Source organism: Hyphomicrobium zavarzinii ATCC 27496 (assembly GCF_000383415.1).
Classification (GTDB): Bacteria; Pseudomonadota; Alphaproteobacteria; order Rhizobiales; family Hyphomicrobiaceae; genus Hyphomicrobium_C; species Hyphomicrobium_C zavarzinii.
This window is the reverse complement of sequence record NZ_KB911260.1, coordinates 1-115,343: the sequence shown is the minus strand read 5'-3', so window position 1 is coordinate 115,343 and position 115,343 is coordinate 1. Positions and strand designations below refer to the sequence as shown.

At 64.5% G+C, this 115,343-nt stretch carries 92 protein-coding genes, 2 tRNA genes and 1 pseudogene (1 of these 95 running past the window's edge); 49 read left to right on the top strand and 46 right to left on the bottom strand.

Features of this window, described 5'->3' with window-relative positions:
* The 4 genes from F812_RS24390 to F812_RS0116970 all read left to right on the top strand — a co-directional run.
* On the top strand, positions 1-240 hold the 3' portion of the coding sequence (locus tag F812_RS24390) for a hypothetical protein (RefSeq protein ID WP_020087191.1). Its footprint begins 549 nt before the window's first position; only the last 240 of its 789 coding nucleotides appear in the window; its start codon lies off the left edge, out of view; the stop codon is at positions 238-240.
* A 110-nt stretch (positions 241-350) separates the two neighbouring features.
* Positions 351-1,700, top strand: coding sequence for a hypothetical protein (locus F812_RS0116980; RefSeq protein WP_245257702.1), 1,350 nt, complete (start codon positions 351-353; stop codon positions 1,698-1,700).
* A 205-nt stretch (positions 1,701-1,905) separates the two neighbouring features.
* Positions 1,906-2,727: an HAD-IIB family hydrolase gene (locus F812_RS0116975; protein WP_020087189.1), complete on the top strand. Its 822-nt coding sequence runs from the start codon at positions 1,906-1,908 to the stop codon at positions 2,725-2,727.
* Positions 2,728-2,746: 19 nt separating this feature from the next.
* Positions 2,747-3,424, top strand: a complete 678-nt coding sequence (locus F812_RS0116970; RefSeq protein WP_020087188.1) for an MgtC/SapB family protein — start codon at positions 2,747-2,749, stop codon at positions 3,422-3,424.
* 34 nt (positions 3,425-3,458) lie between these two features.
* Here F812_RS0116970 and F812_RS0116965 read toward each other — a convergent pair whose 3' ends face one another.
* Together F812_RS0116965 and mgtE are read right to left on the bottom strand one after the other, a co-directional pair.
* Positions 3,459-5,147 (bottom strand): hypothetical protein, encoded by a 1,689-nt coding sequence (locus F812_RS0116965; protein WP_020665388.1) that lies wholly within the window; start codon positions 5,145-5,147, stop codon positions 3,459-3,461.
* A 70-nt stretch (positions 5,148-5,217) separates the two neighbouring features.
* A complete protein-coding gene (gene mgtE, locus F812_RS0116960; protein WP_020087186.1) occupies positions 5,218-6,594 on the bottom strand; it encodes a magnesium transporter in 1,377 nt (458 codons plus the stop codon).
* 275 nt (positions 6,595-6,869) lie between these two features.
* Between mgtE and F812_RS24385 the strand changes: the two genes are divergently transcribed.
* The 4 genes from F812_RS24385 (at position 6,870) to F812_RS0116940 (ending at position 13,709) form a co-directional block, all read left to right on the top strand.
* A complete protein-coding gene (locus F812_RS24385; RefSeq protein ID WP_083929234.1) occupies positions 6,870-8,039 on the top strand; it encodes a polysaccharide deacetylase family protein in 1,170 nt (389 codons plus the stop codon).
* A 127-nt stretch (positions 8,040-8,166) separates the two neighbouring features.
* Complete coding sequence (locus F812_RS24380; RefSeq protein ID WP_020087184.1) at positions 8,167-9,210, top strand: polysaccharide deacetylase family protein; 1,044 nt, start codon at positions 8,167-8,169, stop codon at positions 9,208-9,210.
* 267 nt (positions 9,211-9,477) lie between these two features.
* A complete protein-coding gene (locus F812_RS0116945) occupies positions 9,478-10,641 on the top strand; it encodes an efflux RND transporter periplasmic adaptor subunit (protein WP_020087183.1) in 1,164 nt (387 codons plus the stop codon).
* Positions 10,641-13,709 carry an efflux RND transporter permease subunit gene (locus tag F812_RS0116940; RefSeq protein WP_020087182.1) on the top strand — a complete coding sequence of 1,023 codons (3,069 nt, stop codon included), beginning with the start codon at positions 10,641-10,643 and terminating at the stop codon, positions 13,707-13,709. Before F812_RS0116945 ends, F812_RS0116940 begins: the two co-directional genes overlap by 1 nt.
* Positions 13,710-13,737: 28 nt before the next feature.
* Here the strand turns inward: F812_RS0116940 and F812_RS0116935 are convergent, their stop codons facing one another.
* Complete coding sequence (locus tag F812_RS0116935) at positions 13,738-14,487, bottom strand: SDR family oxidoreductase (RefSeq protein WP_020087181.1); 750 nt, start codon at positions 14,485-14,487, stop codon at positions 13,738-13,740.
* A gap of 347 nt (positions 14,488-14,834) precedes the next feature.
* Between F812_RS0116935 and F812_RS0116930 the strand changes: the two genes are divergently transcribed.
* Both F812_RS0116930 and F812_RS0116925 read left to right on the top strand, forming a co-directional pair.
* The gene (locus F812_RS0116930; RefSeq protein ID WP_156827494.1) at positions 14,835-16,628 is read left to right on the top strand and encodes an EAL domain-containing protein; all 1,794 of its coding nucleotides are present in this window, start codon (positions 14,835-14,837) and stop codon (positions 16,626-16,628) included.
* 93 nt (positions 16,629-16,721) lie between these two features.
* Positions 16,722-17,594, top strand: coding sequence for a TIGR01459 family HAD-type hydrolase (locus tag F812_RS0116925; RefSeq protein WP_020087179.1), 873 nt, complete (start codon positions 16,722-16,724; stop codon positions 17,592-17,594).
* 19 nt (positions 17,595-17,613) lie between these two features.
* Here the strand turns inward: F812_RS0116925 and F812_RS0116920 are convergent, their stop codons facing one another.
* Complete coding sequence (locus F812_RS0116920) at positions 17,614-18,621, bottom strand: NAD(P)H-quinone oxidoreductase (protein ID WP_026868216.1); 1,008 nt, start codon at positions 18,619-18,621, stop codon at positions 17,614-17,616.
* A gap of 148 nt (positions 18,622-18,769) precedes the next feature.
* Between F812_RS0116920 and F812_RS0116915 the strand changes: the two genes are divergently transcribed.
* From F812_RS0116915 to rcdA, 3 genes are all read left to right on the top strand, one after another.
* Positions 18,770-18,967, top strand: coding sequence for a DUF1192 domain-containing protein (locus tag F812_RS0116915; RefSeq protein WP_020087176.1), 198 nt, complete (start codon positions 18,770-18,772; stop codon positions 18,965-18,967).
* A gap of 130 nt (positions 18,968-19,097) precedes the next feature.
* Positions 19,098-20,381, top strand: coding sequence for a hemolysin family protein (locus F812_RS0116910; protein WP_026868215.1), 1,284 nt, complete (start codon positions 19,098-19,100; stop codon positions 20,379-20,381).
* 440 nt (positions 20,382-20,821) lie between these two features.
* Positions 20,822-21,388: a protease adaptor protein RcdA gene (gene rcdA, locus F812_RS0116905; protein ID WP_020665387.1), complete on the top strand. Its 567-nt coding sequence runs from the start codon at positions 20,822-20,824 to the stop codon at positions 21,386-21,388.
* A 141-nt stretch (positions 21,389-21,529) separates the two neighbouring features.
* Here rcdA and rpmE read toward each other — a convergent pair whose 3' ends face one another.
* Positions 21,530-21,754 (bottom strand): 50S ribosomal protein L31, encoded by a 225-nt coding sequence (rpmE, locus tag F812_RS0116900; RefSeq protein ID WP_020087173.1) that lies wholly within the window; start codon positions 21,752-21,754, stop codon positions 21,530-21,532.
* Positions 21,755-22,123: 369 nt separating this feature from the next.
* Here rpmE and F812_RS0116895 point away from each other — a divergent pair, with 369 nt between their 5' ends.
* On the top strand, positions 22,124-23,956 hold the full coding sequence (locus F812_RS0116895; RefSeq protein ID WP_020087172.1) for an ABC transporter transmembrane domain-containing protein: 1,833 nt from the start codon (positions 22,124-22,126) through the stop codon (positions 23,954-23,956).
* A 26-nt stretch (positions 23,957-23,982) separates the two neighbouring features.
* On the opposite strand, the gene F812_RS0116890 is transcribed toward F812_RS0116895, so the two are convergent.
* The 6 genes from F812_RS0116890 to yajC form a co-directional block, all read right to left on the bottom strand.
* Positions 23,983-26,187: an SGNH/GDSL hydrolase family protein gene (locus F812_RS0116890; RefSeq protein WP_020087171.1), complete on the bottom strand. Its 2,205-nt coding sequence runs from the start codon at positions 26,185-26,187 to the stop codon at positions 23,983-23,985.
* Positions 26,188-26,234: 47 nt separating this feature from the next.
* Positions 26,235-27,098: a squalene/phytoene synthase family protein gene (locus F812_RS0116885; protein WP_020087170.1), complete on the bottom strand. Its 864-nt coding sequence runs from the start codon at positions 27,096-27,098 to the stop codon at positions 26,235-26,237.
* Positions 27,099-27,111: 13 nt separating this feature from the next.
* The gene (locus tag F812_RS0116880; RefSeq protein ID WP_020087169.1) at positions 27,112-27,486 is read right to left on the bottom strand and encodes an Mth938-like domain-containing protein; all 375 of its coding nucleotides are present in this window, start codon (positions 27,484-27,486) and stop codon (positions 27,112-27,114) included.
* Positions 27,487-27,515: 29 nt separating this feature from the next.
* Entirely contained in the window at positions 27,516-28,478 is a 963-nt protein-coding gene (secF, locus tag F812_RS0116875) for a protein translocase subunit SecF (protein WP_020087168.1), read from the bottom strand.
* A 15-nt stretch (positions 28,479-28,493) separates the two neighbouring features.
* On the bottom strand, positions 28,494-30,122 hold the full coding sequence (secD, locus tag F812_RS0116870; RefSeq protein ID WP_020087167.1) for a protein translocase subunit SecD: 1,629 nt from the start codon (positions 30,120-30,122) through the stop codon (positions 28,494-28,496).
* An 80-nt stretch (positions 30,123-30,202) separates the two neighbouring features.
* Positions 30,203-30,547, bottom strand: coding sequence for a preprotein translocase subunit YajC (gene yajC, locus F812_RS0116865; protein ID WP_020087166.1), 345 nt, complete (start codon positions 30,545-30,547; stop codon positions 30,203-30,205).
* A 288-nt stretch (positions 30,548-30,835) separates the two neighbouring features.
* Between yajC and F812_RS0116860 the strand changes: the two genes are divergently transcribed.
* Positions 30,836-31,714, top strand: a complete 879-nt coding sequence (locus tag F812_RS0116860) for an ATP-binding protein (RefSeq protein ID WP_020087165.1) — start codon at positions 30,836-30,838, stop codon at positions 31,712-31,714.
* Between the two features lie 73 nt (positions 31,715-31,787).
* Here F812_RS0116860 and F812_RS24375 read toward each other — a convergent pair whose 3' ends face one another.
* The 13 genes from F812_RS24375 to F812_RS0116795 form a co-directional block, all read right to left on the bottom strand.
* Positions 31,788-33,317: a peptidoglycan DD-metalloendopeptidase family protein gene (locus F812_RS24375; RefSeq protein WP_245257701.1), complete on the bottom strand. Its 1,530-nt coding sequence runs from the start codon at positions 33,315-33,317 to the stop codon at positions 31,788-31,790.
* Between the two features lie 447 nt (positions 33,318-33,764).
* The gene (surE, locus tag F812_RS24370; protein ID WP_020087163.1) at positions 33,765-34,562 is read right to left on the bottom strand and encodes a 5'/3'-nucleotidase SurE; all 798 of its coding nucleotides are present in this window, start codon (positions 34,560-34,562) and stop codon (positions 33,765-33,767) included.
* Positions 34,563-34,614: 52 nt separating this feature from the next.
* Positions 34,615-35,898 (bottom strand): serine--tRNA ligase, encoded by a 1,284-nt coding sequence (serS, locus tag F812_RS0116845; protein WP_020087162.1) that lies wholly within the window; start codon positions 35,896-35,898, stop codon positions 34,615-34,617.
* A gap of 141 nt (positions 35,899-36,039) precedes the next feature.
* Positions 36,040-36,852, bottom strand: a complete 813-nt coding sequence (gene tatC / locus F812_RS0116840; RefSeq protein WP_020087161.1) for a twin-arginine translocase subunit TatC — start codon at positions 36,850-36,852, stop codon at positions 36,040-36,042.
* Entirely contained in the window at positions 36,852-37,304 is a 453-nt protein-coding gene (gene tatB, locus F812_RS0116835; RefSeq protein ID WP_020087160.1) for a Sec-independent protein translocase protein TatB, read from the bottom strand. Before tatB ends, tatC begins: the two co-directional genes overlap by 1 nt.
* A 131-nt stretch (positions 37,305-37,435) precedes the next feature.
* Complete coding sequence (tatA, locus tag F812_RS0116830) at positions 37,436-37,651, bottom strand: twin-arginine translocase TatA/TatE family subunit (protein ID WP_026868213.1); 216 nt, start codon at positions 37,649-37,651, stop codon at positions 37,436-37,438.
* Positions 37,652-37,884: 233 nt separating this feature from the next.
* A complete protein-coding gene (locus tag F812_RS0116825) occupies positions 37,885-39,132 on the bottom strand; it encodes an ABC transporter ATP-binding protein (RefSeq protein WP_020087157.1) in 1,248 nt (415 codons plus the stop codon).
* A gap of 131 nt (positions 39,133-39,263) precedes the next feature.
* Positions 39,264-40,145 (bottom strand): SMC-Scp complex subunit ScpB, encoded by an 882-nt coding sequence (gene scpB / locus F812_RS24365; protein ID WP_040498715.1) that lies wholly within the window; start codon positions 40,143-40,145, stop codon positions 39,264-39,266.
* A 108-nt stretch (positions 40,146-40,253) separates the two neighbouring features.
* The gene (locus F812_RS0116815; RefSeq protein WP_020087155.1) at positions 40,254-41,123 is read right to left on the bottom strand and encodes a segregation and condensation protein A; all 870 of its coding nucleotides are present in this window, start codon (positions 41,121-41,123) and stop codon (positions 40,254-40,256) included.
* Between the two features lie 80 nt (positions 41,124-41,203).
* Positions 41,204-42,235 (bottom strand): beta-N-acetylhexosaminidase, encoded by a 1,032-nt coding sequence (nagZ, locus tag F812_RS0116810; protein ID WP_020087154.1) that lies wholly within the window; start codon positions 42,233-42,235, stop codon positions 41,204-41,206.
* 177 nt (positions 42,236-42,412) lie between these two features.
* The gene (locus tag F812_RS25650; protein ID WP_156827492.1) at positions 42,413-44,305 is read right to left on the bottom strand and encodes an SPOR domain-containing protein; all 1,893 of its coding nucleotides are present in this window, start codon (positions 44,303-44,305) and stop codon (positions 42,413-42,415) included.
* A gap of 235 nt (positions 44,306-44,540) precedes the next feature.
* Entirely contained in the window at positions 44,541-46,355 is a 1,815-nt protein-coding gene (gene argS, locus F812_RS0116800) for an arginine--tRNA ligase (RefSeq protein WP_020087152.1), read from the bottom strand.
* A 91-nt stretch (positions 46,356-46,446) separates the two neighbouring features.
* On the bottom strand, positions 46,447-47,682 hold the full coding sequence (locus F812_RS0116795; protein ID WP_020087151.1) for a deoxyguanosinetriphosphate triphosphohydrolase: 1,236 nt from the start codon (positions 47,680-47,682) through the stop codon (positions 46,447-46,449).
* 152 nt (positions 47,683-47,834) lie between these two features.
* On the opposite strand from F812_RS0116795, the gene erpA reads away from it, so the two are divergent.
* Both erpA and xth read left to right on the top strand, forming a co-directional pair.
* Complete coding sequence (gene erpA, locus F812_RS0116790) at positions 47,835-48,164, top strand: iron-sulfur cluster insertion protein ErpA (RefSeq protein WP_020087150.1); 330 nt, start codon at positions 47,835-47,837, stop codon at positions 48,162-48,164.
* Between the two features lie 42 nt (positions 48,165-48,206).
* Positions 48,207-48,986, top strand: a complete 780-nt coding sequence (gene xth, locus F812_RS0116785; protein WP_020087149.1) for an exodeoxyribonuclease III — start codon at positions 48,207-48,209, stop codon at positions 48,984-48,986.
* Positions 48,987-49,062: 76 nt separating this feature from the next.
* Here xth and F812_RS24350 read toward each other — a convergent pair whose 3' ends face one another.
* Complete coding sequence (locus F812_RS24350; RefSeq protein WP_051113862.1) at positions 49,063-50,091, bottom strand: tetratricopeptide repeat protein; 1,029 nt, start codon at positions 50,089-50,091, stop codon at positions 49,063-49,065.
* Positions 50,078-50,434, bottom strand: a complete 357-nt coding sequence (locus F812_RS0116775) for a hypothetical protein (RefSeq protein WP_020087147.1) — start codon at positions 50,432-50,434, stop codon at positions 50,078-50,080. The genes F812_RS24350 and F812_RS0116775 overlap by 14 nt, the downstream gene beginning before the upstream one ends.
* 641 nt (positions 50,435-51,075) lie before the next feature.
* On the opposite strand from F812_RS0116775, the gene F812_RS0116770 reads away from it, so the two are divergent.
* Together F812_RS0116770 and F812_RS0116765 are read left to right on the top strand one after the other, a co-directional pair.
* Positions 51,076-51,681, top strand: a complete 606-nt coding sequence (locus F812_RS0116770; RefSeq protein WP_020087146.1) for a DUF2939 domain-containing protein — start codon at positions 51,076-51,078, stop codon at positions 51,679-51,681.
* A 126-nt stretch (positions 51,682-51,807) separates the two neighbouring features.
* Entirely contained in the window at positions 51,808-52,932 is a 1,125-nt protein-coding gene (locus F812_RS0116765) for an MBL fold metallo-hydrolase (protein ID WP_020087145.1), read from the top strand.
* 66 nt (positions 52,933-52,998) lie between these two features.
* Here the strand turns inward: F812_RS0116765 and F812_RS0116760 are convergent, their stop codons facing one another.
* The 6 genes from F812_RS0116760 to F812_RS0116735 form a co-directional block, all read right to left on the bottom strand.
* On the bottom strand, positions 52,999-55,761 hold the full coding sequence (locus tag F812_RS0116760; RefSeq protein WP_020087144.1) for a valine--tRNA ligase: 2,763 nt from the start codon (positions 55,759-55,761) through the stop codon (positions 52,999-53,001).
* A 205-nt stretch (positions 55,762-55,966) separates the two neighbouring features.
* Positions 55,967-57,466, bottom strand: a complete 1,500-nt coding sequence (locus F812_RS27155; protein ID WP_156827491.1) for a DUF2497 domain-containing protein — start codon at positions 57,464-57,466, stop codon at positions 55,967-55,969.
* 271 nt (positions 57,467-57,737) lie between these two features.
* Positions 57,738-58,763 carry a DUF2497 domain-containing protein gene (locus F812_RS0116750; protein WP_020087142.1) on the bottom strand — a complete coding sequence of 342 codons (1,026 nt, stop codon included), beginning with the start codon at positions 58,761-58,763 and terminating at the stop codon, positions 57,738-57,740.
* A 327-nt stretch (positions 58,764-59,090) separates the two neighbouring features.
* A complete protein-coding gene (locus tag F812_RS0116745) occupies positions 59,091-60,419 on the bottom strand; it encodes a TolC family outer membrane protein (RefSeq protein ID WP_020087141.1) in 1,329 nt (442 codons plus the stop codon).
* Between the two features lie 460 nt (positions 60,420-60,879).
* Positions 60,880-61,545 (bottom strand): protein-L-isoaspartate O-methyltransferase family protein, encoded by a 666-nt coding sequence (locus tag F812_RS0116740; protein ID WP_020087140.1) that lies wholly within the window; start codon positions 61,543-61,545, stop codon positions 60,880-60,882.
* A 256-nt stretch (positions 61,546-61,801) separates the two neighbouring features.
* A complete protein-coding gene (locus F812_RS0116735) occupies positions 61,802-62,251 on the bottom strand; it encodes a YkvA family protein (RefSeq protein WP_020087139.1) in 450 nt (149 codons plus the stop codon).
* A 128-nt stretch (positions 62,252-62,379) separates the two neighbouring features.
* Here F812_RS0116735 and F812_RS0116730 point away from each other — a divergent pair.
* From F812_RS0116730 to F812_RS24345, 6 genes and pseudogenes are all read left to right on the top strand, one after another.
* Positions 62,380-62,453 (top strand) — tRNA-Cys (locus tag F812_RS0116730).
* Between the two features lie 183 nt (positions 62,454-62,636).
* Complete coding sequence (gene fabI, locus F812_RS0116725; RefSeq protein WP_020087138.1) at positions 62,637-63,410, top strand: enoyl-ACP reductase FabI; 774 nt, start codon at positions 62,637-62,639, stop codon at positions 63,408-63,410.
* Positions 63,411-63,594: 184 nt separating this feature from the next.
* Positions 63,595-63,909, top strand: a complete 315-nt coding sequence (locus F812_RS0116720) for a DUF485 domain-containing protein (protein ID WP_020087137.1) — start codon at positions 63,595-63,597, stop codon at positions 63,907-63,909.
* 8 nt (positions 63,910-63,917) lie between these two features.
* Positions 63,918-65,492 (top strand): annotated as a pseudogene (locus F812_RS0116715) (cation acetate symporter); the annotation flags it as partial.
* A gap of 217 nt (positions 65,493-65,709) precedes the next feature.
* Positions 65,710-65,784: transfer RNA gene (locus F812_RS0116710), tRNA-Asn, on the top strand.
* A gap of 104 nt (positions 65,785-65,888) precedes the next feature.
* Positions 65,889-66,791: a diacylglycerol/lipid kinase family protein gene (locus tag F812_RS24345; protein WP_020087135.1), complete on the top strand. Its 903-nt coding sequence runs from the start codon at positions 65,889-65,891 to the stop codon at positions 66,789-66,791.
* Here F812_RS24345 and F812_RS0116700 read toward each other — a convergent pair.
* From F812_RS0116700 to F812_RS0116690, 3 genes are all read right to left on the bottom strand, one after another.
* Positions 66,775-68,511 (bottom strand): sulfatase-like hydrolase/transferase, encoded by a 1,737-nt coding sequence (locus F812_RS0116700; RefSeq protein ID WP_020087134.1) that lies wholly within the window; start codon positions 68,509-68,511, stop codon positions 66,775-66,777. The genes F812_RS24345 and F812_RS0116700 overlap by 17 nt on opposite strands.
* Positions 68,512-68,831: 320 nt before the next feature.
* Positions 68,832-70,643, bottom strand: a complete 1,812-nt coding sequence (locus tag F812_RS0116695; protein WP_020087133.1) for a pyrroloquinoline quinone-dependent dehydrogenase — start codon at positions 70,641-70,643, stop codon at positions 68,832-68,834.
* A gap of 147 nt (positions 70,644-70,790) precedes the next feature.
* Positions 70,791-71,258, bottom strand: coding sequence for a cupin domain-containing protein (locus F812_RS0116690; RefSeq protein ID WP_020087132.1), 468 nt, complete (start codon positions 71,256-71,258; stop codon positions 70,791-70,793).
* A 489-nt stretch (positions 71,259-71,747) separates the two neighbouring features.
* Between F812_RS0116690 and F812_RS0116680 the strand changes: the two genes are divergently transcribed.
* The 11 genes from F812_RS0116680 to F812_RS0116630 all read left to right on the top strand — a co-directional run bounded on the left by F812_RS0116680 (position 71,748) and on the right by F812_RS0116630 (position 81,954).
* Positions 71,748-73,118: a sensor histidine kinase gene (locus F812_RS0116680; protein WP_020087130.1), complete on the top strand. Its 1,371-nt coding sequence runs from the start codon at positions 71,748-71,750 to the stop codon at positions 73,116-73,118.
* A 4-nt stretch (positions 73,119-73,122) separates the two neighbouring features.
* On the top strand, positions 73,123-73,767 hold the full coding sequence (locus F812_RS0116675; protein WP_020087129.1) for a response regulator: 645 nt from the start codon (positions 73,123-73,125) through the stop codon (positions 73,765-73,767).
* A 225-nt stretch (positions 73,768-73,992) separates the two neighbouring features.
* On the top strand, positions 73,993-74,436 hold the full coding sequence (locus F812_RS25645) for a host attachment protein (RefSeq protein ID WP_020087128.1): 444 nt from the start codon (positions 73,993-73,995) through the stop codon (positions 74,434-74,436).
* Between the two features lie 29 nt (positions 74,437-74,465).
* Positions 74,466-74,759 carry a hypothetical protein gene (locus F812_RS0116665; protein WP_040498729.1) on the top strand — a complete coding sequence of 98 codons (294 nt, stop codon included), beginning with the start codon at positions 74,466-74,468 and terminating at the stop codon, positions 74,757-74,759.
* 3 nt (positions 74,760-74,762) lie between these two features.
* Positions 74,763-77,294: a magnesium-translocating P-type ATPase gene (gene mgtA / locus F812_RS0116660; RefSeq protein WP_026868210.1), complete on the top strand. Its 2,532-nt coding sequence runs from the start codon at positions 74,763-74,765 to the stop codon at positions 77,292-77,294.
* Between the two features lie 209 nt (positions 77,295-77,503).
* Positions 77,504-77,863: a hypothetical protein gene (locus F812_RS0116655; RefSeq protein ID WP_020087125.1), complete on the top strand. Its 360-nt coding sequence runs from the start codon at positions 77,504-77,506 to the stop codon at positions 77,861-77,863.
* A gap of 15 nt (positions 77,864-77,878) precedes the next feature.
* The gene (locus tag F812_RS0116650) at positions 77,879-78,316 is read left to right on the top strand and encodes a universal stress protein (RefSeq protein ID WP_020087124.1); all 438 of its coding nucleotides are present in this window, start codon (positions 77,879-77,881) and stop codon (positions 78,314-78,316) included.
* Positions 78,317-78,406: 90 nt separating this feature from the next.
* Positions 78,407-78,826 carry a CBS domain-containing protein gene (locus F812_RS0116645; protein ID WP_020087123.1) on the top strand — a complete coding sequence of 140 codons (420 nt, stop codon included), beginning with the start codon at positions 78,407-78,409 and terminating at the stop codon, positions 78,824-78,826.
* A 65-nt stretch (positions 78,827-78,891) separates the two neighbouring features.
* Complete coding sequence (locus F812_RS0116640; protein WP_020087122.1) at positions 78,892-79,407, top strand: Hsp20/alpha crystallin family protein; 516 nt, start codon at positions 78,892-78,894, stop codon at positions 79,405-79,407.
* 59 nt (positions 79,408-79,466) lie between these two features.
* Positions 79,467-79,913, top strand: a complete 447-nt coding sequence (locus F812_RS0116635; RefSeq protein ID WP_020087121.1) for a DUF2267 domain-containing protein — start codon at positions 79,467-79,469, stop codon at positions 79,911-79,913.
* Between the two features lie 16 nt (positions 79,914-79,929).
* Complete coding sequence (locus F812_RS0116630) at positions 79,930-81,954, top strand: protein-L-isoaspartate(D-aspartate) O-methyltransferase (protein WP_245257699.1); 2,025 nt, start codon at positions 79,930-79,932, stop codon at positions 81,952-81,954.
* Between the two features lie 27 nt (positions 81,955-81,981).
* Here the strand turns inward: F812_RS0116630 and F812_RS0116625 are convergent, their stop codons facing one another.
* On the bottom strand, positions 81,982-82,971 hold the full coding sequence (locus F812_RS0116625; RefSeq protein ID WP_020087119.1) for an endonuclease/exonuclease/phosphatase family protein: 990 nt from the start codon (positions 82,969-82,971) through the stop codon (positions 81,982-81,984).
* A 435-nt stretch (positions 82,972-83,406) separates the two neighbouring features.
* Here F812_RS0116625 and F812_RS0116620 point away from each other — a divergent pair, with 435 nt between their 5' ends.
* Genes F812_RS0116620 through F812_RS0116610 form a run of 3 tightly spaced genes read left to right on the top strand, consistent with a single transcriptional unit; the run spans position 83,407 to position 88,046 of the window.
* On the top strand, positions 83,407-85,914 hold the full coding sequence (locus F812_RS0116620; RefSeq protein WP_020087118.1) for a TonB-dependent siderophore receptor: 2,508 nt from the start codon (positions 83,407-83,409) through the stop codon (positions 85,912-85,914).
* A gap of 27 nt (positions 85,915-85,941) precedes the next feature.
* Positions 85,942-86,526 carry a hypothetical protein gene (locus F812_RS0116615; protein WP_020087117.1) on the top strand — a complete coding sequence of 195 codons (585 nt, stop codon included), beginning with the start codon at positions 85,942-85,944 and terminating at the stop codon, positions 86,524-86,526.
* Positions 86,523-88,046: a PepSY-associated TM helix domain-containing protein gene (locus F812_RS0116610; protein WP_020087116.1), complete on the top strand. Its 1,524-nt coding sequence runs from the start codon at positions 86,523-86,525 to the stop codon at positions 88,044-88,046. Before F812_RS0116615 ends, F812_RS0116610 begins: the two co-directional genes overlap by 4 nt.
* A gap of 12 nt (positions 88,047-88,058) precedes the next feature.
* On the opposite strand, the gene F812_RS0116605 is transcribed toward F812_RS0116610, so the two are convergent.
* A complete protein-coding gene (locus F812_RS0116605) occupies positions 88,059-89,468 on the bottom strand; it encodes a PAS domain-containing protein (protein WP_020087115.1) in 1,410 nt (469 codons plus the stop codon).
* Between F812_RS0116605 and F812_RS0116600 the strand changes: the two genes are divergently transcribed.
* Positions 89,467-91,356: a histidine kinase gene (locus F812_RS0116600; RefSeq protein ID WP_020087114.1), complete on the top strand. Its 1,890-nt coding sequence runs from the start codon at positions 89,467-89,469 to the stop codon at positions 91,354-91,356. The two genes, F812_RS0116605 and F812_RS0116600, sit on opposite strands and share 2 nt — an antisense overlap.
* 28 nt (positions 91,357-91,384) lie before the next feature.
* Positions 91,385-92,173: a two-component system response regulator NarL gene (gene narL, locus F812_RS24335; protein WP_020087113.1), complete on the top strand. Its 789-nt coding sequence runs from the start codon at positions 91,385-91,387 to the stop codon at positions 92,171-92,173.
* Between the two features lie 128 nt (positions 92,174-92,301).
* On the opposite strand, the gene F812_RS0116590 is transcribed toward narL, so the two are convergent.
* A complete protein-coding gene (locus F812_RS0116590; protein ID WP_020087112.1) occupies positions 92,302-92,664 on the bottom strand; it encodes a cupin domain-containing protein in 363 nt (120 codons plus the stop codon).
* A 157-nt stretch (positions 92,665-92,821) separates the two neighbouring features.
* Positions 92,822-95,032 (bottom strand): oxidoreductase, encoded by a 2,211-nt coding sequence (locus F812_RS0116585; protein ID WP_020087111.1) that lies wholly within the window; start codon positions 95,030-95,032, stop codon positions 92,822-92,824.
* 626 nt (positions 95,033-95,658) lie between these two features.
* On the opposite strand from F812_RS0116585, the gene F812_RS0116580 reads away from it, so the two are divergent.
* On the top strand, positions 95,659-97,365 hold the full coding sequence (locus F812_RS0116580; RefSeq protein ID WP_020087110.1) for an APC family permease: 1,707 nt from the start codon (positions 95,659-95,661) through the stop codon (positions 97,363-97,365).
* Positions 97,366-97,474: 109 nt separating this feature from the next.
* On the opposite strand, the gene F812_RS0116575 is transcribed toward F812_RS0116580, so the two are convergent.
* From F812_RS0116575 to F812_RS0116555, 5 genes are all read right to left on the bottom strand, one after another.
* Positions 97,475-98,437 (bottom strand): electron transfer flavoprotein subunit alpha/FixB family protein, encoded by a 963-nt coding sequence (locus F812_RS0116575; protein WP_020087109.1) that lies wholly within the window; start codon positions 98,435-98,437, stop codon positions 97,475-97,477.
* A 2-nt stretch (positions 98,438-98,439) separates the two neighbouring features.
* Positions 98,440-99,234, bottom strand: coding sequence for an electron transfer flavoprotein subunit beta/FixA family protein (locus F812_RS0116570; RefSeq protein ID WP_026868208.1), 795 nt, complete (start codon positions 99,232-99,234; stop codon positions 98,440-98,442).
* Positions 99,231-100,703, bottom strand: coding sequence for a hypothetical protein (locus tag F812_RS24330; protein WP_156827489.1), 1,473 nt, complete (start codon positions 100,701-100,703; stop codon positions 99,231-99,233). Before F812_RS24330 ends, F812_RS0116570 begins: the two co-directional genes overlap by 4 nt.
* Complete coding sequence (locus F812_RS0116560; RefSeq protein ID WP_020087106.1) at positions 100,654-102,777, bottom strand: heterodisulfide reductase-related iron-sulfur binding cluster; 2,124 nt, start codon at positions 102,775-102,777, stop codon at positions 100,654-100,656. Before F812_RS0116560 ends, F812_RS24330 begins: the two co-directional genes overlap by 50 nt.
* Positions 102,778-102,886: 109 nt before the next feature.
* Entirely contained in the window at positions 102,887-105,079 is a 2,193-nt protein-coding gene (locus F812_RS0116555) for an oxidoreductase (protein WP_020087105.1), read from the bottom strand.
* 259 nt (positions 105,080-105,338) lie between these two features.
* Between F812_RS0116555 and F812_RS0116550 the strand changes: the two genes are divergently transcribed.
* The gene (locus F812_RS0116550; protein WP_020087104.1) at positions 105,339-105,812 is read left to right on the top strand and encodes a nucleoside deaminase; all 474 of its coding nucleotides are present in this window, start codon (positions 105,339-105,341) and stop codon (positions 105,810-105,812) included.
* Positions 105,813-105,907: 95 nt separating this feature from the next.
* Here F812_RS0116550 and F812_RS25640 read toward each other — a convergent pair whose 3' ends face one another.
* Together F812_RS25640 and F812_RS0116540 are read right to left on the bottom strand one after the other, a co-directional pair.
* Positions 105,908-109,951: an autotransporter domain-containing protein gene (locus F812_RS25640; protein WP_051113861.1), complete on the bottom strand. Its 4,044-nt coding sequence runs from the start codon at positions 109,949-109,951 to the stop codon at positions 105,908-105,910.
* A gap of 42 nt (positions 109,952-109,993) precedes the next feature.
* Positions 109,994-110,338, bottom strand: a complete 345-nt coding sequence (locus F812_RS0116540; protein ID WP_156827488.1) for a hypothetical protein — start codon at positions 110,336-110,338, stop codon at positions 109,994-109,996.
* Positions 110,339-110,442: 104 nt separating this feature from the next.
* Between F812_RS0116540 and F812_RS24315 the strand changes: the two genes are divergently transcribed.
* The 6 genes from F812_RS24315 to F812_RS26145 form a co-directional block, all read left to right on the top strand.
* Positions 110,443-111,984 (top strand): ArnT family glycosyltransferase, encoded by a 1,542-nt coding sequence (locus F812_RS24315; RefSeq protein WP_020087102.1) that lies wholly within the window; start codon positions 110,443-110,445, stop codon positions 111,982-111,984.
* 3 nt (positions 111,985-111,987) lie between these two features.
* Positions 111,988-112,788 (top strand): phosphatase PAP2 family protein, encoded by an 801-nt coding sequence (locus F812_RS25635; RefSeq protein WP_020087101.1) that lies wholly within the window; start codon positions 111,988-111,990, stop codon positions 112,786-112,788.
* Positions 112,785-113,618, top strand: a complete 834-nt coding sequence (locus tag F812_RS0116525) for a glycosyltransferase family 2 protein (protein WP_020087100.1) — start codon at positions 112,785-112,787, stop codon at positions 113,616-113,618. Before F812_RS25635 ends, F812_RS0116525 begins: the two co-directional genes overlap by 4 nt.
* Positions 113,603-113,935 carry a lipid-A-disaccharide synthase N-terminal domain-containing protein gene (locus F812_RS0116520; RefSeq protein ID WP_020087099.1) on the top strand — a complete coding sequence of 111 codons (333 nt, stop codon included), beginning with the start codon at positions 113,603-113,605 and terminating at the stop codon, positions 113,933-113,935. The genes F812_RS0116525 and F812_RS0116520 overlap by 16 nt, the downstream gene beginning before the upstream one ends.
* A 113-nt stretch (positions 113,936-114,048) precedes the next feature.
* Positions 114,049-114,969: a polyphosphate kinase 2 gene (ppk2, locus tag F812_RS0116515; RefSeq protein WP_020087098.1), complete on the top strand. Its 921-nt coding sequence runs from the start codon at positions 114,049-114,051 to the stop codon at positions 114,967-114,969.
* Between the two features lie 189 nt (positions 114,970-115,158).
* A partial coding sequence (locus tag F812_RS26145; protein ID WP_245257698.1) for a sugar phosphate nucleotidyltransferase occupies positions 115,159-115,343 on the top strand: 185 nt, incomplete at its 3' end.

The following is a 115,343-nucleotide window of genomic DNA, read 5'->3' as shown; positions in this document are numbered from 1 at the left end:
TTCGACAGTCACCTGACCTTCCACCTCGGCGGCACCACTTTCGGCGTCCTGACGATCACCGCGAAGGAGCTGCGCCTCGGCCTTGCGCTGAAGGAGCGGCCGCAGGATGCGCCCCTCGAAGCGTCGAAGCTCGCCCTGCGCGGTGCTCCTGCCATGAGCCACATGGCCGTGCTCACCGATGCGCGCCAGATCACCCCTGCCCTGCTGGCAGCCGTCACGCACGCAGCCAAAGGCGGCTAGCTCTGCCGGACTAAGACGGGCGGCAGGCGCAGGCTGTCCACGGGACGCCTGTCGCAAATCATCGATTTGCCTGAATTCCGGTGCTGCATGGCGGCCCTGAGGAGGCAGATTTGGCACCCCACTCGAACTCGTCGCTACGCATTGTTGGCCGGATGACCGCAGTCGCCGGAGCAGCCCTCGCGGCCGTGATCGCAAACGGCCTTGCGCCTCCTGCCCTGGCTCAGTCCGCGCGCGCCAAGGACAGCATCGCCGAGATCCTCAACTCCACGCAGGCGGCTGGAAACCCGAAAGCGGCGCCCGCGCCCACCGGCACTGCCGCAGACACACCCGCCGCTCCCCGCGATCCGCGCGAAGGCGATCCCGCCTACGAGCAGGCGCGCCTTCTGATGAACGCCATCGACGGACTCCTGAAGGACGTGGCCGAGCAGCGCTCGGAAGCCAAGAAGCTCCCCGGCAAGGACGAGTTTCTGGTTACCCCGCTCTGGACCGAGACCAGAGAGGATCGCGAAGCCCGCATCCGCCAGCTTCTCGACGCCGCGCTCGGCATCGTGACCGATGCTCCCGTTGTGGAGGTGCAGAAGAAGATCGAGGGCTACCGCCGCAACATCCGCGATCTCGAAACCAACATCGTCACCCTGAAGGAAAAGCAACTCACCGCGCCGAAGGACGCCATGCTGCCCGGCGTGTTGAACGACACCGTCGACAGCCTCGGCACCAAGATCGCGGAGCACAAGACGCGCATCAAGGAGAACGAAGCTTCCATCGCCGCGGCCAAGGGGGAGATCAAGGACGCACTCACCAAATCGGGCGTGGATCTTGCGCCCGACCAGCTCGATCTGCTGCTCGACGGCGTGCTCTCGGGCGATCTCGTCCGCCTCGTCGCGACCTTCCACGCCGCCAAGATCATCGACGGCCAGCTCGCCAAGTTGATGACGGCAACCGCCGAGAACCCCGGCGCGGCACGCAAGTACTTCGCCATGCATGCGGCCCTCTTCGCGCTGCTCGTTCACGCGCAGGATGCGACCATCGCCAAGATCGACACGCAGTACATGCCCAAGCTCGATGCCATCCTGAAGGATCTGGCGGAGGCGAAGCGCAAGACACAGGAGCTGATGCGCGCCGAGAACCGCCCCGATCAGAAGCGCGCTCTCGACGCCAACCGCGAAAGCCAGAAGATCGCGGAGGAAGCCGCCAAAGGCTATCGCCGTTACCTCGCCCAGCAGCGGGAGCAGATCGCGGCCGCCCGCACCCGCGCCACGCACGATCTGCGCATCGCCGACAACACCTTCGATACCGTCGAGGCCAGCCTCGAGCTGCGCAACCTGATGCGCGACAGCTCCACCTCGTTCGAAGCCATCCAGAAGCTCGAGGCACCGACTTTCGAGCAGATCTTCAAGAATGAGGAGCTGCGGCGCGAGTTCGAGAACCTCACCCGCAAGCTGGATGCACCCACGAGCTGACGCGGTGGAAACCGGGGCAATGCCCGCTTCTCATATTCCTATTGCAGTTCTGATGCGGAGCTTATCGGCTTTTCGTCGTTCGACTTGTCACCCCGTCACATTACGTTCGCAAACCTACTGACCTGGAGCCACCCCTTTGGCTATCGCCACCGCACGTGTCCCCCGCGACATCTCAAGAGAGACGCAGGCCCGTGGATCTCGCGCCATGAGGCCGATCTCGGCCGCCGCATCCGTCGATCTGCGCGGCGTCCAAGTTGTCCTGACCGACATGGACGACACGCTGACCTTCGATGGAAAGCTGTCCGCCGAGACCTATGACGCGCTGGAGCGCCTGGAAGCTGCCGGCGTGCGCGTCATCCCCGTCACGGCGGCCCCCGCGGGGTGGTGCGACCAGATGGTGCGCATGTGGCCCGTCACGGCCGTCATCGGCGAGAACGGCGGCTTCTGCTTCAGCCGCGAGGGCACGAGCGTGACGCGCCGCTTCTGGAGCACGCCCGACATGCTCGAAGCGGCCCAGTCCCGCCTCGCGGACATGGCGCGCACGATCATGAAAAAGCACCCCGAATTGACCCTGTCGGATGATCAGCCTTTCCGCCGCACGAGCCTCGCCCTGGCAAGGCCGGACGATCGCGCGACGGCGCGCGCCGTGCTCCGCGAGTTCGAGGCGAGAGGCGCGAGCGCTACCGCGAACTCCTTGTGGGTGATCGCCTGGTTCGGCGGCTACAACAAGGTAACCGCGGTCCGCAAATTCCTGCCCGCCATCACCGGCCTCGACATCGATCTCGATCGCGACCGTCTGTTGTTCGTCGGCGATTCCGCCAATGATGCGCCGATGTTCGCCCATATGCCGAAGTCCGTCGGCGTCAGCACCGTCACCCGCCATCTGGCGGACATTCCTCACCCGCCGACCTGGATCACCAAGGGCGCCGGCGGGGCGGGCTTCGTGGAGGTCGCGGACGCCATTCTCGCCAATCGCCCCGATGCACCGGCCAAAGCGCTCCCGGCCCGCAGCGCGGAAAGCCACTGAGCCACAGACCTGGAGAGCGATGCATCCGCACTATGTCGAGATCGCCACTCATCTGGCCGCCGCCTGGGCCGCAGGCAGCCTGATCGGTCTCGAGCGGAGCTTTCACGGCCGTCCTGCCGGATTTCGCACGCACGCTCTCGTCTGTCTCGCTGCCGCTCTCCTCATGGTCGTCACCGCCTACCAGTGGGATTGGCTGGGCGCCGTTCCCATGGAAACAGTGCGCACCGACCCCACGCGCATCGCGCAAGGCATCATGACCGGCATCGGCTTTCTCGGCGCCGGCGTGATTTTCAAGGACGGGCTTACCGTTCGCGGCCTCACGACCGCGGCATCGATCTGGATCACGTCGGCGATCGGTATCCTCTACGGCGTGGGATTCTTCTTCCCGGCCACGCTCGCGACGCTCGCCACCCTGGGGACGCTCGCCATCTTCCGCCGCATCGAGGCCTGGATCCCGAGCCACACCTTCGGCCAGCTCGTGCTGCGCTTCTCCGAGGACAAAGTGCTGCCGGAGCCCGATGTCCGCACGCTCATCGCAGCGCAAGGCTTCTCGATCGCCAACATGAGCTATCGCCTGGACCGGGCGGGCGGCTTCTACGAGTACCGGATGATGGTGCGCACAGGGAGCAAGCACGCGATCGAAACGCTCGCGAGCGAATTGCGCACGCGCACGGACCTGCTGGAGTTCCGCATCTAGCCGAGCGGCGACTAGCACGGCACGAAGCCAGGCTCTACGACTTCCCGAACCAGACCCTGAGCAGCGCACGCCAGCGCCGGCCCCACGTCACCTTCTCGTCGGACAGCGCGTCGAGGAAATCCGAAAGGCGGCGGGATTTCACCACCGTGTAGAGTGTAAGAGCGGCAGTGGGAACGAACACCGCGAGGAACGCCGCCACCCGCCACCACGCCGGCTCCTGCGTCCAATCGAACAGGTTCATGCCGATGAAGCCCGTCGTCACCGTTCCGACGAGACCGAAGGTCGTGACCACCGTCAGGCGCACCACGGTCTCGTTCTGCTTCCGCATCGCCTCGACGTCGAGGAAGCTGCCCATGTCCTGCAACTCCTCACGCACCTCGCAATAGAGGCTGTCGAGCTTGAGATGGCGGCGCGTCATGTCGAACAGCTCGTGCACCTGCGCCTGATGCGAGATGCTGCTGAACCAGTAGCGATGCGCGAACCGCAGGAAGTTCTCGTGCGTGTTGCGCACGTCCCCTCGAAAAATGCGGTTGGCTTTCGCGTTCGCGATCTCGAGCCTGCTCACCGCCGCAACCATGCGGTCGGAAAACATGTGCAACGACGCTTTCTGAAAATGCGCGATCAGGAACATCAGAAAATGCTGATGACGGAAGCGGCAAAGAATGCCGCCCTCCTGGCTGGTGTAGAACACATCGTCCGCGTCCCCCGTCACGACGAGCGTATCTCCCGAGGCATGGAACCTAACGCTGGCGGCCTTCTGTCCTCCCCCTGACGTGAAGTTGCGGTCGTAGCAGAAGCGCGTCTCGAAATCCGCGAGGTAGCTCTCCGAGTAGGGAAGCGACCCGCCGTCGCCCGCTTCATTGCCAAGCGCGAGCCGGATCGAATCCGACCGCGAGATCGTCTCGGCGCGATCGAGCGCAAGGTAGGCCATGTAGGGCATGCGGTAGTATTCGAGCTGCCGGTAGCGCACGGGCCCCTTCTTGTCGCCATGGTGAAGCACCATCGGAGACATGAGAAACTCCCAATGGGCAGCCGTCGTCGGCGCCCTGTGCTTGCAGACGAAAGACAGGAACTTCTCGCGGTTCTCGTAGTCCGACGTGGCCAGAACCTCGTCCCCGGCGCCCAGCCACTCCACTTTCCATGGGCAGTGTCCGCCGCGCCCGCTCCCCTCCCAATAGGCTGGATAAGCCCGGCCGAAGCGGAACATCAGCGTTTGCGCCGTATCGAACGCGATGTCGTCGACGTAGACCTCGAGGGCAAGGAGCGTGATGTCGATGTCGAAGAAGAAATAGAGGTCCACGTGAGCCACGTGGAGCGTGATCGGCTCGTCGTCGCGGTCGAGCGTCACCCGCACGCGCTTGATGTCCGAACGGCGCATGACACGGATCGGGCTCTCGCCGTAGACCTTGCTGACGGAGCGGCCGAGCCCTTGTCCGTAGAGAAACCTCTGCACAGGCGGCAGGAAGGTCACGAACTCATTGTAGTGGCGTGTCTGGAACTCGGCCGGATCGCCGAACTCGTCGTCGAGCTCCCGCCAGGGGTTGTCCGCGCTCGGCGTCGCCAGGGCCTCCCAGTGGTCATCGATCGGCGCGTCTTCCTCGAGAGGCAGAAGATAAACGGGCCACAGGAGAATTTGGCGCAAATGCTTGACGCGCTTCTCTGGGATCGGGGCCATAAGCGTGATCTCGCGGTTCTGAAGGCCAGTCGGCTCCTTGATAACCACGCATCGCCGGGCGCCCGCAAGCAGCAAACTGCGGCGTTCCCGTCATCAGGCTGTCATAGAGAATCGGTCGCTAGAGCAGGATCAGGGAGGCGAGCCCGAGAAACGCGAAGAAGCCGACGCAGTCGGTAACCATGGTCACGAAAACACCCGATGCGGGCGCCGGATCGAGCTTCAGCCGGTCGAGCGCGAGAGGAATGAGAATGCCGGCCAGCGCAGCAGCCAGCAGGTTCACCACCATCGCCATGCCGATCACCGCGCCGAGACGGCCCGAGCCGAACCACAGGAACACGATGGTGGCCATGATGACCGAAAGAATGAGGCCGTTGAGAAGGCCGACAAGTGTCTCGCGCGAGATGATCCGCTGCGAGTTGGCGGCGCCGAGCTTGTTGGTCGCGAGCGCGCGCACGGTCACCGTCATGGTCTGCGTACCGGCATTGCCGCCCATGGAGGCGACGATCGGCATCAGCACGGCGAGCGCCACCATCTGCTCGATCGTGGCATCGAACGCCTTGATCACGAAGGACGCCAGAACCGCCGTTCCGAGATTGATGATGAGCCAGGGCACGCGGCTGCGGGCCGTTTGAACCACGCTGTCGGTCAGGCTTTCGTCACCGACGCCGCCCAACGCCTTCATGTCCTCGTCAGCCTCGTCCTGCAGCACTTCCACCACGTCGTCGACCGTGATGACGCCCACGAGCTTGTTGTTCTGATCGACGACAGGCGCCGAGATCAGGCCATAGCGCTCGAACTGGCGCGCCACCTCCTCCTGGTCGGACGTGTCGAGCACCACGTTGAGATCGGTCTCCATGATCTCGGACACCGGAACGTCGCGCTTGGTGCGCAACAGCCGCGACAGGTCCACGCTGCCGAGCACGCGAAAGGCGGGATCGACGACGAAGATCTCGGAGAAAGTGTCAGGAAGATCGTCGGTCTCGCGGGCGTGCTCGATGACCTGCTCGGTGGTCCAGTAGGGCGCCACCGCCACGAAGTCGCTCTGCATCAGGCGGCCGGCGGATTCTTCCGGGTATTCGAGCTGCCGCTCGAGCGCCAGACGATCACCCTTCGGCACCTGTGCCAGAATCTCGTCGCGATCCGCCTGCTCGAGGTTCTCGATCAGGTAGGCGGCATCGTCGGTGTCGAGCTCGGTGACGGCCTTGGCCAGAAGCTCGTTAGGCAGCGCTTCCGAAAGCTGGTCGCGGACCGTCTCGTCGATCTCCGAGAGCACCTCGTAATCGAACGCGGGCCCCAGCGCCTGGATGAGCGCGATGCGGTGCTCGGGGGACAAGAGCTCGATGACGTCGGCGAGATCGCGGGGACGAAGGCCCACCACCAGTTGGGCGGCGCGTTGGGTGTCGCCATCGTGCAACGCGAGGGCAACATCGCGCACGAGGTCTGCCACACTGATCGCATCGACCTCAGGGGCCGCCTGCTCGTCCAAGCCCGACATCAAAGCTCCAAGAAGCCGTGGATTAAGGTGTAAAAAACCTCGGCCTCCGGCACCGGGATGCGCACCCCGGCGATAAAAAAAGCCTTGAGGCCTCTATATGAGGACAAGCCCCTAGCATAGCCGTCACATCGGCGACACTCCGAAGCGCCAAAAAAATGCCGCGCCTGAAGCGGGTTGCAAATTAGCTACAAATTCCCGTACGAACCGTGGTTCAATACGGCTTAATTGCTTCGGGCTCCCATCGGGATTGAGACCGGGCGCAAAGGAGACGAAGGATGAGCGCCAGTCGGTGCACATGGCTGGCAGTGGGGTTTGCGACCGCGCTCGTCGGCGCAACATGCGGCCTCGCGACGGCACGGGCCGAGACTCCACAGCCTTTGGGACCGCCGCCGGGCACGTCCTCCGCCATTCGCTCGCCCCACGACCAGACCCCGCCCGTCAATCCGGGAGCCGGATCCAATCCGACCATCTCACCGGGCACCTACTTCGCGCCCGATTGCGCCAACCGGCCCGACCTGCTCGGCATCTCGCGCGTGGTCGAGATCGACACCACCTCCGGCCCCCGTTTCGGCGACCAGTATCACAAGGACGAAACCAAGTTTCTCGAGAACGGCGAGGTCGTGCTCACGTTCGACGACGGCCCCATGCGCCGCTACACCATCCCCATCCTCGACGCGCTCGACGAGCAGTGCGTAAAAGCCACGTTCTTCTCCGTCGGCCGCATGGCGATTTCCGACCCCGCGACGCTGCAGGAGGTTGCGCGCCGCGGCCACACCATCGGCACCCACACCTGGTCTCATAAGAAGCTTTCGGCGCTCGGCGCAGATGCCATGAAGCGCGAGGTCGAGCTTGGCCTCTCAGCCGTCGCCGCAGCGGCCGGAACGCCCATCGCTCCTTTTTTCCGCTTCCCCTATCTGGCTCACGGCAAGGCGTCGCTCGCCTATCTTCAGAACCGCGGCCTCGGCGTATTCGGCATCCATGTCGATTCCGCTGACTTCCGCACGAAGAGCCCCGGCGTGGTGTTGCGCAACGTGCTGACCCAGCTCGATCGCGAGAAGAAGGGCATCCTCCTCTTCCACGACATCCAGCCTTCTACGGCGGGCGCGCTGGCGAGCCTGCTCGCCGAACTGAAGACGCGCGGCTACAAGGTCGTGCACATGGTGCCGAAAAACGCACCGGTCACTTTGCCCGAATACGATGCCATCGCCGAGAAGGCGCTGCGGGCCAAATCGGTTGCAGCCGCCAATTCCGCGATGGCCAAGCGCTCCGTCACCTGGCCGGTCTCCGGCGAGGAGCCCGCCGCTGCCGCCGCGGCGCCTCCCGCGCCTCCCAAGGCGACACAGCCGGCCCCCAAGCAGAGCACGGCTGCAAAGCCCACCAAGCCGTTCGATTGGGCCAACCCCTCCAACGATCCCTGGCAACTCAAGACCCTCGGACACGACTGACCGGGACTCAAAAGCCGCTGTTTGCCTGAAAAATCGGCGTTTTGCCTGGCAGGTGCTTGTTCAAGCTAGGAAAATCACCGAAAGTCCGCGCGGATTACATCGAAGCGGATGACGGGAGCGATTGGCCATGCGCCTGCGGATCAGAGCGACGGCATTGGCCGTATGCACGCTTGCAGTTGGCGTGTCTCCCTCTCTCGCGTCGGACTGCAACGACCCCGCGAAAGCGCTCGGCGTCTCCCGCGTGATCGAGATCGACACCAAGGGCGGCCCGATCTTCGGCTCGATCACCCAGCGCGACAAGGAGCAGAGCTTCCTCGGCCCGAACGAGGTGGTGCTGACCTTCGACGACGGGCCCGTGCCGTGGGTCACGACGCCCATCCTCGACACACTGGATGCCTTCTGCACCAAGGCCACGTTCTTCTCAGTGGGCGAGATGGCGCTCTCCTATCCCGCCTCCACCAAGGACGTGCTGGCGCGCGGCCACACCGTCGGCACCCACACCTGGACACACCCGAACAACCTGAAGCGGCTTTCGATCGAGAAGGCGAAGGATCAGATCGAGCGCGGCTTCGCGGCTGTCTCGCTCGCCGCCGCCACCGGCATCGCGCCGTTCTTCCGCTTCCCGGGCCTCAACGACAGCGACGAGCTTCTCGCCTATCTTCAGTCCCGCAACATCGCGAGCTTCACCGTCGACGTCATCTCGAACGACAGCTTCATCGGCAGCCCCCAGCGCATCGCCGACCGCACGCTGAAACTGGTCGAAGCGCGTCACGGCGGCATCCTTCTGTTTCACGATCTCAAGAAGCCCACGGCCAAGGCGCTGCCCGCAATCCTGGCAGGACTCAAGGCGAAGGGCTTCAAGGTCGTTCACCTGAAGGCTAAGAGCGACGTCGTCCCGCTGGCCACGATCGAGACGGAATTGCAGCCGATCCTGGCCAAGGCGCCGTACAAGGCGCTGGTTCCCTTCTACGGGCCCATTCCGGCGCCCAAGACCGCTGACGGGCTCGATCCGGCCGTGTCCGAGTTGGCCCCTCCCGCCAAGGTCAGGGTCACGGAGGTGCCGGCGGCCGACAAGCAGGCGGCGTCTTCCGCGCAGCCCCTGCGCCGCGCAAGCACACCGGCCAAGACCCGCCGCCACAAGCGCCAGAAACAGGCCTCTCCCGCCGCCTAAGGTTGCCGCAGCAAACCGGTCATTATCCGGCGCGAGAGCTGTAGCCCCTGCCATATTTCAAGCGTAAGCTCACCCCGGTGCGCACCATCCCCGGCGCAGCAGACGAATTTCGACGGCTTTTGACGGGCTGCCACGTTTACCGTGTCGAGGGGAGCGCAGACATCTGCTTGCCGCCCAATGTCCGGACCGCAACCGGGCCACAGAGCCCGAGGCGCAAAAGACACCGCTATCCGGTTCACGTCGCTGCCACCCGCAGAAGGTGCATGAATGTTGAAAGTCTGGTTCGCCTGCGCCGTGCTGTTGCTGTCGGCCGGCGCCGCGTTCTACGCGACGGAAGGGAAGCTCTGGGGGCTGCCACAGCACCTCGGCATCGATCCGTCCGCCCTGCTGAAGACTGCGCCTCCCGAGAAGGCAGCCGAACCGAAAAACAAGAAGGGTGAAGGCGCCGAGAGATCGGCAGGACGGCAAGGCGTGGCGGTTGAAGCCACGACTGCGGTCTCCACCAGCTCCACCGAGGACCTGCGCGCCATCGGCACGCTCCAGTCCGACGAATCCGTTCAGATCAGCTCCGAGATCACCGGGCGCATCACCGAGATCCCGCTCGGCGAAGGCTCTCACGTTAACGCCGGAGACGTCATGGTGCGCCTCGACGATGCCCTCGCCGTTGCCGAGCTGGACGACGCCCAGGCCCGCTACAATCTCGCGCAAGGCAACCTCGGCCGCGCCAACTCGCTCGCCAAGTCCGGCAACGTGACGGAACGTGCCCGCGACGAAGCCTCCACCAATGCCGAGACCGCACGCGCCGCGCTCGAGCTCGCCAAGGTCCGCCTCGCCAAGCATACCATTCGCGCGCCCTTCAGTGGCGTCGCCGGCATCCGCAAGGTCTCGCCCGGCGCCTACATCGCGGCAGGTGCCCCGATCGTCAATCTCGAGAAGATCGACACCCTCAAAATCGACTTCAAGCTTCCCGAGCTCTACCTCTCGCAGGTCAAGACCGGGCAGACCATCGAGATCAGCGTCGACGCCCTCCCCGGCCGCACCTTCACGGGCACCATCTACGCCATCGACCCGCACCTCGACGTCAACGGCCGCGCCCTCAACATCCGCGCTCGTCTCGAGAACCCCGAGCTGATCCTTCGTCCGGGCCTGTTTGCCCGCGTGCGCGTCAAGGGACAGGTGAAGCGCAATGTGCTCGTCGTGCCCGAGAGCGCCATCGTTCCGCGCGGCGAGGAGAAGATCGTCTTCCGCGTCGAGAACGGACAGGCCCTCGAGGCCAAAGTGACGCTCGGTAGCCGCAACAACGGACTTGTCGAGATCCTCGAAGGGCTCGCCGTCGACGCCACCGTCGTCACCGCAGGCCAGCAGAAGCTCAAGGACGGCAGCCAGGTTGAGATCGTGACAGGCAGCCAGCCCACCGCGCGGGGCACCTGATGAACCTGTTCGAGCTGTGCATCCGCCGTCCGGTCTTCGCGACGGTCCTGAGCCTCGTCATCGTCCTGCTCGGCATGGTCTCCTACACGCGCCTCACCGTGCGCGAGTATCCAAACGTGGACGAGCCGGTCGTCTCCGTCACCACGCGCTATCCGGGCGCCTCGGCGAAGATCATCGAGACGCAGATCACGCAGGTTCTGGAAGGCTCCATCGCCGGCATCTCCGGTATCGACGTGCTCGATTCATCGAGCCGCTCCGAGCAGAGCCGCATCAGCGTGCGCTTCCGCCCGGAGGTCGATCAGGACGTTGCCGCAAGCGACGTGCGCGACCGCGTCTCCCGCGTGCGCGGCCGCCTCCCCGACGAGATCGACGAGCCGGTGATCGCCAAGGTCGAGGCGGACGCCCAGCCCATCATGCTGCTCGTCTTCACGAGCCCCACGCTGTCGCCGCTGGAGATCACAGACTACATCGACCGCTTCATCGTCGACCAGTTGAAGAACCTCAACGGCGTGGCGGATGTGACAATCTACGGTGAGCGCCGCTATGCCATGCGCATCTGGATCGACCGCGAGCGGCTCGCCGCATTCTCGCTCACCGTCCAGGACATCGAGAACGCACTGCGCACCCAGAACGTGGAGCTGCCTTCGGGCCGCATCGAAAGCGCCAACCGCGAGTTCAGCGTGCTGTCCCGCACGGGCCTCGTCACGCCCGAAGAGTTCCGCAACGTCGTCATCAAGCTTTCCGGCAATCATCAGGTGAAGCTCGGAGAGGTGGCCCGCGTCGAGCTCGGCGCCGCGGATGAGCGGCGCGAAAGCCGCTACGACGGCAAATCCGCCATCGCCGTCGGCGTCATCAAGCAATCGGTAGCGAACCCGCTCGACGTTTCGCGCGAGATCCGCGCACTTCTGCCGAAGATGAACGAGACCATGCCGAACGGCATGAAGGCCGACATCGCCAACGACGACGCCATCTTCATCGAGCGCTCCATCGCCGCCGTCTACCACGCCATCGGCGAAGCCATCCTGCTCGTCGTGCTCGTGATCGTCTTCTTCCTGCGCTCCTTCCGCGCCTCCTTCATCCCCATCGTGACGATCCCGATCTCGCTGATCGCCACCTTCACGCTGATGTTCACCTTCGGCTTCAGCGTGAACACGCTGACGCTGCTCGCCATGGTGCTCGCCATCGGCCTCGTGGTGGACGACGCCATCGTCGTACTGGAGAACATCTACCGCCACATCGAAAACGGCATGAAGCCGGTGCAGGCGGCCATCAAGGGAACCCGCGAGATCGGCTTCGCCGTTATCGCCATGACGCTGACGCTTGCCGCCGTCTATGCGCCCATCGCCTTCGCGCCCGGCAAGACCGGACGCCTGTTCCTCGAATTCGCGCTCACCCTCGCGGGCGCCGTGATCATCTCGGGCTTCGTCGCGCTCACCTTGACGCCGATGATGTGCTCGCGGCTCTTGCGCCACGAGACGAAGCCCGGCCGTATCTTCCTCCTGATCGAGCGTTTTCTCACCGGCCTCGAGAACGGCTACCGGCGCGCGCTCTCGATCGCACTCGCCAACCGGCCCGTCATTCTCCTGCTTGCCACCGTCGTGGCGGGCTCCTGCGTCTATTTCTTCGTGAACCTCAAATCTGAGCTTGCGCCCGTCGAGGATCGCGGCGTCATCCGCGTCCGCGGCACGGGACCCGAAGGAGCCACGCTCGCCTACACGAGCCGCTACAGCGCCGAAGCCGACGCCATGCTGGCCAAGGTGCCGGAGATCAAGTCGCGCCTGCTCATCAACGGCAATCCCGAGGTCTCGGGCTTCCTGATCTTCGCCCCTCTCAAGGATTGGTCGGAGCGCACGCGCACCCAGCAGGAGATCTCGCGCGAGCTGACGCCGCAGGTGCGACGCATCGCCGGAATGCAGGCTTTTGTGCAGAACCCGAACGCCTTCGGCCAGCGCGGCGGCTCCCGCCCCGTCGAGTTCATCATCCAGTCGTCCGGCACTTACGAAGAGTTGCAGGCACTGTCTGAGAAGCTGGTCGCCGCCCTCGCCAACTACAAAGGCCTCGAAAGCCTCGAGACCGACCTCAAGCTCAACACGCCCGAGTTCCGCCTCGAGATCGACCGCGCGAAGGTTTCCGACCTCGGTCTCGACGTGAACATCATCGGCCGCACGCTCGAAACGCTGCTCGGCGGACGCCAAGTGACGCGCTTCGAGATGAATGGCGAGCAATACGACGTGCTGGTCCAGCTCGCCGAGCGCGACCGCTCCACCCCGGCGGCCCTCGACACCATCTTCCTGCGCTCGCCCGCGGGAGAGATGATCCAGCTCTCCAACATCGTCCGCGTGGTTGAAAGCGTTGCGCCGAAGGAGCTGAAGCGCTTCAACCAGCTCCGCTCGGTGACGCTATCGGCGAACATCGGCCCCGGCTATGCGCTCGGCGAGGTGCTCGATCACATCGAGCGCACCGTCGACGAGGTTCTGCCGCAAACCGTGCAGACCGACGTCAACGGCCAGAGCCGCGACTACCGCGCCTCGAGCCAGAGCCTCGCGCTCGTGTTCGTGCTGGCGCTCGCCTTCATCTACCTCGTGCTCGCTGCGCAGTTCGAAAGCTTCCGCGATCCGCTGATCATCCTGCTCACCGTGCCGCTCTCGATCTCGGGTGCGCTCGGCGCGCTGCACTATGCGGGAGGCTCGCTCAACGTCTATTCGCAGATCGGTCTCATCACGCTCGTGGGCCTCATCACCAAGCACGGCATCCTGATCGTCGAGTTCTCCAATCACCTGGAGCAGGAGGGCCGCCGCCGCATGGACGCCATCACGGAAGCCGCGAGCCTGCGCCTCCGGCCGATCCTGATGACCACCGGCGCCATGGTGCTGGGCGCGGTCCCCCTTGCCCTCGCGGAAGGGGCCGGCGCAGAAAGCCGCCAGCAGATCGGATGGGTCATCGTCGGCGGCATGAGCCTCGGCACGCTGCTGACGCTGTTCGTCGTCCCCACGGTGCTGAGCTACATCGGCGCATCGCACCGCGCGGAGGAGCCCGAAGGCACCCCCCTCGCAACGCCCGCGGAATGAGCTTCCGGCTGAAGATCGCGATGGCGTCCTAGCACCAGCGGCGCGACGCGCCTTCCGCATCGAGCAGATGGCCGGAGACGTTGCCGCCCCTGCGGCTCGCGAGCTGAAGAGCGATGGCCGCGAGATCGGCATCAGACCCCGCCGTGTGTCCGCCGAGCGCCGCCACCGATGACGTGGGACCGATCGCATTGATGCGGATGCCGTGCTCCGCCCAGCTCGCGGCGAGCGAGCGCGTCATGTCCGCAAGCTCCGCGCGCAGCAGGTCGGAGAGCATCATGGCCCGGCCGCCCCCTACATCGGGAACGCGCACCACATTGAGGATGGCGCCTTCGATCCACACCAGGCGCATACGATTGGCCGCAACCTCGGTGAGCCGCAGCGGAAGACGCAATGCATGAGCGACGAGCGCGTCCGCGTCCTCGACCGTCTCCAGCTTCGCGACGGCCGTGGAGCTGACGGAGGCGAGATTGACGACCACGTCGAGACCGCCGAACTCCTGCACCGCAGACTGCACCAGACGGGCGGCCTCCTCGTCGCTCTGCAGCGGGTCGTTGAAAAGTTTGATGTCGGATGAGCTCTCGGCGAGCACCGCCGCAAGCTCGGTCATCTCGGGAGTATCCTCCGGCGACTGAATGATGAGGCGCGCGCCATGGTCTGCGAAGCTGCGGGCGAGATCGAAGCCCGAGGACGACGTCAGGCCGGTAATCAGAACACGGGCACCCGAAAGCTCGGGCATGGCAACATACTCGCACTGGCGCGAAATTACGCTCATCAACATCAGGGCTGGTCTCCTTCGTACGCCGGACAGAGAGGCGGCCCGGACAAGACCATAGCAGTCCGATTCGCCTAACGACATCTAAACGGCTGCTCGATTCGGGTGGCCTGTTGGCTGCCTCGTGGCGCCATTGCGGCCCTCCCGCCGGAAACCTGCTGACCAAAGCGCCACCCCGCCGATGCATCCGCGCCACGCCCCTCCCTAAGTCGGGAAACCGCCTCACGAAATCCTGGTGATACCTGTGGCCCCTCGCATTGCCTTGCGTAGGGAACCGACCGAACCTCAATCATGCGATTCGCACCGGAGTCTCGGGTGTCGCGTCCGCAAGGGTATTGGGGGAAGAGCAGAACATGACGCGAAATCAAACAGCCTCACAGACTGTTGTGGTGGTAGCGATGGGCCTGGTTGCTGGTGCCGGCGCGGTGGCGCTCTATCAGCATGCGGGCCTCCCGGGTCCGGTGGCCGCGACGGCGGCTCTTGCGGCCTATCTGCTTCTGCTCACCGTTCACACCTTCATCTGGCGCGGGGGACGCGAGGGCTTCAAGCCCGCGCGCATCCTCGACCGGCGTGAGCAGGAGCTTCGCCGCATGAAGGACGAGCCGCGTCCCGCCCCCGGCGCGGCCGGGCTTGCAGCGCCCGCCCCGGCTGCGGCACGTGCCGCCCGTCCGGCTGTCCCGCCGCCGCCGATGCCCCAGCCGCAGCGCGCCGCCACGCCTCCGCGTCCTCACGGCGCCGCCCCCTCCTATCCTGACGCCGCCCATCCGGGCCAGCCGCCGCTGAAGGCGGAGCGCCCGGCTCCGCCGCCGCTGCCGGCGACCCCCCTCGCCCCGTCCGCCGAGGCCGTGGCACAGGGAGAGGATCTCCAGGATTTCTGGTCTTTCCGTCCCACCGCGGGCCAGCAGGAGCTGCCGCCGTTCGTGACCGGGCGCGTCTCCGGCCGCGGCGCCGAGCAGACAGAGCCCGCCCGCTCGCGTGCGGCACCACAGGCTGCTCCCGCGCGGCACGCCGCGCCCCAGCAGGCCTCCGCGCCGCGCGAAGCCGACGTCGAGATCATTCAGGACGCCATCAAGAGGCTGCTGGAAGAGGTCAACGCAGCCGAGCAGCAGGAAGCACGCGCGGCCGCCGCTCAGCCAGCTCCCCAACCTGCACCCATGCAGGCGCCCCGCGCGCCGGCCGCCCCCGAGATGGGTGTCGAGCATTCCATCGACGCGCTCCGCATGACGGCAGGCTCTATGCGCGCCGCAATGGGCGAGCGCGAGGCTCCGCGCATGAGCGCGCCTCCCCCGCCGCCGCCCCGCGCTTCGGCACCGCAGCCGCCCCCGCTCCCGCCCTTCGTGCGCGGCGCGGCTCCGCAGCGCCCGTCTTCTCCGTCCGATGCCCGCGCGCGTCTGATGGCGGACGCCATCTCGGCCGGCCGCATCGACGTCGCGCTCGAGCCGATCCTCGGTCTCGAGGATCAGCAGACGCGCCACTACGAGGTGACCGTTCGCCTGCGCGACGTTGACGGCAACCCGCTCAACGTTTCCGGCGGACCTGACCTGCGCGGCACCGGCCTGCTTCCGCTGTTCGACGGCGTTCGCATCACGCGCACCGCCGCCGTAGCCCGCCGCCTGGAAGAGCGCGGCAAGGGCGGCTCCGTGTTCTCGTCCTTCAGCGGCGAGTCCGTCGCCGACGAGCACTTCCTCGGTGAGCTGGCGGAGACCCTGCACCAGCGCGCGAGCCTTGCCACGCAACTCGTCCTCTCGTTCACGCAGAGCGACGTGCGCGGCTTCTCCACGCCGGAGTGGGATTCCCTCGCCGACATGCGCGCGCTCGGTTTCCGCTTCGCACTCTCCGCCATCACCGATCTCGACATGGACTTCGAGGAGCTGGCCGAGCAGGGCTTCGCCTTCGTCAAGCTTGATGCATCCGTGTTCCTGGAAGGCCTGCCGGCCCCCAGCGGCCGCATCCCGTCGAGCGACGTCTGCCGCCATCTCGCCGCCCACGGCCTCACGCTCGTGGTCGAGCGGATCGACAACGACGAGCAGCTTGCCCGCGTGTTCGGCTTCGGCGTTCTCCTTGGCCAGGGCCAGCTCTTCGGCGGCGCCCGCCCCGTCCGTGCCGACGTGGTGAACACCCGCGCCAACACGACGGCTGCGGCCTGATCGCCGTCAAGTCTGAGTTTTACGGCCCAAGCGGCGCGCGGCACCCCCGCGCGCCGCTTGCCGAATGAGGTGCCAGCCTTTACCCATGCGGGTATGGAAACACCCGCTGAACGCATCGCCCGCGCCATCCCCATCGTCCCCTCGATCACCGGCCTCGCCGCAGGCCGGGACGTCTGGCTGACGGACATCTGGGGCGTCATTCACAACGGCGTCGAGCCGTTCGCATCCGCCTGCGAAGCCTGCACGCGCTTCCGGCTGGCCGGCGGCACCGTACTGCTGCTCTCCAACGCGCCCCGCCCCGCCGCAAACATCGCCGTGCAGCTCGACCGCATCGGCGTACCGCGCTTTGCCTGGGATACCATCGTGACATCCGGCGACGCAGCCCGTGCCTTCGTCGGCGCATTCGCGGGCAAGAACGTGTTTCACCTCGGCCCCGAGCGCGATCTCGCACTCTACGATGGCCTCGGCGTCACGCTTTCCGACCCCGGCGATGCCGACGCCGTCTCCTGCACCGGCCTCTTCGACGACGAGATCGAAACCCCGGACGATTACGCCCCCATGCTCGCAGACTTTGCCGCGCGCAAGCTGCCGATGGTGTGCGCGAACCCGGATCTCACCGTCGAGCGCGGCTCGAACATCATTTATTGCGCGGGCGCGCTGGCATCCGCCTACGAAGCGCTCGGCGGAAGCGTGTCCTACGCCGGCAAGCCCTATCTGCCCGTCTACGACCTGGCGCTTGCCGAGGTGGAAAGGCTCAAGGGGAAGGCCGTGCCGCGTGAGCGCATTCTCGCCATCGGCGACGGCATCCGCACCGACATCAAAGGCGCGGCGGCAGCCGGCATCGACAGCGTGTTCATCGCAAGCGGCGTTCACGTCTCGTCGGGGCTGTCCAGCGACACGCTGACCACTCTCTTCCCCGATCCGGACATCAGCCCCATCGCGGCCATGTCCGTGCTCCACTGGTGAGCGCCAAACGTTCGACGGCCTAGGCGCCCGCCACCGTAAGCACGATCTTGCCGATGTGCTGGCTCGTCTCCATCCGCGCATGCGCCTCGGCTGCCTTGGAAAGCGGAAACGTGCTGTCCACGATCACACGCACCTTGCCGCTTTCCACAAGCGGCAGAGCATGTGTCTCAACACTGCGCGCGATCGCACCCTTGATCTCCGTCGGACGGATGCGCAGCGTCGAGCCGGTCAGCGTCAGCCGCTTCAGCATCACGCGCATCATGTCGACGGTGACTTTCGAGCCCGATTGATAGCCGATGTTGACGAGACGCCCGTCGTCGGCGAGCGAGCGGATGTTGCGGTCCACGTAATCGCCGCCCACCATGTCGAGGATGACATCGACACCGCGCCCCTGCGTCTCCGCCTTCACCACCTCGGTGAAATCTTCCTGCGTGTAGTCAACCGCGCGCTCTGCGCCGAGCGCAACGCACGCCTCGCACTTTTTTGCGGAGCCCGCCGTCGTGATCACCTTGGCGCCGAGCGCCGCCGCAAGCTGGATCGCCGTCACGCCGATGCCGCTCGATCCGCCATGCACCAGGAACCACTCTCCGCTCTTGAGCCCGCCGCGCTCGAACACGTTGTGCCAGACCGTGAAGAACGTTTCCGGAATGGCTGCGGCCTCGACCATGGAGACGCCCTTGGGAACGGCAAGTGTCGCAGGCTCCTCCGCGAGAGCGTACTCCGCATAGCCGCCGCCGTTCAGCAGCGCCATGACGCGGTCGCCGATCTTGAAGCGCGACGCACCCTCTCCCAGCGCCGCGATAGTTCCCGCAACCTCGAGCCCCGGCAGCTCCGAATGTCCTTTGGGCGCCGGATAGAGCCCCTTGCGCTGAAGCACGTCCGGACGGTTCACGCCCGCCGCTTCCACCTTGATCAGCACCTGTCCCGCGCCGGGCGAAGGAACAGGGCGCTGCTCCGCGGTCAGCACCTCGGGTCCACCTTTGCCCGCGATGGCGATGACGGTCATGGTTTCGGGCAGTGCGCTCATGTCTTGGAAACTCCGGCAGAAGAACGTCGATGATGCGCCATACCTGCCCGAGCGCGCGCAGGGTTACAAGCAGAGGTGCTTGAGACGGGACGGCGAAAATGACACGTTCAACCCAAAGTGAGAGAAAGTGCGACCGGGAGCGACCGACATGGACTGGGACGACGCAAGGCCCGCACCGCCGAAATCCGCAAGTATCGGCAACAATCTGGAGACATTCTCCGTGTCCGAGCTGGAGAGCCGTATCGCGGCGCTGGAGGCGGAAATCGAGCGCGTGAAGGCCGAGCTTGCGCGCAAGCGTGCCCACGAGAACGCGGCCGCCGCACTGTTCAAAAAACCAGGAAGTTGAGAAAAAGCCGGGCTCGGACGCCCCGAAGCATCCGCACTGACCCGCATTGACCGGGGCGCGCCAGGCCGATAGCATCCGCCCCCTTCGCAACATGGAGTGGCCTCGATGCACATCGACGGCCGCAAACAAAGTGACCGAACTTCTGATTGTTACGGCCCTGATCCTACTCAACGGCCTCTTTGCTCTTTCTGAACTTGCGGTTGTATCGAGCCGCCAACCCCGACTGAAGGCTTTGGCCGCATCCGGCCATCCGGGCGCCAAACGCGCCCTAGCTTTGTCTGCAGATCCCGGCCGCTTCCTCTCTGCCGTGCAGATCGGCATTACGCTGATCGGCATCATCAACGGCGCCTACTCGGGCGAAACCTTCGGTGAATATGCCTACACCGCGCTACGCGAAGCCGGCCTCCCGGATGCTGTGGCCGCGCCTCTCGGCTACGGCACCGTCATTGCCGTCATCACATATCTCTCCGTAATCATCGGCGAGCTTGTTCCGAAGAACATCGCGCTGCGCAATGCCGAGCGCATTGCCTGCGCCGTCGCCCCAGCTATGGCCGCCTTCTCGAGCCTGGCGAGACCGGCCGTATGGCTGCTCGACACGTCGACACGCCTCGTGTTCCGCGTCTTCGGACAGAAAGAAGCGAACGAAAGCCAGGTATCCGACGAGGAAATTTCGATCGTGATCGCCGAGGCGGAAGCCGCAGGCGTGCTCGAATCCCATGAGCGCGAGATGATCTCCGGCGTGATGCGTCTCGGCGACCGCACCGTCGTGGGCCTCATGACGCCGCGCACGGATGTGGACTGGATCGACATCTCGTTGTCGACTCACGAGATCCGCGAACAACTGATCGAGACGCCTCATTCGCTGATCCCCGTCGGCGAAGGCTCGGTCGATCAGCTCGTCGGCATCGTGCGCACGCGCGAGCTCTTGGCCGCCATCCTGGCAGGCAAGCCGCTCGACATCCGCAGCCACCTGCGCAAGGTGCCGATAATCCCAGAGACCATGGATGCGCTCGACGCGTTGAATGTGCTCCGCGAGGCCGACGTGCCCATCGCGCTGATTCACGACGAGTACGGACATTTCGAGGGGCTGGTGACACCCGCAGACGTCCTCGAGGCGATCGTGGGCGTGTTCAAATCCGATTCCGAAGAGCCGAACGCCACCCAGCGCGACGACGGCTCCTGGCTGCTTTCTGGCTCCATGCCTGCCGACGAGATGGCGGATCTGTTGGGCTTCCCTCTGCCGGAACGGCGCCCCTACGCGACGGTTGCCGGACTGGTGCTCGCCGAGCTGCAGCACATTCCCAAGACGGGTGAGAAGATCCGGTCCGGAAACTGGCTGTTCGAGGTCGTGGATCTCGACGGGCGGCGCATCGACAAGGTGCTGGCTTCCCGCATGGTGCCCGAAACCGTCTGACATCCGCCGTGAGACGTGGCGAGCCTTATGCTCGATTGTGCAGGCATTCGGCACGGGCTGCCGTGCGAGAGACACGCACTGCCGTCGTTGTCTCACATTGAAGCAAAACGTTTACCCACAGGTGCCCCGCAAACGTGAATGCAAAAACGATTCGGAATTCGTCAATCATTAAGCCTTCGTTAGGGAACGGGGCGTATCGTCCTCGTCATCCAGATATCTGGATCCTGGGTGGTGCCTAGCCACCCTGTTTGACGCCTCCCTGTTGACTTCTGAGCCGCCGTGAGGCGGCTCATTTTTTTCCGGCGCGGCTCTTGCAAGGATCCGGACATGGATCGCGCGCATCGCGTTGTCCCCTTCTTGGCCAAGTTGTTAACCCTGGCCTCTTAGGATCTATCGATGCTATGGTGACCAATGTGTAGGCGTTTGTATCGAAGCGTATGATGAACAACGGTTCCCGCGTAGAAAGCCTGTTCGCGAGCAAGGGCGAGACGGTCTCCTTCGGAGAGCGTTTCCAGGCCTCCGAGCAGTTCGACAAAGTCTTCTCCGAAGGCATGGCCCTGGTCGAGCGATCGGCCGCCTATCTCGATGGCGAAGGACGCCGCGAGTCCAAGGGTCTCCCCAGCCAGATCACCGTCCTCTATGCGACCGAGAGCATGCGCCTCACGACGCGCCTGCTGGAACTCGCATCCTGGCTCTTGATCCGCCGCGCCCTCAAGGAAGGCGAGATCACGAGAGAGGAAGCAGAAGCCAAGCGCGCACGCGTCAAGCTGCAGACGCTCGGCCGTCCCGCGCACACCAAGGGCTTCGCAGACCTGCCGCAGGGGCTTCGCGACCTGATCGACGCGAGCTTCATGCTCCACGATCGCATCGTGCAGCTCGATCGCGCGATGCTGCCGCAGCAGCAGACAGGAACGGAAGCCGAAGCGCCCGTGAACCCCGTCGCCTCCCAGCTCAACACGCTGGAGCGCGCCTTCGCGAGCGGCTTGCGCACGGCCTCGGCTCGCTGAGGCTCGAGGCCGGTAACCCAAATGCAAAAAGGCCCGGCGAAAACCGGGCCTTTTGTTTTTTCGGACTTGAAACCTAGCCCCGCGGCAACGCGCCACAGGAAGCGAGGGGCGCCTTCGCCCCTGCCCCGCGCGCTCCGAGGCTTAGAAAATGCCTTCGAACTTCTTCTTGAAGCGCGACAGACGGCCACCGCGGTCCATCAGGCGCTGATCGCCGCCCGTCCAAGCCGGATGCGAGGTGGGATCGATGTCGAGATGCAGCTCATCGCCCTCCTTGCCGTAGGTGGAGTAGGTAACGAATTGCGTCCCATCGGTCATCTTGACCGTGATCTGGTGATAATCGGGATGCAGATCGGCGTCTTTCTTCATGACCGTAGCTCGCTGCAAAATGGGGCCGGAGGGCAGGGAACTGCGCAGATATGCGCGCAGCAACGCCCAAAAGCGGCGGAATGCCCGACACGGCACGACCCCGAATTTCTGGATGCGCTTCTATAGTCGAGATGCCCGGCCCGCACAAGCATCGAAAAAGCGCCCTACTGAGGGGTTCTAACTTGCTCAAAATCAAGGGTTCCCAACCGTTTTCTCCCTTAACGTTCGCCATGGGCCTGAGAAACGCGGCATTCCGTTTCAGGCAACCGGATGGCGTTGACGCCAGGGGCCTGCGTCCCGCATGGTCCCGCTTAACGAAAGACACCCAAAGAGGTGCGACGGGAAACGCCCAACGCGAAAGACCGAGATTTGAGCTCAAGTGAAAATGCGCGGGGTGGAACTCCCCTGCCCGCCAATACCACCTCCACCGACGAAACGCCGGCCTCCGGGCGCGCGTCCCTGCGGCCCCTCCTCGCTCTCAAGCCCTATCTGCTCCGCCACCCCGGCCGCCTGGCCGGCGCAGCCGTTGCCCTCGTCCTCTCGGCTGGCGCCATGCTCGCCGTGCCGATGGCCGTCCGCCGGATGATCGACAATGGCTTCGGCGCCCGCGACGGCGGGATGATCGACCAGTATTTCATGATGATGATCGCGATCGGCCTCGTGCTCGCGATCGCCAGCGCCTCCCGCTTCTATCTCGTCAACTGGATCGGCGAGCGCGTGGTGGCCGATCTGCGCGCCGACGTGTTCGCCCACCTCGCCCGCCTTGGACCGGACTTCTACGAGCGCACGCATTCCGGCGAGGTGATGAGCCGCCTGACCGCTGACACCACCCAGGTTAAGGCGGTAGCGGGCTCCTCTATCTCCCAGGCGCTCCGCAACGCCATCATGCTGATCGGCGCGCTCGTGATGATGATCATCACGAGCCCGAGCCTGTCGCTGCTCGTGCTGATCGCCATCCCCGTCATCGTGCTTCCTCTCATCGGCTACGGACGCGTCGTCCGCCGCCTGTCGCGCCGCGCCCAGGATACCCTGGCGGAAGCTTCGGCCTACGCGGCGGAGAACCTCGCCGCCGTCCGCACCATGCAGGCGTTCGGTCATGAAGGCGCCGTCGCCGGCCGCTTCGCCGCCTCCGTCGAGCGCTCGTTCACCGCCGCGCGCGAGCGCATGATGGCGCGCGCCGGCCTCACCGGCCTCGTCATCCTGCTCGTCGTCTCGAGCATCGTCGGCGTACTTTGGTACGGCGCGTCCTCCGTCATCAGCGGAGAGATCAGCGGCGGACGCCTCAGCCAGTTCGTAATCTACGCGCTGTTCGCGGCCGGCGCCCTCGGAGAGCTGTCGGAGGTGTGGGGTGAGACCACGCAGGCCGCAGGCGCCGCTGAGCGCATCACCGAGTTCCTCACCATAGAGCCCGAGATCAAGTCGCCGGCAAATCCGGTGCCGCTGCCTCTGCCGGTGAAAGGCGAGATCGAATTCCGCAACGTGCGCTTCGCCTACACCGGACGCACGAATGCCCCGGCCCTCGACGGCGTGTCGTTCCGCGTCGCGCCGGGCGAGCGCGTGGCACTCGTCGGTCCCTCCGGCGCCGGCAAATCGACCGTCCTCAACCTGATCCTGCGCTTCTACGATCCGGCGAGCGGGCAGATCCTGATCGACGGCATCGACATCTCCCACCTCGCACTCGATGCGCTGCGCGGCACCACCGCCCTCGTCCCGCAGGAGGTGGCTCTGTTCGCCGATACGGTGATCGAGAACATCCGCTACGGCACACCCAATGCGGCCGAGACGGACGTGGTCCGCGCCGCCGTTGCCGCCCAGGCCGACGCCTTCATTCGCGCGCTTCCGCAAGGATACGAAACCCGCCTCGGCGAGCGCGGGGTCTCGCTTTCGGGCGGCCAGCGCCAGCGCATCGCCATCGCCCGCGCCATTCTCAAGAACGCGCCGATCCTGCTTTTGGACGAGGCGACCAGCGCCCTCGACACCGAGAACGAGCTGGCCGTGCAGCGCGCGCTCGACGCCCTAACCAAGGGTCGCACCACCATCGTCGTCGCTCACCGGCTTTCCACGGTGCAGAACGCCGATCGCATCCTGGTGCTCGACAACGGCCACATCGTCGAAAGCGGAACCCATCGTGAGCTTGTGCAGCGGAGCGGCCTCTACGCGCGCCTTTCCGAATTGCAGTTCGGCAGCGAAGCAGCCGAATAGCAAGCTCTATCGCCGGGACGGAGACGCTATTGCGCCGTCGCCCCGAAAGCGGCGGCCGATTGCTGCCCGTGACGCTTCAGAACCTCACGCGCCTTCTGCACCACAGAATCCGCGATCGCCGCATGTCCTTCGGCCGTGGGATGGAACGCACCCGAGTAGGTGGAGGCCAGTAGCACCTGGAACCATGAGAAGCTCTGCAGCTTGAGCACCTTCTGCATCACCGACCCGGCGACGTGGAAGTTGCCGGTCAAAAACGCATCGTTCGGTGTGCGGAACCAGCGCTGGCGCGCCGCGTAAGCCTCGTAATGCGCGGGGTTGTAAGGCACCCAGACGTCCCCATGGCGGCGTGGCAGCCGCAGGTCATCCGCAATCGAGCCGAGCCCGTTCGTATGCCCCGCGCACAGCCCCCGTCCCACGAACGTCTTGCGATGGCCCTCGACGAACGTCCAGCCGTGCGTGTGCGCGCTCTTCTCCATCACCTGGTCGAGCTTGTCGGCGAGCCACGCGCTCGATAGCGCCGCCTTCTGCGTGATCGCGAACTCGTTGAACACCTCCATGCCCGCCGTTCCGTCCGGGCACATGGCGCCCGCATCGTCGAGAAGCGCGAACGGAGGATAGGCCGTGAGAATGACGCGGTCGCTCTCGTCCCAGGGGATGTGCAGAATGCCGTGCACCGCGCGGTTCATGGCCTTGTAGCGCTCGTCGAGCCGGTCGAGCAGCGCCTCGCTCTCCTGGTTTCCGTGCACCTGGCCGAACCAGCCGCCCAGGCTGCGCACCAGCGAGGAGTCCGATAGCACCGCGTTCGCGACGAGACGCGCAAAGCCCACGTCGTTGCCGCCGATGGACATCATCAGAAGATCGATCTTGCGCGATTGATCCACCGGGCACTTATTGAGCACGAGGCCGCCTTGCAGCTCGGAGATCGTGCCCTTCATGTGGAACGCCTCCGGCATGTCCTGCAACGGAGCTTCACGCTTTCCGCACTGCGCATCCGCCACGGCCGAGATCTGCGAAAGGTCCGGCGGACGCGGCACCCACTCGTTGCCCTTGTAGCGCAGGAACAGTCCCCACGTGACCTCGGCGCCCGAGCAGGCGAACCCCGTGTACGTCACAGCCCGATGCGGATCCTCCACCGCAAGCTCGAGCGCCGCGCGGAGCTGATACGAATAGAGCGAGCGATGGCACGCCTGATCCAGCCAGCGCGCGTTCTCCTTCACGAACTCGTCGTCGCCCACCTGCTTCCACGCGCCTACGCGCGCCGGATATCCGGTGAGGTCGCCTGTTCCTTCGCCCTTGCCGTAGGCGATGGTCCGCTCGGGCGAGAAGCGCACGGGCACATCCGGATTGCCTTCACCCGAGCCGAAGCTGTCGCCGATGCCCACCACGAAGATGTCTCGCACCTTGATCTCGGTCGATGCCACCGTGATGCCGCCCACCTCCACGCGCACGGAAAGCCCATGCGGATAGGGTGCTGTCAGCGTGAGCGGCTCACCGCAAGCCTGCGTGATCACGTTCTCGCCACCGTCGCCGCCGCCGAGGGCCGACGAGAACCAGCGGCAATCGACGGTCGGCTCCGGCATGCCCTTGAGCGAGACCACCACGCGATGGCGATCCGGATTGACGTAATCGCTCTTGTCTGGGCAGACGTGCCTGTTGCGCGGTCCCGCCCAGCACGTCTTGCGGAACATGCTCTCCGCCCAGCCGTCGTCATGCCGCCGGCTCAGTGCATGCTCGGCCGCGAGGACTGGTGCCGCGTCGCGCTGCTCGGGCGAAAGCGCGAGATAGGTCGCGCGATGAACCTCGGTGTCCTTGGGATCGGCGAAGAAGCGGAACGGATTCTCGACCCGCCATTCGATCTCGACCGAAGCAAGCTGCATCAGCTCGTCGATGCCGGGCGTCGCCGGATCGGCCGGCAGAGGCAAGGCGTTTGGAGTGGCCCCGGACGGCGCGGGCACGACGTAAGGATCCACCGCCTGGCCGACGGACGGGCCTCCCGGCGGCGCCGGATCGTTCGGCACTCCAGGATCGGGCGATACTTGCGGATCGGGAGACACCTGCGCATCGGGCGATGCTCGCGGGTCCGCGCGTCCTTCGCTTTCCACGGGAGCGCTCTGGCCCCACTGAGCGATGGTGACGGCCCCCGCGTCATCTCCGGCCGCAGGAGGCTCAGAAATGGCGAGACCGGCCGCGAGAGCGAAACCGATGGCTGATGAAGCGATGAAACGAAGCATGCCCGTCAACGATCCCGATGATCTCGCCCGCCAACGACACCGGCAGGCTAAACGCGGCCCCTCCAATGAGCGAACCACAGTCTGGTGACACGCGAAAGCGGAGAAATATCCGCGACTTCCAGCAAAGCGTCCCGTTTCGGTCTACGGAGCGCCTGCAGGTACGGCTCGATCAGCGAGAGCGGCAGATACGCGGCCATCGCTGCTGCGCTGACGCGTCCCCTCACGTCCCTGAACTGTTTGAGCGAGGCCTGCGCCTCGTCTGCAAGCCGCACCGATAACGTTCCCATGGCCTCCCGCGCCTCGTTTTGCGGGGCTCCCCGCGGATCGCGGACCCCATTCAAAACCGTCTCGGGAAGCGGCAGACGACCATGCGCAACATGCTGTGGCAAGGTGAGGGCAAGCCGCGTCAAAGCCAGCGCCCGCCCCGCAGAATCGACCGCCCGTTCCGAATTCTGCGCGCCTCCCTCGCCCAGCACGGAAAGCGCGAGCCGAATTGCCGCACCCTCCGTCTCCTCGGCGTAGAGATCGAATTCGCGCGCATCGGGAATGCCGTCCTCGTAGAGCTCCCGCGAAACACCTTCGAGCGGCGCCAGCACCAACTCACGGCGAAGCGAGCGGCGACTGGCGAGCGCGTTCATCGCATCCGCCACGGGATGCCCGCTCACGGCGCCCGCCTGGGCCAGCGTATCGCGCCACCACTGAAGCCGGATCTCTCCGATCGCCGCGTCCCGCGTGATGAGCGGAATACGGCGCAGCTCTCCGAGATAAGCGGCAATCACCACGAGGTCGTCGCGCGCGCGAGGCGGTGCAAGCAGCGCTGAAAGATAACGGTCCTGCTCGTGCTCGCGCGCCGCGTCGCGAACGGAAAGAACGGGCGCCTCGGCATCTGCGAGCGGATTGGCCGCGCTCATGGACGATGCTTTCCTATTCGACGGCGATCAGCGCCGCCGCGATCACGCGCCCCTCGGCGAGCAGCACGTTGTAGGTTCGCGCCGCGGCCCCCGTATCCATGACCTCGAGCCAGAGCCCAGCATCCTCGAACAGCTTGCGGATTTCACGGCTCGGCCGCACGAGCGCCCGCCCGGTCCCGAGCAGAAGAAACGACAGCCCGCCCCCAAGCCCGAGCACCGGCGCCAGCGCCTCCTGATCGAGCCCCTCGACCGACGTCGCCTGCCAGCCCCAGATGCCGGAGGGCAGGCACAGGAGAGACCCTTTGTGGCTCATGCCGCCGAAGCGGAAGCCGCCGTTGCCGTAAGCCTCGATCGGAACCTGCCGGGGCAGATGCGCCTGATAACCCATTTGGGCCGCCTACCCCAGAACCGAGCCAGCTAGGGCCGCGCGGGCGTTCCGGCGGCCGCCTTCTGCGTTTCGTCGCTCCAGTCGCGCTTGATGCCGAGATAGTCGATGACCGGCGCCGAGATGAAGATCGACGAGTAGGTGCCGATGATCACGCCAAACAGCATCGCGAACGTGAAGTTCTGCATCACCTCGCCGCCCAGGAAGAATAGCGCGAACAGCACCGCGATCGTCGTCACGCCCGTGAGAATGGTGCGCGACAGCGTCTCGTTGATCGAGAGGTTGAGCAGCTCCGTCAGCGGCATCTTTTTGTACTTGCGCAAGTTCTCTCGAATTCGGTCCGCGACCACGACGGAATCGTTCACCGAGTAGCCGAGAATGGTGAGCAGAGCCGCGACGATCGAGAGATCGAACGCGAGCTGGAAGAGCGAAAAAATGCCGGCCGTCACCAGCACGTCGTGGAAGAGGCCGAGCACCACGCCGACCGAGAACTGCCACTCGAAACGGAACCACACGTAGGTCACGATGGCCGCGATCGACGCGAGCACCGCAATCAGGCCTGTTGTGCGAAGCTCGCTCGAAACCGCAGGACCCACCACCTCAATGCGCCGCTGCTCATAGTCGGAGCCGAGCGTATCGAGCACCTTGTTTGCGGCTGCCTGCTGAGCTTCCTCCTCGCCCGGCTGCTGCTCGATTCGGATCAGCGCGTCGGCTTCCGAGCCGAAGCTCTGGATCTGCACGTCGCCGAGACCGAGCGTCGCAAGCTTGTCGCGCATCACGCCGATGTCGGCCTTGCCGGACTTCGCCCGCACCTCGATCAGCGAGCCGCCCTTGAAATCGACACCGTAATTGAAACCCTTGATCATGATTATGCCGAACGAGAGCACCATCGCGATGATGGAGAGCGCGACGCACAGCCCCTTGTAGTCCATGAACGGCAGACGCGTTCCGTGGGGAAAGAAGTCATTACCCTTGAAGTCGGGCACAAGGAACATTGTGGGAGACCTTCCTTAGATCGGAACGACGAGCGAGCGGCCCTTGGCCTTCGCATTCTTGAGCCACATGGCAACCAGCAGACGCGTGATGGTCACGGCCGCGAACACCGATGTGATGATGCCGAGCGTGAGCGTGACGGCGAAGCCGCGGATCGGACCGGAGCCGAGCCAGAACATGATCACCGCCGCCGCCAGCGTCGTGAGCTGGCTGTCGAGGATGGTGACGAACGCGCGCTGGAACCCCGATTCGATCGCCGCGATAGGTGTGCGGCCGGCGCGAAGCTCCTCTCGCATACGCTCATAGATCAGCACGTTGGCGTCCACGGCCATGGCGATGGTGAGCACGAAGCCCGCGATGCCGGGCAGCGTCAGCGTCGTGCCGATCACCGACATCAGAGCGAGAATGAGAACGCCATGCACGAGCAGGCCGATGACTGCGTAAACGCCGAACGTGCCGTAGGCCAGGATGGTGAGAATGGCCGTCGCGATCAGGCCGACGATGCCCGCGAGCTTGCCCGCCTCGATGCTGTCGGCGCCGAGCGAAGGCCCGACGGTGCGCTCCTCGACGATGGTGAGCTTCGCGGGCAGCGCGCCCGAGCGAAGCTGAATGGCGAGGTTGTTGGCACTCTCGACGGTGAAGTTGCCCGAGATCTGTCCCGAGCCGCCGAGGATCGCTTCGCGGATCACAGGCGCAGAGATCACCGTGTCGTCGAGCACGATGGCGAACGGCTCGCCCACGTGATCCTTCGAGAAGTTGCCGAACTTGCGAGCGCCCGACTGATTGAACCGGAAGCTGATGATCGGGGCGTTGGTCTGGCTGTCGAAGCCGGGCTGCGAATCCACGAGGTCGTCGCCCTGCACCACCGGCGTCTCGGCGAGCACGTAGCCCTGCTCGAAACCGGCTTCCCGCTCCGCGGCGGGATAGACGCGATAGCCCATCGGCGGACGCGTCGTCTTGGCCTCTTCGGCCGTGATGGTCGGATGCACGGCGTGGAACGACAGCTTTGCCGTCTTGCCGATCAGATCCTTGAGCTGCTTGGTGTCGGTGAGGCCCGGATACTGCACGAGGATGCGGTCGCGCCCCTGGCGCACCACGGTCGATTCCGCCGTGCCTAGCGCGTTCACGCGGCGGTTGACGGTCTCGATCGAGGCCGAGGCCGCATTCGAGAGACGCTCCTGCATGCCGAACTGAGTGGGCTTCAGCAGGATCAGGCCCGGTTCCGCCCCCTTCTCAACCTCGACGTCGTTTCCGCTGGTGCCGAGAATGGCGTTGCCGATCGGCTGCACGAGCTTCTTCAGCTCCTTGAGCGCGGTCTCCGTGTCCTCGGGCTTGACGAGACGAATCTGCACCGCATCGCCGGAGACACCGATCGCCGAGAAGCCGATCTTCGCCTCGCGAAGCGTCTTGCGCGAATCCTCGCGCAGGTTCGCGAGCCAGTCCTTGCGGATCTCGTTCTGGTCGAGCGCGAGCAGCAGATGAGCGCCGCCGCGAAGATCGAGACCGAGCGGCATCTGCCGCTTCGGGATGAAGCTCGGCCAGGAAGCCACCGTCTCCTTCGAGAAGAAGTTCGGCAAGGCGAACAGCAGGCCGAGGAGACACGTCGCGACGATTGCGAAAATCTTCCAGCGCTCGAAGTGCAGCATAACGGAGCGAACCTCTCCCGTAAGCGTTGTCGCGTCGAGACGGGCACCACGCGCGGCCCCGCCTCCGTGCGCCTAGCGTATTACTTCGTGACCGTGCCGCCGTCCTTGACCGGCTCACCCTTCGAGCGCACGTCGAGGAGCGTGCTCTTGAGCACCCGCACCTTGAGCGTATCGCTGAGATCGACGTCGATCTCGTCGGAGTTGTCCGGCACGCGCGAGACCTTGCCGATGAACCCGCCCGAGGTCACCACCGTATCGCCCCGCCGCACGCGCTCGATCATCTCGCGGTGCTGCTTCTGGCGCTGGCTTTGCGGCCGGATGACGAGAAAATAGAAAATGAGCACCATCAGCAGCATGGGAATGAGGAGACCGCTGAAGGGGTCTGACATCGGGCCGCTCTGGGCATAGGCCGGAGAGATGAACATAGGGGACTGGTCCTCGTCGGGATCGTCTATATCGGATCGTACAAGCGAATCGCGGCCAGCCTCGACGGAGGATCAACTCCGCAAGCCTGTCCGCCTGAGATCGGCCGCGACTATAGTGGGCGGAGCCCGCTTTGCAACCCTTGCAGCACCGGACGTGGCCCGGGTCAGCACGCCCACTGGCCTGGGTAAAGCCGACAGGAGTATAGAGGACGGCCGGGATCAGCCAGTAGGGGCACGTCCCATCCCGGACAGCAAGAATATGCCCGGAATTCAAGGCCAAAACTGATCATGAGTGAAGAAGCCGACCTTACGGCCCGTCTGGACCGCATCGCTGCCGCGCTGGAGCGGCTGGCGCCGCCCCCGCCCGCGCTCCCGGATTTCGAGGCCGCCGGCGCCTTCGTCTGGCAAGCGTCCAATCTTTCGTTCCAGCCGGTCCCCCATGTGAACCGCGTTCCCCGAACGCTTCTCAAAGGCATCGACGGCTCGGCACGCCAGCTCCTCGACAATACGCGCCGCTTCGCCGAAGGCCTTCCCGCGAACAACGCGCTTCTCTGGGGTGCCCGCGGCATGGGCAAATCGAGCCTCGTCAAGGCGATCCATGCCGAGGTCGAGGCCTCCCTCGCGGATCGGGCCAGCGCTGCGGGCTTGAAGCTGGTCGAGATCCATCGTGAGGACATCGCGACGCTCCCCGCCTGCCTCGGCGCGCTACGCGCCTCTCCGCACCGCTTCATCGTCTTCTGCGACGACCTCTCGTTCGACCGCGACGACACGAGCTACAAATCGCTGAAAGCAGTCCTGGACGGCGGCATCGAAGGGCGCCCGCCCAACGTGCTGTTCTATGCGACCTCCAACCGCCGCCATCTGATGCCGCGGGACATGGTCGACAACGAGCGCTCCACGGCGATCAACCCGTCCGAGGCGGTCGAGGAGAAGGTGTCTCTGTCGGATCGCTTCGGGCTCTGGCTCGGCTTCCACAACTGCAGCCAGGACGACTATCTCGCCATGGTGTCGGGCTATGCCGAGCACTTCGGTCTACCGATCACGCGTGAGGAACTCGTGCGCGAGGCGCTCGAATGGAGCGTCACCCGTGGCGGCCGCTCCGGCCGCGTCGCCTGGCAGTTCACGCAGGATTTGGCGGGCCGCTTGGGCAAGACGCTGCCGCTATAGGGGCAGCCGGCAACAGGCAGCAGCGAGCGGGATGGGCAGGACAGGGCAGCACCCTGCTGCCCACTGCCCTCATCTACAGCCTCTCCATGAACGGAGTCGGATCGACGGGCTTCTGCCCCTGGCGCAGCTCGAAGTGCACCTGCGGCTGATCCACCTGGCCGGTACGGCCAGCTTTCGCGATCACCTGGCCGCGCTTGATGCGGTCGCCACGCTTGACGAGAATTTCGTCGGCATGCGCGTAGGCCGTTACCCAGCCGTTGTCGTGGCGGATCAGCACGAGGTTGCCGTAGCCCTTGAGCTCGTCGCCCGAGTAGGCCACCACGCCGTTCTCGGCTGCATGAATGTCGGTCCCCATCGGCGCAGCGAGATTGACGCCGTCGTTATGCGTACCGTCGGGGCGCGGACCGAAGCCGCTGATGACCTTACCGGCCACCGGCCAACGCAGCCGTGACCCGGCCACCGAGCCTGCGTTCTGCGACGCAGCCGGAGTGACGGCATCGCTTGCAGCGCCCGGCGTTTCCGCTTTCGCGACCCGCTCGACGTTCGGCGCGGCAGCAGGCGGCGCAGGCGTATTGGACCCGTTGAGCAGCATCGGCTGCTGCGACGACGAGGTCGGCGGCGGACTCGTCGCCTCGCCCAGGCGCACAGCTCCCGGCGCGGGCGCAGGCGTCTGGGCCTGCTCGCGGTAAGGCTGGGCCTCTGCGGCAGGCGCGGCGTCCGCAACCTGCGAAGCCGCAGGCGCGGCCCCACCCGGAATCTTGAGAACAGTACCCGGCTTCACCTTCCGCGAATCCTGGATGCCGTTGTAGCGCTCGAGCTCCGCGAGCTTCACGTTGTTCTGGCGCGCGATGGCATAGAGGGAGTCGCCGGAACGCACCGTGTAGCTGCCGTTCCAGTCGGACGGCGCCTCGGCGGCGGGCGCAGACTGAGCCGGTTCCGCAGCGGCGGACGTGTGGTAGCGATCCTCACGCGCAGGACGCGCCGTCTCGCTCGCAGCCGCGCGTGTGCCGGCCGGCAGATAAAGCTGCTGGCCCGGCTTCAGGTTGGGAGAGGTCAGGCCGTTCGTGGTCATCAGCTCGTTGAGCGAGACCTTGTGACGGCGCGAGATGCCGTAAAGCGTATCACCCGGGCGCACCTCGATCATGTCGCCCTTGGCGCCGCCCGCATCGCGAGAGGCGATCGGCGCGACCTGCCCCGACGGTGCTGCACCGCCATACTGCGATCCGCCCGAATAGGACGGGCTCGGCTGCGCATTGTACTGCGGCGCGCGCTGATCCGAGCCATAGCTCGGCTGGCGCTGCTGCTGCCCATAGCCCCCGTAGGGAGCCTGCTGCTGCTGCTGAGGCGGAATGGCGCTCGTGGTGAGAGGAGCCTGAGGCGTGGGCGGAAGCTCGGAGCGCGCGACGGTGTTGCCGCGATAGCTGGGGCGGTCGTAGCCGGCAGAGCCGAATTCGGAGGAAGCCGAGCGGCCCGTTGCCCCGCCCGAGGGCGCGTAATCGGAGTGGGCGCGCGCCCCTTCGGGATTGCCAAGATCGAAACGAGAAATGTCGGCGCTGCAGCCCGCCAATGCCGCGGCGGCGGAGAAGATCAGACCGATCCTCAATCCCTGAACGCCGGAGGATTGATGACATTTACGCAAAGAACTTAACATGCCACACACCCTGAATACCCACTCTCCAGGTAACCCTTAACCAGTTAAGAGAACCTTAACGGAGGGGCACAAACCCGTTCTGGGCTTGATTCGTCGGAGATGTGAGCGGGTCCCGCGCGCATCGTGAACGTAAATCAAACCCCTAAAATGCACTCCGGCGCACGCGCCACGGCGCGCCTGAGAGACGAACAGGGATCGAGAGATGGCTGCCCGGCTGCATGCCGTAAATCGGACCCCGCACGCATACCCACATACGCTTCGATTGTGCTGCGATGACGGAGAAATCTCGGCGACTTGGCGGCCTTATCGCGCAAGTTGCAGATGCGGTCTCGCGTTCAATGCCCCCGCACCGGCTTCGGCAAAACAGAAATGAGCGTCGATTGGTCGGCGAAGGACGCGCTAGCCCGCGTCCTTGAGGCGGTTCCTATCGCCGCCCAGCGAGAGCACACCGCCGAGGGTATCCCGCGCACGCTCGTGCGTGAGATTGAGATGCAGCGGCGTTACGGAAATGAAGCCGTCGGCGATGGCGCGCAGATCCGAATCCTTCGGCGGATCGGCCCTGCGGCGCTCGAAGCCGACCCAGAAATAGGGATCGCCCCACGTGTCGCTGCGCTCCTGGATGTGCAGCCCGCCCTGGTCGCGGCGCCCCTGCCGGGTTGCGGCCACGCCCTTCACATCGCCCGGAGCAAGATCCGGATAGTTGATGTTCATGAGCGTGCTCTCCGGCCAATCGACCGAGAGCAGTTGCTCGACCAGCCGCGGGCCGTGCTCCAGCGGCGACTTCCAGTGCTGCCTGCCTTCCGGATCGAAGCCGATGGTGAGGCTCATGGCGATCGAGCGGATGCCGAGCAGCGTGCCCTCCATCGCGCCCGCGATGGTGCCCGAGTAGGTCACGTCCTCCGCGAGGTTCGAACCGTGGTTCACTCCAGACAGCACGAGATCCGGCGCCTTGTCCTTCAGCACATGCTTCACGCCCATGATCACGCAATCGGCGGGCGTGCCGCGAACCGCGAACGCGTGATCGCCGATTTCGCGATAGCGCAGCGGCACCTGCAGCGTGAGAGCGTGAGAGGCCCCGCTCTGGTTCGTCTCTGGCGCCACGATCCAAACGTCGTCAGAAATCGACTTCGCGATCTGATGCAGCACCGAAAGACCGTGCGCGCCCGCTCCGTCGTCGTTCGTGATCAGAATGCGCATCTGACGTACCATCTCCAAATCGGTCCCGCTCTGCTGGTGAAAGCGGAACGCCTCAGTTTGCCTTCTCGATCTTCGTCGCCCCGCCCATGTACGGCTGCAACGCCTCGGGAATTATGACGGAGCCATCGGCCTGCTGATAGTTTTCGAGCACCGCGACGAGCGTGCGCCCGACGGCAAGGCCCGAGCCGTTCAAGGTGTGCACGAAGCGAACGTCCTTGCTGCCCTTCGCGCGATAGCGCGCACCCATGCGGCGCGCCTGGAAATCGCCGCACACCGAGCACGACGAGATCTCGCGATAGGCATCCTGCCCTGGCAGCCACACCTCAAGGTCATAGGTCTTACGCGAGGCGAAGCCCATGTCGCCCGTGCACAGAAGCATGGTGCGATAGGGAAGCCCGAGCCGCTTCAGCACCTCTTCGGCGCAATTGGTCATGCGCTCGTGCTCGGCGAGGCTCTCCTCCGGCGTCGTGATCGAGACCAGCTCCACCTTGGAGAATTGATGCTGGCGGATCATACCGCGCGTATCGCGCCCCGCCGCGCCCGCTTCCGAGCGGAAGCACGGCGTCCACGCCGTCATGCGGATCGGGAGCTGCGCCTCGTCCAGAATCTGGTCGCGGACCACGTTGGTGAGCGAGATCTCCGCCGTCGGGATCAGCCAGTAGCCGTTGGTCGTCTGGAACAGGTCTTCCGCAAACTTCGGCAGGTTGCCGGTCCCGAAGGCCGCGTCGTCCCGCACGAGCAGCGGCGGGTTCGTCTCGGTGTAGCCGAACGTGGTCGTGTGCAGGTCGAGCATGAACGAGCCGATGGCCCGGTCGAGACGCGAAAGAGCGCCCTTCAGAAACACAAAGCGTGCCCCCGACACCTTGCCCGCTGTCTCGAAATCCATGAGGCCCAGCGCCTCGCCGATCTCGAAATGCTGCTTGGGCTTGAAGTCGAACGCGCGCGGCGTGCCGACGCGGCGCACCTCGACGTTGCCGGTCTCGTCCTTGCCGAGCGGAACATCCTCACGCGGAAGATTGGGGATGACGGACAACGCATCGTCCACCGCCTTGGTGAGCGCGCGCTCCTCCTCCTCGCCCTGCTGGATGACCTCCTTGAGCTCGGCCACCTCCGCCATGAGCTTGGTCGCGAGGGCCTCGTCCTTGGCGGCTTTCGCCTTGCCGATCTCTTTCGAAACGGCATTCCGGCGGCTCTGGGCATCCTGGAGCTTGGCGAGGTGGCGGCGGCGCGCCTCGTCCAGCTCGATCAGCTTGGGCGAAAGCGGCTCGAGCCCACGGCTTTTGAGCCCGGCATCGAAGGCCTCGGCGTTGTCTCTGATCCACTTGATGTCGAACACGGGAATGCCTCGGGCGAGAGTCGGTTGTGAACTGAGAGACCTATAGGGCGGGGCGCGCCGGAGGTCCAGACGACCAGGCGACACGTCTGCGCGCTTACGGAGAGGTCGCGTTGGGGTGGCCCCCGGTCCGAAGACCGGAGGCTAGCTGGAAGCCACGTCGCGCCCGGCCTCGGCCGCCGCCTGCTTCTTCTCGACCCAAGCAACCGCCAGGATCGAAAGCTCGTAGAGCAGCGTGGTCGGAAGCGCCATGATGACCATGCTGAGCGCGTCCGGCGGGGTCAGCACCGCCGCCACGGCGAAAATGCCGACGATGGCGAACCGGCGCCCGCTCCGCAGCGTAGCGGCCGTGACAATCCCGGCCCGCGCCAAGAGCGTCAGCACAACCGGAAGCTGGAAGCAGAGCCCGAACCCGAAGATCAGCGTCATGATCAACGAGAGGTATTCCGACACCTTCGGCATCAGCTCGATCGTTGCCGGGCCCTCGCTCGCCGTATGGGCGAGCCCCATCGAGAACTTGATCAGGATGGGCATCGCCATGAAGTAGACGACCATCGCGCCGAGCACGAAGAACACCGGCGTCGCGATCAGATACGGCAGAAACGCGTTGCGCTCGTTCTTGTAGAGACCCGGTGCCACGAATTTGTAGACCTGCGCCGCGATCACCGGGAACGAAAGGAAGGCCGCGCCGAACATCGCAAGCTTCAGGTGCGTGAAGATCTGCTCGAGGAAATGCGTGGCAATGAGGCGGACATGGTCGCTGCCCGACGCCCAGACGTACGGCCACACCAGCACGTCGTAGATGTGCCGTGCGATCGTGAAGCAGAGGATGAACATCGCGAAGAAGGCGACGGCGGCGTAGATGAGCCGCTGGCGCAGCTCGATCAGATGGTCGAGCAGCGGCGCTTTCGAGGCGTCGATATCGTCTTGTCCGGGACGCGGAAGGCTCTCCTGCATCAGGCTTGCCCCGCCGTGGTCTCGGAGGCGGGCTTCTCCGGAGAGGACTTAACGTCTGCCTCCGGCTGATCCGCCGCGTGTACGGTCTCTTGGGACGAGGACGGAGGCGCGATAGAGCGCTCGCCTTCCGGCGCGCTCACCGGCTTGGAAGCGGCCGCAGGCGTCCCGCTATCCACCCGCGCGGCCGACTTTACGGCATCCACCGACCGCGTCGCCTGGTCGAGAGAGGCTTTCACGCCGTCGCGCACATCCCGCATTTCCTTCTGGATCTGGTCCATCTCGGCTTCCCGCATCGCCTGCTCGAACACGCTGCGGAACTCGTTGGCCTGGCGGCGGACGACGCCCGCATACTTGCCGAGCGTGCCGAGAAAGCGCGGCAGCTCCTTCGGCCCCACGAAGATCAGCGTGACGAGGCCGAGGATGAGAAGCTCGCTCCAACTGACATCGAACATCGGAACGTCCAGATAAAAGCGAGAAAGCTCGAGCAGCTGCGGTGCCGGAACCCATCCGGCTTACCCGCGGCCGCTCACGCCCCATGTCTCGCAAAAAGACTGCGCGAGAGGAACGAAACCCCTGCTCGCGGTCAACCCGCCTTCGACTTGTCGCGCTCGGCGGCGTGCTGTGCCGGGTTGTCGATCACCTTGGGATCCGCCACGGAAGGCTCGTCCTCGGACAACCCTTTCTTGAAGCTCTTGATGCCCCGTGCCACGTCGCCCATCAGGTCCGAAATCTTGTTACGGCCAAACAACAGCACGACAATGACCAAGAGCAACAACAGATGGGTCGCACTCAACCCCATGAAACGCCTCCTCTCGACCACGAGCCTGCGCGATCCTGACGATCCGCGCTAAGGCGATGGTCTGACTTAAATTGTTTAGAGCTTGGTACGCTTGTGAGGTTGACCTTTCTCAAGCGTCCCGCTCCCGCGTCGTCACACGACGCGTCGCATAGGCTCAGGCCCACTATTGCAGAAACCCACCCCCCTCGCAAGCGTAGGGCGGGGCAGAAGCCCGCGAATTAATATACTGATATTTAAACTACTTTGTCGGCACAGGGCGGGAAGATGAGCACCTGCCCGGGGTCGATATGAAGTCGCACCTCGCTGCCCTTCTCGAACGGCGAGCCCACATTTGCCCGCACGTTGATGGGCTCATCGAAGCCCTCCGCGACCACCTCGTAGCGCACGGCATCCCCCAGGAACTTGGCACTCCGCACCCGTGCCGCGAGCCCCGGCGCGGAGCCGCTCCCGTTGGATGGAGCCGCGACGATCCCCACACCCCGCTCACGGACGCAGAGGGTCGCAAGCGCCCCCTCCGTGACGCCTTCAGCCGGCAGCGATCCGATCGGCGTCGAGATGCGCCCGCCCGCAACCCGATAGGTGATCTCGTTGATCTCAGAGAACAATCGCGCGACGAACAGAGCGGCGGGACGATGATAGAGATCCTGCGCCCGGCCCGTCTGGATGAGGCGTCCCGCGCGCATCACCGCGATGCGGTCGCCGATGCGCATGGCCTCTTCCGGATCGTGCGTGACGATCATCGTGGTCGCCCGTGTCTCGTTGAGGAGCTCCAGCGTCTCCTCCTGCATGACGTCGCGCAACTGCACGTCGAGCCCCGAGAACGGCTCGTCCATGAGCATCACGGCCGGCCGCGGAACAATGGCGCGCGCCAGCGCAACGCGCTGCTGCTGTCCGCCCGAAAGGATGTGCGGATATTGATCCGCGTAGCGCTCGAGCCCCACGCGCGAGAGCATCAGGAGGGCTTCCCGGCGCGCATCCTCTCGCGGCAGCGCCTTGAGGCCGAACGCGACGTTCTCGACGATGGTGAGATGGGGAAACAGCGCGAAGTCCTGAAACATCAGCCCGACGCCGCGATCCTCGGGCTGCACGAAGCGCGCGGGGCCGGCAACCTCAATATCGCTGATGAGGATGCGCCCGGAGGTCGGCCGCTCGATACCGGCCGCCACCCGCAACAGCGTGGTCTTGCCGCATCCCGATGGCCCCAGCAGGCACACCACCTCGCCCGGCTCTACGTCGAGCGAAAGCCCGTCGAGCGCCAGCCGCTCACCGTAGCGCTTAGTGACGGCGTCGAACGAGAGGCGGGCCGCGAACGTCGCCCCTGCGCGCACGCGCGGAGACCCTGCCAGCGCGGGCTCCGTCGGAGGTTTCGGAGATCTCTTGAACAACCAGCGTACCACGGGGGAGCAAACCTTCATGGCCGGCTTGATGCGCCGGATCGGACCAGGCGTGCGCCGCAGCGCCCCACCCTCGCAGCGGACCATGCCCCGGCAATCACCTGCAGGCAACATTCCCGACTTTGATCGTTAACATCAAGGGCTGGAATTGACACGGGGCGAGGATAGCCACCGTTCCGGCGATTGGAGCCGCCCACCCCCCACCAAAGAGCCTCAAACTAGTCTTGCGGCTCCGGCGGACCATCCGCGGATGCGGATGGCGCGCCCGCCTCATCGTCCTCGTCGCCGGTCTCCTGATCGGCGCCGGCCTCCTCGCCCTCATCCTCCTCAGGCGACTGCTCCTCTTCGGCAGGCTCTTCGAGCGGAAGCTCGTCCGGCATGAGGGACGCGACCATAGACGGGTCGGGTACCGTGAAGCCCGGCGGGAGATGTCCGTCGAGCAGCCCCTGCGCCTTGAGATCGGCGAGCCCCGGGAGGTCCTTCACGCTGTCGAGACCGAAGTGCGCGAGGAAGCTGTCCGTCGTTCCGTAGGTGAGCGGCTTGCCCGGCGCGCGGCGCCGTCCACGCGGACGGATCCAGCCCGCTTCCATCAGGATGTCGAGCGTACCGGCCGACGTCGTGACGCCGCGGATCTCCTCGATCTCGGCGCGCGTCACCGGCTGGTGATAGGCGATGATCGCCAGCGTCTCGAGTGCAGCCCGCGAAAGCCGCCGCTCCTCGACCGTCTCCCGTTCCAGCAGATAGCCGAGGTCCTCGGCCGTGCGGAACACCCACTTGCCGGCCACGCGCACGAGGTTCACGCCGCGCGGCGCATAGAGCGCCTTGATGTCGGAGAGCAGCGCGCCGATGTCGCTGCCGTGGCGCAGATGCTTTGCGAGCCACTCCTCGTCGAGCGGCGTCGAGGAGGCGAACAGCAGCGCCTCCACGATACGCAGATCCGCGAGACGATCCTCCGCCCTCGGCGCGCGTCCGGCTTCCACCGCGTCCGCCTCGGAAAGAGCGCGCGCAAGCTCGATCGCCTCCTGCGCTTCGGGCTCATCGCCTGCAAGATCGTCCTCGATCCCGTCGCGGGTCACCAGTCTCAGTTTCGGCGGAACCATGTCGCCATCCTTATGTCCGGGTGAGATCGCCGTTGGAACCACCACTCGAAAAACCGCAACCACCCTTGCTCATCACGCGGAGCGAACCTCTCGCATCCTCACCGCGCCTCATGCGCCGGAGGGCTGAGATCCGCCGTAAACCACCTCGAGACGCTGCCATTCGGCGCCCGCTTCGCGCTTGCGCATGTAGATCGGAGCAAACGGCTCGTCCTGGCGCAGATCGATCATGCCCTCGCGCGCCATTTCCAGCGTCGCGCCGAAGGAGCTTGCGAGCACCGTCTTGTCCTCCTCGACGGTAGCGAGATACGTCTTGAGACAGCTATCGAGCTCCACCCAATCGCTGATCGCCTGCCCGACGAGGGTTTCGAGCTTCGTGCGCGCCTGCTTGATGGACCACACGCGGCGTGCCTTGACCACATGCGTGACCTTGATGGTGCGCCGGCGCAGATCCGCATAGGACTTGAGGAGATCGTAGATCTCCGCCGTCCACTTCACTTCACTCACCGTCTGCGTCTGCTCGGGCATGCCGCGCTGGAACACGTCGCGATCGAGACGCTTGCGCGTCATCAACTCGCCGATCGCGCGGCGCATCGCCTCGAGGCGCATCAGGCGGAACGACAGCTTCTGCGCCATCTCCTCCGCCGAAAGCTCGTCGCCCGCCTTCTCCTCGCGCGGCAGGATCAGCCGTGACTTCAGGAACGTCAGCCACGCTGCCATCACCAGATAGTCGGCCGCGATCTCGATCTTGAGCCGCTGCGCCTCGTGGATGTAGGCGAGATACTGGTCGACGAGCGCCAGGATCGAGATCTTCGAGATGTCGACTTTGTGCGTGCGCGCCAACGCGAGCAGCAGATCGAGCGGACCCTCGAAACCGGCCACGTCGACGATGAGCGCTTCCGACGCCGCGGGCGCGAGATCGCGATCGGGCGCTTCCCAGCCCTGCTCGCCTTCGCCCATCTGCCCAGCGTCGTCGATCATCGATCCAGCACTCGCCAATCCCTGCGATCTGTCCTGCTTCGCGCAAGGTCCAAGCGCAAAATAGGAATCTTTTCGCCAGATTACACTGATTCAGTGCGCCGTCTTGCGGTTCCCAGTGCGACCGCAAGTTGTTGCTCTGCGCGCCCCGAATCATAGGGTTCCCTGCGCCGGAATACGGCCAAAGCCGCCTCGAACCGCCGCAGGGCATCGCCTGCCAGCACTGGCACGGCCGACGCAACTTCCTCCATCTCCGCGAGCACCCCATTGCAGTGCAACGCCAGATCCGAGCCCGCGCTCAGCACCCCCTCCGCGCGCTCCCGGAACGTGCCCGAAAGCGCCTTCATGCTGAGATCGTCGCTCATCAGGAGCCCATCGAAGCCGATCTCGCCGCGGATCACGTCCTGCGTCACCGTCCGCGACGTGCTCGCCGGCTGGGCGCCATCGATGGCCGTGAACACGACGTGCGCCGTCATCGCCGCCGGCATGTCGGCAACCGCCTTGAAAGCCGCGAAATCGGTAGCAGACAGCACCGCACGCGCTTCGGTGACGACGGGAAGCTCGAGATGGCTGTCCGCCATGGCCCGCCCATGCCCCGGAATGTGCTTGATCACGGGCAGCAAGCCACCCGCCATGAAGCCCTCCGCGACCGCCCGCGCCAGCGCCGCGACTTGCCGCGGCTCCCGCCCGTAGGCGCGGTCTCCGATGATGTCATGGGCGCCGGGCACAGGTACGTCCACGACAGGCGCACAATCGGTGTTGATCCCGAGGTTCCTGAGATCGTCGGCCAGCAATCGCGCCGCGAGGAAAGCGGCATCGCAAGCGCACGCCGGATCGTCCTCGTAGAGGCACGCGTAGGCATCCGCCGGAGGAAGCGCGCGCCCGAGCGGAGGACGCAGACGCTGCACGCGCCCGCCCTCCTGGTCGATCAGCACGAGAAAATCGTCGCTGCCGACTGCGCCTCGCGCATCCCCGACGAGACGGCGGATCTGATCGTGGCTCACGCAATTGCGCGCAAAGAGGATGAGACCGGCCGGTGCGGCGGACTTGAGAAAGCGCGCCTCGTCGGCCGAAAGCGTCGCGCCGGAAACGCCGGTGATGAAGGCTGATGTCATGTTTGAGGTTTCGCCCTCGCAAAGGGATGTGAGGCTCGGAGACCGGATCTCGCGGACGGAGGATCACCGGCCACGCCCAACGGCCATCCATAACGAGAGACCGTCTCCGGCATCCGCCGTCCCGCCTTGCAGAAGCGGATCACAGGCCGCTCGTCACGGAGCGAAAGGTCCACGTGCCTAGTACGCGGTGACCCAGCACCCGCTGTAGCCTTCGGCCTTGAGCTGCGCGCACACCGAGTTGGCGGAATCGCGCGATCCAGGCGGCCCGACGAGCAGGCGGTGGTACGTTCCCTTGGTTCCGAGGTTGGCCTCCTGAACGTCGGGCGTCTTGTTGGAGAGAATGGTGCCGTACTTCTGCTGCATGTCGGCGAACTGCTTCAGCGCGTCGATGCGGCTGCTGCCCGAGGCGGGAACGGACGCGAGCACGGCCACGTAGCCCGCTCCCGTCGGCTGCGGACTGACGGCAGCCGGTGCGGCCACCGCGGCGACCTTCTCCTTCTTCGGCGCAGGCGCCGCCTGCTCGGCCTTGGGCGTCGCGACCGCCTTGGTCTGCACGGCGCCCGTTTCGGACGGCGCGGCGTTGGCGATCAGGTTGGCGGCCTTTTTAGGAGCCTGCTGCGATGGCGCGACCACCACCGGCTGATCTGTGTCCGAGGCCGTCACCATCTGCACCGGCGGCGAAGCCTGCTGCTGCGGCTGCGTGCGTGGCGTAACAGGGCGGTTCGGCGAAGGTCCTCCCGCGGGCGCACCGCCGAGACCATCGATGACCGTGAGGCCGGGCACGGCCACCACGGCGCGTGTCTGCTCGTCCTGGGGGGCGGCGGGTTGAGCTGCGGGCGGCGGCTGGATAGATCCATCGCGTCCGACCACCACCACCGGAACCTTGCGCACACCCGCGCCATCGGCTTCCGGCTCGGCGCCTTCCCCGAGGCGGCCCATGATCTTGCTGTCCGTATGGGCGAACTGCTTGCCGCCCGGCTCCGACGGCTTGACCTTCGTCGGTCCCGTCGCGCCTTTCACGAGCGGCGTCGGCCCGTTGTTGCTCGGCCCCATGATGCTGCTGTAGGCGAACGTTAGTACACCGCCCACGGCCACCGTGCACGCTACCAGCGCGACGACTTTCTTCCAGCTCGAGCGGCGCGGCTCCTCTTCGTACTGCGCGTCGTCCTCGGCGTAGCTCTGGTCGAACGAAGCGTGCGGCTGCTGGGCGTTGTTCTGATAGACTTGGCCGCCGAGATCCGGCTCCATCTGCGGCTCGCCGTAGGGATCGCCGCCCCACTGCCCTGCCGCACCCTGCTGCAACGCGTTGTTCAGGCCCCCAGCGCTGTAGGCGTGGCCATCATAATCCCGCGCATCGAGCGCGAGGCTCTGCGCGCCCCACTGGTCGGCCAGCGGATTGAGCGGCGCTTCCGCGCGAGGCGGCGCATAGGAATTGGTTTGTGCTGCCGCATAACCCCCGCCGTAGGGCGAGGTCTGAGGCTGCGGCGCGGCAGGCTGGGCATAGCTGTGTCCGGACGAGCCGAAGGCGGGCGCGGAAGGCGCGGGCTGCGCGTGCGGCTGGGCAGCCCCGAACGGCGGCGGAGCCTGCAGATTGGACTGACCGGCGTAGCCATATCCGCCGTTCGCGCCATAGGGATCGGCGGCGGCTGAATAGGGCTCATAGGACGGCTGCGGCATCGGCGAAGGGGCCTGCTGCTGCGGCGGGCGGGCTCCGTAGCCTTGCGAAGGGGCCGACGGCTGCGGGGCCGAATACCCGGCAAGACCGTAAGGGTCCGCTGCGGGAGCCGGCTGAGAATAGCCGTACCCGTCGGGGCGAAGGGCCGCGTAGGGATCCTGCGGCGCGGGAGCCGGATACTCCGGCTGATAGCCTTGGTCGGCATAGGGCTGCTGCGCAGCCGGGCGCCCCGTGCGCGGCACGCCCTGCGACGGCCATGCGGGCTGCTCGTGGTCCATATGCGGCATGTGGGCGTGAGCGGGCTGCGGGCTCTGACCTGCGGGACGTCCCTGCGAATGCGGCACCTGGTTGGGTGGCACCGGATTATGCGGCAGAGGATTGCTATACCGTGTCATCTCTCGGAACCCCTCGTCGCACACCCCGAGCACGCGTTCTCTGCGCCCTGGGCAAATGTCCTGTCGGCGGAACTGTACCGTCGGCTGAACACCCCAGCCAACGCAATTCCGTACCCCACTCGCCGCAAGATGGTCCCCCTAGCCCGTAATCCCCATGAGCCCCACAGGCTCAGTCTGGGAACCCCGGTTCGGCCCGCGTGATCCTTGCGCCGGATAGAGCCTCCGAATCAGGACTCTAGCGCATTGCCTCCGGGGCTCCGACACCGAGCACCGAGAGACCAGAGGATAACACGTGCTGCAGCGACGCAACGAGCGCGCACCGGGCCGCAGTCAGCGCGCGATCACCGGCCTGGATAACTCGCAATTGTGGCAAATCATTGCCTCGCGTCCAGTGGCCGTGAAAAGCGGAAGCCAAATCATAGAGATAGAATGCCACTCGATGCGGCTCATGGGCCTTGGCCGCCCCCGCGATGAGGCTTGGATAGAAGGCCGCTTTCCGGATCAGATCCAACTCGCCGGCATCCGTCAGCAGATCGAGGTTCGCCACCACCGTTCCGCCGTCGGCGAACACGAGATCCGGGAACGCTTCCCGCGCGTTGCGCAGCACGGACGCCGCGCGCGCATGAGCATATTGCACGTAGAAGACCGGATTGTCCTTCGACTGCTCGGTTACCTTCGCGAAGTCGAAGTCGAGTTGCTCGAGCTCTTTCCGGTAGAGCATCATGAAGCGCACCGGATCGCGGCCCACCTCGTCCACCACGTCGCGCAAGGTGACGAACGTGCCCGCCCGCTTCGACATCTTGTAGGGCTCGCCGTTCTTGAACAGCTTCACGAGGTTCACGACCTTGATGTCGAGATCGGCCGTGCCGCCCGTGGTGTGCCAGTGCTTGAGCTTGCCCTTGGCGTCGCGCTCGACCGTCCCGTCCGCGAAGGCCGCGACCGTCGCCAGCATGCGCGGGATGTAGCCGATGTGATCGGCGCCGAACACGTTGATCAGATGCCGGAAGCCGCGCGTGAGCTTGTCGTAGTGATAAGCGACGTCACCCGCGAAGTAGGTATACGTGCCGTCCGCCTTCATCAGCGCGCGATCGGCTTCGTCTCCGAACGCGGTGGAGCGGAACAGCGTCTGCTCGCGGTCCTCCCACTCCTCGTCGTCGTGCCCCTTCGGTTTCTCCAGCCGCCCTTCGTAGATCAGCCCCTTCTTGCGCAGCTCGGCCACCGCCGCCTGCACCTTGTCCTCGCTGCCCTTGGTGAGAGAGGCTTCGGAGAAGAAGATGTCGTGCTTGATGTTGAGGGCCGCGAGATCGTCCTTGATCATCGGCATGATCTGCTCGATCGCGAACGTGCGCACGAGCGGCAGCCACCGTTCCTCGGGCATGTTGACAAGCGAAGAACCATGCTCCTTCGCCAGAGCCGCGCCGACGGGCTTCAGATACTCGCCCGGATAGAGGCCCGCGGGGATCTCGCCGATCTCCTCGCCCAACGCCTCGCGGTAGCGCAGAAACACCGACCGCGCGAGCACGTCCACCTGCCCGCCTGCATCGTTGATGTAATACTCCCGCGTCACGTCGTAACCGGCGAACGCGAGGAGGTTTGCAAGCGCATCCCCAAACACCGCGCCGCGGCAATGGCCGACGTGCATGGGGCCTGTGGGATTGGCCGAGACATATTCGACGTTGGTCTTCGCCCCCTGCCCCACGTTGGAGGCGCCGAAGCGGGCTCCCTGGTCGATGATGGCCTTCACCACGCCATGCCAGAATTGCGGGTGCAGTCTGAGATTGAGGAAGCCCGGCCCCGCTACCTCGGCAGACGCGACATCCGGATCGGCCGTGAGCGCGGCGGCCAGCTTGTCGGCAATGTCGCGCGGCTTCGCCTTGGCGGCCTTAGCGAGCACCATCGCGGCATTGCAGGCGAGATCGCCATGCGAAGGATCGCGCGGCTGCTCCACGGCGACGGCGCTGAAATCCAGACCCTCGGGCAGCGCCCCCGCCTTCTGGAGGCCTGCCAGTGCATCGAGAACCTTGCCCTCGACCTCTGCGAACACGTTCATGAAGCTCAGTCCCTGGAAGTGGCGGCTGCCCCGCTACCCCTTTGGGATAGAGCGCCTCTGCATCGCCTAATGCGCGGAATTACCGGCCCCGCTATCGCAATTCCGGCGTCGCGTCAAACAGGTGCCGGTGCTGGTCTATGGCATAGCGGTCAGTCATTCCGGCCACGAAATCGGCAATCACGCGCGCCCGCGCACGCTCGGACAGGCCCTGTTGCGCCGCCCGCCAGGAGTCCGGAAGGGCGGAGGCATCCTCGAAATAGCGGCCGAACAGCGCCGCCACCACCGCTTCCGCCTCGTCCATCACGTGCATCACGCGCTGGCTGCGATAGACGCGCTGCATCAGGAAGTCCTTGAGCTTCCTGATGTCCGCCGTCATCCCGGCCGAGAAGGAGACGGTCGCCGCCGGCGCGCCGCGCAGGTCCGCCGGAGACTGAGGATCGAGGGCGGCCAGCCGCACCCGGCTCTCCTGCACCACGTCCTGGATGAGGCGCGTGATCATCCGCCGCGTCACCTCGTAGGTGAGGCGCCCCCGGTCCCCCGGACGCACCGGCGCCGGAAGCCCCGCGACGATCTCGCCGGCAAGCGGCGCCCCCGCAAGGTCTTCGAGCGTGATGAGCCCGGCCCGGAGCCCATCGTCGATGTCATGGCTCACGTAGGCGATGTCGTCCGACAGCGCCGCCGCCTGCGCCTCACCGGAGGCCCAGCGCTCGGGCTCGAGGCTCTGCCACGCTTCGAGATCGCGGATCACCTTACGCACCGGACCATGATCGTCGCCCGTGATGGGCCCATTGTGCTTGGCGAGCCCTTCGAGCGATTCCCACGTGAGATTGAGGCCGTCGAACGCGAGATACTTCCGCTCCAGCGCCATCACCACACGCAGGCTCTGCGCGTTGTGGTCGAAGCCGCCGTAGGCCTCCATCACCTCGTCCAGCGCCCGTTCCCCCGCATGTCCGAACGGCGGATGCCCGAGGTCGTGCGCCAGCGCCAGAGCCTCGGCCAGGTCCTCGTCGAGCCTGAGTTGCCGCGACATGGTGCGCGCGATCTGCGCCACTTCGAGGCTGTGGGTGAGGCGGGTCCGGTAGTGATCGCCCTCGTGATAGACGAACACCTGCGTCTTATGGATGAGCCGCCGGAACGCGGTCGAATGCAGAATGCGGTCGCGGTCGCGCTGAAACGGACTGCGCGTCGGACATTCCGGCTCCTGGAATCTTCTGCCCCGGGAGGGAATCGCACCCGCCGCATAGCAAGCAGGAGAGCGCTCGCCCGGCCGCAGCGCCTCGCCGTACCCGGATTTGCTCGCTGCTGCGTCTTGTATCGCCTTGCCCATGCTGATCCAGAAACACCAGAGGCCCGTTAATAGCGCTTGGGGCCCGTGCAAGCCATTTGACTTACATCGGTCGATTACTATCTTTCTCATGGATTTACACGCGAGGGCACCCGCTGGAAAAGCCCGCGCATGCGCCTCCGAGGATGGCGAGAATGACGCACACCGTGACACTGACAGACCGCGCCGCGCGCCGCATCGAGGAAATCGTGGCCGAAGAGCCAGCCAACACCATGCTCCGCATTTCGGTGGAAGGCGGCGGCTGCTCGGGCTTCCAGTACAAGTTCGACCTGGTGGACACCGCGGCGAGCGACGATGTGGTGGTCGAGAAGAGCACCGCCAAGGTGCTGATCGATCCCGTGTCGCTGGAGTATCTGGCGGGCGCCGAGATCGACTTCGTGGACGATCTGATCGGCGCCTCCTTCAAGATCCAGAACCCGAACGCCACCGCCTCGTGCGGCTGCGGCACGAGCTTCTCCCTCTGAGCCCTACTGCCTGTCTACTCCCCACTCCTGCCCGCCGAGCCAATGAAAATCACCACCTGGAACATCAACGGCATCAAGGCGCGCATCGACAATGCGCTGACGTATATCCGCGAAACGAAGCCGGATGTGTTGTGTCTGCAGGAAATCAAATCCGTGGACGAAGGCTTCCCGCTCGAAGCCTTCACGGACGCGGGCTATCAGGTGGCCACCCATGGCCAGAAGGGCTTCAACGGCGTGGCGATTCTCTCGCTCCATCCGCTGGAGGACGTGAGCCGCGGGCTGCCCGGCGATGAGGCGGACGCCCAATCCCGCTTCATCGAGGCCACCGTCACGGCGGGCTCCCTCTCGGTGCGCGTGGCTTCGATCTATCTGCCGAATGGCAATCCCATCGGCACAGAAAAGTTCTCCTACAAGCTCGCCTGGATGGCCCGCCTCGAAGCCCACGCCCGCACGCTTCTCGAATCCGAGATGCCCGTGGTGCTCACCGGAGACTACAACGTGATCCCGGAGCCGATGGACGCCAAACGTCCCTCAGCCTGGGTCAACGATGCCCTGTTCCAGCCCGAAAGCAGAAGCGCCTTCAGACGGCTCGAGAACCTCGGCTTCCTGGACGCCATCCGCGCCTGCCACCCCGAGCCGGGCCTCTATACGTTCTGGGATTATCAGGCGGGCGCCTGGCAGAAGGACGACGGCATCCGCATCGACCATCATCTGCTCTCGCCGCAGGCTGCCGATCGGCTGGTCTCGTGCGGTATCGATCGTTTCACGCGCGGCTGGGAAAAACCTTCCGATCACGCGCCGGTCTGGTCCACCTTCGCTTAAGCTGACACCTGCAGGGATCGCGAGAAACGAGAAAGATGCGAGCAGCATCGGCTCGCATCCTGGAAGATCCTGAAAATTAGCGCGTGTAGCCCGCCGGAGCGGCCGGAGCCGGATTGGTGGCCAGAGGCGTAGTCACATCCTGCAGCTTCGGCGGCTCGCCGCTCATGGTGCCATAGTTGAACGTGCGCGCCGCAGGCAGCCGCGGCGTGGTGGCCAATTCCGCACGCGGGGCTATCACGTCGACGGGCTCGCCGTTCTTGCAGGTGCGGACGGGCCCCACCGCGAGCTGCGCGAGCCCGCTGCGATCACGCTGCTCCGTCGGCTTGCGGCCATAGCGGTTGCCCCACTGGGCCACGATGCCGGTTGCCTGCCGCCGCGTGCCCTCGGCCGCGCCGCAGAAGATGTTCTGATAGATATCCTCGATCCACATCGCATCCTGCGGCGACGCGTTGTCGACGGCCACCGCGATCAGCGCGAGCGCGCGTGCCGGATCGGGCTCCATATGCTTGCCGCGCCACAAAAGGTCCGCGAAGAACGCCTGCGCGCCCGCATGCCCATTCTGACTCAGCACCGAAAGCCAGTGACGCCCGAGCGGCACGTTGGTCTCGACGCCCTCGCCCTTGAGCTGGAGCTTGGCGAGCTCGAACTGCGCATCCTCGTCATTGAAGGTGGTGGAGGCGTTCTTGAGATAGAACACCGCGCGCTCGGGATCGGGCGCGAGCCCGATCTCAGGCAGCCCGCGCAGCACATATCCGGCAAGCGCGGTCAGCGCCTTGCCCACATACTGCGCGCGCGGATCGTCGGGATCGGCGTCGAGATGCTCGTCGGCGATTTTCTCGAAAAGTGCGTAGGCCTTGGCATGATCGGTGTGCGGTCCGGTATTGTCCTGATAGATCTTGGCCAGGTAGTAGCTCGCCATGAACTCACCCTGCGCCGCCGCGTACTCGAGCGGAGGCATGGCAAGCTCGTAATAGCCGCCCTGGTAGGCGCTTACACCCTGTCGCAGCGCTTCGCGCGGCGAGCTGAACGTCGGCGCCTGCGCCAGCGCCCAGGCGGGCGCGAACGCGATCAACACAAACCCGAGAACCAGCCTAGATGTCCGCATAGCAAACAATTTCCGCTTTCCCGCCTGCATGGGTCTCGGCCCCGTCAGGAGCCTGCCCCACCTGAACTGCAAATTTTTTGATGGCTCCGCTCTGGTATGAGTTCGGCGAAGCCTTCCACGTGTTAATCCGCCGCTTGGCCTTGGCCGGCTGCCACTGGCGCTTGAGAGCGATGTCGCAGGGCGCCGCTGCCTGCCCGCGCGACACGATGCCGGCGAACGGCTGGCTGATCTCGGTCTCGGCGAGACCCGGGGCATAGGAGTGCGAACGGTACGGAACCCGCGACGGCTCATCCGCTACATGCCTGCTCGGCAACTTCGACTTGTCGAACGTCCTCGCGTCCATCAACTCAAGTCCAATCGCTCTGAAACTCCCACGAGCGCAACGCACGCGCGCTGTCGCCAGCCGAGAGCAGGAACTGTTGATCTTCCAAAAGGCCGCTTCGGAAAAAGGGGACGGTATCCGCGTCCGCGAAATTGGACGCCCCGCCACTTCCGAACCTGAAGCCCCCGCAGCTCCCGTTCTCTGCTGCAAGTGGTCGCTCTTATTTGTGGCCCAAACGAGGCACGTCCCCTCGTATTTCGTTGCGTTGCGGCAACAGCGCCCTATGGAGACCTCCAATTTCAGGACTATACGTCAGGCGTGTCATTCGGATCACAGTTAACGCCGTTCCTAACCATCGGCAGCTTTTGGTCTAGCACCCGATCCCGGCCGTTCATTGGCCGTTCATTGACCCGACTTGGGCCGTCTCGCGACTGAGTGCGGAACAATCCGCCACTCTTTGGCAACCTTGCCGCAATTCGTGAAAAGCAATCCCTTTCAAAGGGCTGAGACAGGCATCATCCTTGAAACGGGGGGGGAAACGGCACACTTCCCACCTGGAAATGACGCAACCGGGCCCGAACGCGGCCCCAATCGTCGGTTATATGGTGAACGGTATTCGGCCGCTCCGTCGCGGGAATCGACAACGGCCCTTGGGACGCCCGATGAAGAAGCTCCTGATCGCAGCCCTCGCCCTTCTCCTCCCGGCACTCGCCTACGTCGCCTCGCCGTTCGTGACGGCCTGGAGCATCCGTGAGGCCATGCGAACCGGCGATGCCGCCTATCTCGAAGCCAAGATCGAATGGCCGACGGTGCGCGAAACGCTGCGGGCATCCCTCACCGAATACGCCATCGGACCCACGGCCGTCGCCACGTCCGGCACGGAGCCCGCCAAGCCTGGCCTCTGGGCGCGCATAAAGAACAGCCTGAGCCGCAGCGCCATCGACAGCATGATCCGGAGCTACGTGACGCCCGAAGGCCTGCCGCAGCTCTTCGGAGCGCGCCAGTTCTACCGCGAAAACATCTCGGGCGACGCGGCCGCGGTGGCGGCTCTCCCCTGGCATGAGCGCCTCAAGGGGTTCTGGTCGCGCATCAAGCGCGCCGAATTCCACTCACCGACCGAGTTCGAGATCGAGATGGCCGACCGCAACGATCCGACCCGCCATTACATCGGACTGTTGCAGCTCCGGGGCCTCGAATGGAAGCTCACGGAGCTGCGCCTCCGCACGGTCCAGAACGCCGCCGTTCCGGTCGCGGCAGATCCGGTATGAGGTCTCCTCGGCGCACGAGCACGTCCTGAATTACATTCCAGGATTAGTTCGTTAGCGGCCCCTCTCCTAAATGCTACGCGGGAACGCCGATCCGCGAGGTCGGCGATCGCCTCGGAGCTTTTGACGATGACCCCATCGAAATTCGCGCGCGGCCTGTCGCTCGCCGCGCTGCTAGCAGTGCCGGCTGCTCCGGCACTTGCCCAATCTGAGACCTCCCCCGCCCGCGTGACGGTGCTCTACGACGCATTCGGCAAGGACGCGAGCGTCCGCAAGGACTGGGGCTTTTCGGCCCTCGTCGAGATTGCGGGCAAGAAGATCCTGTTTGACACCGGCAACAATGCCGCGGTGTTTCTCGCCAATGCCAAAGCAAAGGGCGTCGATTTCTCGACCCTGGATTTCATCGTCCAGTCGCATCGCCACTCGGATCATTTCGCGGGGCTGGCCGAAATTCTGAAGGTCAATCCGAAGGTCAAGATCTACGGACCCAAGGAAGGCTTCGGCGTTTATGGCTCATCGCTGCCGTCGAGCTTCTATCGCAAGAACGACAAGCTCCCGCCCGAGCAGCGCTATTACGACGGCAAGCCGGACGAGACATTGAAGTTTGGCACAGCCTGGGACGGTGCCAATATCGAGGCCATCGACAAGACCACCGAGATCGCGCCCGGCATCTGGCTGATCGCACTCGTCTCCGATCAGAAAGGCACGCTGGAGCTCAAGGAAATCTCGCTCGCCGTCGACACGCCCGAGGGCATCGTGCTCGTGGTCGGCTGCTCGCACCCCGGCATCGAGAAGATCGTCGAGGCCGCGAGCGCCATCAATCCGAAGATCCACTACGTGCTCGGCGGCTTCCACCTCGTCAACGCCCCCGACGAGAGCATCGCCACGATCGCGGCTTCCCTGCGCGACAAATGGAAGATCGCCAACATCGCGCCGGGCCACTGCACCGGCGAGCCGACCTTCGCGGCTTTGATCGAGACGTTCGGCGAGAGCTACGCGTATGCCGGCGCCGGCACCGTCCTCAATGTCGGCAAGCAACGCCGCGCGGAAACACCATCGCTGATCCACAAGGCATCGTTCGCGCCAGCAGAGACCGGCTCGCACGAATTGCGCGGCCCCGCGGCCGCCCTGACCGGCAGAGAGCTCGAGCAATATCGTGCGCGGGCCGCCGTGAGCCCGGATGCACGCGAGCCCGCCATGATGAAATGGCTCCGCGCCTCGTTCCGCATCCCCGAGCCCGATACGCAGCGGTAAACTTGCCATGTCCACTCTCCCCGTCTTCGCGGGGAGAGTGGCTCATGCAGAGTGCCGGATCAGCCTCTAGCCCTCGATCCGCTTCAGCGCCGCCGTGAGGCGCTGGATCCGGTCGCCCGCTTCCGCGACGCGCTCGCGATTGAGCTCGACCACGTGCTCCGGCGACTTGGCGACATTCGCTTCGTTCGCGAGCCAGGTCGCCGCCTTGTTGCGATCGCCCTCGGCTTTCTCGATCTCCTTCTGGAGACGCTTGCGCTCAGCGCTCATGTCGATCACGCCATCGAGCGGCAGGGCCACCGTCGCCTCGCCGATCACGATGAGAGCAGCCCCCTTCGGTGCAGCCTCCGCGAACGCGATACCGTCGAGGCGCGCGAGCCTGCGGATCGTCTCGTCGTGACGGCGCGCCCGCGCGATCGTCGCCTCGCTCGCGCCCGTGATGACGAGCGGGATCTTCGCACCTGCCGGAATGTTCATCTCGGTGCGCACCGAACGCACGTCCGACACCAGCTTCACGACCCAGCCGATCTCCTCGTCGGCCTCCGCGCTGGAGAGCCCCGAGAGGCGCGGCCACTCGGAGAGGCAGAGCAGCGTCAGGCGGCGCTCACCGTGCTCCACCATGTGCGCCCACAGCTCCTCCGTGATGAAGGGCATGAACGGATGGAGGAGCTTGAGGCACTGGTCGAGCACCCACGCCGTGCAGGCGCGCGTCTCCACGATCGCCTCCTCGTCGTCACCGGCGAGGATCGGCTTGATCAGCTCCAGGTACCAGTCGCAGTAGACACCCCAGACGAACTCGTAGATGGCCCCTGCCGCCTCGTTGAATTTGTAGGCTTCGAGACCGGAGGTCACGGCATTCGCCGCGCGCTCGGTCTCCCCCACGATCCAGCGGTTGAGCGTGTGCTTGACGGCGTGCGGATCGAAATCGAACTGGCGCACACACTCGTTCATCTCGCCGAAGCGCGCCGCGTTCCAGAGCTTGGTCGCAAAGTTGCGATAACCCTCGACGCGCTGCGGCGCGAGCTTGATGTCGCGTCCCTGCGCAGCCATGGCCGCAAGCGTGAAGCGCAACGCATCCGCGCCATACTTGTCGATGAGCTGCAGGGGATCGATCACGTTCCCCTTCGATTTCGACATCTTCTGCCCCTTCTCGTCGCGCACGAGGGCATGGATGTAGATGTCGTGGAACGGCACCTCCTTCATGAAGTGCTCGCCCATCATCATCATGCGGGCGACCCAGAAGAAGATGATGTCGAAGCCGGTGACGAGCACGCTCGTCGGATAGTAGCGCTTGAGCTCGGCCGTCTCATCCGGCCAGCCCAGCGTCGAGAACGGCCACAGCGCCGAGGAGAACCACGTGTCGAGCACGTCCTCGTCGCGCGTCAGGGCCTCATCCTTTCCGTAGTGCTTGGCGGCCTGAGCCTTGGCATCCGCCTCGTCGGGCCCGACGAACACATGGCCGTCCGGCCCGTACCAGGCCGGTATCTGATGTCCCCACCAGAGCTGGCGCGAGATGCACCAGGGCTGGATGTTGCGCATCCACTCGAAGTAGGTCTTCTCCCAGTTCTTCGGCACGAACTGCGTCTTGCCGGTCTCGACGGCGGCGATGGCGGGCTTCGCAAGCTCGCCCGCGTTCACGTACCACTGGTCCGTCAGCCACGGCTCGATGATGTCGTTCGAGCGGTCGCCGTGCGGCACCGTGTGCGTGGTCGGCTCGATCTTGGCGAGCAGGCCCAGCGCCGCGAGATCGGCGACGACGCGCTTCCTCGCCTCGAAACGGTCGAGCCCGCGGTAGGCCTCCGGCACGTCGTCCGTCAGCTTGCCGAACGCATCGAGCACGTTGATCTTCTCGAGGTTGTGCCGCTTGCCAACCTCGAAGTCGTTGAAGTCGTGCGCAGGCGTGATCTTCACCGCGCCCGTCCCTTTCTCGGGATCGGAGTACGTGTCGGCGACGATCGGAATTTCGCGCCCGACGAGCGGCAGGCGCACCTTGGCGCCCGCCTTGATCAGCGCCTCGTAGCGCTCGTCCTCGGGATGCACGGCCACGCCCGTATCGCCGAGCATGGTCTCGGGCCGCGTCGTCGCGACGATGATGTAATCCTTGTCGTAGCCCGCGACCTTCTCCGCCAGCGGATAGCGGAAATGATACATGTGCCCGGAAGGATCCTTCTTCAGAACCTTCGCCAGCGCGTCACCGTCGAACGGCTTCTCGGGATCTCCATCCACCCACGCGAACGAGCCCTTCTTCTCGACCTGCACGACCTCGAGATCCGAGATCGCGGTCTGGAACTTCGGGTCCCAGTTGACGAGACGCTTGTCCTTGTAGATGAGCCCCTTGCGGTAAAGCTCGACGAACACCTTCACGACAGCGCGCGAAAGCCCCTCGTCCATCGTGAAGCGCTCTCTGGACCAGTCGCAGGACGCGCCGAGCCGCTTGAGCTGGTTGACGATCATTCCGCCCGACTGCTCTTTCCAGTCCCAGACGCGCCGCACGAACTCCTCGCGGCCGAGCTCCCGGCGGCTCGGCTGCTGGCGCTCCATCAACTGACGTTCGACGACCATCTGCGTAGCGATACCGGCATGATCCATGCCCGGCTGCCAGAGCACGTCCTTCCCGCGCATACGCTCGAAGCGCACGAGCACGTCCTGCAGCGTGTTGTTGAGGGCGTGCCCCATGTGGAGCGAGCCGGTGACGTTCGGCGGCGGAATGACGATCGAGTAGGCGGCGGCATCTTTGCGATCCGCTCGTCCGCAGCGGAAGGCATCTGCCTTGTTCCACTCCTCGTTGATGCGCGGCTCGATCTCAGCGGGCTGATAAGTCTTTTCGAGCATGGGTCGCGCGAGCCTTTTCGCAATGAAACAGAGTGCTGGCCGGCACGGGAAATCGGATTTCCCGGGGCGAGCACGACAAATAGGGTTGTGGCGTCCTACGAACCCGCTTGCCGCCTGTCAATCGTGAGCGCAAAGGGCGGACACGCCCTTTGCGTCCGGCGGCGAAGCCGCAGAGAGCCTGGGCGGTGGCGGATATGGCTGAAGGTCAGGTTCCCGGTGGCTTGGAGCCCGGCTTCATCGATTTGGCCATCTCGACCCTGAGCGCTTTCTCGATGATGCGCGGCATATTGTCGGCAACCCATTGCTGCAGCATGGGTCTCAGCATGTCGGCGACCGCGTCTTCGAGGGTGCGCGGCGGCGCGGCGTTCACCGGAGCCGCGGGCTGAAGCGCGTTGGCAGACGCCAATGGCGCAGGGTGCACGACGGGAGCGGACGGCTCGACGACCGGCGTCAGCGGGATGGCAGACCCTGCCGCCGCAGACGAAACGGCCGAGGCCGCCGCCGAGGCAGCAAGTCCTTGTGCCAGCGCATCGAGCGCCTGGGCCGCGACGGCCGCCGTATCGGCGCTGGCCGCATAGCGCGGCAGCTCGGCGGACGGACTGACGCTCGCCTGAGGCAGCGTGGCAGTGGCCGGGGCAGTGACGCCCGAGAACGACGGCAGCGGACGCTCGTCGAAGATCTTGTCGGTGGCGAGCGGCGCCGGCGACAAAGGCGGCAGCTTGGGCTCTTCCGCAGGCTTCACATCCGCCACGGCAGGCGAGACCTCGGGCAGCGGACGATCGGCGATGCTGTCGATAAAGCCCGCACGCAACGGAGCCGGTGTTGCGAGCGGCGGCGCGGGCGATGGGGGGGAGGAAACCGGATCGCTGGCCGGAGCCCGGTCGGCATTGAGGGAAAGCTCGGGCGCGCGCACACCCGCACTGCCCGAACCCGCATCGGCAGAGCCCAGCGCCGGAGCGCCGAACAGGCCCGTTGAGGGCTGAGGCGAGCTGGGCGTCGCAGCGATCTCTCCAGGCACGACAGCGCCGAATCCCGACAAGCGCTTCAACGCATCCTCGGCCGAGGGCCCGGTGCCCGCCGATGCGGACGCCCCAACCGCAAGCTCGGCCTTGGTGTCGGTCGGCGGAAGCGGCGGAAGCACCGGCGTCGTTTGCGGAATGAAGCCCTGCTTTCTAAGCGGCGGAAAACCGAAGCTGCGCGGCGCGAGCGGCGCAGCGGGCTCCTTCTCCTGCGGATCGGAACCACCGAACGGAAGCGGCGGAACGAACGGCTTCGAGGGTGCGAGCTGAGGCGGAAGCGCGGAGGCTCCGTCGACCTCGGGCTTAGCGGCACTGGCAGCGCTCGTCTCCGCCGCCTTGGGCTGAGCGGAAACGGAGAGCTCCGGAGGCACGCGGATGTCGGGCTTCGGCGCGGCGACGGCATTCGCCTCGTCCTCGTCGAACATGTCGGCGAGATCCTGATCGAACGACAGCGGCCGCTTCGACCCGAGTGGCTTGGTGGGCGGCAGCGACCCGCTCCTCAGCACGCCGCTCAAGCGGTCGAGCAGCGGCGGCCGGTTGTCGTCCGTCAAGGAAGCCCCAGCCGGGCCGCGATCCGGAGAGGAAGCGAGCCCAGCGCCCCCGGCAACCTCAGCGGCGGATGCCGGCCGATCGGTCGACGGCTCGTCGGCAATGATCTGGCGGATCGACGCCAGAATCTCTTCCATGCTCGGCTCGCCGGCTTTGTCCGGTCTGTTCATGCCCTACCTACCGCCCGATGAGCGCCCGCGCCGTCCTGCCCCACGCCACATGGCCGACGGCGATCGGAAGTGCGCATTATGAATTTCGCCTCAAAGGGAAGACGTACCCCGGCAATGGGCCGGCTTCAATGCGTCTCCACCACCCTATCCGCACTCTTCAACGCCTTATGCTCACCGGTGCATGCGACGTTTTAGAGGCAGAAAAGCGGTATTTCGCACCAAGCGGCCCGATCCCGGCTTACGGCTTCTTCGGTAGCTTCACGCTCTCCGCGATCTCGATGTGAAGGGCTTTTTCCACCATGCGCGGCATGTTGTCGGCAAGCCACTGACGGAGCATCGGCCGGAGCAGATCGGCAGTCGTGTCCTCGATCGAGCCCGTTTCCTCGTGACCCTGGGCTCCGGCCACCACCAGCGCGTTGTGCACGGGTTCGCCCGGGAGCGGCGGAGGGGGCGGCATGGCGACGACCGTGGGTGCCGCCGCGACTGGCGGCGGTACCGCTACCGGATCGGCGATCGGAGGCGGGGTCTGCCCAGCCGCGAGCGCAGACCGGTCGAACTGGCCCGGAATAATCGCGCTGAAATCAACCGGCGTCACAGGCTCCGGTGCCGGAAGCGGCGCTGCTTCAACCACCGGCGGAACAGCCGGAGCCGGAATAGCAGCGGGAGCTGGCACAGCGGCCGTCGGCGCGCTCATACGCAGGAAGTGCGTGTCTTTGAAAGCGGCCATCTGCCGTTTCGGCTCCGGTCCCGAAGGCCCGGCCGACGCGGTCGGCTGAACAGCCGCCGCCTGATGCGCGACAGGTGGTGATTCCGGCGTGAACGGCGCGCCGTCCATATAATGCGCAGGATTGGCGGGCCCGGCATCGGCGGGCCGCACGGGCTTGAGCGAGCTCAGCCCCGAATAGGTGTAGGCCGGCTCGGACGAAAGCGCTCCCCCCTCGACGGCATCCGCGTGGACGAGTTCTTCGCCATTGAACGTGCCGCGCGGCTCCGGCTGTGCCGCGGTCGCACCGCGGATGGCGTCGGTCAGACGGCCAAGCAACGGAGTCGGACGCTCCGTCTGCGCGGGCGGGGAAGACCTGAAAATTGCGGGCAGATCGAAATCGCCGGCATCCTCGAGCACCCCATCGCCCTTGAGCATGATCGGCGTGCCACGAAGCTCACTGTTCGGATGCGGCCCTGCCGGTTCCTCGGCGATGATCCGGCGAATCGACGCCAGGATCTCCTCCATACTCGGCTGGCCGTTCTTCTCTGTCATGTTCATTACGCCACTCCCTACGCACACCACGACAAGCACTTCCAGCATCCGACCCGCATGGACGCCGTCCCCGACTGAGGAGCCCGCAGAAACGGCCTCCCCGGCCTCGGTGCGTACCCGCGCAACGAGGCGTTCGTAGAGCTGCATCTGCCAAGGACCACCCGCGCCCTGACAGAGCTGCATACCCGCATATGCAAAGTTGTGTGTGGGACTCCCACCGCGCTCCAAGCTAAGCGCCATAGTGGGCAACGATGTGGCAAAGCCACATGACAACACAAATCGGCAGGCGGTCAGCCGTCAGCTAACCCGCCGCACCCGGCCTGCTCAAGGAATTTATTTTACGGATTCAGTAGCCGGAAGCTGTTCGATACGGCCGTCAGAATGAGTTATCGAAGTGCCCCAGGGCTTACGGCGCACTTCCTGATAATGTGCTTCAGGATCATAGGCGATCGAGGTGAACCCGAGATTCACCGCATCGAGCCGGCCGATCGCAGCCATCACTGCGTAGCTCGACACCACCACGTTGCGACGCGTGGATACGAGCTGCACCTGAGAGTTGAGCAATTCCACTTCTGCGTTCAACACGTCGAGCAGCGTACGCTGGCCAACGCGCTCTTCCTCACGCACACCCGTGAGGGCGGTCGTGTTGGCACTCACCTGCGACTGATCGGATTCGACCTGAGCACGAGCCGCGAGCAACTGCGACCAGGTTCCAACCACCTGCGCCTCGGATTCGCTGCGTGCCTGCTCGATTTCCTGCAGCCGGCTCACATGAATGTGCTTCTGCTGGCGAACGCGGGCATAGACCTCGCCGCCCTCGTAGATCGGAACCGTAAGACGGCCGGTCACGATTGCCGCCTCGGACTGCTCGATCGTGGTTGTCGTGTCGTAGCGGTCCGAGTAGGACGCCTCGAGCTGCACCTGAGGCAGAAGCTCACCGCGAATACGATCGACGCCGAAACGGGCGGCCTGCTCAAGGTAGAGCGAGCCGACGACCGCAGGATTTTCCTGCGTGCCGATGCTCTTGGCTTCGTCAAGCGAGCGCGGAAGATAGCGCTCGAGGCCACCGGGCTCCACCAGGTTGTCCGGCGCATGACCGATCACGCGCTCGTAGCTTGCGCGGCTCGTCTTGAGATTGGCGCGAGCAAGATCTAGCGCCGAAACGGCACCTGCGCGGCGAGCCTGCGCCTGCGCGACGTCGGTCCGCGTCACCTCGCCCACCGCGAAGCGATCCTGCGTGGCCTTCAACTCGCGCGACAGCACGTTGACGTTGTTTTCGCGGAGCTTCACGATCGCCTGATCGCGCACCACGTCCATGAAGGCCGTGACCGCGTCGAGAAGAACGGTTTGCTCGACGGAACGCAGCGTCTCGCGCGCGGCGCGTACGTTCGCTTCCTGCTCGTTCACGGCATTGATGGTGCGAAAACCGCTGAAGATCGGCTGTACGACATCCACCGAGTAGCCCTTGGGCTTCGTCTCGGCTTCGGTCGTCCCGAGCGTCGTCCGCGTCTTGGTGTTCTGGTAGTTGACGTCGGCGTTACCCGTGATCACAGGCCGGAAGCCGGACCGGGCGCGCGTCACTTCCTCATCCGTGGCACGCAGGCGTGCACGCTCGGCATCGAGCTGAGGGTTGTATTGGTAAGCAGACGCGAGCGCCTGCATGAGTGTTTCCGCGCGAGCAGCCGTCGGCGCAAAAATAGCGGCGCCGCTTGCCGTGGCGACCACAGCAAAGACAGCAGACCGCAAAGTGTGTTTGAGCTCGACCAAATTCGACTCCAAGACCTGCCCCGAGGTTCCTCCAGGCAACACCTAAAAACCGGCGCGCACCCAGAGGCCCTGGAAGGAAACACCAGTGCCTTAGCTAACGTATTAGAACAGCGGCCCGATTCGCAGAAGACCGAGAGCCCCCTTCAAAGCGACAAGCCGGAAAAAGAGTGGCCGCATTCACACACAACCCCCAGGAACGCCTTCGGCGCATCTCCTTGGGGTTGAGCGGAAAAGACAAGTCAACATCATGATTTGACGAAACAAATTTGCAAAGCCGCCCACGGAGCCTCTGCCCGCCGCCAATCCGGTGGATAAGTGGGCCTCCGCAAGATGCAAGATGCCTGAGCAACAATTTTCAGAAGGCGAAAGCCCGCGCCTTGTGAAAGCCCGGCAGGATTTCGGCATTAGCGTCGAACACTTCGGTGGCCCCGAATGCCCCGCCATCCCGCAGCCAGACCGTTGCGCGTCCAGTCCTGCCGTCGCCCACGATCGCGACCAGCCGCCCGCCGTCCTTGAGCTGATCCAGGAGATCGGACGGCACCGTCTCGATGGCACCCTCCACCACGATGGCATCGTAGGGCCCCTCGGCTGCCCAGCCCGTCGGCAGTTCGCCCTCGACCAAGGTCACCTTCCCGCTGTCCACCGCGGGAAGCTTCGCGCGCGCGGTCTTCAAAAGGCCGGCGTCGCTTTCGAGCGCGATCACGCGGACGGCGAGTTGAGCGAGCACCGCCGACGAGTAGCCCGTTCCCGCGCCGACATCGAGCACAGTCGCCGTCGGATCGATCTGTGCGGCTTGCACTAGCTTGGCAAAGATACGGGCAGCCAGCAGCGAACGCCGCGTCTTGCCGCCCGCCTCCACGAGTTGCACAGGACCATCCATGTAGGCGAGGCCGCGCACGCGGTCCGGCACGAACTCTTCGCGCGGAAGGTCCAGCATCGCGCGGATGATCCGCCGGTCCGTCACGTCGCTTGGCCGGACCTGCGATTCGACCATGTTCTTGCGCTGAATGGCGTAGTCCACTGCGTCCTCCCGAGTGCGTCCGCGAAAGCGAGCCCAGATCCCGATGGCAAGCGCGACCGCTCTCGCGCGCGCTGCACCTCGGGACCGTGAGAATCGAGCCCCCTACGAAGCACGAAAATCCGAACCATGACTTGAGCAATAACGGCCGTGCGTTGCGCCGACCATACTCAATGTCGCGCCCCGCGGCCACATCCCCGCGACATTGCAGAGCAGACCGAAACCCCTCTTTTCAGCTCGGAATTGAACGTCCGCGCGCTCAGTCGCTTCGCGGCCAGAGCATCCACACGGCGAGGCCCGCCAGCGTGGCCCAGATGACGAGGATCAGCGCAGCGCCAAGGCGGCTCCGGGGGCGCTCGGCCAATCGTGCGGCCTCGGCCCGGAGTTCCGCCATCACGGCCGGGTCGACGGACCGCACGATGAGCCCGACCACGAGCGGCAGCAGAATGAGCTCGTCGAGAAAGCCAATCACCGGAATGAAATCCGGGATGAGGTCGATGGGCGAGAGCACATACGCGGCCACCAGCACGGCGAAGGCCTTCACCGCCCAGGGCACGCGCGGGTCCCGGGTGGCGAGATAGAGCGCGAGGCCGTCGCGCTTTGCCCGCCGGGCCAGCTCCTCCAGCCGCCGAAACCATCGCTTAACCGCGTTCCGCACCCGTCCGGTCACCTGCACACCCCTACCGCCGTCGCCGAGATCGACATCCATATGCTTGTGCTAAGCTTCCTCTCTATGATAGATGCGTCGCTCGCGCCGGAAACGGGCGCTGCTCGGCCAGCCTGATCCGGCCCGAGCCCCGGCAACAGGGCGCCCCTGTCCGGGATACACGATCCAGAGGCCACGTGGCGGAGTGGTGACGCAGCGGACTGCAAATCCGCGTACCCCGGTTCAATTCCGGGCGTGGCCTCCAAATCACTCCCACCTTCTCCTGTCCCCACCTTTTCACCTTGGAGACCGACATCCAGGCGACATGCGCGCCGGATAGACCATGAGTCGCACGCAGCGCCCCGTGGCTCACGCGCTGAACCATGCTCTAACTCGCTGACGTGGAGCAGACAATTCATCCCGTTAGTGCGCAAACAGGAGCGAGCTTTTGTCCGCAATTGTCGATCTTGCCGGAAAGCGTGGTCTCGTCGTCGGCATCGCCAACCAACACAGCATCGCCGCGGGATGCGCGGCGGCCTTCGCGGAAGCAGGCGCCGAACTCGCCATCACTTACCTCAACGACAAGGCCATGCCCTTCGTGGAGCCCGTCGCCAAGACGCTAGGGGCTTCCATCCTGGTTCCCTGCGATGTGCGAATTCCCGGACAGCTCGACGCCGTATTCGAGAGAATAGAGGCTGACTGGGGCACGCTCGATTTCCTGCTCCATTCGATCGCCTTCGCGCCGCGCGAGGACCTGCATACGAGCGTGGTCAACTGCTCGCCCGAAGGCTTCGCCCTGGCGATGGATGTCTCCTGTCACTCGTTCATCCGCATGGCGAAGCTCGCCGCGCCGTTGATGAAGAACGGCGGATGTCTCCTGACCGTCAGCTTCTATGGCGCAGACCGCGTGGTCGAGAACTACAATCTGATGGGACCGGTGAAAGCCGCGCTCGAAGCGAGCGTGCGCTACATCGCGGCTGATCTCGCGGAAAAAAGAATTCGCGCCCACGCCATCTCCACCGGCCCGGTGAAAACACGCGCTGCCTCCGGCATCGACCGCTTCGACGAGTTGCTCGAGGAAGTGCAAAAACGCACCCCCGCCGGACGTCTCGTCGGCATCGACGAGATCGGACGTGTGGCTGCGTTTCTGGTGAGTGGCGCCGCCGCACCTCTGTCGGGCTCGGTCGTCTATGCCGACAACGGCTATCATACCGTCGCATGAGCCGTCCGCGCCGCGTCCCTTGATCGGCGCATATCGCGGCCAAACCTCCATCCAAAGCGGAATCCCGCCCGAAATTTTCGTCTAACGACCGGCTACCGCTCTGCTCTCAATCGTTTAAGCTGCCCCGCAACGAGATGCGCCGCCGGTATGCCGGACAAGGTCGCGAATTGGGGGAAGCACCAGAATGTCGTCCGACACTGACGCGCGGCTCGAGCGTATCGAGCATGACGCCGAGTTCCAGGCCCTTGTGCGAAGACGCTCTCGCTTCGCCTGGGGGCTCTCCTCGGCGATGGCCGCCATCTATTTCGGTTTCATCCTCACGGTCGCCTTCGCGCCGGGCTTCCTCGCGATGCCTCTCGGCAAGGAGACGCTGACCGTCGGCATTCCCCTCGGCGTGGGCGTGATCCTCGCCGCCTTCGTCCTGACGGGCCTCTACGTAAGGCGCGCCAACACCGACTTCGACGTCACAACCCAGCGCATCCTGGAGAGGATCTCGTGAACATCGAAGCCGTCGTGATGTTTCTCATCTTCGTGGCAACGACGCTTGTCATCACGAGATGGGCTTCGAACCGCACCCGCACCGCCGCGGATTTCTACGCCGCGGGCGGCGGGATCACCGGCTTCCAGAACGGGCTCGCCATCGCCGGAGACTACATGTCTGCGGCCTCTTTCCTCGGCATCTCCGCGCTCGTCTTCTCCTCGGGCTTCGACGGCCTCATCTATTCCGTGGGCTGGCTGGTCGGCTGGCCCATCGTACTGTTCCTGATCGCCGAGCGGCTGAGGAACCTCGGCCGCTACACATTCGCGGACGTCGCCGCCTTCCGGCTGCGATCAACACCTATCCGCACGCTCTCCGCCGTCGGCACGCTGGCCGTCGTCGCGCTTTATCTGATCGCCCAGATGGTCGGCGCCGGAAAGCTCATCGAGCTCCTGTTCGGCCTGCCATACCTCTATGCCGAGATCATCGTGGGCGTGCTCATGGTCACCTACGTCGCGAGCGGCGGCATGGTGGCGACCACCTGGGTGCAGATCATCAAAGCCTGCCTGCTGCTCGGCGGCGCCACGTTCATGGCCATCATGGTGCTCGTGAACTTCAATTTCTCGCCCGACGCCATGTTCCGCGCGGCCACGGAAACACATCCCGGCGGGCTTTCCATTCTCGCCCCCGGCAAGCTCGTCAGCGATCCCGTCTCGGCGGTGTCCCTCGGACTTGCGCTCATGTTCGGAACCGCGGGCCTGCCCCACATCCTGATGCGCTTCTTCACCGTTCGCGATGCCAAGGCCGCGCGCAAATCGGTGTTCTACGCCACCGGCTTCATCGGCTACTTCTACATCCTCACCTTCATCATCGGCTTCGGCGCCATCACGCTGCTGATGAACGACCCGAGCTATTTCAAGGCTCAGGACGGCGGCACCTACGACAAGATCAACGGCCTGATCGGCGGCACCAACATGGCCGCCGTCCACCTGTCGAAAGCGGTCGGCGGCTCGCTCTTCCTCGGCTTCATCTCGGCCGTCGCGTTCGCCACCATCCTCGCCGTCGTCGCCGGCTTGACGCTCGCCGGCGCGTCGGCCGTGAGCCACGATCTCTACGCCAGCGTGTTCGCGAAAGGCCGCGCCTCGGAGACGACCGAGGTTCGCCTCTCGAAGATCAGCGCCGTGGTGATCGGCATCGTTGCGATCATGCTCGGATACATCTTCGAGAAGCAGAACGTGGCCTTCATGGTGGGCCTCGCATTCGCCGTCGCCGCGAGCTGCAATTTCCCGGTTCTGCTGATGAGCATCTTCTGGAGCGGGACGACGACGCGCGGCGCCGTGGTCGGCGGCTTCCTGGGGCTCGTCTCCGCCATCACCATGGTGGTGCTGAGCCCGGCCGTGTGGGTGAAGACGTTCGGCTTCCCCGTCGCACTCTTCCCCTATGACAGCCCGGCGCTCTTCTCCATGACGCTGGCGTTTGGGGGTATCTACCTCGTCTCGAAGCTAGACCGGAGCCCGGCAGCCGAAGCCGAGCGCAGGGCCTTCCGGGCCCAGTTCGTGCGTTCGGAGACAGGGGTGGGCGCGGGATCGGCGGTGGCACACTGAGCCGCCTGACCGCCTCAGCACCGCAGGCCCGACGCAGCCGCGGCGAACACCCCCCTTGTCAGACCGCCGCGAGACAGCTAGGGAGACGGTGCTTCGCCGCCTGCGAAGCACGCACCAAATAAGACGTCGTCGCTATTTGGTGAGAATTTTCGCTTAGCCTCTGGCCCTGGCAGCAACCATCTGCTATGAGCGCGGCTCGCCAAGGCGATAAGGCCATTCCGTGGTAGCTCAGTGGTAGAGCATCCGACTGTTAATCGGACGGTCGTAGGTTCGAATCCTACCCACGGAGCCAATATTTTACTCTAAATCAATGAATTACTGGGGATGCCTCCGCCGGAGGTGTCTCGGTGCAAGAGATTGTAGGGGCGTCCCTCTCCAGCGATCGTTCATATCTTCATGCGCAGCCGGCTGCTGATCATTCACAATGCCCACGCGGGCTTACGGCAGCGCCAGCTCCTGGGAGAGGTGCGCCGGCATCTCGAGAACGCTGGAGCGGCCGTGCGCATCGAGGACGCACAGACACTCGAGCAGGACCGCGATCTCGCCCGATCGGCCGCCGAAAGCGGCGCCTTCGACGCCGTGATCGCGGCGGGTGGCGACAGCACCATACGCGGCGTCGCCTGTGGCCTGATCGGCAGCGCAATGCCCCTTGGCATCATTCCGGTCGGGACCGGCAATGTGCTCGCCGAGGAGATCGCTCTTGGGCGGGACCCGGCGGCTCTCGCGGCAACCCTCCTCGGTGGACCGGGCGTCCCTGTGCGCTATGGCAGGGCCGATGGCACGCCCTTTCTCATGATGGCAGGCGCGGGCTTCGATGCGCACGTCGTCGAGCATCTCAACCTCCCTTGGAAGCGCCAGGTTGGAAAGATGGCCTACTCCTGGCCGATCATTCGCCAGATCGTTCAAAAACCGAAGCCGTTCGAGGTTGCGATCGACAATCGCACGGTTCGCGCGACATGGCTCGTCGTGACCCGCGTCGCCCACTACGGCGGATCGTTCGTCATCGCCAAAGACCAGCAGCTCTCCGACGACGGCTTCCAGGCCATCGTCACGACGGCGGAAAGCCGGCAGGCATTCGCCGCCGTCCTGATCGCGATCGCGCGCGGCCATCACGCCGCCCGGCGCGACGTGAGCATCATCCCCTGCACGCACGTGCGGCTTCCCGGCTCTCCCGCAATCGCAGTTCAGCTCGACGGAGAGCGCTTCGCGCCGTCCCCCCGCGAGCTGACGCTCAGCGACGATCGGCTGACCATCATCGTACCCGCCGCCTCTCCGCTCGCGCTCAACGCGCCATCATGAGACCGGAATCGATGAGCCTGCGGTGGAACGACAGGATCTCGTCGCGCCTGGTACAGGTGAAGTAGCGCCCCTTGCAGACATCGAGCAACCGGAGGCGCTCGCGGTGAACCTCCGAAAGCGGGACGCGGGCCGCATTGAGCAGAAGTGCGCCGAGATAGGGCACGTCGAGAACCTCGACATCGGGCGCGGGACCGGGATCGTAGTTGACACCGTCGATCGTATAGTAAGTGAGATAACCCTGAGAGTCGGTCGCCATCGACATGTCCTCGGTCGCCACGTTCGCGTCGAAGCCGAGGAACGGGCGCGTCACGATCGGCTGATGATCGCCGTACTGCACGATGAGGAATGCTTCGTCCGGGAAGCGGCGCGCGAGCTCCGCGCGGAAGTAATCGTAATCGATCTTCGCCAGCCCGACCCGGCGCAGATACTCGTGCATCTCTGGTGACGGCCCGCCGCCCGGAACCTTGATCTCGGGCATGAACGCTGGCGCATAAGGAAGGTGCGTAGCTGCCGTGATCACGAAGTTGAACACCGGCGTCCGCTTCTCCTTGAAGTGCGCGGCGAGCCCCGCAAGCACGTTGTCGTAGTAGAAACGATCGCGCTCGTTGTAACGCTTGGCGCCCTGCGCCTTGCGATCGAGGATCGTGTCGAACCCGATGCTCTCGTAGAATTTCCCGCTCGAAACGAAATCCTTGTTCATCGGATAGTAGAGCGCGTTGTGATAGCCGCATCGCGCAAGCGTCTCGGGAACGGTATCGTGCACCTTGCCTTGCATCAGAGACTGAACGAACGGCCGCATGCCGCCAAACGAAAACGTCGAGACGCCCGCCAGCACCGAGAATTCCGTCAGCCACGAGGCGCCGCCGTAGGTCTCCACGCGCAGCTTGTGCAGCTTCCCGTCGTGCGACCGGAAGAAGGGATCGAGCCCGCGGTCATAGGAGATGCCGGGGAACAGGCTCGGCGGGAAAACGCTCTCCTGATGAATGAGGATGATGTTCGGAGAACGCGCCCCGATCCGGCAGGTACGGGCGAGCGCGAACGGAGCGGTGTTCCCGCCCGCGGGCGCAGCCTCGATGAGCTGGCCGCGCCACAGCGTCTCGATGGTCTCCGCCCACGAGAGGTAGAACGACGAGACGTAGTGATGGCCCCAATAGAAAAGGGTGTGATGGCGCCCGCCCCGTAGCTCAGCAGCCCAGCCCGTAGCTATGACGCACACGATAACGGCGCTCGCGCCGAGCCCGCGCGAAATCCGCGTCGGATCGAACCTGTAGAGCAGCCACGCGAGGCCAAGGAAGGCGAAGCTCGCAGCCGTGAGTCCGACAAGCTCGAGTTTGAAATCGGTCCAGAGGAACGAGAGCGTATCCGGCGACAACAGGTAGAAGACGAGATCGTAGGCGTGCAGCCCCATGCCGAGGTAATGCCGCTTCACCTCCGAGGCCGCGATCGTCATGACGACGAGGGCCGTCACGAGCGCGGTCGAGAAGAGAATGCGCCGCGACGCGATGAGCAGGATGGAAATGAGCGAGGCCGTCACACCGAGCGTGAAGGCGATGTTCGTCCATGGCCACTCGTGCCGGACGAAGTACATCCACATCGCGATGACGAGGCCGCATGAGAGGGCACACGCGAGGCCTGCGCGGCTGTAGAGCCGCTCTCGGGCGACTGCAAGCGCAAGATCGGTTGCCGCTTGCCTCTTCGGTTCGGGCAGATCAGTAGACATGTTGTTGTTTTGGGGCCCGTCTCCGGAGGCACGACCGCCGCCAAGGATGACGGCTTTATGACAAAATGAACAGACCCAATCTGTACGTGCGTAAAGGCGAAATTGGGAACAAATCCCGCAGTCTCCCCGGGGCGCAGACAAAAAAACGGCCCCAGCGCCGTGAGGCCCGTATCGCAATGCAGCAAAGGCGGCGAGAGCCGGTCTTGCGGGCAAGGTCCGCCGGCTGATATTTATGAGGCTCTGGATGGGGCCATGAACGAATAAAGGCGCCACAAGGCTTTTCGCGGCCGCCAACCGAGGCCTCGCCCGCGTGCCGACCGCTACTCCTTCGCGAGCCCGAACACGACGACGGCGCCACCCTGCCGGAAGCCCCAGATCTGGCTGCCGCCTGCCGCTACCGCGATATACTGCTCGCCGTCGAGCTCGTAGCTGACGGGCGGCGCGTTGACCCCGGCGCCACAGTTGAAGCTCCAGAGCTTCGCCCCCGTCTTCGCATCGAACGCCGAGAAATCGCCGCCGCCTTCGCCTGTGAACACAAGCCCTCCGGCCGTCGCCAGCACGCCCCCGACGAGCGGCTGATCGGTCTTGTGCTGCCACGCGATGCGCCCCTTGTTATGAAGATCGAGCGCGGTCAGCGTGCCCCAATTTTCTTCATGCGAGGGCTCGATGATGAAATACGGCACAGGCGGCTTGTCGCCGTCCGCCGGCAGTTCATCCGTGCGGTAGATCATCGGGATATGCATCCCGGCCACATAGACGAGCCCTCGTCCCGCGTCGAGCGAGGCCGGCGACCAGTTGGACCCGCCCGCCGGACCCGGCGTAACGCGAACGCCCTCGGGCGTTGGCCGCGCGAACAGATTGTCTTGCGGCACGAAGGCTTCGGATTTGAACAGCAGCTTGCCGTCGCGCCGGTCGTGCACGTAATACCAGCCGAGCTTGCTCGCCTGCCCCAATGCGGGAACCGCCTTGCCGTCCACGTCCACGTCGAGCAGGGTCGGCGGACTGGCGACGTCGTAGCCCCACAAATCGTGCGGCACCTGCTGATAGTGCCAGACGAGCTTGCCGGTCTCGGCTTCGAGCGCGACCAGCGCGACGGTATAAAGGTTGTCACCGGGCCGCGTGCCGTCTGCCGCTTGCGGCGAAGGGTTGCCGATACCGAAATAGAGAAGGCCCGTCGCGGTATCGACCGTGGGTGTATGCCAGATCGAGCCGCCGCCGTAGCGCCAAGCGTCCCCGAACTTGCTCATGCTCGCCTTCTCGGCGGGGATGTCACGAGGAAGCGGCATGCCGTCGGGAGTTGCGCTCACGAACTCTCCCTCCCACCCCTTCTGCGTGGTCTCGAATTTCCAGATCTGTTTTCCCGTGTCCGCATCATAAGCGGCGAGGAAGCCGGGGCGGCCGTAGCGCCCGGACACGCCAACCACCGCGCCGAGCGGCGCTCCGGGTCTCGGGCTGTCGAGATGTAATCCGTAGCCGACGCCGGTGATGCCGACGATCACCTTCCCGTCGTAGACGAGCGGCGCGATGACGGCACCCGCGCCGGTCGAGCCCGTGATGTTCCGGCCATGCAACGGATCGCCCGCCGCCAGCACGCCCTTGTCCTCGGTAGCGCTTGTCCCCTGCTCGGCGAGCCCGATATCCCAGACCGGCTTCCCGGTCTTCTGATCGAGCGCAACCAGCCGGGCGTCGACGGTCGCGACGTAGACCTTCCCATAGCCGAGCGCCGCGCCACGATTGGCAGGCCCGCAACAGATCTTTTCGGCCTGCCGCTTGTGCTCGTAACGCCAGATCTCGCGCCCTGTCTTCGCATCCACCGCGACGACGTGCGAGAACGGCGCGGTGAGATACATGACGCCGTCGGCAATCAGGGGCGACGTCTGGAACGTCGCCGCGCTTCCGGTTTGATAGATCCACTTCGGCACAAGCCGCTTCACGGTTCCGGCGTTGACCTGATCGAGCGGCGAGAAGCGCTGCTGCCCGTAGTCGCGTCCGTAGAGAAGCCACTCGCCGCGATTTTCACCCGCCGTCGTCAAACGCTGGTCGTCCACGTCCGCGGACACCGAAGCGGACGTCGCACACGCCAGCATGGCGAGCGCGGAGAGGATGCGGCTTAGCTTCGGCGGCTTGAGCATGAGGAGGACCAAATAGAGGTTGGCAGGACGCGCGGAGCGGAACTGATGCGATGCCGCCCCGAAGCCTCCTCAATGTCAAGCAGGACAATGCCCTGCTTGACCAAAGTCGGAGGCGCCCGTGGCGCCACCCGATAAGATGAGGCTGTCCTACTTCTTCTTTCGCGGATCTTCTTCCGGATTGACGTAGATGATGTCGAACGGACCGGTGGCCGCCACCTGGATGATCGTCTCCTCCTTCTCCGTCCAGACATAGTGCGCATGGTTCGCGGGAAGAATGAGCAGCGATCCCGCACCCAACATCTTGCCCTTGGACGTATCCACTTTCTCGCCCATTCCGCTTCCCATCGATCCCGTGAGCACGGTCACGGACTCGAGCGCGGGATGCGTGTGCGCGGGCACGATGTAATTCGGCGGAAACTTGAGGCGGATGATGAAGAATTCGGCCTTCGACGGATCGCCATGAATGAGCATGGACTGCGCGCCCTTGGGAAACGCAGGATTGTCCTCGAACTTGATGTCAGCGGGCGTCAGCTCGCGGGCATGCTGATTGGGATCGGCCGCGAAAGCCGCGCCGGATAGCACCAGCATCGCGGCCGCAATCAAACTTTTTCTCATCGGAAAACTTCTCCTCCTCCATCGTTGAAATGATCTGCAAGACCCACGGCCGGGGACCGCGACGCTGATCTTGCAGATTGATCCTGGCAGCGGCTCCCCATGACATCCGGCAGTGCGGTGTCGGCACTCGCGCGATCCTGAGCACGCGCCGTCTTGGTCAGATTGCCGAGGTAGACGCCCGCCGAGGCAACGGACACCGCGACCGCGATCGAGAGAGAGACAAGGATCGCCACCTCCCTCCGGCGAGGACCTCCCTCACCGCAAAGCCACCTCAACCAGTGCCGAAGGGGGCTTGTTCCGAGCCACTCCATGTTCGCCGGCCTCCTCGACACCCAGCCGCCGGCCCGAAGCTAGAAATGGCCGGGCCCAACGAACAGTGCGGATCGCCCGAGGAGGCTTGTGAAATTTTCCCGAAGATGGCGCCGAGCCCTTCACAGCCCTACCGGCGCCCTCTAGCCTGCCCCCAAATGAGAACGGCGAGGTCTCCTCATGGATCTGAAATGGCTTCTGGTGAGAAGAATTACGCTGGTGGCGCTCGCCTGCTTCCTCGCCGGATCAGGCCTCGCGCTCTACATGTCCGCCCGCGATGCCAAGCGGCAAAACATGGATCTGGTCGAGCTCGCAAGCCGCCAGCTCGACTTGCAGCTCTCCCGCATCGCGAGGTCGACGGACATCCCGGCCCGCTTCCCGGATTGGGATCTCGTTTCGAATTATGCCTTGCAGCCCGGCCAATGCGTTGAGTTCAGCGCGGAGGAGTTGTCGCGCAACCGTTCGAGCTGCGCGGGCTTCGACGCGACGTCGATGACCGCGCCGAGTTGGTTTTCCGCGGCCTATCACCTGCTCGTGAATAGCCACCTTTCAGCCGCGAAGCCCCTCGTCTATCGGGGCGCGCCTCGAGGCAGCATCGTCGCCACCTTCGATCCCGCCGCGACCGCCGGGCGGGCCTGGGCGACCATCGCGCCACTCCTTGGTCTATCGGCCGTGCTGGTCGCGGCCCTGTGCCTCGTGACGTATCTCGTCGTCGACCGCGCGCTGCTGCCCGCGCGAGACATCCTGACCGGTCTCAACCGCCTGGCGAGGGGCGATCTCTCATACCGCCTTCCGGCGTTTCGGCTGGCGGAGCTGCAGCGTATCAGCGAAGTTTTCAATGCGGTCTCGGCAGAGCTTCAAAAGGCCACGTCGGAGCGGGCCGATCTCGCCCGGCGCCTGGTCGATATGCAGGAGCAGGAGCGCCGCCACATCGCTCGCGAGCTGCATGACGATGTCGCCCAGAGGCTCGCCGCCCTGAACGCGCTTGCGGCTTCCATCCGCAAAAGCGCGCAGACCGAGGCACCTCCCCTCGTGAATGAAGCAAAGGATCTCGAAAGGATGGCGTCCGACTTGATGATCTCGCTACGCCGGACGCTCACCTATCTCCGCCCGCAGGAAATCGACGATCTGGGATTGGTGCAAAGCCTGAAGGCGCTCGTCGAGCAGCACAACAGAGCCGCCCGCGGACGCACGACGTACTCCATCGAGACCGCCGGCGAAATCGAGCAGCTCCGCTCCGAGACGAGCGCGCATGTCTACCGGATCGTCCAGGAAGCTCTCACCAATGCATCCAAGCACGCCAACGCGCGCCGCGTAGCCGTCTCGCTGACACGCGATGCCGAGAGCACAGAAGAGCGCATCAAGCTCTCCGTCGTCGACGACGGAGCGGGATCGGCCGCCACAGGTAGCTCCGCTCCGCTCGCCGGCGTCGGTCTCGTCGGCATGCGCGAACGGGTCGCCGCTCTCAGCGGAAAGCTTGCGGCGGGTCCCCTTCCGAGCGGCGGCTTTGGCCTTCAGGTCGAATTCCCAACCTCGCAGCAGGGAGCCTGACCGCATGAGCATCCGCGTGCTGCTGGTCGACGATCACGCTGTCGTCCGCGAAGGCTATCGCAGGCTGATCGAAAAACATGCCGGAATCGAGGTCGTCGCCGAGGCTGGAGACGCCGCCTCTGGCTACGAAGCTTTCAAGAAGGCGAAGCCCGATGTGGTTGTGATCGACATATCGATGCCGGGGCGCGGGGGCATCGATCTCGTCCGCCAGATCCGCCAGCTCGATGCGCATGCCCGCGTCCTGATTTTCACGATGCACGCGAGCGCGACCTATGCCCAACAGGCTTTCCGCGCTGGCGCGCGCGGCTACGTCACCAAAAGCAGCCCGCCTGAAATCCTGGTGAGCGCCATCCGCGATGTCTTCGTCGGGCGCCCGGCACTATGCGCCGAGATCAACGAGGCCATCGCAACGAGCAGGCTCTACGACGACGCCTCCGTCGTGAACCAGCTCTCGCCCCGGGAGTTCGAAATCCTGCGCATGATCCTGGATGCGAAATCAACCGACGAAATCGCGACCTCGTTCAACCTCAGCCCCAAGACCGTGGCCAACTATCACAGCGAGATCAAATCCAAGCTCGCGGTGCGCTCCGACATCGAGCTGGTCTATCTCTGCATGCGTCAGGGCCTCGTCGCCTCGCTCGTGGAGTGAGCGACCGAAGGCCCGCACGCGGCCCAAACGACCCGCCATCGCGAACATCGAGCACAACGCGTTCCGCGCGCACGACGACGGCAGGCAGCTCAACCCGTTGGGGCCACGGCCATAAACATGCCCCAGGCTCGCGCGCCGGCCCCGATGCCTGGAACAATTTGATCTTGCGCAAGGCGATCATCCCGTTTGAGCGTTTCAGTTGGACTTTCCCATGTGGAGGTTCAGATGAAACACACGAAAACATGGGTTCTGGTCGCCGACGCCGGAAGTGCGCGCGTCCTGGAGCAATCGAGCCCCAAGGAAGGCCTCACCCTCGTCGAGGGACTGGAACACCAGCTACCGAAATCGAGCGACATGGTTCGCGACTCCCTGCCGCGAACGTTCGACTCGGTCGGCCCAGGGCGCCATGCAATCGCGCCCAAACACGATCCCCATCGCGCCGAGAAAAAGAACTTTGCCAAGGAACTGGCGCACACCCTGGATGTCGGCCTTTCCAAGAAGGCGTATGATCACCTCATCATCATCGCCCCGCCCCAGATGATCGGAGACCTGCGCCCGGAACTGTCCGACGCCGTCCGCAGCCACCTCAAGCAAGAGCTTCTCCTCGATCTCGCGAGCGCGCCAATCTCGGAGATCGCGAAACGCCTTGCGGAGGCAAGACCCGCATAGCCCGCGCTGCTGTCAGGGTGGTGGACGTCATGATCACGTTCGAGGACTGTGTTGCGCTGTGCGGCTTCAGCGATGAGGAGATCCGCGCCATCGCCGAGCACGAGCACGTGCCCGATATCGTCGCCGCTGCGCTCGCCAACACCCTTCTCCAGCAGAAGCACGGAGCCGAGGTCATCCGCCACATGATCGTCGAGGACGTAAAAGCAGCTCACGATCGTGGCGACTACAAGCACGTGCACGAGCTTCTCGCCTGCCTGAAGCACTTTCTCGATCAGCATCCCGAAGCCGTTCCCGCTTACCGTCCAGGCAAAGGCAAGGAATGATGGATGCCCGGCACGCCACCGCCCCGCTTCTGGCAGTCCCCGATCGAAACCCTGCCGGGACCACAGCCGTGGTCCCGGGGGTTGACCCGGGCTGAGGCTAGCGAGCGGTACGAAAAATTCGGCCCGAACGACGTGCTGGCAGAACGCGCCCGCCCGCTGTGGCGAGCTGTCGTCGACCGCTTCTCGAACCCTCTCATTCTGATCCTTCTGTTCGCGAGCGCCTTGTCCGCGTGGACCGGCGACGTCCTGAGCTTCGCAATCATCGTTGCCATCGTCCTCCTGAGCGTCGTCCTGGATGTCGTCCAGCAGCGGCGCGCGGAAAACGCGGTCGACGCCTTGCGCCGGAGCGTGGGGTTGAAGGCGACTGTGGTGCGGGACGGAACGGAGGCGGAGCTTCCTGTCGAGCGTCTGGTTCCGGGCGATGTCGTCCGTCTCTCCGCAGGCGACATCGTGCCCGCCGATTGCCGCCTGCTCGAAGCCGCGAGCCTCTACGTCAACCAAAGCCTGCTGACGGGCGAGCCTTACCCCGTCGCGAAGGATGCGGCGACCACGGCCACATCCGGTAGCCCTGCCGAAGCGCTGAACGCCGTATTCGCGGGGACCTCCGTGATCAGCGGCAGCGCGACCGCCCTCGTCTGCGAGACGGGACGGCGAACCGAGCTTGGCGCCGTGGCGCGATCGCTGACCTCGCGGCGCCCGCGCGATGCCTTCGAGCGAGGCATCCAGGATTTCGGCCTGCTCATGATGCGGCTCACCATCTTCCTCGTTCTATTCGTGCTTGCAGCCAACACTCTCTTCGACAGGCCGTGGCTCGAATCCCTCATCTTCGCCCTCGCCCTCGCCGTCGGCCTCACGCCCGAGCTTCTCCCGATGGTGTTCACCGTCACCCTCGCCAACGGCGCCCGCCGTCTGGCGGAGCGTCGCGTGATCGTGAAGCGGCTCGCATCCATCCACGATCTGGGCGCGATGGACGTGCTCTGCACGGACAAGACGGGCACTCTCACCCAAGCAGACGTCGCAGTTGCGCACCACGTCGACGCCGAAGGCACGCCAAGCGCGCGCGTGTTCGAGCTGGCCTATCTCAACAGCACCTTGGCAAGCGGCATTGCGAGCCCGCTCGATCGCGCCGTCGTCGCCCACGAAAACTTGCCCGACTCGGGATGGAGCAAGGTGGACGAATGCCCGTTCGACTTCGAGCGCCGCCGCGTATCCGTCCTGCTCGAAAAGAACGGAGACCGCCTGCTGGTGGTCAAAGGCGCGCCCGAGGACATCCTGTCCCTGTCCACGCGGCTCGAGCAGGCGAATGGCGCGACAGGTCCCATGGACGAAGCCTGGGCCCGCCGCCTGACCGGAGAGTTCGAGCGCCTGGGCGAGGACGGCTATCGCGTGCTGGCGGTCGCGGTTCGAAATCTCGGACCAAGCGAGCGCGACGCACGCGCCGCCGAGCGGGATCTGACATTCGCGGGTTTCCTCGCCTTCGTCGACCCGCCAAAGCCCGACGCCGCCAACGCCATCCGCGAGTTGAAAAAAGCCGGCGTCACCGTGAAAATCTTGACGGGTGACAACGAGCGGATCACCCAGCACATCTGCCGGGAGCTCGACATCGAGGTGACGGGCCTCCTCACCGGCACAGAGATAGACGGCCTGAGCGACGAAGCTCTCCGCGCCCGTCTCCCGTCCACAACCATCTTCTGCCGGGTTCTGCCGCAACAGAAAGCGCGCATTCTCGCCGCCCTCAAGCACGCGGGACACGTCGCGGGGTTTCTCGGAGACGGCATCAACGATGCCTCCGCGCTCAACGTCGCCGATGTCGGCATTTCCGTCGATACTGCCGCCGATGTAGCAAAAGAAGCGGCCGACATGGTTCTGCTCGACCGCAACCTTGATGTGGTTCTGGAGGGAGTACGCGAGGGGCGCCGCACGGTCGAGAACGTCACCAAGTATATTCTGATGGGCTCGAGCTCGAACCTGGGTAACATGGTGTCGATGGCGGGAGCCGCTTTGTTCCTGCCGTTCCTGCCGATGCTTCCGACGCAGGTTCTCCTCAACAACCTTCTCTACGACCTGTCCGAGGTCGGCGTGCCGTTCGACCGGGTCGATCCGGAAACCGTCTTGCGGCCGATCCGCTGGGACCTCGGCCTCATCAAGCGCGTGATGCTGATCCTCGGCCCCTTGAGTTCGCTGTTCGACTTTTTCACGTTCTGGGCGCTGCTGACACTCTTTGGCGGCAACGAGCAGATTTTCCAGTCGGGTTGGTTCGTCGAGTCTCTCGCCACGCAGACGCTCGTTGTGCTGGTCATCCGCACCCATCGCCGCCCCTGGAAAAGCCGCCCGCACATCCTGCTCGCGTCTCTCTCGATCGGCGTTGCGCTGGCAGGCGTGCTGATCCCCTTTACTCCGCTCGGAACGCTGTTCGGTCTCGTGCCCCTTCCACCGCTCTTCTATGCGCTTCTCGTCGCAACCGTCGCTGTTTATCTGGCATCCGTGGAGTTCGTGAAGCGAGCGATCTACGCGCAGACTGCGCGCGTTTCCTGAACACTGCGTTTCAATTGCTACGTTTCGAGAGCGGGCAAGTGCCTCGAACGATCCCGGATGACATCCGCCACTTAATCCGCCGTCTCCGGGCATTGATTTTGATGAACCCAGCGCCATTCTTCTATTGATCGCCATCAAACACATCCGCCTACCTACCTGTAGGCTCCACGAGCACACCACTTTGTCCTGCGTTATGTGTGAGGTTCACCATGCTCACCATCTCTGAGACACCGCTCACGGCACGCCAGACCAGCGACCTATTCAAATCCGCTTGGAACTGGGCACCATTCATGCAGCGCGCCGCAACGCTCAACGCGGAAATCGGCGCCGCGTTTGCCGATTGGAGCAAGGAGTACGTCAATTTCCTGCAACGGCGTAGCGCCGAGGATATGGGCCTGCTCTCGAAATTGGGCTCCTGCACCTGCCCGACCGACTTCGCACAGACCTACCAAACCTTCTTGCTGAAGGCGTCGCAGGATTACCAGGACGAATACGCCAAGCTTGCGCGCATCGGCACCCACGCGCTCGTCAGCTGGACCAATCCGCATCCGGAAGCTGCGAGGCACTAGTGCCGGAGTAATGGCATGTTCAAGCATGTTCTCATCGCCACCGACGGCTCGGATCTTGCGCGGATCGCTGTTGAAACCGGGTTGGAGCTCGCCAAAGCACTCGGCGCAAAAGCCACCGCGGTGACGGTCACACCGACGCTCGCATCCGTGGCGCCCGGAGAAACCGAGATCGGATTTCCGATCGAGGAATACATGCGGGCGGCCAAGGAAAATGCTGCGGACATCCTCTCGTCTGTTTCTGACATGGCCAAGCGGATCGGCATCGCGTGTACGACGATCCACGAACCCGATCAGTATCCCGCTGATGGCATTCTCTCGGCCGCCGAGAAGACCGGATGCGACGTGATCGTGATGTCGTCGCACGGCCGGCGCGGCCTGCAACGGCTCTTTCTCGGCAGCCAGGCCCAGGAAGTGCTCACTCACAGCAAGATTCCGGTGCTCATCTGCCGGTAAAGACCCGGTGCGCGGCGAAGCCGCCGCCGAGATGCACTTTGACCAATCGTAGCGCATTTTCGAAGGAGCCAATTCGAAGGAGGCACGGTTATGAAAGTCAAGAACGCCATGCACCCTGGCGTACAATGGGTGGCCCCCGACACCTCAGTCGCGAAAGTCGCCGAGTTGATGAAAACGCATGACGTCGGCGCGATTCCTGTTGGAGAGAATGACCGCCTGATCGGCATCGTCACGGACCGTGACATCACGTGCCGCGGCGTCGCGGCAGCGAAGGATTGCAGCAAGCTCACCGCGCGCGACGTGATGACGAAAGGCATCGTCTACTGCAACGAAAGCGAAGATCTCGCCGACGCTGTGCGCGTTATGGAGCAGAAGCAGATCCGCCGTCTTCCTGTTCTCAACGAAGCCAAGCGGATGGTGGGCATGTTGAGCCTCGGCGACGTCTCCCACGCCGGCTCTCGCTCCCTCACCGGAGAGGTGATGGCGGCTGTCTCCGCTCATCACGGCTGACGGCCCGCACACACCTTTCTATTTTTGTGTCGACTTGTATCACCCCCAAAAATCAGGAGGCCACCATGAGACTCCGCTCGTCACTTCCATCCCTTTGGAGCCAGGACTCGAGCCCGCTCCAATCCTTAAAACGGGACATCGACGATCTCTTCTCGGGTTGGGTCGGCGACCTTTCGTCCGCCGAGATGCCCTGGACCCGCACTGAGTTCCTTCCGCGCGTGAATGTCAGCGAGACCGAGAAGGACATCTCGGTGACAGCCGAGCTCCCGGGCGTCGAAGAGAAAAACATCGATGTGACGGTCTCGGGCGACCAACTCATCATCAAAGGCGAGAAGAAATCCGAGATCGACGAGAAGAAGGAGGAGAAGGGCCGCACCTTCCGTCGCGTCGAACGCTCCTTCGGATCGTTCCAGCGCTGCATGGCGCTGCCGTTCGAGATCGATCCCGACAAGGTGCAGGCGAGCTTCAAGAACGGCGTCCTCACCCTCACCGTTCCCAAGCCTACGGAAGTTCAGAAAAAGGCACGGAAGATCGAGGTGAAAGGGGAGAGACCGCCGATCGAGAGCAAGAAAGCCGCGTAACGGTCCTGGGGCCGGGCACCAGCAGAACCCCGGCCCCGCACACTCCAAGGAGGCGCCAAATGACCATTCCCGCCTCGATCGCCCACACGGTGCAGCAGACTCAAGTCTGGCTCAAAGAATTGCGCGACAACGCAGGGCTGGATGATGAGGAAGAAGCCCTCGGCGTGCTGCGCGCCGTGATGCACCAGCTTCGCGATCGCCTAACTCCCGAAGAAGCCGTCGAGCTCGGCGCTCAGCTTCCGATGCTCCTCCGCGGCATCTACTACGAGGCGTGGCAGCCCTCGCGCACGCCTGAGCGCATCCGCTCGAAAGAAGTCTTCCTCGACGAGATTACCATAAAGCTTCTACCGCGGCGGCGCGACGTCGAGCGTGCCGTGCAGGATGTCTTCGCCCTCCTCGCGCACCATTGCGATGCGGGCGAGATTTCGCAGGTGATCGATCAGCTCCCCCAAGACGTCAAGAGGCTATGGCCGGAAACCGCGAGAACATACCGGCAGCGCCTCTGATGACATGAGCAAAGCCATGGCAAAGCGTACCACGCGACCAGCGGAGACCAGCGAAAGCCGCGAGCACTTCGTCTCCGGGCAGATCGAGGCGCGCGGCGTGCGCGATGCCCTCGTGCTCGCCGCCATGCGCAAGGTGCCTCGCGAGCAGTTCGTTCCCGAGCACTTGAAGCAGGAAGCCTATGCCGATAGCCCGCTCCCCATCGGAGGGGAGCAGACCATCTCCCAGCCTTACATCGTCGCCTTCATGGTCGAGGCTCTCGGGCTCGAGGGCGGAGAGAAGATTCTGGAGATCGGCGCCGGCTCCGGCTATGCGGCGGCCGTTCTGGCGGAGATCGCCGGCGAGGTCTTCACCGTCGAGCGCATCGGCCAGCTCGCCGAGAAAGCGGCGAGCAATCTCGAGAGCGCAGGTTATACGAATGTCCACGTTCGCCATGCCGATGGGACCGAGGGCTGGGCGGACCACGCTCCCTTCGATGCGATCCTCGTTTCGGCAGGCGCACCGGATATTCCAAAATCCCTGCTGCATCAGCTAAAGATCGGCGCCTGCATGGTCATTCCGGTCGGACGCGATCCGCGCGCTCAGGAACTCGTCCGCGTCACACGCCTGGACGACGACGAGTACCAGCGCGAGGACATCGCCGACGTCCGCTTCGTGCCCCTCATTGGCAAGGAGGGATGGGAAAGCAAGGACAGCGAGTGGGAAACGCGCGCCCCGCGCGTGATCCAAACCCGCCCCGCCGTCAGCATCTCGACGCCTGGCATCATCGCCAAACATGCCGAGAGCTTCACAGACCCCGATAAGGCCAATCTCGATCCGCTGCTCCGGCGCATCGGAAACGCAAGGATCGTATTGATCGGCGAGTCGACGCACGGTACCTCCGAGTTCTATCGGATGCGGGCCAGAATTACCCAGCGCCTCATCGAGCAGAAGGGCTTCGACATCGTCGCTCTGGAGGCCGATTGGCCCGATGGCGCCCGGATCGACAACTACGTTCGCCACCGTCATCTGGAACGCGCCGACTGGACTGCGTTCGCACGCTTCCCAACCTGGATGTGGCGGAACGAGGAGACGCGGGCGTTTGTGGACTGGCTGCACGGCCACAACGAGCCGCTTGCCCCGCAAAGCCGCGCAAGCGTTTACGGCCTGGATCTCTACAGTCTTTACGGCTCCATTCGGTCCGTCGTTCACTATCTCGATAAGATCGACCCCAAACTCGCCACCGTCGCCCGCGAGCGTTACGGCTGCCTCAGCCCCTGGGAGGCCGATCCGGCTGCTTATGGCCACGCCGTGCTGTCTGAAGGCTTCAGGGCTTGCGAACGCGACGTGGCGCATATGCTGACCACGCTGTTCGAGAACCAGCAGAGCTATGTTCTGAAGGATGGCGACCGCTTTTTCGATGCCGCGCAGAATGCCCGCCTCGTCGCCAACGCCGAGCGCTACTACCGGACCATGTACTACGGATCGCGCGCCTCCTGGAACCTGCGCGACAGCCACATGTTCGAGACCCTGCGGAACCTTCTCGACCACCGCGGTCCGGAGTCGAAGGCCGTCGTCTGGGCGCACAACTCGCACATCGGAGACGCCTTGGCGACCGAGATGGCCCAGCGCGGCGAGCACAACATCGGACAACTCTGCCGCCAGCATCTGCCGGGCGAGACCTACCACATCGGTTTCGGCACCAACGACGGAACCGTCGCCGCGGCGTCCTCGTGGGAGGCCCCGATGCAGATCATGCAGGTGCGGGCCGCCCATCCCCAGAGCTACGAACGTCTGTTCCATCTGACGAACGCCCCGGGCCTGTTTGTGCCCCTTTCCGGCGGCGCCCGCGCGGAGTTGCGTGATCGTCTCACGGCGCCGCGGCTGGAGCGCGCCATCGGCGTCGTCTATCGCCCGGAAAGCGAGCTCGCGAGCCACTATTTCGAGGCCGTGCTGCCGCGGCAGTTCGACGAGTTCATCTGGATAGACAGGACGAGCGCGATCACGCCGTTCGACACCGCCGTTTTGCAGGGCCTTCCCGACACCTATCCGTTCGGCGTCTAGCGGCGCGCGACGGCACGGCGCGCCGCCTCACCCGATGTCGAATTCGGCCACAAGCGGCGCGTGAAACGAGCCGACCTCCTGCCGCAACTTTCCGAAGCTGACGATCTCGTCGCCCAGCGCCTCGTTGTGGATCTCGATGCCCTTGAGCCGCGCCAGCAGCGCGTGGCTCGCCAGGATATGGTCGAGCATAAGCGCGCGGCCGTGATGCAGCGTGCTGAATCGCCGGTCGCCCGCAAGAGCCCGGTCGAGAACCACGAGCGCGCGCTGCGCCAGAAGCCCGTTCCCCGTGTCCTCCTCCGCGCCGATCAGGATCTTGAGCGGCGTTTCGTGATCTTCGGCATTGAAGTCTCCCGCCACGGCGATGAGGCGCGTCGGATCGGCATCCATCAGGCTATCGACCAGAAGCCGCGCCTCGAGCGCCTGGGCCGTGCGCTTCCAAGCGGCCAGGGCATATCCTTCCGCCCACCCCGACACCGTTTTCCAGACGAACGCGCTTTCCTTCTGGCCTGCGACGGGGGCCGCGAGGGGCGCGCGAAAATGCACGTTGATGACCGAGAGAACCTCGTGGGGCGCTATCTCGATCTCAGTGAGAAGAATGGGCCGTTCGAACGCGACGTCATGGGGCTGGGGATCAGGCGGTATGGCCGTCAGAGCGCGATGATGCAACGGCGGCACGAGATCGTTGCGGATCGACCGGCTCTCTTTGATCGGCCAGCGCGAGAGCGTCACCAGATTGTGCACATCGGCCGCCCCTGCGCGGCCAGGCGCAGTCGTCATCGCGCGGGCGTAAGTCTGGTACGGCGTGCCCTCGAGCAGGGCATCGAGCGCCAGCAGCATCCGCGGACCCTGGCCGGATCCGTGCTGAGATCCATGCTGGCCGTTGATCTCCTGCAGGCAGACAATGTCGGCACGCATGCGCTCAAGTTGCGGCCGCAGGATCGGAATGCGGTCGCTCAAAGGAATGCGCGCATCCGGCCCCATGTCCAGACTGTCGACGTTGAACGTGGCAATGCGCATCCTGCATTCCCTCCTGCGGCGGATCGATCTTAGCGCGGCCTCGGTTCGGTGAGGAGCCCGCGAGGAGCGCGACCGGGCGCCGCCCCTGGAAAGCGCGCGCAATCGGCCCGGCCTCACACACCAATAGCCGCGTAGCGCCCACTACGTTGATTGCGATCAAAATCGAGAGATAGCCCACTGCGCGCAGGATCGAACACCGCCAGCGATCCCTCCACCGACGGGGAAGCGCGAGCTCTCACCCGCAGCCGGGAGCCCCCGAGCGAGCAACTTTGTCACGCGCGAGCAGAATCTATACCCGGACGGTAGACAAAGAGGCCGGACTGGGTAGACTGTTTCATGTCAGAGTAGTCGATAGCCAGCCCAGGCCGGATTTCTCCCGGTATCGCCAGCCAAAATAGTTCGACGTCTGCGCGATTGAATTGGGGCTGGGGACTCATGACACGATCCACGACACCGCGTGCCTATCGGCACGTCTTCGCCACTTTGGCGCTCGCCACGCTGCCGGCAGCAGCCTCCGCACAGGAAGCGGCCAAGCCCGCTCAGCCCGCCGAGCTTCCGCCAATCGAGGTCACAGCCAAAACGGCAAAACAGAAAGCCCCCGCAAAGAAGGTCCAGGCCAAGGCTGCGCCCAAGGCCGCCGCGCAACCGCAGGCCGCTGCAGCAGCAGCCGCACCCGAGGCCCGTCCGGCCGGAGTGACGAACGGTGCGTCTCCCGTGAAGGACTACGTCGCGACGGACTCGTCCGTCGGCACCAAGACCGACACGCCCTTGAGAGAAACGCCGCAATCCATCTCCGTCGTCGGCAAAGAGCAAATTCGCGATCAGGGTGCCCAGACCCTGCAGGAAGCGACGCGCTACGTTCCGGGTGTCTTCGCCGATCCGTACGGGTTCGACAGCCGCGGCGATTCCTCCATCATCCGCGGCATAGCGGGCTCCTATTTCGTCGACGGCCTGCGCACGACTTATGGCTACAGCCAGACGACGGTTCCAATCGAGCCATACGCGATGGAACGCTTCGAGGTGCTCCGCGGCCCGGCCTCCATGCTCTACGGACAGGCACCGACCGGCGGCATCGTCAACGCCGCATCCAAGCTTCCGAGCGAGATCCCCTATCGCGAGATCGGTGTCGAGTACGGCTCCTTCGATTTCAAGCAAGTGAAGCTCGACATGACCGGGCCGCTCACCAACGACGGTAAATGGCTCTACCGCATCGTGGGCCTCGCGCGCGACGCAGATACCCAGGTGGACTTCGTCGAGAATGACCGCCTCATGCTCGCGCCCTCCCTCACCTATCGCCCGACCAACGACACGAGCATCACGGTCCTCGGCAACTTCCGCGACGATCAAAGCGGCTCGACCCAGCAGTTCATGCCGGCCGAGGGAACGCTCTATCCCAACACCGTAACTGGACAGCGGCTAAGGCGCGGTACGTTCACGGGCGAGCCGACCGATCACTACGACACCGAAGCACAATCGGCATCGGTCTTCGTCGATCACAAGTTCAGCGACGACCTGAAGCTTCATCATGCGTCCCGCTACGCGCACACGGAGAACGACTACGACTCCACCTACGCGGCCATTCTGACGCCGGCACGCATGGGCGTGATAAGCGGAGCATTGAGCTTGTTCGGCGTGCCGGCCGGCACGCTTGTAGGAGACAACGCGCCGTTCCTGAACGCCACACACACCGATGTCGCCCGCGCCCGCACGGCCACATACCAGGACACCGACGTCTTCAACTCCGACACCAATCTCACCGCGACCTTCGCCACGGGATGGGTGGGTCATAAGGTGACCGGCGGCTTCGACTACATGCGTTACGAGACGGACCAATCCAATGCCGGCACGCTCGTCGACAACCTGCTGACCGAAGCCTCGACCAACCCCATTTTGCCGCCACCTTGGTTCGGACTGCAGCCGAGGTTCAACCTGTACAATCCCCAATACGGGAAATCGACCTATCTCATCTCGTTCAGTGACGGCCTCGTCTCGCCCGACGCGCTTCCGTTCACGAACCGCCCGACTGAAACGCAGACCCAGACCGGACTCTATATCCAGGATCAGCTCAAGATGGGCCCCTGGAGCGCAGTGCTCGGCCTGCGACAGGACTGGCTCAAGATCGAGGAGGATGGCGCGGCGGACGAGAACGACAAGGCAACCACAGGCCGCGCGGCCCTCATGTACAATTTCGATTTCGGCCTGACGCCCTACGTGAGCTACTCGACCTCATTCTCCCCGCTGCCTGGACAACCCGTTGGCACCAATATTCTGGCGCCGTTCGCAACGTGGAAGCCCGCGCGCGCGATCGAAGGCGAGCAGGTCGAAATCGGCTTCAAGTATCAGCCGAACGGCGCGCCATTCGCGATCAATGCCGCCGCATATGAGCTGACCGAGAAAAACCAGATCGTGCAGCCTGACGTTCTTTTCGCTGCCGTGCAGGGCGCCGACGTCAAGGTGCGCGGCTTCGAGATCGAGGCCGTCGGCAAAGTCACGAAGGAGCTCAAGGTCATCGGTTCGTATTCCTACACCGACGCCACCTTCGAGAAGTATCCTGAGCTTTATCCGTTTGCCTCCGGCATTCCGGAGTTCATGGAGGGTAAGCGGGTCGACGGCATTCCCCAGCATCTTGCTTCGTTGTGGGCGATCTACAGCGTGCTGGATGGCCCTCTGAGGGGCTTATCGTTCGGAGGCGGCGTGCGTTACGTGGGCGGAAGCGAAAGCCACGGCCGCGATATCGTCACTCAGCAGGAAATTCTCATCGAGACGCCCTCGTTCACGTTGTTCGACGCCATGGTCGCCTACGAAACGCCGGACTGGCGATGGCAGCTGACGGCGCAGAACTTGGAGGACGAGTACACCGTGACCTCCTGCGCCGCCTACCGCGGAGACTGCTTCATCGGTCAAGCGCGCACCATCATCACGGGCTTCACCTACAAATTCTGATCCCGACACAGAGAGGAAAGCCCGGCATTGACGGTCGGCTCGATTGAATTCTCAATTCTCCTATCGATCGCCGGTGGCCTGCTTCTGGCCGCCGGCGTCGTCATGTTGCGAAAGCGCTGGCTGGAGCGAGGCAAGGCCGGCAGGGCGTTCCTCATCGGCGGCTGGATCGCGATTGCAGGCTCTCTGCTGGCTTTCGCGGAAGCCTGGGGCGCGGAGCTCGGCACCACATACGCGTTGGGCATACTCTCGCTCGCATCCTACGCCGTCATCGCCGCTACCTTCGAGAGGCGGACGAACAAGGCCCGCACCCGCGAAGGAACCGTCGATCCCGAGGAGCGGCCGACCAACTGGCGGCGCGGGATAGGCAAGGCGCTTCTCGCCATCGTCCTCGCGGGCATCGCATCCATCGGCGTCGGAGTTGTCGCCGCGATCCATCTGCCGCTCCCGCCGCAGGACCGCGCCGTCCTCGGCGGCCTGCTCGTCCCCGCGCTCTGGGGCGCAGGCATGGCGTGGACCTTGTGCGACCCCCGCCTTACACGCGCAACCATCATCCTTGTCGCGATCTCCGCCCTCGGATACGGCGTGGCGTTCCTACCAAAGGCTTTCTCATGACCGCGCCGCAGGCGACCAGCATTCCGGCGAAGCCCAAGAAGCGACCGCTTCTTCCGCCGCAGTTCGTGCGCGCCATGCTGGCCGGACACTCTGCCCTCGGCATCGCCTTTGCGGCCCTCATCTACATTGTCTGCCTCACGGGCACGCTCGCCGTTTTCTTGCACGAGTTGCATCGCTGGGAGCAGCCCGACGCGCCCGTGGTGAACTCGCCGCTCTCATCCGAGGCCGTCTCGGCACTCGTCCGAGCGGGCTACGAGAAAGCGCTCGCAGCCGGAGCCGCCCACGACCTCTTCGTCATGGGTCCCGGCCCGGCGCAGAGCCGGGTGCTGGTCAACTTTCACGACGACGCGACCGGCACCGAAGGCAACTGGATCGGCGACGCGGCCGGAAATCTCGCCGTTGCTCATCACGCGCCTTGGTCGGAGTTCGTCGGAGCGCTCCATATCCATCTTCACCTGCCGCGCACCTGGGGCCTGTTCCTGGTCGGCCTCACCGGCGTAACGCTGCTCTCCTCCCTGATCTCCGGGCTTCTTTCCCATCCGCGCCTATTCAAAGATGCGTTCGCGCTGAGGTGGGGCGGCTCCCGCCGTCTCGAGCAGGCAGACTTGCACAACCGCCTCGGTGTCTGGGGGCTTCCGTTCCACGTCGTCGTCTCCACCACCGGAGCACTGCTTGGCCTCTCCACGTTGATCGTCGGCGTGCTGGCGCTTGCCGCCTATGACGGAGACACCGAGAAAGCCTTCGCAACGATCCTCGGTCCCCGCGCGACCGAGAACGAGACCGCCGCTCCCGTTCCTGACGTCGCAGCCATGATGCGCCACGTTCAAGCCGGGCAGCCGGGCGCCATGTTTGTAAGTGTCAACATGCAGGACATCGCCAAGGCAGGGCAGGTCGTCCATCTCGGCATGCGCACCCCCGGTCATCTCGCCATGGCCAATAGCTACTACTTCGATGGCACGGGAAAGCCGCTCGGCGACGGCGGGCTCGAGACCGGCACCGTCGGCCAGCAGATCCTGGGCGCACTTCAGCCGCTGCACTTCGGATGGTTCGGCGGCCTCGTCGTCAAAATCGCGTACGGACTTCTCGGCTTCGCACTCACCGTCGTCACTCATAGCGGCATCGCCATCTGGCTCGCGCGCCGCCGTGAGCAGGGCCGCCCCTTGCCGCTTTGGGAGAAGATCTGGAGCGCTGTCACCTGGGGGCAGCCGCTCGCCATCGCCGCCGCAGCGCTCACGATCTTCGTTATCGGAGAGGCTTACGCAGTTCCCATCTACGCCGCCGTAACGGCACTGGCGATTTCCTCAGCGCCCCTCGCGCCCGACGCGGTGCGCCTGACGCACCTTTTGCGCGTCCTCGCCGGCCTGACCATTCTTGCGGCAGTCGGCTTACACGCCCTCACGTGGTATGGCCGCGCAACGGATCCCGTCCATTATTGGGTTAGCGCGGCGCTCGCGATCGCGGGTCTCTGCGTCCTTGCATCCGCAGTTCGGCGAAGCGCTCCCCACCTCTCCCGGGCATAGCTCAGAGCGGCATCACGGACTGACGAGTGTCTGCCCCGCGAAGAGCTTTTGAAAGCCCTTGAGGATCGCGCTATCGCTCTCGTCAGCGCTGGCGATATCGGTGATGAACCCTTCCAGGGCCAACAGCTCTCCCGTGCTCGAGAACACGCCCTTCCCCTGCTCCCAAACCCATTTGACGTTCCCCGTCCGGTTGATGATCCGGTAGATCATCTGGAATTTCCGCCGCATGGCCACCTGCTGACGGACATGCTCCCACACAACGGCGCGGTCCTCCGGATGGATGATCTCGACGTAGGAAAAGTTCGGGTCCCCCACGATTTCGTAGGGCTCGTAGCCGGTGACATCCAGACACCCGTCGCTCGCGAACTCGAAGCTCCAGTTGCGGTCGTTCTTGCAGCGGTAGACCATCCCCGGAATGTTGCTCAGCAACATGCTGAGCGAGCGCCGGTTCGCGCGCAGGCTCGCTTCCGTGCGCTTCATCTGACTTACGTCAGTAAGCGTTCCGATGACGCTTGTCTTCTCCCCCTTGAGCGAAGACATGGATTTCGCGCGCAACTGCACCCAGTATGAGGTGCCGTTCTTTGCGATCATGCGGGTTTCGATATGGCAACTGTTGCGCTTTCCGCGGGTGAGCGCCTTGACGTGAGCCTCGACGAGCAGCCTGTCCTCGGGATGCACGAAGGAGACGAACGGCTTGTTCAGGCTCTCTTGAACAGTGTGATCCAGCAAGGCCGCCCAGGAGGGGTTCAGAAAAATCAGGTCCCGATCGGCATTGATCTGGAAGACGATCTGCTCGATGCGGTCGATCAGCAGATGATAGTCGTACTCCCCGATGGGATCGCTGGCAGCCGTGCGCTGAGACGACAGCACGGAGAACTGCAGCAGGTTGAGCCCGGAGTTCCCCTCCTCGTGCAACGGAGAAAGCGACATGTGCACCCTGAGAATGGTGCCATCGGCGCAAAGCATCCTGAGCGCGACCGTATCGTTGCTGAGATCGTTTCGCACCGCCGCCGCGATGAACTTCGCGAGCGTGTTGTGATCGCTCGGATGAACCAGGTTGGAGATCGGCATCCCGACGATCTGGTCACTCATGCCGTGCATGCCGAGCTCGGCCAGAAAGTTCTTGTTGGCGACGACGACCGTCGACTGGGCATCGAGAATGGCCGCTGGCGTCGACAGCTTGCGCGAGACGTCGCTCGCCCACTCGATGGTATCGAGATTGCTTTCCTTGACCCGCGAGGGCCGCCGCGCAGCGACGAACGGATAAAGAGAGATCATCAACACGCCGGTCACCACCACCACCATGGTGACGGTAAGAGCAGCTAGATGGATCTTGAGCGGAGCGCTACCATCCCACCACATACCGAAAACGATCAGGAAGACGATGCTCAGCACCGCCATGCAGAAAACCTCGAGGCTCATGACGACGGCCCATGAGGTTCTGCGCAGTCTCGCGGATAAATTTTCGAGCGTTTCGCCATCACGCTTCCGGCGGGCGTGCGCCGAGCTGCGAAAGCTCGGGCAACACACGATCTATGTGAGAATCCTGACCCTGCTGCTCTGCATCGCTTTGACATCGATCCTGATCCAGGCCGGATCGCTATTTCTGATCGATTATATTCCCGTCAGCCACTCCGTCACCAACAAGATTCACGAGCAGCAACTGCACTGGAAGGGTCAGCTCGAGCTAGCGAGAGCGAGCTCCGCGCGCGACGCCGAAACCATTCTCAACCACTTGAGCGAAAAGCCGCTCGACGCCCGTGATCGAGAGGTTGTCTGGCTCATCAGGCGGGATCGCCCCAACCTGAGCACGGAGGTCGGAAACATCACCGCGGCCGAGGAGCGCCTTCGCCGCGCGCGCGAGGAGGATGCGCCGATCGCGACACGCCTGCTGCTGGCGGACGAAGTCCTTGCGTCCTACGCATCGCTGGGTGTCGCGTTGCAGCGCGACGTCGAAACCAAGCAATCGGTTATCGCGACGCTGCAGTTGATGGGCCTGCTGTTCGTCATTTTGTGCGTTGCACGAATTGCACTGGGAACGCGGCGCGTGCTCGTTGACCGCATCGACCGGCTGATCGAATTCATCCCGGAAAAATTCGTTTACGATACCGCCCGCCCCGAAGCAGATGAGTTGCTGCGCCTCGAGCAGAGGGTGTCGGGCATGACGGCGCGCATGGAAGGCTACGTTGCAGAGGCGACGTGGGCCAACAAGACCAGCGAGCATTTGCGGCGCATGATCGGCGCGCAGGAATTTCTCGCCAGGTTCGTCGAGCTGATTAACGATCAGCCGCTGATCGATGCCACGCTCCGCAAGATGCTCTATTCGCTGGAACGTTCTCTGGACGTCAACAATGCGGCCATTCTCTACACCGAGGACGAGGCCAGCGCACCTACCGGCCGAGCCGTCTACTCGCACCACGAGCCTTGCCCCCTGAGCGACGCCATCGTCAGCGAGCTTCGCGTGGCGAAAGTCTCGACCTTCATGCAGAAATACGCGGAAAACGAGGAGGTGCGGTGCATGGCGGTGGCCTTTGCAGAGCCGTCCGGCGAGCGCGGTGCGCTCCTGGTGGAGATGGAAAAAGGCCGCTTTCTCGACGAAACCGAAATCCGCGTGCTGGAAATCACGGCGGGGCTTCTCTCCATGACCGCGAAATTCCAGAACCACGACCAGGAAGGCCGGCGCATCGCCGTTCTCGAGGAACGGGCAGCCATTGCGCGCGAGCTGCACGACTCCCTCGCCCAATCCCTCTCCTTCATGAAAATCCAGCTCGCGCGGCTGCAATCGAGCAGCGCCAATACGAGCAATGGCAACAACAGCCCCGTTGTGATCAAGGAGCTGCGAAGAGGACTGGATAATGCTTACCGCGAGCTGCGCGAGCTGCTAGCCACCTTCCGCGTGCACATGGACGTGCGCGGGCTGGGCTATGCTGTGCAATCGGCAATCGACGAATTCTCGCAGCGTTCGACACTTTCCATCACGCTCGACAACCGTCTTGTGAATTGCCGGCTGACCGTCAACGAAGAATTTCATATCCTGCATGTCGTGCGCGAGGCCTTGTCCAACATCGTCCATCACGCCGGTGCCAACAACGCATTCATCGGGCTCTCCATGCAGGGGAATGGTTCCGTATTGGTTACAATAGACGACGACGGAGTGGGATATAGCCCGCCGACCGATGGCCAGGGGCATCACGGACAGGCCATCATGAAGGAGCGCGCCTACAGCCTCGGCGGACACATCGAGGTGATGACCAGACGGCAGGGCGGCACGCGGGTGAGGCTGACATTCACGCCGAGTTTGGCGCAGTAGGTAGAATGACTATTGAAGGCAATTGCGAATGATCAAAGTCATGCTCATCGACGATCATGCCCTGTTCCGCAAGGGAGTGGGGCAGATCATTTCGGACAACGAAAACTTTGAGATCGTCGGAGAAGCCGCATCCGGCCAGGAAGGCCTGGACTGCGCCCAAAAACTCCAGCCCGACATGGTTCTTATCGATCTCAACATGAAGGGCATGGACGGGCTGGAAACGCTCCGCCGCTTCAAGGCTACCGATCTCGACGCGCGCTACATCGTGCTCACCGTGTCCGATGCCGAGGAAGACCTGCTGGAAGCCCTTCGCGCCGGCGCCGATGGTTACCTGCTGAAGGACATGGAGCCGGAGGACCTCTGCACGAACCTGCTCAAGGCCTCAACCGGCACAACCGTATTGCAGGATCGGCTGACGGAGGTGCTGAAGAACGCGCTTCTGGAGCCCGCTACAAAGAAGAACACAAGCGACAGCGGCCTCACCGACCGCGAGCATGAGATTCTCCAGTGCCTGGCTGACGGGCTGAACAACAAGACGATCGCGCGCAATCTCGGGATCAGCAGCACGACAGTGAAGGTTCACATCAAGAACCTGCTGCGCAAATTGAACCTGACGAGCCGCCTGGAAGCGGCGGTCTGGAAACACCAGAGCAAGCCGCGCTGCGAGCTTTCCGGCTGCTGTCCGTTCGGACCGGACCGGGAGGACTGGAATTTCAACAACCCGCCCGGCGCCCCCGGCAAGCCGAACGCGCCCTCGCAACAGTCGGCGCCGCAAAGCGCCGTGCCCTCCAAAGGAGACGGAATAGCGCGCCGTTAGATCGCCATTCGAAGGCTATTGCCGCCGCGCGCGCTACTCTCCCTCCAGAAACAAAAAAAGCCATGCTTACCGCATGGCTTTTTTCGTACTGTGCGCCGCTCTGAGGGAAAGGTGGCGCACGTCCACGATCATTTAATTCTGATCGCGAAGATCTTGCGGATGCGCTCTTCGGTCTTCCAGATTCCGGTAAACCCGGCCGCGATGTGCAAGCTGTCTCCAGCCGAGAACGTCTTCTGCTCGCCGCTGCCGTCCTCGGTCAGCGTGACCTTGCCCTCGAACAGATGGATGAGCTCATCCGCCTTGTAGGTAACGTGATAGCTGCCCGGAGTCGCCTCCCAGAAGCCGGTCAGAAATTTCCCGTCATCCGTCTTGTTCTCGATCCAGGTCTTCATGGTCGGAGAGCCTTCGACAGGCTTCCACCCTTCCAGATCGGCGGTGATAGGAGTGGACTTAGGAGCTTTGTAGGTGCCGAAAGATGAAATCGATGACATTGCCTATATCCTGTTATTGCGAGCGCATAACTGCTGTTGTTACCCGCTCATGCCTTTCCAGCCGACGTAGCGAATTCCTGAGGAGGCCGTGGCCGTGGGGAGAGCGGCGCGCCCTCCCCACTGCGATCCTGGCATCCTCTGAGAGACGCTTCAACGCTTAGAGCCTCCATTCCAGATCGGGATTCTCGTTCGGATTGTACGCGGTGCCCCACGCCCTCTGCTCGCGCTTGAAGGGCTTCTGGTGCTGCGGATCCTCGTCCTCGATCTCACGTGCGAGACGATGCCCGTCGAACGTCGCATCCGCGATGATCCGGGGTGCCTCCGCGTCGCCGATGACGAACACGTCCGAGATGCCGTTCTTCTCCCACTCGCCCTTCCGCGCTTTCAGCTCGCGATAAAGGGTGTCCTCGGACCGGCGGGCCGTCACAAGAATGACGGTGTCGCACTCGTGCCAGGAATGGCTGCTGTTCTCAGTGCGAGGCAGCTGGCCCGATCCCTTGAACTCGCGCTTGTGGCCGTCGCCCCAGATGTTGAAGAGCTCGACTCTGCCCTTCTCGACCCGCGAGCACGCCATTTCCCCCAGCACGGTGATGCCGAGCCCATGGATGAGGCGCTGCATATTCGCCCCTTCCAGCGTGTACTCCATGTAGGCGCCAAGTCCGCACACGGTGGCCACGGTCACCTCGTGACCCGCACGCGCGAACTTCTCGGCGAGGCTCGGTGCCATGTAGTACGGGTCGTAGTTGATGATCATGACCCGCTTGCCGATCGGCTTCTTGCCCTCGAACACCTGCTCGGGGGTGAGAACGTGGGGCAGGCTGGCATCCGCGCCGGGGATCGGCTCGTGCGTGCGGTGGTTCACGCCCGTGGTGCTCCACTTCGAGCCCGTGGCGATGATCACGCGCGAAGCGCCATACGTCAGGATCTCGTCGGCCGTGATCGGCTTCCGCCCCAGCACCAACTGGCACTTCTTGTTCTTCTTGACGAGCTTGGTGAGCTGCGTTTCGCGATAGTCGCGGTGGAAGCTCCACTCGGCGAGGCCGGGAAGCGTCGCGACCTCGTTCACGTAGCCACCGATCTTCTCGCGGCTGTCGACGAGGTGGACCGTGTAGCCGCGCTCCATGAGAACACGCGCGCACTCCGAGCCGGCCGGCCCCGCGCCCACGATCAGCACGTCCTTGTCTGACTTGGCAGGTTCGAACTTCTCAGGATGCCAGCCGCGCCGGTACTCCTCGCCTGCGGTGGCGTTCTGTGTGCAAATGAACGGAACGCCGCCCATCTCCCACCGCGAGATGCACACGTTGCAGCCGATGCAGGTGCGGATGTCGTCGATCCGGCCCTCGTCGATCTTCCTCGGAAGCCACGGATCGGCGATCGAAGGACGCGCCGCGCCGATGATGTCCACGATGCCGCCCGTCACCACCTGCAGCATCTTTTCGGGATCATAGTAGCGGCCCACGCCGACCACCGGCTTGCTGGTCGCCTGCTTGATGTAGCGGATCCAATCGTTCTCGTGCCCGATCTGGTAGAAGCGCGAAGGGCCCGCATCCTCGCCCCACTCCGTGATGTCGCCGATGTTGACATCCCAGAGATCGAGATAGGGCGATGCCAGCTCGATGAATTTCAGACCGTCCTCGCCGATCTCGACGCCCTTGTTGCCGTAGAGAGTATCGACGGCGCAGCGCGTGACCAGCGCCACGTCGTCGTTCACGGCCTTGCGGATCTTCTCGAGGGTCTCGATCCAGAACCGGGCCCGGTTCTGGAAGCTGCCGCCGTACTCGTCCGTGCGGCGGTTGTAATACGGATTGAGCCACTGCATCGGCCCGTAGGCGTGCGCACCGTACACGTTGACGAGATCGAAGCCCGTATCGCGCGCCCGCAGGGCCGCGTCGACGTACTGCTGCTGAAGCCGCAGCAGCTCATCCTTGTCCGCCTCGTGATTGTAGGTGAAGCCCGGGCAGCCCGGCACGGTCGCAAAGTCGGAATTGTACTGGCTGGGTCCGCGCGAGATGGTGCGCGTCTCGAGGCCCGGCGCATGAGGGCCGCCGTAGAACAGCTCGCATCCCGCGAGCGAACCGTGGCTATGGACGTGATCGACCATCGCCCGCAGGTTGCGCATGTCTCCCTGGTCCCAGATACGGGCGGTAATTCTCAGGGTGTCGTCGCATTCCGGATGGATCGAGCATTGCTCGGTGTTGACGGCGCCCCAGCCGCCCTCGGCCTTGATTCCGCGGTGGGCCATGTTCATGCCAGGATGATTGGTACCGGCACCGTTGCAGTGGGGAACCTGATAGAAACGGTTGCGGATTGTTTTCGACCCTATTTTCAACGGGGTGAAAAGAATATCGAACCGCGGGTTTCTCGCCATGTGCTGCGTCCTCCGAAAAGACGGTTGTGAAACGACTTGTTTTTGAGGATTTGAAATCCTATTCCCAAATCGTAACGCCGCCGAAGGAAGCGTCCATCACCACAAGCGGTTACTACCTTCGAGGTACATTTCGCGCACGCGAAAGACCAGCCGCAGGGTTCGGAGTTTTTTTATTGGAGAGAAGGAGCGAAGCTTCGCAAGCGCGAGCTGTGCACCACAGCATCTATCGCCGCTTACTTGATAAAAGTCAAGGCTACTACCATGGTAGTACCTCTTCGGCGCAATTCATTCCGGAATTGCATTCGGATAGCGTTTCGTGGGCGATTTTCCATTTTCATGCCCGGACAGGGGCTGGAAATGGGGCGCTCCCAAAAGCAGACCGAAACGAAACACATCCCGGCCAAAGCACCGCTCTGTGTAGAGCCATCGCATCGGCTTGTTATTGGAATAGCGCGAACCCAGGGTGAAATAAATGCGGCGTATCGGAGCAGCGCCGCGACTAATGGGTTTTCCCGCAGTGATTTAAGTCAACAATCAAAAAGCAAAGTCTGGCCCGCCAAATCGCCTCGGAAATTCGACGCCGGGCAGCGGAGCGAGGGTTTGCCCCGATCAAAGGGGAGGTAGGAATGAACAAGGAGTCTACGAACGTAGACGCAATCAGTGCCGACTTATCCGAGAACGTGGTCATACAGAACGCCACCCTGCATCGAAAGATCAGTTGGACAGGCGCCTTCTGGGTGGCCAGCGGCGTTCCGGCGCTGGTGCTCTTCTCGATGGGCGCGATCTCGGCAACAGTCGGCAAGCCCGCCTGGCTTGTGTGGATCCTTTCCATCACATTCGGCTTCATTCAGGCATTTACTTACGCCGAAATCGCAGGATTGTTTCCTCACAAATCCGGCGGCGCGTCGGTCTATGGTGCCGTGGCATGGGTGCGCTACAGCAAATTCGTGGCCCCCGTCTCCGTGTGGTGCAACTGGTTCGCCTGGTCGCCTGTTCTCGCGATCGGATCGGGACTGGCGGCTGGCTACATCCTGAGCGTGCTCTTCCCGCCGGACGCTGTGATCAACACGTGGCAGATCACGCTTCTTGATCTCAGTGCGCTGAAATCCGGATTGCAGCTCCGCATCAACGCGACCTTCATCATCGGAGCCGCCTTGCTGCTCACGGTTTTCGCCATTCAGCATGGCGGAATTCTGCGCTCGGCACGAACGACCCTGATCCTCGGCCTCACGGGCCTCCTGCCTCTGATGCTGATCGGCGTGGTGCCGCTGCTCACCGGCGACATGGTCGCCTCGAACTTCTTCCCTCTCGCGCCGCTTGCCTACGATTCCGTCGGCAACGTCGTGGAAGGCCAGTGGAACATCGATGGATGGGCCCTGATGGCGGGCGGTCTCTTCATTGCCGCCTGGTCGACCTACGGCTTCGAGACCGCCGTCTGCTATACGCGCGAGTTCAAGGATCCGAAGAGAGACACGGTTCGGGCCATCTTCTATTCCGGCCTGCTCTGCATCGCCGTCTTCACCCTCGTGCCTCTCGCCTTCCAGGGACATCTGGGCCTCGGCCAGCTCGTGACCCCGGCCGTGACCGACGCCAACGGAAACGTCACCACGCCTGCCGTGTACGATGGCATGCTGGCGCCGGAAATCTACAGCGGCATGGGCGTTGCCAATGCGCTCGCGGGCATCCTCGGCGGCAGCGCGTTCGTCACCAACATTCTGGTGGTGATGCTCGTTCTCGCTCTGATGCTCTCCATCATGACGTCGATGGCCGGCTCGTCGCGCACGCTCTATCAGGGCTCCGTCGACGGTTGGCTGCCGCGCTACCTGTCTCACGTGAACGAGCACGGCGCACCCACCAGCGCCATGTGGACCGATCTCTGCTTCAACCTGATCCTGCTCCTGATGTCCGACTACGTGTTCGTGCTTGCGGCCTCGAACGTCGGCTACATCATGTTCAACTTCCTCAACCTCAACTCGGGCTGGATCCATCGCATGGACCGTCCGAATTGGAGCCGCCCCTACAAGGCCCCGACGATCCTGCTCGCGCTCGGCGCCATCCTTGGCTATCTCAACCTCACGTTCATGGGTCTGGGTGCCAACATCTGGGGTTCGGGAACCTTGATCACCGGCCTGCTGTTCGCGTCGCTGATCATCCCGGTGTTCCTGTATCGTCACTTCATCCAGGACAAAGGCGTGTTCCCCCAGGCGATGCTGGACGACATGCATCTCGCGGGCTCCGAAGCGGGCGTATCATCTCGCGCCGGCATCCTGCCCTACCTCACGCTGGCCGCAGGTGCCTTCGTGGTCTACTTCACCCACAGCCTGGTCTCGTGATCGCGGCCTGATCACAGAAGTCACGAGTACCGAGAGCAACAAAAAGAGCGGCGAGGATATCCTCGCCGCTCTTCCTTTTTTACCCCGCTTGAGAACTTCTGAACTGGCCTCAGGCCGCCAGCTGGCTGCGCAGCTCTTCCTCGATCTCGAAGATGTCGCCAACGATGCCGTACTTGGCGATGGTGAAGATCGAGGCGCCCGGATCAGTGTTGACCGCGATGATGGTCGGCACATGCTTCATGCCGGCCATATGCTGGATGGAGCCGGAAATGCCCATGGCGACGTAGAGCTTGCAGCTGCTGACAACCTTCCCCGACTGGCCGACCTGCCTGGACTTCGGCAGCCACCCGGCATCCGCAATCGGACGCGAGCAGCAGAGCGTCGCCCCGAGCGTATCGGCGAGTTCGCGGAAGCGCTCGACATTGTCTTCTTCGGCGATGCCACGTCCGATGGAGACAATGAACTCGACGCCCGTGATATCGACGTCCTCCGCCCCGCCAGCCTCTACGTATTCGAGCGCCTTGCTGCGCGATGCCTGGCCAGCGAGATCGATGGCGCCAAGAACCGGAGAGCTCGTGCCTTCCGCCGGCTTGAACACGCTACCGCGGAGCGTCAGCACCACGCAGGCCTTGCCGGGGAAATCGACCTCGACGTTGACCTTCTGATTGTATCCCGCGCGCGTGGCCACCAGATCCGCCCCGTCATACTCGACCTTGAAGACGTCCGTCGAGAAGCCGAAGTCACCCTTTCTGGCCAGCGTAGCCGCATAACCGAGCGAATCGACCGAATGCGCGAGAAGCACGACGGCCGGCGTCCTCGTTTCGATCAACTGCGAGACGGCGGCTTCGAACAGGTCGGGATCGAACTCGTCGCTCGCAACCTTCACCGTAACGACCTCGTCCACGCCTGCCACCGAAACGGCTGGCGCAAGCGCCTCGGCCTTGTTGCCGATGAGCGCGACCACCACCTTGTCGTCAGCCTGGCGCAGCTCCTGCGCGGCCGAGATCACCTCGAGCGATATCGGACGCAACTCGCCACGCCGATGCTCTGCCACAACCAAAATCGTCTTCATGCTCACGCTCCCCTGAATTCCTTGATGATCTCCACCAGCTTCGCGACCTGTGCGGCCGGCGTGCCTTCGATCATCTCCGCCCGGCCCTTGGCCGGCACGTACATCCGCCGCACGCGCGAGAGGGCGCGGCCGGCGCCAACATCGGCAGCCGTCAGTCCCAAATCCGAAAGCGCGAGGCTCTCGATCGGCTTGGCAGCCGCCTGCTTGATGCCCCGCAGCGACGCATAGCGCGGCTTGTTGATACCGAGCTGGATGGTGAGCACGGACGGGCACGCAATCTCGACGTTCTGCTGCAAGCCGCCCTCCAATTCGCGGCTCAGCACCGCCTTCGCGCTGCCGGGCGAATAGGTGAGCCCCGCTACGACGGCCGCGTGCGGCCAGTCCAGATGGGCGGCGGTCGAGATGCCGGTGGAAGCGTTTGCGTCGTCTGAAGACTGCACGCCCGCAAACACCATGCCCGCGTCTTCCTTCTTGGCGACGGCGGCCAGAATGCGGCCAACGGTTATGGAATCAGAGCCCTCCATCGCATCGTCCCACACCCGGATGGCGCGGTCGGCCCCCTTGGCGAGACATTTGCGCAGGCTTTCGTCGACGCGGTCCGGACCAACCGAGACCACGACCACCTCGACCGGGCTGTCCGACGATTCCTTGATCTTCATCGCCTCCTCGAGCGAGAAATCATCCCACTCGTTGAGGTCGTACAGCAGGAAGTCCTCCTCCACGTCGAGACCGTCGTCGCGGATCTTGAAATCCTCATCCAGCGCGGCGACCTGTTTCACCGCGACCATTATTTTCATGGCGCTCTCCTCTCCTTGACAAATTTTAGTGGGTTGCGGCACGCGAGGCGTGAAGCAGGCTGCATGAGCTTTCCTGCGAACCACCTGAAGAGGGAAAATCGAACCGACGGGTCCGGGTCCTCGTGCAGGTGCCACTTGTCCGCATCCTCCAGCACTTTGCTGTCCACCAGGAGCAGCCGGTGCAGGTAGTACGGATCTCTGAGCAGCGGCAGCAGCGTGCGGCGCGCAGCGCGCGGATTGAGAATGACGCCGCGGCGCACATCGGCATTCACGGACGCCGCCATCTGCCTCAACAATCGCTGGGGCGTCCGCGGATTGGCCGCGACGCCGCTCTGAACGTCGATATCGTCATCGTCCGCAAGGAACGTGAGAAGAGACGCCTTCACATTCTCTTGATACGCCACGGCAGCGCGCACCCATGCATTCGCGTCGTGCGCAAGCTCCTCGAGCAGCTCTTGCGAACAATTGGGGTTGCGCGCGGCCGCGCGCCGGACCTCGGGGTTTGCGTCGCGCGCGAGCATCTCGAGGCGGGAGAGCGGCAGCACGCGGCTCCGCGCCACCCACTGGCGGACCCAATGGTCCGCATCGTCTGCCAGAATGTCCAGAACCGACGCCGAAAGATCCTTGCGCATCGCAAGCGCACGCCGGACCGCGTCTGTCTTGTCCCGAGCCAGATGATCGATACAGCCCAGCGGCAGAAGCGGATTGCCCGCAACCGCGCGCCGGATTGCGCCATCTGCATCCCGGCTCATCCGCTCCAAGGCATCGGCGGAGACACGCTCGTTCCCGGCGAGATGACGCAGCACGACGGGATCGCTGTCTCCCTCGGCCAGACCGAGCACCTCGGGCGAGCAGCTCGAATGCGAGACCACGGCCGCCCGCACGAACGCATCCCCTCGCCGGTAGAGAGTTTCCAGCATCCGGGGCGAGGTCGCGGGATGGGTGGCCATCTCGCTGTCGAACGCACCGGGAAAGCGCCTTTCCACGACGGCAAGAACACGCCGCGGCGTCGCCGGATGCTTGCACACGGCACGCAGCACCGCGCGATCATGCTCCTGCTCGGCGATCCGTTCGAGCACGGCGGGTGGCGTATGGCGATGCCACGCGATGAGCGCAACGAGCGTCGCATCCCGCTCGTTCTGAAACAGCCGGCTCAGCGTCTGAGCCGCCGTCGCGGGATTCTTCTCGAGCCGCAGATGAACAGCCTCATCCTCGAGCCCCGAGAGAACCTGCAGCACGTTAGCCGGGGTATGCTCCCAGCGGGCCAGCGTCAGAACAGTGCGGCGGTCCCCGCACATCAGCGCTTCGATCTGCTCGCGATCCTCGCCCTCTGCGATCGCGTGAACGGCAGCGGCCGCGTAGACATCGCCTCCCGATAGCGCTTCGCGCACAAGGGCACCGGCGCTCGCCGGCGCTTTTTCACGCCGCAGGCGCGCAGGCTTCCGGATCGCCATCCTCAACACATTCATTGATCAGCTCAATCAGCTCGCGCACAACGAACTTGCCCTCGAACCCGCTGGTCTTGAGCGCGTCCTCGAACATCGTCAGATCCTTGGGACAGGAGACCACGAACACCTGCAGTCCCTCGATCGCGCCCGCTTCCCGCATACGGTTCTGCGAAGGCTTTTCGAGACCAGGCGTATCCGGGATCCAGATACGGCCGCCGCCGGCGCCGCAGCAGAACGAGTTATCTCGATTGCGCGCCATCTCCACCAGCTCGCAGCCCAGGAGATTCAGGATGTCACGCGGCGCGTCGTAACCTTTGTTGTAGCGGCCGAGATGGCAGGGATCATGGAAGGTCACACGGTAATTGACCTTCTTCTTGATCTTGAGCCGCCCGTCCTCGATCAGCTTCTTCACCAGCGTGGTGTAGTGCTGAATCTCGAAGTCGCCGTCGAAGTGCCTATACTCGTTGCGAATGGTGTTGAACGAATGCGGGTCCGTGGTCACGATCGACTTGAACTCGCACGCCTTCAGCGTGTTGATGTTCGATGTCGCGAGAACCTCGTAGAGGCCTTCCTCGCCCACACGCCGGACATCGTTGCCCGCGTTCATCTCCGCTTCGAACAGCAGTCCGAAATCAACCCCGGCCTTGTTCATCAGTCGCGCGAACGCCTGCGTTACTTTCTGGTTTCGCGGATCGAAGGAGGCGTAGTCGCCGACGAACCAGACGATATCCACCGGCTCCTTGCGCGCGTCCTTGATCTGGAACGGCAGCGCCTTGGTCCAGGCGGCGCGTTTGCGCTTCGATTCACCGAAAGAGTTGCCGCTCTTGTGGATGGTCTGCAGCGTCTTCTGGAGAATGGGCTCCATCTCGCCCTCCTCCACCAGCTTGCGGCGCATCTGCACGATGATCGGCACATGCTCCACCGCGACCGGGCAGATCTCGACGCAGGCGAGGCACGTCCGGCACGACCACAGCGTCTCCTGCAGGATCTGATCCGGACCCTTGCCGTGCACATCGAGCTCCGCCTCTGACGGCAGCTCCGACGCATTTAGCGTCTTGTTGGCGAATTCGCGCAGGGACAGGATCACGTCACGCGGCGAAAGCGGGGCGCCGATTGCATTGGCCGGGCAAGCCTCATGACAGCGGCCGCACTTCGTGCACGCGTCGAGATTCAGCAACTGCTTCCAGGTGAAGTCGGTGATCGTCTTGAAGCCCGCGCTCTCCTGCTCTTCAGGTATCCGCGGAAGCACGCGCCCCGCCATGGGATTGCGGAACATCAGCGACGCGGCGGCCGTGAAGATGTGCTTGACCTTGGTGAAGGGAATGAACGCGATGAAAGTCAGCGCCAGGATGCCGTGGAACCACCAGAGTGCCGGGCGCAGCGCACCCGCGCCCTCCGCTGTGAGACCCGCGACCTGCATGATGTGCGCGAGCACGGCACCGACCGGAGACCACCACCGGAAATCCCACACGGCGGGACGATCGGCGAGCCAGACCAGGCGTACCGCTTCCAGAACGAAGCCGGTAATTCCGATCAGGATGAGCGTCCACAGAAACGCCCAGTCCTCGCGGCGATAGAAGGTGCGGTCGTAGTCGGGATCTCCGGGCTTCCGGTCGGGGCGCGCGTAGTTGAGCTTCGGCAGCTTGAGCCACTTGCGCCGGTACATCATGTAGATGAGGCCGACGATCAGCCCCACGCCGGCAACATCCATCACCAGCGAGAACAGCAGGTAGAAATCGCCATACCAGAAGCGAACGCCGAGAAGCGGCGCGAGAATGTCGTATTCGAGCGTGATGGTAGAAGTGCCGATGAACAGCAGCACGAAGCCGAAGAAAATGACGGAATGCATTCTTCCGGCTGCGGGATCACGGCGCTTCAGCGTGCGGTGAGTGAACATGGTCTTCGCCATGTCCAGGAAACGCGCCCAAAGCTCGCCCCACGCCGCATCGGGCTTTCCGCGGCGATACTTGCGGATCTGCGTGTAGGTTCCGTAGAGGAACACGGCGATCGCCGCATAACCAACGGCGTAGAACAGATAGATGGTCTGCGGTCGAAAATCCTCGAAGAGTATTCGGGTTATGTCTCTTGGATCCACGGCAGCACCCACTTCGTCACGTTAGGCAATGAAAAATCGCGCGAGCCCGGATCGCCGCCATGCCTGCGCATGGCGGCGATCTCGCGCTGCTTGAGCTTCTGCTCGGTGCTTAGACTTTGTATTCGATCTTGAACTCGCCGCCAGGCATGTGCGCAGCACCCCAAACCGCGACCTCACGCTTGTACGGCAGCGGATACTGCGGCGTGGCGGCATCGATCTCGCGTGCGATGCGGTGTCCGCTGAACGTCGCGTCGGCGATCAGGCGCGGGATCTCGGCGTCACCGATCACATAGACGCCCTTGACGCCGTTCTGCGCCCACTCCGCTTCACGGGACTTCAGCTCGTTGTAGAGCGCGTTCTCGGAATGGCGGCCCGTGACCAGGACGAGCGAGTCGAACTCCACCCAGCGATGAGACTTGTTGGCGTCGCGCGGAGAAACGCCCGGCCCCCGGTAGCTGCGCTTCGAGCCGTCGCCCCAGATGTTGTAGACCTCAAGGCGGCCGCGCTCGACACGCGAGCAGAAGTGGTGCCCGATCTCCTTGACCCCCAGCTCATGCAGACGCCGCATCATGTTGGGATATTCGAGCGTGAAGTGCATGTAGTTGGCGAGATGCGTACCGGAGACGATGGTGACCTCGTGACCGGCCGTCGCCAGCTTCTCGGCGAGGCTCGGCGCCATGAAGTACGTATCGGAGGTGAGCAGCACCACGCGCTTGCCGATCGGCTTCTTGCCTTCGAGCACCTGCTCCGGCGTGAGCTGGTCGGGCAGGGACGCATCCACGCCGGGAATGGGCGCATGCGTGAGGCAGTTGGTGCCATCGGTGTTCCACGAGGAGCCGGTGGCGATGATCACCTTCTCCGCGCCGTACTGCAGAACCGCATCCGCCGTCATGGGTTTCTGGCCCAGCGCCAGCACGCAGTCCTTGTTCTTCTTGATCAGCTTTGCGATCTGGGTCTCGCGATAGTCGCGGTGATAGCCCCACTCACCGAGCCCCGGCAGCGTCACCACGCTGTTGAGGTGACCGCCGATCTTCTCGGCCTTGTCGTAGAGATGGACTGTATAGCCACGCTCCATCAGCACGCGCGCGGCTTCTGCACCCGACGGGCCTGCGCCCACCACCAGCACCGAATCCTTCGTCTGCGCCTTGGGGAACTTCTCCGGATGCCAGCCGCGGCGGTACTCTTCGCCCGCGGTCGCATTCTGCGTGCAGATCATGGGCGGTCCGCCGATCTCCCAGCGCGAAATGCAGACGTTGCAGCCGATGCACACGCGGATGTCGTCGTAACGGCCTTCCTCGATCTTTTTCGGCAGGAAGGGATCGGCGATAGACGGGCGCGCAGCGCCGATGATATCGGCAAAGCCCTTGGTGACGATCTCGGTCATCTTCTCGGGATCGGTGTAGCGCCCGACGCCCAGCACCGGCTTCTTCGAGACCTGCTTGACGAAGCGCGTCCAGGGAACCTGATGGCCTTGCTGGTAGAAGCGCGACGGTCCAGCGTCCTCGCCCCATTCGGCGATGTCGCCGACGTCGACATCCCAGAGATCAACCAGCGGATCGGCCATCTCGACGAACTTCATGCCGTCGACCTCGATCTCGATCTGGTCGGGACCGTAGATGGTGTCGACCGCGAAGCGGGTGGCGATCGCGCAATCGCTGCCGACGGCCTTGCGCACTTTCTCGAGTGTCTCGATCCAGAAGCGCGCGCGGTTCTCGAGGGAGCCGCCGTACTTGTCGGTGCGCTTGTTGTAGTAGGGATTGAGGAACTGCAGCGGCAGATAGGAGTGCGCGCCGTACACGTAAACGATGTCGAAACCGGCATCGCGGGCGCGGTAGGCGGCGTCCACATAATACTGCTGAACCATCGCGATTTCCGCGAGGTCCATCTCCTTGCAGTAGCTCAGCGTCTCGAACTCGGAGGCGTACTGGCTCGGGCCGCGCGGCGTGCAGCGGCTCTCGAGGCACGGCGCATGCGCGCCGCCGTACCACATCTCGATGCCGGCCAGCGCGCCGTACTTGTGAATTTCGTCCGTCATGGCGCGCAGATTGCGCACGTCGCCCTCATCCCAGATGCGGGCCGACAAACGCATCGTGTCGTCGGACTCCGGATGGATGGAGCAGTATTCCGTATTCATCGCAGCCCAGCCGCCCTCGCCCTTGAGCGAGCGGTGTGCCGCCTGGAAGCCCGGCTTGTCCGATCCCGCACCGATACAGTGAGGCACCTGGTAGAAGCGGTTACGCAACGTCTTGGGACCGATCTGAATCGGCTGAAATAGAATGTCGTGTTTGGGATCGCGGGCCATCTTATTCTCCGTCCGTCAGCAGCATTTCGCGCTTCCGAAATCTCAACATTTGGCGTGGCTCTCACAATTCTCCCTACGGGCTACCTCCAAAGGAGTAGCTGGCGTCTCAAAGGGCGAAAAACTGCCGATAAAATAAGGGTTTTCGCATCACCACCGAGGGATCTCCCAATAATTTTTGCACCTGCGAAATAGCTTTCGAAAGGCGCACGTGCATGCGAAAACTTCTCGGCTGCGCGCCCTCGAAAAAAGGACTCTGCACATGAGCGAAGAGGAAAACTTTCTGCGCCGCGCGATCGAGCTCGCGCACGAAAACAGCGCGAACGGCGGCCGCCCCTTTGGCGCAGTCGTGGTCAAGGACGGCAAGGTCGTCGCGACCGGCGTGAACGAGATCCTGAGCACCAACGACCCGACCTCACACGCGGAGCTCAACGCCATCCGCTCCGCCAGCCGGAAGCTCGGCTCCCCGAACCTCGCCGGATGCGTTGTCTATGCCAGCGGCCATCCCTGCCCGATGTGCATGGCGGCGATGCGGATGGCAGGCATCGGCGCAGTGGCCTACGCCTACTCCAACGAAGACGGCGCGCCTCACGGCCTCTCGACGGCGGCGATCTACGCCGAGATGGCCAAGCCCTTCTCAGAGCAGTCGATGAAAATCTCCCACATCCCGGTCCGTCTGGACTCGTGTCCTGACCTCTATGGCGACTGGAAACGGAGACAGGATGAGCGCGCCTGACGCAGGCCAGCAGGCTCACCCGGCGCGGGAAAGAGGCGGCAGAACGCCGAAGCAGCCCGGCTGCGAAAGCCAAGCTGCTTCGAGCCGGATGCGGCCTAGAAGCGCCAGTCCAGCCGGCCGCTTACACCGTGATCCTGCGTCTCGTCGGCGAACTCTCCATGGTAGGAGACACCGAGCGTCGCGTCGGGTCCGAGCACGATACCAAGCCCGGCGTCGAGCAGCGCGCTATCCTGCGCGATGGGCGTCCCCGCGATAGTGAAGCCCGGCCCTCCGGAGGCGAACGCCAGCGCCGTCACAGGCGTCACGTCATCGAAGGCGTGCTGCCAAGCAACCGAGATCCGCGGCAGCAAAAGCAGCCCGTTGGTGCGGATCTGCGTCTCCGCCCGCACACCCAGGGTCGAATACCCGGTGTCCTCGTTGCTGGAAGCCGCCGTGAGCGCCCCGAGCCCGCCCGTCTCGGCAAACCCATCGCTGTCGACATGCACCCACGCGAGGCCAGCGAAGGGCTCGAACGCAACGGAGCGGACTTGAAGCGGCAGAGCCACCTCCGCGAATATCTGCCCGGTATCGGCGTCGTAGGACGCCTCGACCCGGTTGGCGAAGCCCGGGAAGACGATGGCACGTTCCGTTTCGACGTCGTGCCACGTCCACGACGCTCCCGTGCGGAGCGCGAAGCCGCCGAGCTTGCCGCCCGCGTAGGCCGCGAGATGATAGCTCTCGATATCCGCCGAGCTGAGCCGCGCGGCGACATCCACGTTCGACTGCCCGTAGCCCGTCGCGAAACCGGCGCGCCAGCCGCCGCCCAACGCCGCGTCCATTCCCGAGACGAAACCGCCGACCGAGCGATCCACGCCAGCCGCGTTGCGGTCGCCGTCGAACTCACCCCACGAGCCGTAGGCCTGCGCCCAGAACGCGAGAGTGCTCGAGCGCGCGAGAGCGGGAGCTTCTTCGCCACGGCGGCCCGCGCCGAGCGCCATGCGCCCGGGCAGCGCATCGTCACGCGCGGCAACCGTCGTCGGCTGCCCAGAGCCCGCGCCGGATCCCGCCCCACTTCCCCGCACGGCCTGCCAGAGACGCGAGAAAAGCACGTCGCGAAGCTGCTTGCTATCCTGCAACAGCACACCGAGAACGCTGGCGTGCACCTCACCCGAAAACGCATCGAACGCCACGCGCGCCTCGTTCTCGGAGAGCGCCACGATCGCATCGTAAAGCGGGTGTCCCGGGCTCAGACCGTTCAGGAAAGCCGCGACCGCGCTCTGATTGGGCGTCAGCGCCACCTCGTCGATGCCGGTGTCGTTGCGCAGGAGCGTCAGCTCCACGTCATTGCCGTCGCCAGCCGCGTAATTCACGCTTGCGGTCAGGAAGGCGAGGTTGCTCGTCGTCGTCGAAAAGGTTCCCGTGACGGCATCCACGCCATCGTTGGCGATGATCACATAGCCGGTGGAGGGCGCATAGGTTCCGGCTTCCGCCAGCACGCGCAGGATCGACCCCGTGAGATCTACAGTCCCGTTGACGACGACCTGATCGCTCTGCCCCGCTGCGTTGGCCTCGATCTCGAGGATCGAGCCTGCCTGCAACGTGTAGGCGCCCGTCACCGTCTGTGTTCCGATAGAGTTTCCTGGCGCGTGAACGCCGCCGGAGCCCACCGTCACGCTCTCGAGCAAGCCCGTGCCCTTGAGCGTGCCGCCGTTGCCGACACTCGTATCGCCCACAATCGATCCGTTGACCGAGAGCACGCCCCCCGTGATCGAGGTGCCGCCCGTATAGGTGTTGGTGCCGGTCAGGATCACCGTGCCGTCGCCGTCCTTGATCACCGAGCCGTCGCCCGTGATCACCGTGTCGACGGTCACGTCCACGCCGTCCGCCTGATCGAACGTCAGGCTTCCCGCGCCGTTGATCGCGATGTCACCCTCAAGTCCCGTAGTTGCGGCCTCGAAAGTGAGCGCGTTCGCGCCCCCGGTGAACGTGATGGCGTTCGCACGAACGCCGCTGCCCGAAAGACCGCCCGAGATCGTCCCGGCATTGATGATCGTGAGATCGGAGCCCGAGATGCCGGCGCCGCCATTGCCGTTTTCGCCCTCAATGCCGTTGACGCTGGCGCCCCCCAAGCCGCCGGTGCCACCCGTCACCTGCCCCTCGACGCGAACGGTCACGCCACTGCCCGCGACACCCGCGCCGCCGTCGCCGCCGCGCCCGCCATGCACGCTCGGGCTCGAGCCATTGGCAACGCCACCGGTACCGCCTTCGCCGCCCGTAATGGAGCCCGAGCCGGTGAACACCGCACCCGGATCGGCGAAGAACAATCCCACGCCGCCATCGCCGCCGCTGCCGCCGGAGAACGAGAAGAACGCCGAGCTTCCGCCGTCGCCTCCCCGGCCGCCTGTGAGGTTTATCGCGCTGTCGAGTGTCGGCGTCCCCGTCAGCACGGCGCCGTATCCACCCGCGCCACCGCCGCCGCCACTGCCTGGAGCGGACGCATTGAGACTATCGCCGCCATTGCCGCCGCGGCCGCCGACGAGATCGACCGTGCCCAGGACGCCGGTGAAGCCGTTCCCATGGAAGCCGCCACCGCCGCCGCCGCCGCCACCTGCATAGTTGGGACTGACGCCGTCCTCGCCGTCCGGGCTGACCGCCGTGCCGCCGGCACCGCCCAAGCCAGGAACCGAGCACAACATCGGCGCGCAGGTAAAGATGTCGCCAAGTCCGCCGACGCCACCGCCGGCACCACCGCCGCCGCCGCCGAAGTAGGGAGATCCCGCGCTCCCATCCTCGCCGGCGTCGCCCATATAGCCCGTACCGCCGTCGACGCCCTCTTGATGGCCGCCGAAGCCGGCATAGCCACCGCCCTTGCCGCCATCCGAAAGGCCGGAAACCGGCGCGGGCGGAGCTGCGAGCGCTGCACTCGCAGCGCCGACCAGCATTGTGGTGCAAAGAAGGGCGCGCGCCATCGCGGCACCCGATGCGCGAGATACAGCGTCCCGTACCATTCCGCCGAGGACGCCCCGCCCCGTGTCCTGCTCAGGCGACGTCTCACAGGCGCACGCGCACCTGTCGATCACGTCTGCGTAGGCAGACCCAACCGCAGATGGCGCGCACACCTTGTGCAGCGGCCAGGCGACCGAACGTCCAGCATGCGCAGCGAGATAATCTTCGACCGCGTCCACCGAAGGCGTCATCGGATCGACGAAGCAGGCTTGCTCCGAGAACAGCTCACGATGCACGGGTAGGTCGGAGAGGATCAACGACGTGCCGTGGCTCGCGGCCTCCGCCGCCGACATGTTGAAGCCTTCGAAGCGCGACAGCGTGACGAAAGCACGCGCGCGCCGGTAGAGCCCGTCCAGCTCCTTGCGAGGCACATAGCCGAGATGGCGGACGCGTGCCGCCACGCTCGCCGGAAGATGAGCGAGGTGCGAGGCGAAGGCCTCCCCGCCGTGGCCGGTGACCACCAGGTTCAACTCGGGCGATCTTTCCGCGAGCTTGGCGAACAGCGCCAGCAGGCCCGAGAAATTCTTATGCGGATGATTATGGATCGACGCCAGCAGGAACGGCGCGCCGTCATCCAGAGTGGTCGAGGCGGCGCGATCGATCTCGATCGGATTGTAGATCACAGTATGACGGCGCGGGACCCCGAAACGCTGCGTGTACTGCTGCTCGGCAGCATGGCTGATGAAGACGACGTGATCGGCATTCTCCCGCGTCCGGGCAAAGGCGCGCTCGAGCCAGCGCAGCCTCGCTTCACTGTAGAGCTCGGGAAGGAATGCAAACTGGACGTCGTGAATGACGTTGATGATCGTGGGACCATGCCCATCGGCGCGCCGCGCAATCGGCGAATGGAAATTCGGGAAGAAGAACGTGGAATGAGGATCGACCCGCGCCAGAACTTCGGCAACACGCCGCTCGCGATCGAGATAGGGCATCGTCGCATCGGGGGCGCCGAAGCGCTGCGCTGCCTCCCGTGCGGAAATGAGCCGCTTGCCGTAGCGCTTCTTCAACTGACGGAAGAGAAGCTCGGAGAATTCGACGACGCCGCCGATTGCCGGATAGTCGTGAACGACATCGAAGTAATAGATCGGACGGCGCGAAGCCTTACGCAAAACCTTGCTCTCGGCCGCCTCGGAGGCGTGAGAAGTCGACGGCATGATCTCTCTTTTTCCTGGAACGCGTCTGCACAGGTTTCATCCCTAAACGGCAAAAGAATCACCGAACTGAAACAGGATAACGTAAAAGCTCACCATTCGAGCAAAGCTCAGAGCGCGGACATTAAGGCGGGCGCGAAGAAGCTGGCGCGATGAGATCGTGATCGCAACGCGCCCCGCGATTGCGATCACCGATCTGAGCTTGAGACGCACGCGAAGCAGCCCACCTATCCACAACAGTGCGCAGCAGCCCGCGTGGATGCCGCAAGAAAATTGCGCCAGACGATCGCGCACCAATGCATGCGCATAGCGCTCGCGCTTCAAGGCGTTAATCAAGGAACCTCGCCGCCCTTGCCCGTGATGCCCGCGCATCACACGTCGCGTTGTCATGTGTCTGTCGCCGAACGGTAACCGGGCCGTCGCACACCGCTGATAGCCAAATGCGGATGTGCGGCGTCTCGAGTGCCGCGAGCGTGCGCCGGGGGGCGCGAGGCATGAACGGTCAGCAGGGATACGCGAACGCTTCACCGGACACTGTCGTGCTCGGCATGCGGAAGCGAGCGTCCCGAAGCCTGAGCGAGCGATCCACCACCGCTTTTCTCGCCGTTGTCGGCGTGATCGCTGCGCTTCGCCTGCTCGCCCTCGCGTTCAATCGCACAGACCTCTACATGGACGAGGCCCAGTACTGGGCGTGGTCTCTCGAACCGGCGCTCGGCTACTTCTCGAAGCCGCCGCTCATCGCCTGGATCATTCATGGCGCGACCACGGTCTGCGGAGAGACGGAAGCCTGCGTCCGCCTTCCCGCGATCGCCCTCCACCTTCTCACGGCGCTCCTCGTCTACGCCATCGGCTGGCGCCTGTACGACAAGACGGTCGCCTTCTGGGCTGGCCTCGGATACGCGCTTCTCCCCGCGGTCTCCCTTTCGAGCGGCATCATCTCGACCGACGTGCCGCTACTCGCGGCCTGGGCACTCGCCCTGTTCGCATTCGCTGGCATGTTGAATGGACCGAGCCTGGCAAACGCCCTGCTGCTCGCGCTCGCATTGGGCCTCGGGCTCAATGCCAAATACGCAATGGCCTACTTCGCCGCCTCCGCCGCGCTCTACCTTGTGATCGCACCGGAAAGCCGCGGACTGCTGCGCAGCCCTCATCTCTGGATGGCGCTTGCAGGCGGTCTAGCGCTCATCGCGCCGAACGTTCTCTGGAACGCCACGAACGGTTTCGTCACCTTCGCCCACACCGCCGACAACGCGAACTGGCGCGGCATCCCGTTCCATCCCGGCAAGGCTGCGGAATTCCTGCTCGCCCAGTTTGGGGTGTTCGGACCTGTCTTGTTCGGCGCGTTCCTCGTCATCGTCTGGCGCGCGGTAAGAAAGCCCAGCGTGGCCGGCCCCTCGGACAAGCTCCTGCTCGCCTTCTCGGTCCCGATCCTCGCGGCCGTTACACTGCAGGCCTTGATCTCGCGCGCCCACGCCAATTGGGCGGCACCCGCCTACATCGCCGCCATCGCGCTTGTCACCGCTGTGATGATCCGCGACCGCGAATGGACGTGGATGCGCGCCTCGTTCGCGATCAACGGCGCTGTCGCACTTTTTCTGGCCCTCGCCACATGGCAAGCCGGCCACCTCGCTCTCCCCATCGTCGGCGATCCCTTCGCCCGCACCCTCGGAAATCGCGAGCTGGCCACGGCGGTGGAGGCCGAACTCGCTAGAGCCGCGAATGAAGGCAAGCCGATCGGATCGGTGCTGACGGATGATCGCGAGTATGCGGCGGCCCTCGCCTACTACGGGCGCGGCATCACGGTGCCCATCCTCTCCTGGCGCGACGGCGCATCGCCCCGCAGCCACTTCGAGATCAAGAGCCCCTTCACCGCCGCGGCCCCGGCGCCCGTTCTGCTCGTCACGCCGCGGCTGGCCTCTCCCGTGACGAGACGCTTCGCCTCCGCGACGCCGGTCACTATGCGCGAGATACCCGCGGGCCGGCACACCACACGAACCGTCCACTTTTCGACCCTCGATGGTTATCAACACAGGTGACGCATGGCATCCGTCGACCCTTACACACCCGAAGAGACGAAGTTCCGGCGCGAGTTCCTGATCGGCGCAGCCATGCTCGCCATACCGCTCGGCGCGGTGCTGATCTCCGCTCCCGAGATCGATCTGTCCATCTCTGGCGCAGCCTGGGAGGCCTGCCCGGCCGCAGCCGCCGGAAAACCCTGGTGCGCCACCTGGGCTGTCACCCTGGCCCGCCAGCTGTTCATGGTTCTCTTCGCGCTCGTCGCTCTCGCCACCCTGGCCGTCACCGCGCGCGTAATCATCACCCGTCGCAAGTGGTTCGGGTCCGAGCAGGCGCGTTGCTGGTTCATGATCGCGGTTCTGTTCGTCGGCCCCGGCGTCGTCGCCAATCTGATCTTCAAGGACAACCTGGGTCGCGCACGTCCGCGCGACGTCATCGAGTTCGGCGGCAGCAAGGCGTTCACGCCGCCCCTCGTGCCGTCCCGCGAATGCCCGAGAAACTGCTCGTTCGTGAGCGGCGAGGCTTCGTCCATCTACGCGGCCTTCTTCGCGCTCGCGCTCCTGTTGCCGCAATACCGGATGGCCCTGCTTGCCGGGGGCATCGCCGCCGGCACATTGGCGGGAGCCGTCCGCATCATTCAAGGCGCACACTTCCTGAGTGATGTCGTCTTCGCCGGCGTCTTCATGGCCATCACCGTGAGTCTCCTCCACATCGCCTTCATCGGCCTTTGGCGCGATCCGCGGCGAACCTGGACCCTGATCACAGCCCCGCTCATTCCGCTCCTTCGCGCAGGCACGGATACGCTCGCAAAGGTGCGCGGATGAGCGAGACCCCACGCTACGGGATCTCGGTCGTCATCCCGGCTCTCAATGAAGCAGGCAACATCGGCGCGCTTATCCGCGAAACCCTAGCCTCGGTTCCGGCCGACATGCTCCGCGAGATCATCGTGGTAGACGACGGCAGCGACGACGACACCCCGCGCGAGGTGCAAGCGCTGCTGGCTTCCGTCCCGCAACTTCGGTTCATCCGCCACACGCACCGCGCCGGACAGAGCGCCGCCGTTCGAACAGGCGTGCGCGCAGCGACTGCCGCCCTCATCGCCACCATGGACGGAGACGGCCAGAACGATCCGCGCGACATCGCAAGCCTCGCAGCGCTCATTCAAGGCACCGGGCCGACGAACGTATCGCTTGCAGGCGGCGTCCGCGTAAACCGCCGGGCGGACTCCTCGAAGCGCTTTGCCTCCAAGTTCGCCAACTGGCTGCGCGACGCCCTCCTCGCCGACCGCTGCCCCGATACCGGATGCGGAATAAAGGTGTTCCACCGCGAGGTGTTTCTAGACCTGCCCTATTTCTCCGGCATGCATCGCTATCTGCCAGCGCTCTTCCAGGCTTACGGACACGCAGCCGTCTATCATCCGGTGAACGACCGCCCGCGCCGCGCCGGCACCTCGAAGTACACGAACTTCGGACGCGCCCTGATCGGCATTTACGACCTCGTCGGCGTTCGCTGGCTCATCAAGCGCACCATGTTGCCCGGCGCTCCCCTTTCGCCGCGCGCGCCGCAGGCCAACGGCCAAACAGCGCTCGCGTCTCCCCTTCCCCTATCGAAAAGCTCGTCGCCAGGAGAGGAACGGCTGTGGCTGCAAAACTGATCGCGTGGTGGAACGCACTCACACCCGCAGAGTTTCTATGGCTCTCGGTGGGCCTCGTCGGGCAAGTGCTCTTCTCCGCCCGCTGGCTGATCCAATGGTTCGTCACGGAGAAGTCGCGCCGCTCCACCATGCCCGAGACGTTCTGGTACCTGAGCCTCCTTGGGGGCCTTCTGGTGTTCGCCTACGGCCTGCACCGCCTCGATCCGGTGATCATTCTCGGCCAGTTCGGCGTGCTCATCTACGCCCGAAATCTTTTCTTCATCCGCAAGGAAAAGATGGAGGGGGCGTCACCCGCTCCCGCGCCTGCGGGCAGATAGTCCGGCGACGCACTGTCATTCACCCGTCACAGATCTCGCCGAAACATGCGAGGGCGAAGCACAACCGCGGACGTCTCGAACCGTAGATCGAGCCGCGCAGCCAGGTGAAAGCGATGAAAAAGGAAGACGCGATCTCCGCCAGAGTGAAGGCGGAAATGCTGGACAGCTTCGACGAAGAGCTCGAGCTGGAGCTGGACGACGAGCGCCTGACCGGCCCGCAAGATATCGACAGCGAGCAAGCCGAGGAAGGCGGCCTTCCCCGCAGGGCTTACTTCAAGGAGCTGTTCAGGCTGCAGCGCGAGCTGGTGAAGCTGCAGGACTGGGTGGTACGCGAGAAGCTCAAGGTCGTCGTCATTTTCGAAGGCCGCGACGCGGCCGGCAAAGGTGGCGTCATCAAGCGCATCACCCAGCGGCTCAACCCGCGCGTCTGTCGCGTGGCGGCCCTTCCCGCACCCAGCGAGCGCGAGCGCAGTCAATGGTATTTCCAGCGTTACGTCGCCCACCTTCCGGCGGGGGGCGAGATCGTGCTGTTCGACCGTAGCTGGTACAATCGCGCGGGCGTCGAGCGCGTCATGGGTTTCTGCTCCGAGCCGGATGTCGAGGAGTTCTTCCGCTCCGCTCCCGAGTTCGAGCGCATGCTCGTCCGCTCGGGCATCAAGCTCATCAAGTATTGGTTCTCCATCAGCGACGACGAGCAGAACTTCCGCTTCAGCATGCGTATCAACGATCCCCTGAAGCAGTGGAAACTCTCGCCCATGGACCTCGAATCCCGGCGCCGCTGGGAGGCGTACACGAAAGCCAAGGAAGCGATGCTGGAACGAACCCACATCCCCGAGGCACCGTGGTGGATCGTGGAAGCGGACAACAAGAAGCGCGCACGCCTCAACTGCATCAGCCACTTCCTGGCCCAGATCCCCTACCAGGAGGTCCCCCGCGCGGACGTCACGCTGCCGGAGCGTGTCCATAACCCGGACTACTCCCGTACCCCGGTGCCGGACGAATTGTACGTACCGGACATCTACGAAAACGACTGATCCTGAACGAGAACGGGCACTTGGGCGAGGATTGCGGCAGGCCGCCTGCCGCAATCCTCGCCGGCCCGCCGCACGCAGGCGTGGCTTTCGGTAACCGTATGAGATAAAAGCCCGCCGATTCAATGTCTTGAAATCTTGTAAGTCCAGACATCGGACGATACCGTGCGCCTCACGTCCAGAGGTCAGCACATGCATAAGATTGTCCCGGTCATCCTGTCAGGCGGCTCGGGAACCCGGCTCTGGCCCCTCTCGCGGGCCATGTATCCGAAGCAGTTCGTCAGCGGTTTGAACGGAGAGAAGGCGAGCCTGCTCTCCGCCACCCTCGCGCGCCTCGCGCCGCAGAATGGCTTCGCTGCCCCCATCGTCGTCTGCAA

What these genes read in the sequence shown, in the direction of transcription:
- F812_RS0116975 (WP_020087189.1), top strand. Translation starts at nt 1,906, where the DNA reads ATGAGGCCGATCTCGGCCGCCGCATCCGTCGATCTGCGCGGCGTCCAA.
- F812_RS0116970 (WP_020087188.1), top strand. Translation starts at nt 2,747, where the DNA reads ATGCATCCGCACTATGTCGAGATCGCCACTCATCTGGCCGCCGCCTGG.
- mgtE (WP_020087186.1), bottom strand. Translation starts at nt 6,594, where the DNA reads ATGTCGGGCTTGGACGAGCAGGCGGCCCCTGAGGTCGATGCGATCAGT.
- F812_RS24385 (WP_083929234.1), top strand. Translation starts at nt 6,870, where the DNA reads ATGAGCGCCAGTCGGTGCACATGGCTGGCAGTGGGGTTTGCGACCGCG.
- F812_RS24380 (WP_020087184.1), top strand. Translation starts at nt 8,167, where the DNA reads ATGCGCCTGCGGATCAGAGCGACGGCATTGGCCGTATGCACGCTTGCA.
- F812_RS0116945 (WP_020087183.1), top strand. Translation starts at nt 9,478, where the DNA reads ATGTTGAAAGTCTGGTTCGCCTGCGCCGTGCTGTTGCTGTCGGCCGGC.
- F812_RS0116940 (WP_020087182.1), top strand. Translation starts at nt 10,641, where the DNA reads ATGAACCTGTTCGAGCTGTGCATCCGCCGTCCGGTCTTCGCGACGGTC.
- F812_RS0116935 (WP_020087181.1), bottom strand. Translation starts at nt 14,487, where the DNA reads ATGTTGATGAGCGTAATTTCGCGCCAGTGCGAGTATGTTGCCATGCCC.
- F812_RS0116930 (WP_156827494.1), top strand. Translation starts at nt 14,835, where the DNA reads ATGACGCGAAATCAAACAGCCTCACAGACTGTTGTGGTGGTAGCGATG.
- F812_RS0116925 (WP_020087179.1), top strand. Translation starts at nt 16,722, where the DNA reads ATGGAAACACCCGCTGAACGCATCGCCCGCGCCATCCCCATCGTCCCC.
- F812_RS0116920 (WP_026868216.1), bottom strand. Translation starts at nt 18,621, where the DNA reads ATGAGCGCACTGCCCGAAACCATGACCGTCATCGCCATCGCGGGCAAA.
- F812_RS0116915 (WP_020087176.1), top strand. Translation starts at nt 18,770, where the DNA reads ATGGACTGGGACGACGCAAGGCCCGCACCGCCGAAATCCGCAAGTATC.
- rcdA (WP_020665387.1), top strand. Translation starts at nt 20,822, where the DNA reads ATGAACAACGGTTCCCGCGTAGAAAGCCTGTTCGCGAGCAAGGGCGAG.
- rpmE (WP_020087173.1), bottom strand. Translation starts at nt 21,754, where the DNA reads ATGAAGAAAGACGCCGATCTGCATCCCGATTATCACCAGATCACGGTC.
- F812_RS0116890 (WP_020087171.1), bottom strand. Translation starts at nt 26,187, where the DNA reads ATGCTTCGTTTCATCGCTTCATCAGCCATCGGTTTCGCTCTCGCGGCC.
- F812_RS0116885 (WP_020087170.1), bottom strand. Translation starts at nt 27,098, where the DNA reads ATGAGCGCGGCCAATCCGCTCGCAGATGCCGAGGCGCCCGTTCTTTCC.
- F812_RS0116880 (WP_020087169.1), bottom strand. Translation starts at nt 27,486, where the DNA reads ATGGGTTATCAGGCGCATCTGCCCCGGCAGGTTCCGATCGAGGCTTAC.
- secF (WP_020087168.1), bottom strand. Translation starts at nt 28,478, where the DNA reads ATGTTCCTTGTGCCCGACTTCAAGGGTAATGACTTCTTTCCCCACGGA.
- secD (WP_020087167.1), bottom strand. Translation starts at nt 30,122, where the DNA reads ATGCTGCACTTCGAGCGCTGGAAGATTTTCGCAATCGTCGCGACGTGT.
- yajC (WP_020087166.1), bottom strand. Translation starts at nt 30,547, where the DNA reads ATGTTCATCTCTCCGGCCTATGCCCAGAGCGGCCCGATGTCAGACCCC.
- F812_RS0116860 (WP_020087165.1), top strand. Translation starts at nt 30,836, where the DNA reads ATGAGTGAAGAAGCCGACCTTACGGCCCGTCTGGACCGCATCGCTGCC.
- surE (WP_020087163.1), bottom strand. Translation starts at nt 34,562, where the DNA reads ATGCGCATTCTGATCACGAACGACGACGGAGCGGGCGCGCACGGTCTT.
- tatC (WP_020087161.1), bottom strand. Translation starts at nt 36,852, where the DNA reads ATGCAGGAGAGCCTTCCGCGTCCCGGACAAGACGATATCGACGCCTCG.
- tatB (WP_020087160.1), bottom strand. Translation starts at nt 37,304, where the DNA reads ATGTTCGATGTCAGTTGGAGCGAGCTTCTCATCCTCGGCCTCGTCACG.
- tatA (WP_026868213.1), bottom strand. Translation starts at nt 37,651, where the DNA reads ATGGGGTTGAGTGCGACCCATCTGTTGTTGCTCTTGGTCATTGTCGTG.
- F812_RS0116825 (WP_020087157.1), bottom strand. Translation starts at nt 39,132, where the DNA reads ATGGTCCGCTGCGAGGGTGGGGCGCTGCGGCGCACGCCTGGTCCGATC.
- scpB (WP_040498715.1), bottom strand. Translation starts at nt 40,145, where the DNA reads ATGGTTCCGCCGAAACTGAGACTGGTGACCCGCGACGGGATCGAGGAC.
- F812_RS0116815 (WP_020087155.1), bottom strand. Translation starts at nt 41,123, where the DNA reads ATGATCGACGACGCTGGGCAGATGGGCGAAGGCGAGCAGGGCTGGGAA.
- nagZ (WP_020087154.1), bottom strand. Translation starts at nt 42,235, where the DNA reads ATGACATCAGCCTTCATCACCGGCGTTTCCGGCGCGACGCTTTCGGCC.
- F812_RS25650 (WP_156827492.1), bottom strand. Translation starts at nt 44,305, where the DNA reads ATGACACGGTATAGCAATCCTCTGCCGCATAATCCGGTGCCACCCAAC.
- argS (WP_020087152.1), bottom strand. Translation starts at nt 46,355, where the DNA reads ATGAACGTGTTCGCAGAGGTCGAGGGCAAGGTTCTCGATGCACTGGCA.
- F812_RS0116795 (WP_020087151.1), bottom strand. Translation starts at nt 47,682, where the DNA reads ATGGGCAAGGCGATACAAGACGCAGCAGCGAGCAAATCCGGGTACGGC.
- erpA (WP_020087150.1), top strand. Translation starts at nt 47,835, where the DNA reads ATGACGCACACCGTGACACTGACAGACCGCGCCGCGCGCCGCATCGAG.
- xth (WP_020087149.1), top strand. Translation starts at nt 48,207, where the DNA reads ATGAAAATCACCACCTGGAACATCAACGGCATCAAGGCGCGCATCGAC.
- F812_RS24350 (WP_051113862.1), bottom strand. Translation starts at nt 50,091, where the DNA reads ATGCGGACATCTAGGCTGGTTCTCGGGTTTGTGTTGATCGCGTTCGCG.
- F812_RS0116775 (WP_020087147.1), bottom strand. Translation starts at nt 50,434, where the DNA reads ATGGACGCGAGGACGTTCGACAAGTCGAAGTTGCCGAGCAGGCATGTA.
- F812_RS0116770 (WP_020087146.1), top strand. Translation starts at nt 51,076, where the DNA reads ATGAAGAAGCTCCTGATCGCAGCCCTCGCCCTTCTCCTCCCGGCACTC.
- F812_RS0116765 (WP_020087145.1), top strand. Translation starts at nt 51,808, where the DNA reads ATGACCCCATCGAAATTCGCGCGCGGCCTGTCGCTCGCCGCGCTGCTA.
- F812_RS0116760 (WP_020087144.1), bottom strand. Translation starts at nt 55,761, where the DNA reads ATGCTCGAAAAGACTTATCAGCCCGCTGAGATCGAGCCGCGCATCAAC.
- F812_RS27155 (WP_156827491.1), bottom strand. Translation starts at nt 57,466, where the DNA reads ATGGAAGAGATTCTGGCGTCGATCCGCCAGATCATTGCCGACGAGCCG.
- F812_RS0116750 (WP_020087142.1), bottom strand. Translation starts at nt 58,763, where the DNA reads ATGAACATGACAGAGAAGAACGGCCAGCCGAGTATGGAGGAGATCCTG.
- F812_RS0116745 (WP_020087141.1), bottom strand. Translation starts at nt 60,419, where the DNA reads ATGCAGGCGCTCGCGTCTGCTTACCAATACAACCCTCAGCTCGATGCC.
- F812_RS0116735 (WP_020087139.1), bottom strand. Translation starts at nt 62,251, where the DNA reads ATGGATGTCGATCTCGGCGACGGCGGTAGGGGTGTGCAGGTGACCGGA.
- F812_RS0116720 (WP_020087137.1), top strand. Translation starts at nt 63,595, where the DNA reads ATGTCGTCCGACACTGACGCGCGGCTCGAGCGTATCGAGCATGACGCC.
- F812_RS24345 (WP_020087135.1), top strand. Translation starts at nt 65,889, where the DNA reads ATGCGCAGCCGGCTGCTGATCATTCACAATGCCCACGCGGGCTTACGG.
- F812_RS0116700 (WP_020087134.1), bottom strand. Translation starts at nt 68,511, where the DNA reads ATGTCTACTGATCTGCCCGAACCGAAGAGGCAAGCGGCAACCGATCTT.
- F812_RS0116695 (WP_020087133.1), bottom strand. Translation starts at nt 70,643, where the DNA reads ATGCTCAAGCCGCCGAAGCTAAGCCGCATCCTCTCCGCGCTCGCCATG.
- F812_RS0116690 (WP_020087132.1), bottom strand. Translation starts at nt 71,258, where the DNA reads ATGAGAAAAAGTTTGATTGCGGCCGCGATGCTGGTGCTATCCGGCGCG.
- F812_RS0116680 (WP_020087130.1), top strand. Translation starts at nt 71,748, where the DNA reads ATGGATCTGAAATGGCTTCTGGTGAGAAGAATTACGCTGGTGGCGCTC.
- F812_RS0116675 (WP_020087129.1), top strand. Translation starts at nt 73,123, where the DNA reads ATGAGCATCCGCGTGCTGCTGGTCGACGATCACGCTGTCGTCCGCGAA.
- F812_RS25645 (WP_020087128.1), top strand. Translation starts at nt 73,993, where the DNA reads ATGAAACACACGAAAACATGGGTTCTGGTCGCCGACGCCGGAAGTGCG.
- F812_RS0116665 (WP_040498729.1), top strand. Translation starts at nt 74,466, where the DNA reads ATGATCACGTTCGAGGACTGTGTTGCGCTGTGCGGCTTCAGCGATGAG.
- mgtA (WP_026868210.1), top strand. Translation starts at nt 74,763, where the DNA reads ATGCCCGGCACGCCACCGCCCCGCTTCTGGCAGTCCCCGATCGAAACC.
- F812_RS0116655 (WP_020087125.1), top strand. Translation starts at nt 77,504, where the DNA reads ATGCTCACCATCTCTGAGACACCGCTCACGGCACGCCAGACCAGCGAC.
- F812_RS0116650 (WP_020087124.1), top strand. Translation starts at nt 77,879, where the DNA reads ATGTTCAAGCATGTTCTCATCGCCACCGACGGCTCGGATCTTGCGCGG.
- F812_RS0116645 (WP_020087123.1), top strand. Translation starts at nt 78,407, where the DNA reads ATGAAAGTCAAGAACGCCATGCACCCTGGCGTACAATGGGTGGCCCCC.
- F812_RS0116640 (WP_020087122.1), top strand. Translation starts at nt 78,892, where the DNA reads ATGAGACTCCGCTCGTCACTTCCATCCCTTTGGAGCCAGGACTCGAGC.
- F812_RS0116635 (WP_020087121.1), top strand. Translation starts at nt 79,467, where the DNA reads ATGACCATTCCCGCCTCGATCGCCCACACGGTGCAGCAGACTCAAGTC.
- F812_RS0116630 (WP_245257699.1), top strand. Translation starts at nt 79,930, where the DNA reads ATGGCAAAGCGTACCACGCGACCAGCGGAGACCAGCGAAAGCCGCGAG.
- F812_RS0116625 (WP_020087119.1), bottom strand. Translation starts at nt 82,971, where the DNA reads ATGCGCATTGCCACGTTCAACGTCGACAGTCTGGACATGGGGCCGGAT.
- F812_RS0116620 (WP_020087118.1), top strand. Translation starts at nt 83,407, where the DNA reads ATGACACGATCCACGACACCGCGTGCCTATCGGCACGTCTTCGCCACT.
- F812_RS0116610 (WP_020087116.1), top strand. Translation starts at nt 86,523, where the DNA reads ATGACCGCGCCGCAGGCGACCAGCATTCCGGCGAAGCCCAAGAAGCGA.
- F812_RS0116600 (WP_020087114.1), top strand. Translation starts at nt 89,467, where the DNA reads ATGACGACGGCCCATGAGGTTCTGCGCAGTCTCGCGGATAAATTTTCG.
- F812_RS0116605 (WP_020087115.1), bottom strand. Translation starts at nt 89,468, where the DNA reads ATGAGCCTCGAGGTTTTCTGCATGGCGGTGCTGAGCATCGTCTTCCTG.
- narL (WP_020087113.1), top strand. Translation starts at nt 91,385, where the DNA reads ATGATCAAAGTCATGCTCATCGACGATCATGCCCTGTTCCGCAAGGGA.
- F812_RS0116590 (WP_020087112.1), bottom strand. Translation starts at nt 92,664, where the DNA reads ATGTCATCGATTTCATCTTTCGGCACCTACAAAGCTCCTAAGTCCACT.
- F812_RS0116585 (WP_020087111.1), bottom strand. Translation starts at nt 95,032, where the DNA reads ATGGCGAGAAACCCGCGGTTCGATATTCTTTTCACCCCGTTGAAAATA.
- F812_RS0116580 (WP_020087110.1), top strand. Translation starts at nt 95,659, where the DNA reads ATGAACAAGGAGTCTACGAACGTAGACGCAATCAGTGCCGACTTATCC.
- F812_RS0116575 (WP_020087109.1), bottom strand. Translation starts at nt 98,437, where the DNA reads ATGAAGACGATTTTGGTTGTGGCAGAGCATCGGCGTGGCGAGTTGCGT.
- F812_RS0116570 (WP_026868208.1), bottom strand. Translation starts at nt 99,234, where the DNA reads ATGAAAATAATGGTCGCGGTGAAACAGGTCGCCGCGCTGGATGAGGAT.
- F812_RS24330 (WP_156827489.1), bottom strand. Translation starts at nt 100,703, where the DNA reads ATGAATGTGTTGAGGATGGCGATCCGGAAGCCTGCGCGCCTGCGGCGT.
- F812_RS0116555 (WP_020087105.1), bottom strand. Translation starts at nt 105,079, where the DNA reads ATGGCCCGCGATCCCAAACACGACATTCTATTTCAGCCGATTCAGATC.
- F812_RS0116550 (WP_020087104.1), top strand. Translation starts at nt 105,339, where the DNA reads ATGAGCGAAGAGGAAAACTTTCTGCGCCGCGCGATCGAGCTCGCGCAC.
- F812_RS25640 (WP_051113861.1), bottom strand. Translation starts at nt 109,951, where the DNA reads ATGCCGTCGACTTCTCACGCCTCCGAGGCGGCCGAGAGCAAGGTTTTG.
- F812_RS0116540 (WP_156827488.1), bottom strand. Translation starts at nt 110,338, where the DNA reads ATGACAACGCGACGTGTGATGCGCGGGCATCACGGGCAAGGGCGGCGA.
- F812_RS24315 (WP_020087102.1), top strand. Translation starts at nt 110,443, where the DNA reads ATGAACGGTCAGCAGGGATACGCGAACGCTTCACCGGACACTGTCGTG.
- F812_RS25635 (WP_020087101.1), top strand. Translation starts at nt 111,988, where the DNA reads ATGGCATCCGTCGACCCTTACACACCCGAAGAGACGAAGTTCCGGCGC.
- F812_RS0116525 (WP_020087100.1), top strand. Translation starts at nt 112,785, where the DNA reads ATGAGCGAGACCCCACGCTACGGGATCTCGGTCGTCATCCCGGCTCTC.
- ppk2 (WP_020087098.1), top strand. Translation starts at nt 114,049, where the DNA reads ATGAAAAAGGAAGACGCGATCTCCGCCAGAGTGAAGGCGGAAATGCTG.